The sequence below is a fragment of the Cellulomonas sp. URHE0023 genome, assembly GCF_000688475.1.
Lineage (GTDB): Bacteria > Actinomycetota > Actinomycetes > Actinomycetales > Cellulomonadaceae > Cellulomonas.
On record NZ_JIAN01000007.1, the window covers coordinates 287,489 to 398,399 of the forward strand.

114 protein-coding genes, 4 tRNA genes and 1 riboswitch (2 of these 119 cut by a window edge) are annotated in these 110,911 nt (G+C 72.0%); of the genes, 56 read left to right on the forward strand and 62 right to left on the reverse strand.

Annotation, left to right across the window (positions count from 1 at the left end):
- Nucleotides 1-27: the 3' end of an aldo/keto reductase gene (locus N553_RS0114380; protein WP_028047114.1), read on the forward strand. Its footprint begins 906 nt before the window's first position; only the last 27 of its 933 coding nucleotides appear in the window; the start codon falls outside the window, past its left edge; it ends in the stop codon at nt 25-27.
- A gap of 112 nt (nt 28-139) precedes the next feature.
- On the opposite strand, the gene N553_RS0114385 is transcribed toward N553_RS0114380, so the two are convergent.
- Entirely contained in the window at nt 140-1,525 is a 1,386-nt protein-coding gene (locus tag N553_RS0114385) for a glycoside hydrolase family 6 protein (RefSeq protein ID WP_034622700.1), read from the reverse strand.
- Between the two features lie 108 nt (nt 1,526-1,633).
- On the opposite strand from N553_RS0114385, the gene N553_RS0114390 reads away from it, so the two are divergent.
- The 3 genes from N553_RS0114390 to N553_RS0114400 are packed head-to-tail and all read left to right on the forward strand — an operon-like array spanning nt 1,634 to nt 3,646.
- Complete coding sequence (locus N553_RS0114390) at nt 1,634-2,047, forward strand: nitroreductase/quinone reductase family protein (protein WP_028047116.1); 414 nt, start codon at nt 1,634-1,636, stop codon at nt 2,045-2,047.
- A 29-nt stretch (nt 2,048-2,076) separates the two neighbouring features.
- Nucleotides 2,077-2,541 (forward strand): GyrI-like domain-containing protein, encoded by a 465-nt coding sequence (locus N553_RS0114395; protein WP_028047117.1) that lies wholly within the window; start codon nt 2,077-2,079, stop codon nt 2,539-2,541.
- Between the two features lie 55 nt (nt 2,542-2,596).
- A complete protein-coding gene (locus N553_RS0114400) occupies nt 2,597-3,646 on the forward strand; it encodes a Gfo/Idh/MocA family protein (protein ID WP_028047118.1) in 1,050 nt (349 codons plus the stop codon).
- A 40-nt stretch (nt 3,647-3,686) separates the two neighbouring features.
- On the opposite strand, the gene N553_RS0114405 is transcribed toward N553_RS0114400, so the two are convergent.
- Nucleotides 3,687-3,902 carry a hypothetical protein gene (locus N553_RS0114405; RefSeq protein ID WP_156043852.1) on the reverse strand — a complete coding sequence of 72 codons (216 nt, stop codon included), beginning with the start codon at nt 3,900-3,902 and terminating at the stop codon, nt 3,687-3,689.
- Nucleotides 3,903-4,132: 230 nt separating this feature from the next.
- Here N553_RS0114405 and N553_RS0114410 point away from each other — a divergent pair, with 230 nt between their 5' ends.
- The 10 genes from N553_RS0114410 to N553_RS0114460 all read left to right on the forward strand — a co-directional run bounded on the left by N553_RS0114410 (nt 4,133) and on the right by N553_RS0114460 (nt 13,767).
- The gene (locus N553_RS0114410) at nt 4,133-4,549 is read left to right on the forward strand and encodes a VOC family protein (protein ID WP_028047120.1); all 417 of its coding nucleotides are present in this window, start codon (nt 4,133-4,135) and stop codon (nt 4,547-4,549) included.
- 476 nt (nt 4,550-5,025) lie between these two features.
- The gene (locus N553_RS0114420) at nt 5,026-5,556 is read left to right on the forward strand and encodes a GNAT family N-acetyltransferase (protein ID WP_034622536.1); all 531 of its coding nucleotides are present in this window, start codon (nt 5,026-5,028) and stop codon (nt 5,554-5,556) included.
- A 52-nt stretch (nt 5,557-5,608) separates the two neighbouring features.
- A complete protein-coding gene (locus N553_RS22840; protein WP_051640190.1) occupies nt 5,609-6,862 on the forward strand; it encodes a low temperature requirement protein A in 1,254 nt (417 codons plus the stop codon).
- Nucleotides 6,863-7,261: 399 nt separating this feature from the next.
- Nucleotides 7,262-8,197 carry a cysteine synthase A gene (gene cysK, locus N553_RS0114430; RefSeq protein ID WP_028047122.1) on the forward strand — a complete coding sequence of 312 codons (936 nt, stop codon included), beginning with the start codon at nt 7,262-7,264 and terminating at the stop codon, nt 8,195-8,197.
- An 83-nt stretch (nt 8,198-8,280) separates the two neighbouring features.
- On the forward strand, nt 8,281-8,865 hold the full coding sequence (gene epsC, locus N553_RS0114435) for a serine O-acetyltransferase EpsC (RefSeq protein WP_028047123.1): 585 nt from the start codon (nt 8,281-8,283) through the stop codon (nt 8,863-8,865).
- Nucleotides 8,866-8,974: 109 nt separating this feature from the next.
- The gene (locus N553_RS0114440; protein WP_028047124.1) at nt 8,975-9,325 is read left to right on the forward strand and encodes a GntR family transcriptional regulator; all 351 of its coding nucleotides are present in this window, start codon (nt 8,975-8,977) and stop codon (nt 9,323-9,325) included.
- Nucleotides 9,322-10,320, forward strand: coding sequence for a DUF1648 domain-containing protein (locus N553_RS22845; protein ID WP_051640191.1), 999 nt, complete (start codon nt 9,322-9,324; stop codon nt 10,318-10,320). Before N553_RS0114440 ends, N553_RS22845 begins: the two co-directional genes overlap by 4 nt.
- Before the next feature lie 46 nt (nt 10,321-10,366).
- Nucleotides 10,367-11,401, forward strand: coding sequence for an LLM class F420-dependent oxidoreductase (locus N553_RS0114450; protein WP_028047125.1), 1,035 nt, complete (start codon nt 10,367-10,369; stop codon nt 11,399-11,401).
- A gap of 4 nt (nt 11,402-11,405) precedes the next feature.
- Nucleotides 11,406-11,735, forward strand: coding sequence for an MGMT family protein (locus N553_RS0114455; protein WP_028047126.1), 330 nt, complete (start codon nt 11,406-11,408; stop codon nt 11,733-11,735).
- A gap of 91 nt (nt 11,736-11,826) precedes the next feature.
- A complete protein-coding gene (locus tag N553_RS0114460) occupies nt 11,827-13,767 on the forward strand; it encodes an acyltransferase family protein (protein ID WP_028047127.1) in 1,941 nt (646 codons plus the stop codon).
- A gap of 25 nt (nt 13,768-13,792) precedes the next feature.
- Here the strand turns inward: N553_RS0114460 and N553_RS0114465 are convergent, their stop codons facing one another.
- Nucleotides 13,793-14,887: a PP2C family protein-serine/threonine phosphatase gene (locus N553_RS0114465; protein WP_028047128.1), complete on the reverse strand. Its 1,095-nt coding sequence runs from the start codon at nt 14,885-14,887 to the stop codon at nt 13,793-13,795.
- Nucleotides 14,888-14,963: 76 nt separating this feature from the next.
- On the opposite strand from N553_RS0114465, the gene eis reads away from it, so the two are divergent.
- Entirely contained in the window at nt 14,964-16,232 is a 1,269-nt protein-coding gene (gene eis / locus N553_RS0114470) for an enhanced intracellular survival protein Eis (RefSeq protein ID WP_028047129.1), read from the forward strand.
- Between the two features lie 12 nt (nt 16,233-16,244).
- Here the strand turns inward: eis and N553_RS0114475 are convergent, their stop codons facing one another.
- Nucleotides 16,245-16,694: a ribose-5-phosphate isomerase gene (locus N553_RS0114475; protein WP_028047130.1), complete on the reverse strand. Its 450-nt coding sequence runs from the start codon at nt 16,692-16,694 to the stop codon at nt 16,245-16,247.
- A gap of 110 nt (nt 16,695-16,804) precedes the next feature.
- Between N553_RS0114475 and N553_RS0114480 the strand changes: the two genes are divergently transcribed.
- The gene (locus N553_RS0114480) at nt 16,805-18,793 is read left to right on the forward strand and encodes a M13 family metallopeptidase (RefSeq protein ID WP_028047131.1); all 1,989 of its coding nucleotides are present in this window, start codon (nt 16,805-16,807) and stop codon (nt 18,791-18,793) included.
- 73 nt (nt 18,794-18,866) lie between these two features.
- Here N553_RS0114480 and N553_RS0114485 read toward each other — a convergent pair whose 3' ends face one another.
- The 3 genes from N553_RS0114485 to N553_RS0114495 form a co-directional block, all read right to left on the reverse strand.
- The gene (locus tag N553_RS0114485; protein ID WP_028047132.1) at nt 18,867-19,394 is read right to left on the reverse strand and encodes a DUF6636 domain-containing protein; all 528 of its coding nucleotides are present in this window, start codon (nt 19,392-19,394) and stop codon (nt 18,867-18,869) included.
- Between the two features lie 153 nt (nt 19,395-19,547).
- Nucleotides 19,548-20,099, reverse strand: a complete 552-nt coding sequence (locus N553_RS0114490; protein ID WP_231505293.1) for a disulfide bond formation protein DsbA — start codon at nt 20,097-20,099, stop codon at nt 19,548-19,550.
- Nucleotides 20,100-20,230: 131 nt separating this feature from the next.
- Entirely contained in the window at nt 20,231-21,784 is a 1,554-nt protein-coding gene (locus tag N553_RS0114495; protein ID WP_028047134.1) for an NAD(P)/FAD-dependent oxidoreductase, read from the reverse strand.
- A gap of 144 nt (nt 21,785-21,928) precedes the next feature.
- Here N553_RS0114495 and pepN point away from each other — a divergent pair, with 144 nt between their 5' ends.
- The gene (gene pepN / locus N553_RS0114500; protein ID WP_028047135.1) at nt 21,929-24,526 is read left to right on the forward strand and encodes an aminopeptidase N; all 2,598 of its coding nucleotides are present in this window, start codon (nt 21,929-21,931) and stop codon (nt 24,524-24,526) included.
- A gap of 80 nt (nt 24,527-24,606) precedes the next feature.
- Here the strand turns inward: pepN and malQ are convergent, their stop codons facing one another.
- On the reverse strand, nt 24,607-26,736 hold the full coding sequence (gene malQ, locus N553_RS0114505) for a 4-alpha-glucanotransferase (protein WP_028047136.1): 2,130 nt from the start codon (nt 26,734-26,736) through the stop codon (nt 24,607-24,609).
- Nucleotides 26,737-26,837: 101 nt separating this feature from the next.
- Here malQ and N553_RS0114510 point away from each other — a divergent pair, with 101 nt between their 5' ends.
- Together N553_RS0114510 and N553_RS22850 are read left to right on the forward strand one after the other, a co-directional pair.
- Nucleotides 26,838-28,994, forward strand: coding sequence for a prolyl oligopeptidase family protein (locus tag N553_RS0114510; RefSeq protein ID WP_028047137.1), 2,157 nt, complete (start codon nt 26,838-26,840; stop codon nt 28,992-28,994).
- Complete coding sequence (locus N553_RS22850; RefSeq protein ID WP_231505285.1) at nt 28,991-30,031, forward strand: mechanosensitive ion channel family protein; 1,041 nt, start codon at nt 28,991-28,993, stop codon at nt 30,029-30,031. Before N553_RS0114510 ends, N553_RS22850 begins: the two co-directional genes overlap by 4 nt.
- A 4-nt stretch (nt 30,032-30,035) precedes the next feature.
- Here N553_RS22850 and N553_RS0114520 read toward each other — a convergent pair whose 3' ends face one another.
- Nucleotides 30,036-30,497 (reverse strand): PTS glucose transporter subunit IIA, encoded by a 462-nt coding sequence (locus N553_RS0114520; protein WP_028047138.1) that lies wholly within the window; start codon nt 30,495-30,497, stop codon nt 30,036-30,038.
- 34 nt (nt 30,498-30,531) lie between these two features.
- Nucleotides 30,532-30,762, reverse strand: a complete 231-nt coding sequence (locus N553_RS0114525; RefSeq protein WP_028047139.1) for a glucose PTS transporter subunit EIIB — start codon at nt 30,760-30,762, stop codon at nt 30,532-30,534.
- Between the two features lie 150 nt (nt 30,763-30,912).
- Between N553_RS0114525 and ptsP the strand changes: the two genes are divergently transcribed.
- The 5 genes from ptsP to N553_RS22855 all read left to right on the forward strand — a co-directional run bounded on the left by ptsP (nt 30,913) and on the right by N553_RS22855 (nt 36,601).
- The gene (gene ptsP, locus N553_RS0114530) at nt 30,913-32,613 is read left to right on the forward strand and encodes a phosphoenolpyruvate--protein phosphotransferase (protein ID WP_028047140.1); all 1,701 of its coding nucleotides are present in this window, start codon (nt 30,913-30,915) and stop codon (nt 32,611-32,613) included.
- Nucleotides 32,614-32,660: 47 nt separating this feature from the next.
- Nucleotides 32,661-33,044, forward strand: coding sequence for a globin (locus N553_RS0114535; protein ID WP_028047141.1), 384 nt, complete (start codon nt 32,661-32,663; stop codon nt 33,042-33,044).
- Nucleotides 33,044-33,901, forward strand: coding sequence for an acyl-CoA thioesterase II (locus N553_RS0114540; protein ID WP_028047142.1), 858 nt, complete (start codon nt 33,044-33,046; stop codon nt 33,899-33,901). The genes N553_RS0114535 and N553_RS0114540 overlap by 1 nt, the downstream gene beginning before the upstream one ends.
- Before the next feature lie 80 nt (nt 33,902-33,981).
- Nucleotides 33,982-34,956, forward strand: coding sequence for a DNA topoisomerase IB (locus N553_RS0114545; RefSeq protein ID WP_028047143.1), 975 nt, complete (start codon nt 33,982-33,984; stop codon nt 34,954-34,956).
- 55 nt (nt 34,957-35,011) lie between these two features.
- Nucleotides 35,012-36,601, forward strand: coding sequence for an SDR family oxidoreductase (locus tag N553_RS22855; RefSeq protein WP_034622554.1), 1,590 nt, complete (start codon nt 35,012-35,014; stop codon nt 36,599-36,601).
- Here the strand turns inward: N553_RS22855 and N553_RS0114555 are convergent.
- The 5 genes from N553_RS0114555 to N553_RS0114575 form a co-directional block, all read right to left on the reverse strand.
- Nucleotides 36,598-37,083, reverse strand: a complete 486-nt coding sequence (locus N553_RS0114555) for a thioesterase family protein (protein WP_028047144.1) — start codon at nt 37,081-37,083, stop codon at nt 36,598-36,600. The genes N553_RS22855 and N553_RS0114555 overlap by 4 nt on opposite strands.
- Nucleotides 37,084-37,254: 171 nt before the next feature.
- Nucleotides 37,255-38,937, reverse strand: coding sequence for an energy-dependent translational throttle protein EttA (ettA, locus tag N553_RS0114560; protein WP_028047145.1), 1,683 nt, complete (start codon nt 38,935-38,937; stop codon nt 37,255-37,257).
- Between the two features lie 162 nt (nt 38,938-39,099).
- The gene (locus tag N553_RS22860) at nt 39,100-39,630 is read right to left on the reverse strand and encodes a single-stranded DNA-binding protein (RefSeq protein ID WP_051640192.1); all 531 of its coding nucleotides are present in this window, start codon (nt 39,628-39,630) and stop codon (nt 39,100-39,102) included.
- Between the two features lie 131 nt (nt 39,631-39,761).
- Nucleotides 39,762-41,219: a GTPase gene (locus tag N553_RS22865; RefSeq protein WP_034622558.1), complete on the reverse strand. Its 1,458-nt coding sequence runs from the start codon at nt 41,217-41,219 to the stop codon at nt 39,762-39,764.
- On the reverse strand, nt 41,216-42,940 hold the full coding sequence (locus tag N553_RS0114575) for a dynamin family protein (protein WP_028047146.1): 1,725 nt from the start codon (nt 42,938-42,940) through the stop codon (nt 41,216-41,218). Before N553_RS0114575 ends, N553_RS22865 begins: the two co-directional genes overlap by 4 nt.
- Before the next feature lie 372 nt (nt 42,941-43,312).
- Here N553_RS0114575 and N553_RS0114580 point away from each other — a divergent pair.
- A tRNA-Arg gene (locus tag N553_RS0114580) sits at nt 43,313-43,385 on the forward strand.
- Nucleotides 43,386-43,572: 187 nt separating this feature from the next.
- Complete coding sequence (locus N553_RS0114585) at nt 43,573-44,211, forward strand: maleylpyruvate isomerase N-terminal domain-containing protein (protein WP_028047147.1); 639 nt, start codon at nt 43,573-43,575, stop codon at nt 44,209-44,211.
- Nucleotides 44,212-44,338: 127 nt separating this feature from the next.
- Here the strand turns inward: N553_RS0114585 and N553_RS0114590 are convergent, their stop codons facing one another.
- From N553_RS0114590 to N553_RS22880, 7 genes are all read right to left on the reverse strand, one after another.
- Nucleotides 44,339-46,021 (reverse strand): alpha-amylase family protein, encoded by a 1,683-nt coding sequence (locus N553_RS0114590; protein ID WP_028047148.1) that lies wholly within the window; start codon nt 46,019-46,021, stop codon nt 44,339-44,341.
- Nucleotides 46,018-47,049 (reverse strand): TIGR03885 family FMN-dependent LLM class oxidoreductase, encoded by a 1,032-nt coding sequence (locus N553_RS0114595; RefSeq protein WP_028047149.1) that lies wholly within the window; start codon nt 47,047-47,049, stop codon nt 46,018-46,020. Before N553_RS0114595 ends, N553_RS0114590 begins: the two co-directional genes overlap by 4 nt.
- Before the next feature lie 75 nt (nt 47,050-47,124).
- Complete coding sequence (locus N553_RS22870; RefSeq protein ID WP_081844615.1) at nt 47,125-47,910, reverse strand: ABC transporter ATP-binding protein; 786 nt, start codon at nt 47,908-47,910, stop codon at nt 47,125-47,127.
- The gene (locus N553_RS22875; RefSeq protein WP_034622561.1) at nt 47,888-48,889 is read right to left on the reverse strand and encodes an ABC transporter substrate-binding protein; all 1,002 of its coding nucleotides are present in this window, start codon (nt 48,887-48,889) and stop codon (nt 47,888-47,890) included. The genes N553_RS22870 and N553_RS22875 overlap by 23 nt, the downstream gene beginning before the upstream one ends.
- On the reverse strand, nt 48,886-49,674 hold the full coding sequence (locus N553_RS0114610) for an ABC transporter permease (protein ID WP_028047150.1): 789 nt from the start codon (nt 49,672-49,674) through the stop codon (nt 48,886-48,888). Before N553_RS0114610 ends, N553_RS22875 begins: the two co-directional genes overlap by 4 nt.
- Before the next feature lie 4 nt (nt 49,675-49,678).
- Nucleotides 49,679-49,972: a thiamine-binding protein gene (locus N553_RS0114615; protein WP_028047151.1), complete on the reverse strand. Its 294-nt coding sequence runs from the start codon at nt 49,970-49,972 to the stop codon at nt 49,679-49,681.
- A 114-nt stretch (nt 49,973-50,086) separates the two neighbouring features.
- A riboswitch (TPP riboswitch) is annotated at nt 50,087-50,196 on the reverse strand.
- Nucleotides 50,197-50,210: 14 nt separating this feature from the next.
- Entirely contained in the window at nt 50,211-51,533 is a 1,323-nt protein-coding gene (locus tag N553_RS22880) for an APC family permease (RefSeq protein ID WP_051640194.1), read from the reverse strand.
- Nucleotides 51,534-51,747: 214 nt separating this feature from the next.
- On the opposite strand from N553_RS22880, the gene N553_RS0114625 reads away from it, so the two are divergent.
- Both N553_RS0114625 and N553_RS0114630 read left to right on the forward strand, forming a co-directional pair.
- A complete protein-coding gene (locus tag N553_RS0114625) occupies nt 51,748-51,939 on the forward strand; it encodes a hypothetical protein (RefSeq protein ID WP_028047152.1) in 192 nt (63 codons plus the stop codon).
- A 121-nt stretch (nt 51,940-52,060) separates the two neighbouring features.
- Entirely contained in the window at nt 52,061-52,315 is a 255-nt protein-coding gene (locus N553_RS0114630; protein WP_028047153.1) for a hypothetical protein, read from the forward strand.
- Here N553_RS0114630 and N553_RS22885 read toward each other — a convergent pair.
- Nucleotides 52,312-52,995, reverse strand: coding sequence for a phosphatase PAP2 family protein (locus tag N553_RS22885; RefSeq protein ID WP_034622565.1), 684 nt, complete (start codon nt 52,993-52,995; stop codon nt 52,312-52,314). The two genes, N553_RS0114630 and N553_RS22885, sit on opposite strands and share 4 nt — an antisense overlap.
- A gap of 74 nt (nt 52,996-53,069) precedes the next feature.
- Between N553_RS22885 and orn the strand changes: the two genes are divergently transcribed.
- The gene (gene orn / locus N553_RS0114640; protein WP_028047154.1) at nt 53,070-53,741 is read left to right on the forward strand and encodes an oligoribonuclease; all 672 of its coding nucleotides are present in this window, start codon (nt 53,070-53,072) and stop codon (nt 53,739-53,741) included.
- A gap of 89 nt (nt 53,742-53,830) precedes the next feature.
- On the opposite strand, the gene N553_RS0114645 is transcribed toward orn, so the two are convergent.
- The 3 genes from N553_RS0114645 to N553_RS22890 form a co-directional block, all read right to left on the reverse strand.
- Nucleotides 53,831-53,906: transfer RNA gene (locus N553_RS0114645), tRNA-His, on the reverse strand.
- A gap of 103 nt (nt 53,907-54,009) precedes the next feature.
- Nucleotides 54,010-54,933 (reverse strand): RimK family alpha-L-glutamate ligase, encoded by a 924-nt coding sequence (locus N553_RS0114650; protein WP_028047155.1) that lies wholly within the window; start codon nt 54,931-54,933, stop codon nt 54,010-54,012.
- Nucleotides 54,930-55,973, reverse strand: coding sequence for an ABC transporter ATP-binding protein (locus tag N553_RS22890; RefSeq protein WP_051640195.1), 1,044 nt, complete (start codon nt 55,971-55,973; stop codon nt 54,930-54,932). Before N553_RS22890 ends, N553_RS0114650 begins: the two co-directional genes overlap by 4 nt.
- A gap of 106 nt (nt 55,974-56,079) precedes the next feature.
- Here N553_RS22890 and N553_RS0114660 point away from each other — a divergent pair, with 106 nt between their 5' ends.
- From N553_RS0114660 to N553_RS0114670, 3 genes are all read left to right on the forward strand, one after another.
- The gene (locus tag N553_RS0114660; protein ID WP_028047156.1) at nt 56,080-56,754 is read left to right on the forward strand and encodes an ABC transporter permease; all 675 of its coding nucleotides are present in this window, start codon (nt 56,080-56,082) and stop codon (nt 56,752-56,754) included.
- A gap of 1 nt (nt 56,755) precedes the next feature.
- The gene (locus N553_RS0114665; RefSeq protein ID WP_028047157.1) at nt 56,756-57,523 is read left to right on the forward strand and encodes an ABC transporter permease; all 768 of its coding nucleotides are present in this window, start codon (nt 56,756-56,758) and stop codon (nt 57,521-57,523) included.
- Between the two features lie 73 nt (nt 57,524-57,596).
- The gene (locus tag N553_RS0114670; protein WP_028047158.1) at nt 57,597-58,598 is read left to right on the forward strand and encodes a glycine betaine ABC transporter substrate-binding protein; all 1,002 of its coding nucleotides are present in this window, start codon (nt 57,597-57,599) and stop codon (nt 58,596-58,598) included.
- Between the two features lie 51 nt (nt 58,599-58,649).
- Here N553_RS0114670 and N553_RS0114675 read toward each other — a convergent pair whose 3' ends face one another.
- Nucleotides 58,650-60,116, reverse strand: a complete 1,467-nt coding sequence (locus N553_RS0114675) for an NAD(P)/FAD-dependent oxidoreductase (protein WP_028047159.1) — start codon at nt 60,114-60,116, stop codon at nt 58,650-58,652.
- Nucleotides 60,117-60,436: 320 nt separating this feature from the next.
- Here N553_RS0114675 and N553_RS0114680 point away from each other — a divergent pair, with 320 nt between their 5' ends.
- Nucleotides 60,437-61,405, forward strand: coding sequence for a hypothetical protein (locus tag N553_RS0114680; protein WP_156043853.1), 969 nt, complete (start codon nt 60,437-60,439; stop codon nt 61,403-61,405).
- Between the two features lie 61 nt (nt 61,406-61,466).
- On the opposite strand, the gene N553_RS0114685 is transcribed toward N553_RS0114680, so the two are convergent.
- Both N553_RS0114685 and N553_RS0114690 read right to left on the reverse strand, forming a co-directional pair.
- A tRNA-Lys gene (locus N553_RS0114685) sits at nt 61,467-61,539 on the reverse strand.
- A gap of 65 nt (nt 61,540-61,604) precedes the next feature.
- Complete coding sequence (locus N553_RS0114690; RefSeq protein ID WP_028047161.1) at nt 61,605-61,835, reverse strand: hypothetical protein; 231 nt, start codon at nt 61,833-61,835, stop codon at nt 61,605-61,607.
- Nucleotides 61,836-62,003: 168 nt separating this feature from the next.
- On the opposite strand from N553_RS0114690, the gene bcp reads away from it, so the two are divergent.
- Together bcp and N553_RS0114700 are read left to right on the forward strand one after the other, a co-directional pair.
- Entirely contained in the window at nt 62,004-62,471 is a 468-nt protein-coding gene (bcp, locus tag N553_RS0114695) for a thioredoxin-dependent thiol peroxidase (protein WP_028047162.1), read from the forward strand.
- Between the two features lie 26 nt (nt 62,472-62,497).
- A tRNA-Leu gene (locus N553_RS0114700) sits at nt 62,498-62,580 on the forward strand.
- A gap of 55 nt (nt 62,581-62,635) precedes the next feature.
- On the opposite strand, the gene N553_RS0114710 is transcribed toward N553_RS0114700, so the two are convergent.
- Nucleotides 62,636-63,010: a co-chaperone YbbN gene (locus tag N553_RS0114710; protein WP_028047163.1), complete on the reverse strand. Its 375-nt coding sequence runs from the start codon at nt 63,008-63,010 to the stop codon at nt 62,636-62,638.
- A gap of 145 nt (nt 63,011-63,155) precedes the next feature.
- Between N553_RS0114710 and N553_RS0114715 the strand changes: the two genes are divergently transcribed.
- Nucleotides 63,156-63,710, forward strand: coding sequence for an NUDIX hydrolase family protein (locus N553_RS0114715; RefSeq protein ID WP_028047164.1), 555 nt, complete (start codon nt 63,156-63,158; stop codon nt 63,708-63,710).
- A gap of 12 nt (nt 63,711-63,722) precedes the next feature.
- Here the strand turns inward: N553_RS0114715 and N553_RS22895 are convergent, their stop codons facing one another.
- From N553_RS22895 to clpS, 7 genes are all read right to left on the reverse strand, one after another.
- Nucleotides 63,723-65,324, reverse strand: a complete 1,602-nt coding sequence (locus N553_RS22895; RefSeq protein ID WP_051640225.1) for an ABC-F family ATP-binding cassette domain-containing protein — start codon at nt 65,322-65,324, stop codon at nt 63,723-63,725.
- Between the two features lie 171 nt (nt 65,325-65,495).
- Nucleotides 65,496-66,113, reverse strand: coding sequence for an RdgB/HAM1 family non-canonical purine NTP pyrophosphatase (gene rdgB / locus N553_RS0114725; RefSeq protein WP_028047165.1), 618 nt, complete (start codon nt 66,111-66,113; stop codon nt 65,496-65,498).
- The gene (gene rph, locus N553_RS0114730) at nt 66,110-66,904 is read right to left on the reverse strand and encodes a ribonuclease PH (protein ID WP_028047166.1); all 795 of its coding nucleotides are present in this window, start codon (nt 66,902-66,904) and stop codon (nt 66,110-66,112) included. Before rph ends, rdgB begins: the two co-directional genes overlap by 4 nt.
- 60 nt (nt 66,905-66,964) lie before the next feature.
- Nucleotides 66,965-67,744, reverse strand: a complete 780-nt coding sequence (locus N553_RS0114735) for an MBL fold metallo-hydrolase (protein ID WP_028047167.1) — start codon at nt 67,742-67,744, stop codon at nt 66,965-66,967.
- Nucleotides 67,741-68,556 carry a glutamate racemase gene (murI, locus tag N553_RS0114740; RefSeq protein WP_028047168.1) on the reverse strand — a complete coding sequence of 272 codons (816 nt, stop codon included), beginning with the start codon at nt 68,554-68,556 and terminating at the stop codon, nt 67,741-67,743. Before murI ends, N553_RS0114735 begins: the two co-directional genes overlap by 4 nt.
- 10 nt (nt 68,557-68,566) lie before the next feature.
- Entirely contained in the window at nt 68,567-69,253 is a 687-nt protein-coding gene (locus N553_RS22900) for a DUF2017 domain-containing protein (protein ID WP_081844620.1), read from the reverse strand.
- A complete protein-coding gene (gene clpS, locus N553_RS0114750; protein ID WP_028047169.1) occupies nt 69,253-69,546 on the reverse strand; it encodes an ATP-dependent Clp protease adapter ClpS in 294 nt (97 codons plus the stop codon). Before clpS ends, N553_RS22900 begins: the two co-directional genes overlap by 1 nt.
- Nucleotides 69,547-69,593: 47 nt before the next feature.
- Between clpS and N553_RS0114755 the strand changes: the two genes are divergently transcribed.
- On the forward strand, nt 69,594-70,958 hold the full coding sequence (locus tag N553_RS0114755) for a nicotinate phosphoribosyltransferase (protein WP_028047170.1): 1,365 nt from the start codon (nt 69,594-69,596) through the stop codon (nt 70,956-70,958).
- Between the two features lie 55 nt (nt 70,959-71,013).
- Here the strand turns inward: N553_RS0114755 and N553_RS25420 are convergent, their stop codons facing one another.
- The 3 genes from N553_RS25420 to N553_RS25125 all read right to left on the reverse strand — a co-directional run bounded on the left by N553_RS25420 (nt 71,014) and on the right by N553_RS25125 (nt 73,666).
- Nucleotides 71,014-71,166, reverse strand: a complete 153-nt coding sequence (locus N553_RS25420) for a hypothetical protein (protein WP_197030091.1) — start codon at nt 71,164-71,166, stop codon at nt 71,014-71,016.
- Between the two features lie 251 nt (nt 71,167-71,417).
- Nucleotides 71,418-73,235, reverse strand: a complete 1,818-nt coding sequence (locus N553_RS0114765) for a DEAD/DEAH box helicase (RefSeq protein ID WP_028047171.1) — start codon at nt 73,233-73,235, stop codon at nt 71,418-71,420.
- Nucleotides 73,232-73,666, reverse strand: coding sequence for a DUF3039 domain-containing protein (locus N553_RS25125; RefSeq protein ID WP_051640196.1), 435 nt, complete (start codon nt 73,664-73,666; stop codon nt 73,232-73,234). The genes N553_RS0114765 and N553_RS25125 overlap by 4 nt, the downstream gene beginning before the upstream one ends.
- 119 nt (nt 73,667-73,785) lie before the next feature.
- Between N553_RS25125 and N553_RS25925 the strand changes: the two genes are divergently transcribed.
- Both N553_RS25925 and N553_RS0114780 read left to right on the forward strand, forming a co-directional pair.
- Nucleotides 73,786-74,244: a PadR family transcriptional regulator gene (locus N553_RS25925; RefSeq protein WP_081844621.1), complete on the forward strand. Its 459-nt coding sequence runs from the start codon at nt 73,786-73,788 to the stop codon at nt 74,242-74,244.
- The gene (locus tag N553_RS0114780; RefSeq protein ID WP_028047172.1) at nt 74,241-75,041 is read left to right on the forward strand and encodes a hypothetical protein; all 801 of its coding nucleotides are present in this window, start codon (nt 74,241-74,243) and stop codon (nt 75,039-75,041) included. Before N553_RS25925 ends, N553_RS0114780 begins: the two co-directional genes overlap by 4 nt.
- A 21-nt stretch (nt 75,042-75,062) precedes the next feature.
- Here N553_RS0114780 and nagB read toward each other — a convergent pair whose 3' ends face one another.
- From nagB to N553_RS0114810, 6 genes are all read right to left on the reverse strand, one after another.
- A complete protein-coding gene (nagB, locus tag N553_RS0114785) occupies nt 75,063-75,845 on the reverse strand; it encodes a glucosamine-6-phosphate deaminase (protein WP_028047173.1) in 783 nt (260 codons plus the stop codon).
- A complete protein-coding gene (locus N553_RS0114790; protein ID WP_231505286.1) occupies nt 75,845-76,843 on the reverse strand; it encodes an ROK family protein in 999 nt (332 codons plus the stop codon). The genes nagB and N553_RS0114790 overlap by 1 nt, the downstream gene beginning before the upstream one ends.
- 1 nt (nt 76,844) lies before the next feature.
- Nucleotides 76,845-77,780: a carbohydrate ABC transporter permease gene (locus tag N553_RS0114795; RefSeq protein ID WP_028047175.1), complete on the reverse strand. Its 936-nt coding sequence runs from the start codon at nt 77,778-77,780 to the stop codon at nt 76,845-76,847.
- On the reverse strand, nt 77,777-78,718 hold the full coding sequence (locus N553_RS0114800; RefSeq protein ID WP_028047176.1) for a carbohydrate ABC transporter permease: 942 nt from the start codon (nt 78,716-78,718) through the stop codon (nt 77,777-77,779). Before N553_RS0114800 ends, N553_RS0114795 begins: the two co-directional genes overlap by 4 nt.
- Nucleotides 78,719-78,947: 229 nt before the next feature.
- Nucleotides 78,948-80,282 (reverse strand): extracellular solute-binding protein, encoded by a 1,335-nt coding sequence (locus N553_RS0114805; protein ID WP_028047177.1) that lies wholly within the window; start codon nt 80,280-80,282, stop codon nt 78,948-78,950.
- A gap of 86 nt (nt 80,283-80,368) precedes the next feature.
- A complete protein-coding gene (locus N553_RS0114810) occupies nt 80,369-81,544 on the reverse strand; it encodes an ROK family transcriptional regulator (RefSeq protein WP_028047178.1) in 1,176 nt (391 codons plus the stop codon).
- Between the two features lie 209 nt (nt 81,545-81,753).
- On the opposite strand from N553_RS0114810, the gene N553_RS0114815 reads away from it, so the two are divergent.
- Both N553_RS0114815 and N553_RS0114820 read left to right on the forward strand, forming a co-directional pair.
- On the forward strand, nt 81,754-82,812 hold the full coding sequence (locus N553_RS0114815) for an LLM class flavin-dependent oxidoreductase (protein ID WP_231505287.1): 1,059 nt from the start codon (nt 81,754-81,756) through the stop codon (nt 82,810-82,812).
- Between the two features lie 280 nt (nt 82,813-83,092).
- On the forward strand, nt 83,093-85,156 hold the full coding sequence (locus N553_RS0114820; protein ID WP_028047180.1) for an Ig-like domain repeat protein: 2,064 nt from the start codon (nt 83,093-83,095) through the stop codon (nt 85,154-85,156).
- Nucleotides 85,157-85,187: 31 nt separating this feature from the next.
- Here N553_RS0114820 and N553_RS0114825 read toward each other — a convergent pair whose 3' ends face one another.
- The 4 genes from N553_RS0114825 to N553_RS0114840 form a co-directional block, all read right to left on the reverse strand.
- The gene (locus N553_RS0114825; RefSeq protein ID WP_028047181.1) at nt 85,188-85,841 is read right to left on the reverse strand and encodes a response regulator transcription factor; all 654 of its coding nucleotides are present in this window, start codon (nt 85,839-85,841) and stop codon (nt 85,188-85,190) included.
- Nucleotides 85,838-86,974: a sensor histidine kinase gene (locus tag N553_RS0114830; RefSeq protein ID WP_028047182.1), complete on the reverse strand. Its 1,137-nt coding sequence runs from the start codon at nt 86,972-86,974 to the stop codon at nt 85,838-85,840. Before N553_RS0114830 ends, N553_RS0114825 begins: the two co-directional genes overlap by 4 nt.
- A gap of 88 nt (nt 86,975-87,062) precedes the next feature.
- On the reverse strand, nt 87,063-87,929 hold the full coding sequence (locus tag N553_RS0114835; RefSeq protein ID WP_034622573.1) for a PfkB family carbohydrate kinase: 867 nt from the start codon (nt 87,927-87,929) through the stop codon (nt 87,063-87,065).
- A gap of 28 nt (nt 87,930-87,957) precedes the next feature.
- Complete coding sequence (locus N553_RS0114840; protein ID WP_028047184.1) at nt 87,958-88,278, reverse strand: hypothetical protein; 321 nt, start codon at nt 88,276-88,278, stop codon at nt 87,958-87,960.
- A 175-nt stretch (nt 88,279-88,453) separates the two neighbouring features.
- Between N553_RS0114840 and pgi the strand changes: the two genes are divergently transcribed.
- Nucleotides 88,454-90,124 (forward strand): glucose-6-phosphate isomerase, encoded by a 1,671-nt coding sequence (pgi, locus tag N553_RS0114845; RefSeq protein ID WP_028047185.1) that lies wholly within the window; start codon nt 88,454-88,456, stop codon nt 90,122-90,124.
- A 37-nt stretch (nt 90,125-90,161) separates the two neighbouring features.
- A complete protein-coding gene (locus N553_RS0114850; protein ID WP_028047186.1) occupies nt 90,162-90,530 on the forward strand; it encodes an RNA-binding S4 domain-containing protein in 369 nt (122 codons plus the stop codon).
- A 9-nt stretch (nt 90,531-90,539) separates the two neighbouring features.
- On the opposite strand, the gene N553_RS0114855 is transcribed toward N553_RS0114850, so the two are convergent.
- Entirely contained in the window at nt 90,540-91,418 is an 879-nt protein-coding gene (locus N553_RS0114855; RefSeq protein ID WP_028047187.1) for a DUF72 domain-containing protein, read from the reverse strand.
- A 109-nt stretch (nt 91,419-91,527) separates the two neighbouring features.
- On the opposite strand from N553_RS0114855, the gene N553_RS22915 reads away from it, so the two are divergent.
- Entirely contained in the window at nt 91,528-92,520 is a 993-nt protein-coding gene (locus tag N553_RS22915; RefSeq protein WP_231505288.1) for a DNA-3-methyladenine glycosylase, read from the forward strand.
- Here N553_RS22915 and N553_RS22920 read toward each other — a convergent pair.
- Nucleotides 92,456-94,147 carry a methyl-accepting chemotaxis protein gene (locus tag N553_RS22920; RefSeq protein WP_081844625.1) on the reverse strand — a complete coding sequence of 564 codons (1,692 nt, stop codon included), beginning with the start codon at nt 94,145-94,147 and terminating at the stop codon, nt 92,456-92,458. The genes N553_RS22915 and N553_RS22920 overlap by 65 nt on opposite strands.
- A 173-nt stretch (nt 94,148-94,320) precedes the next feature.
- Here N553_RS22920 and N553_RS0114870 point away from each other — a divergent pair, with 173 nt between their 5' ends.
- Both N553_RS0114870 and N553_RS0114875 read left to right on the forward strand, forming a co-directional pair.
- Nucleotides 94,321-94,656 (forward strand): YciI family protein, encoded by a 336-nt coding sequence (locus tag N553_RS0114870; RefSeq protein WP_028047188.1) that lies wholly within the window; start codon nt 94,321-94,323, stop codon nt 94,654-94,656.
- Between the two features lie 110 nt (nt 94,657-94,766).
- Nucleotides 94,767-94,991, forward strand: coding sequence for a hypothetical protein (locus tag N553_RS0114875; RefSeq protein WP_028047189.1), 225 nt, complete (start codon nt 94,767-94,769; stop codon nt 94,989-94,991).
- A gap of 3 nt (nt 94,992-94,994) precedes the next feature.
- Here N553_RS0114875 and N553_RS0114880 read toward each other — a convergent pair whose 3' ends face one another.
- The 3 genes from N553_RS0114880 to N553_RS0114890 all read right to left on the reverse strand — a co-directional run bounded on the left by N553_RS0114880 (nt 94,995) and on the right by N553_RS0114890 (nt 97,694).
- Nucleotides 94,995-95,543 carry a DUF1992 domain-containing protein gene (locus N553_RS0114880; protein WP_028047190.1) on the reverse strand — a complete coding sequence of 183 codons (549 nt, stop codon included), beginning with the start codon at nt 95,541-95,543 and terminating at the stop codon, nt 94,995-94,997.
- A 133-nt stretch (nt 95,544-95,676) separates the two neighbouring features.
- Nucleotides 95,677-97,014 (reverse strand): HAMP domain-containing sensor histidine kinase, encoded by a 1,338-nt coding sequence (locus tag N553_RS0114885; RefSeq protein WP_028047191.1) that lies wholly within the window; start codon nt 97,012-97,014, stop codon nt 95,677-95,679.
- Nucleotides 97,015-97,040: 26 nt separating this feature from the next.
- Nucleotides 97,041-97,694: a response regulator transcription factor gene (locus N553_RS0114890; protein ID WP_028047192.1), complete on the reverse strand. Its 654-nt coding sequence runs from the start codon at nt 97,692-97,694 to the stop codon at nt 97,041-97,043.
- 83 nt (nt 97,695-97,777) lie between these two features.
- Here N553_RS0114890 and N553_RS0114895 point away from each other — a divergent pair, with 83 nt between their 5' ends.
- The 4 genes from N553_RS0114895 (at nt 97,778) to N553_RS25860 (ending at nt 101,476) form a co-directional block, all read left to right on the forward strand.
- Nucleotides 97,778-99,040: a hypothetical protein gene (locus tag N553_RS0114895; RefSeq protein ID WP_028047193.1), complete on the forward strand. Its 1,263-nt coding sequence runs from the start codon at nt 97,778-97,780 to the stop codon at nt 99,038-99,040.
- Nucleotides 99,037-100,026 (forward strand): ABC transporter ATP-binding protein, encoded by a 990-nt coding sequence (locus N553_RS0114900; RefSeq protein ID WP_028047194.1) that lies wholly within the window; start codon nt 99,037-99,039, stop codon nt 100,024-100,026. Before N553_RS0114895 ends, N553_RS0114900 begins: the two co-directional genes overlap by 4 nt.
- Nucleotides 100,013-100,870 (forward strand): ABC transporter permease, encoded by an 858-nt coding sequence (locus N553_RS0114905; RefSeq protein ID WP_028047195.1) that lies wholly within the window; start codon nt 100,013-100,015, stop codon nt 100,868-100,870. Before N553_RS0114900 ends, N553_RS0114905 begins: the two co-directional genes overlap by 14 nt.
- Nucleotides 100,871-100,978: 108 nt before the next feature.
- Nucleotides 100,979-101,476 carry a helix-turn-helix domain-containing protein gene (locus tag N553_RS25860; protein ID WP_081844629.1) on the forward strand — a complete coding sequence of 166 codons (498 nt, stop codon included), beginning with the start codon at nt 100,979-100,981 and terminating at the stop codon, nt 101,474-101,476.
- Here N553_RS25860 and N553_RS0114915 read toward each other — a convergent pair whose 3' ends face one another.
- Nucleotides 101,477-102,091, reverse strand: a complete 615-nt coding sequence (locus tag N553_RS0114915; protein WP_028047196.1) for a ClpP family protease — start codon at nt 102,089-102,091, stop codon at nt 101,477-101,479.
- On the reverse strand, nt 102,091-102,711 hold the full coding sequence (locus N553_RS0114920) for a ClpP family protease (protein WP_028047197.1): 621 nt from the start codon (nt 102,709-102,711) through the stop codon (nt 102,091-102,093). The genes N553_RS0114915 and N553_RS0114920 overlap by 1 nt, the downstream gene beginning before the upstream one ends.
- A 164-nt stretch (nt 102,712-102,875) precedes the next feature.
- Here N553_RS0114920 and N553_RS0114925 point away from each other — a divergent pair, with 164 nt between their 5' ends.
- Nucleotides 102,876-103,700: a pentapeptide repeat-containing protein gene (locus N553_RS0114925; protein ID WP_051640198.1), complete on the forward strand. Its 825-nt coding sequence runs from the start codon at nt 102,876-102,878 to the stop codon at nt 103,698-103,700.
- Here the strand turns inward: N553_RS0114925 and N553_RS0114930 are convergent.
- Both N553_RS0114930 and N553_RS0114935 read right to left on the reverse strand, forming a co-directional pair.
- Nucleotides 103,697-104,572, reverse strand: a complete 876-nt coding sequence (locus N553_RS0114930; RefSeq protein WP_028047199.1) for an LLM class F420-dependent oxidoreductase — start codon at nt 104,570-104,572, stop codon at nt 103,697-103,699. The two genes, N553_RS0114925 and N553_RS0114930, sit on opposite strands and share 4 nt — an antisense overlap.
- Before the next feature lie 86 nt (nt 104,573-104,658).
- Nucleotides 104,659-105,513, reverse strand: coding sequence for a UbiA family prenyltransferase (locus tag N553_RS0114935; protein WP_051640199.1), 855 nt, complete (start codon nt 105,511-105,513; stop codon nt 104,659-104,661).
- Nucleotides 105,514-105,606: 93 nt separating this feature from the next.
- On the opposite strand from N553_RS0114935, the gene N553_RS0114940 reads away from it, so the two are divergent.
- The 3 genes from N553_RS0114940 to N553_RS0114950 are packed head-to-tail and all read left to right on the forward strand — an operon-like array spanning nt 105,607 to nt 108,241.
- Complete coding sequence (locus N553_RS0114940) at nt 105,607-106,686, forward strand: type III polyketide synthase (RefSeq protein ID WP_028047201.1); 1,080 nt, start codon at nt 105,607-105,609, stop codon at nt 106,684-106,686.
- Nucleotides 106,683-107,204 (forward strand): isoprenylcysteine carboxyl methyltransferase family protein, encoded by a 522-nt coding sequence (locus N553_RS0114945; protein ID WP_028047202.1) that lies wholly within the window; start codon nt 106,683-106,685, stop codon nt 107,202-107,204. The genes N553_RS0114940 and N553_RS0114945 overlap by 4 nt, the downstream gene beginning before the upstream one ends.
- Entirely contained in the window at nt 107,201-108,241 is a 1,041-nt protein-coding gene (locus N553_RS0114950; protein WP_028047203.1) for an NAD(P)/FAD-dependent oxidoreductase, read from the forward strand. The genes N553_RS0114945 and N553_RS0114950 overlap by 4 nt, the downstream gene beginning before the upstream one ends.
- A 36-nt stretch (nt 108,242-108,277) precedes the next feature.
- Here N553_RS0114950 and N553_RS0114955 read toward each other — a convergent pair whose 3' ends face one another.
- On the reverse strand, nt 108,278-109,006 hold the full coding sequence (locus N553_RS0114955) for an SDR family NAD(P)-dependent oxidoreductase (protein WP_034622578.1): 729 nt from the start codon (nt 109,004-109,006) through the stop codon (nt 108,278-108,280).
- Between the two features lie 112 nt (nt 109,007-109,118).
- Here N553_RS0114955 and N553_RS0114960 point away from each other — a divergent pair, with 112 nt between their 5' ends.
- On the forward strand, nt 109,119-110,027 hold the full coding sequence (locus N553_RS0114960; RefSeq protein WP_028047205.1) for a helix-turn-helix transcriptional regulator: 909 nt from the start codon (nt 109,119-109,121) through the stop codon (nt 110,025-110,027).
- On the opposite strand, the gene N553_RS0114965 is transcribed toward N553_RS0114960, so the two are convergent.
- Together N553_RS0114965 and N553_RS25130 are read right to left on the reverse strand one after the other, a co-directional pair.
- Entirely contained in the window at nt 109,992-110,471 is a 480-nt protein-coding gene (locus tag N553_RS0114965) for an NUDIX domain-containing protein (protein WP_028047206.1), read from the reverse strand. The two genes, N553_RS0114960 and N553_RS0114965, sit on opposite strands and share 36 nt — an antisense overlap.
- A gap of 38 nt (nt 110,472-110,509) precedes the next feature.
- Nucleotides 110,510-110,659 (reverse strand): hypothetical protein, encoded by a 150-nt coding sequence (locus N553_RS25130; RefSeq protein WP_197030092.1) that lies wholly within the window; start codon nt 110,657-110,659, stop codon nt 110,510-110,512.
- A gap of 128 nt (nt 110,660-110,787) precedes the next feature.
- On the opposite strand from N553_RS25130, the gene N553_RS0114975 reads away from it, so the two are divergent.
- Nucleotides 110,788-110,911 carry the 5' end (the start) of an S-ribosylhomocysteine lyase gene (locus N553_RS0114975; RefSeq protein ID WP_028047207.1) on the forward strand. Its footprint extends 341 nt past the window's final position, so 124 of the gene's 465 nt are visible here — the first part of the coding sequence; it begins with the start codon at nt 110,788-110,790; its stop codon lies off the right edge, out of view.

Below are 110,911 nucleotides of genomic sequence, written 5' to 3' on the forward strand. Positions count from 1 at the left end.
GTCGACCGTCTGGACGCCCCAGCCTGACTCTGCGACGCCTCGACCCGTTGAGGCCCTCTGGGTCAGTCTCGGAGACGATGATCTCGCCACGTCCGAACAACAGGACGAACGATGGACCTCGTCAAGGGCTCGCAGCCTCCTACCAGTGCGCGTTTCGGGCGAGCTCGAGGGCACCGTCCTGCCACCACTGACCCGCGGGCGGGCCGCCGTTGCACGTGCCGTCGGACTCCCCCGGCGGCTTGACCCACAAGAACGCGTCCAGTCCGGTCGCGTCCTGGACCAGGTCGGGTCGGGCGCCCAGTGCGCGTCCGGGCGGGTTGCACCACTCGCCGTTGGACCCGTTCCCGTTGCGGGACGTGTCGATGACGTACGGGCGACCGCCCAGTCTCGCCGAGATCGCTTCGCCGTACGCCTGCTCGTCCGCCGTCGCGTGGAAGTTCGACGTGTTCAGCGCGAAGCCGGCCGCGTCCGCGAACCCGACCTGGCTCAGCCGGGCGACGGCGTCGTCGACCGACAGCCACGCGTCGTGGCCGATGTCCAGGTAGACCCGGGCACCCGCGGCGGTCAACGACCTCGCCGCGTACTGCAGGTACCCGACCCGATCCCCCTGCCCGGCGCAGTCGCCGAGCTGCGCGAGCGCGTCGGGCTCCAGGATCACCCACGGCTGCCCCTCGATCCCGGCGGCCGCCTGGTCGATCCACTGCGCGTACTCGCTCGTGGACACACCGCCCGCCGAGTACGCGCCACAGTCCCTGCCCGGGATCGCGTACACCACGAGAACTCCTGCGCTGCCGGCGGCCCCTGCCCTAGTCGTGTAGTCACGGACGTCCGTGCTGGCTTGCGACGGCGACAGCCACGAACCCACCCAGTGGGCGGTCGGAGTCGTCGCGATCTTGCCGACGATGGCGCGCGTTTCCCCGGTGGACGCGTCGTACGCCTGGTACGCCTGCGTCTGCGGGTCGGTGAAGAACTCCACGGCCGTCGCCGGGTCGCTGTCCGGGTCTGTGGAGGGGGTGCTGCCGGCCCCAGCGACCGGCTCGGTGCCTGCCGCGGAACACGCTGTCTCGTTGACACGGAAGTCGTCCGGCTGCGGGTTCGAGCCGGCCCAGGTGCCGGTGAACCCGAAGCTGATCGTCTGGCCCGCACCGACGTCCGCGTTGTACGGCATGTTCGTGACGGTCACGGCACTGCCCGCCTGGGCAACCATCCCGTCCCACAGCTCGGTGACGCGCTGCCCGGCGCTGAACTCCCAGGTCACCGTCCATCCCGCCAGGACCGGACCAGGGTTGAGGACGTTCACGTTCGCGGTGAAGCCATCGGCCCACTGGCTCGTGACGACGTAGCTGATCTCGCAGGCGGCCGTCGTCGGAGCAGCGGCAGCGGACGGTGCTCCAGTCGACGTCGGCGCAGGTCCAGGTGACGAGGCGTCACACCCGGCAAGAGCGGCGACCACCAGCGCGCATGCCGCCATGAACGACGCACGGTCTCGGAGAGTGCGCCGGGCTCGTGGGCCGGAAGGAGTCATGGCCATAGTGTCCTCTGCGAGTCGGGCTCGCCGGCCGGCCGCCGCGGTGGTGACGTCGAGCATTGGACAGTCGGTGAGACCCGGCACCCGTGGGGTGACACTGGTCGCATGAGCGACTGGAACCAGCAGATCATCGACGAGTTCCGCTCGAACGGCGGGTTCGTCCACACGAACGGGTTCGGCAAGGGCCTCGTGCTGCTCCACCACAGCGGCGCCAAGACCGGCATCGAGCGGGTGAGCCCCGTGGCCGCGATCGCGGACGACGACGCGTGGCTCGTCGCCGCGTCGAAGGGCGGCGCACCGCAGAATCCCGCGTGGTTCCACAACCTGCTCGCTCATCCCGACGTCGAGATCGAGACGCCCGACGACGGCACCGTGGCTGTCCACGCGACGCAGCTCACCGGTGCCGAACGTGATGCGGCCTGGGCACGGTTCACCGCCCGGTCGGAAGGATTCCGGTCCTACGAGCAGCGCACGACGCGGACCATCCCGGTCGTGCGGCTCACGCGCCGCGCCACCTGACGCTCGCCGATCGACAGAAGGAGCTCACGTTGGACATCACCCTGGAAGAACAGCCGACCGTGCTCGTCGCCGTCCTTCGCGAACGCGTCGCCATGGACGCACTGGTGGCCTTCTACGACCGGGCCTACCGAGCGGCGCTCCAGGAGGTCGCGGCGGCAGGGTTGACCATCACCGGTCCGGCGTTCGGCTGGTACCGCGACATGCCGACGGACTCCGTGGACCTTGCGGCCGGCTTCTGGGTCGGTGCGCAGGCGGTCGGCGCGCTCGCAGGCGGCGTCGAGGTGGTGGAGCTCCCGGGCGGTCCCGCTGCGGTGGGTGTCCACCGCGGCGGCTACGACACCCTGCCGGCAGCATGGGCCGAGTTCCGGACCTGGACCATGCAGCAGGACGCGACCATGCGTGGCGACTTCCTCGAGGTCTACGTCACGGACCCCTCTGCCGTCGCCGAGGCCGACCAGAACGAGACGCGCCTGGTCCTGCCGCTCGTCTCGTGAGGCCGCACGGCGGGCACATCCCAGGCGCTGCATGGGCGGGTGCCAGGCTGTGCCCATGCCGGACCTGACGCTGCCCGAGCCGAGAACACCCGATCCCGCGGACGCACCCCCGCTGCGCTGGGGAGTCCTCGCACCCGGCCACATCGCCGGACACTGGGCTGCTGCGGTCCGCGAGCACACCCGCCAAGGCCTGGTCGCGGTCGGCTCACGCTCGCCGGAGCGCGCTGCGGCGTTCGCGCGCGAGCACGGGATGGACCGGGTGCACACGTCCTACGACGCGCTCGTGGACGATCCCGGCGTCGACGCCGTGTACGTGGCGAGCCCGCACAGCCACCACCGCGACCACGCGCTGCTCGCACTGCGCGCCGGCAAGCACGTCCTCGTCGAGAAGGCATTCACACGCAACGCCGCGGAGGCGCGCGAGCTCGTGTCGGCGGCGCGAGACGCAGGCGTGCTGCTGATGGAGGCCATGTGGACGCGGTACCTCCCACACACGGACGTCGTGCGCCGCGTGCTCGAGGACGGCCTGCTCGGGGACGTGCACCGGATCACCGCTGACTACGGCGTCCGAGCCGTCCAGGACCCAACGCATCGGCTGCTCGATCCCGCGCTTGCCGGCGGGGTGCTGCTGGACCTGGGCATCTATCCCCTGTCGTTCGCCTCGTCGGTCGCTCGCGCGGCGGGCCTGCCCGTGCGTCCGACGGGCGTGCAGGCGGCCGGATCGCTCACGTCCACCGGTGTGGACGCCCAGGTCAGCGCCCAGATAGGGTACGGCCCGGCGCAGGCGCAGGTGTTCACCTCGATGCTCACCGCCTCCGGGCACACCGCGCGGGTCTACGGCTCGCTCGGTCGGATCGAGGTCGACGACCGGTGCTACGTGCCGGCTGGGGTGTCACTGACGATCGGCACGCAGGCGGGCACGTGGGACGCCAACCGGATCCACGGCTACGGGGGCCTGTGCTTCCAGGCTGCTGCGCTCGCGACGTACGCCGCCGAGGGCCGCACGGACTCGCCGCTGCTCCCGCTCGACGAGACCGTCACGATCCTCGAGACGGCCGACGAGATCCGCCGCCAGGTCGGTGTCGTCTACCCGAACGAGACCTGAGCCCTCCGACGTCGTCCGAGGAGGCACGACGTCGGTCGTCTCAGCGGCTCGCGTGCGACGATGCGGCGGCCAGGTCGAGGCTCGCCCGACGCACGTCGTCGTCAGCGGGCTCCTCCAGCAGGTCCCCGTCCCCCAGTCGTGCGAGGGTCCAGCCGGACCGGCGCCTGACGGGGTCCCACCTGGTCGTCCGCAGCGCGAGGACGACGAGCGGCGCGAGCAGGAGCAGGACGACGAGCACGGTCATCACGATTTCCATACCGCCAGAGTCGTCCGCTGCGGACCCGGAGACGAGTGGCAGAAATGCCGTCGATCATCGATCTTCCGCCACTTCACGCGTCGAGTGCCCCGTCCCGTCCGGGTCGCCGTCGAACACCCTGATCCGGCCCGTCGAGGGACCGCGCCGGCGTCGCGATGTGGGAGCGAGGTGGCAGGGTGAAGGGCGCAGGTCGATCACCGACCCGGATCGCCGACGAAGGAGACGGAGCCGTGCCCACCACCCTGAACCCGTATCTCAACTTCCGATCGAACGCCAAGGAGGCGCTCACGTTCTACGCGAACGCGCTCGGCGGCGAGCTGGTCACCAGCACGTTCGGCGAGGGCGGGATGAGCCAGTCCCCCGCAGACGCGGACCTGATCATGCACGGCCAGATCACCAGCCCGTCCGGTCTCGTCCTCATGGCCGCGGACACCCCTGAGCACATGGAGTGGTCGCCGACCGGCAATGTGGCGATCTCCCTGAGCGGCGAGGACCGCGCCGAGCTCACCGGCTACTGGGACAAGCTCGCCGAGGGCGCCACGATCACCGCGCCGCTCGAGACGGCGCCCTGGGGTGACACGTTCGGGATGCTCGTCGACAAGTTCGGCACCAGCTGGCTCGTGAACATCTCAGCGCCGGCAGCCTGACGGGAGCATCGCCTGGACAGGCCCCCTGGGAAGTCGGCGCGCTGGGGGTTCGGCCCCGCACCCACGACGGGCCGGCGTCGCTCGAGCGGGTACGACATGGACAACGGCCCCGGTCCGGCTCCGCGACTTGCGTCACGCGCCGGCCCAGGGCCGCTCGTCCGTCCAGCACCTTTGAGCCATCGCCCACCGCGCCCGCTTGTCCTTGTTGCGCACGGCTTGAACCGCCTCCAGCGCCATTGGAGGCTGTCGATGACCAGCCACCCGCTCAGTGCTCGTCAGTCACTCTCGTAGCGACGCGTTTCACTTACGGGCCGGTCGTTCGCGACGGGATGCTGACACCGCCACGCAGACCGGGAGATCGATCGCACCAGACACTACACGATATTCGGGCACCTGTCCAGTACGGGTGTTCAGCTGAGCCGTGACGAGCTGAATATCGCCTACGCCCAGGCGGGCTCGGCGACCACAATCGGGCGATGGAGACCACCCCCTCGCGCACGGTGGAGCTCCGTGGCCTGCGCCTCGACGACGAGGCGTCTGCGACCGCGGGCCACGCCGAGCTGGCAGCCGACGGCTTCACCTACCTGCCGTTCTTCGAGGCCGGTGAGCCCTGGGGCGTCTACCTTCGCCGGGTCTCGCGCCTGAGCGCCGGCGAAGGCCTCCCACCCGGGTTCGTGCCGTGGTCGGACCTGTACGCCGTCCTCGACGGCGACGTGGCGGGGCGGGTCTCGGTCCGGCACGAGCTGACCGAGAGTCTCGCCCAGGTGGGCGGTCACATCGGCTACGCCGTGCGCCCCGGGTTCCGGCGCCAGGGTTATGCCACCCTGCTCCTGCGTACCGGTCTGCTCGTCGCCCGCGACCTCGGCATCGACCGCGCCCTGGTCACGTGCGCGGACGACAACATCGCCTCGGTCGGCGTCATCGAGCGCTGCGGCGGCGTGCTCGAGGACCTCGTCGACATCCCTGGCGCCACCCGGAGACGGCGCTACAGGCTCCCGACGCGCTGACCACGGCGGTGCTCGGCGACATTCCGGCGGGTGCGCTCGCCATACTGTCGCCATGTCCCAGACCGCCGCACCGTCGGGCGATGCGGCTGCCCACGAGAGCGAGCGGCACGCGACCTGGAAAGAGCTGTTCTTCGACCTCGTCGTCGTCGCGGGGATCGCCCAGCTGGCGCACCTGGCGCAGGACGACCCCGGCACGCACGGCTTGGGGCTCTACTCCGTGCTGTTCCTCGCGTTCTGGATCACGTGGGCGGGGTTCGCCGTGTACGGCGACATCGCCGGCGACGACGCGCGGACACCCGTGCTGCTCTTCGCCATGGTCGGCCTCGCGGTCATGGCGGCGTCGGTCCCGCAGATCCGGGGACCGCACGCGACGGCGTTCGTCATCGCCTACGTGGCCTTGCGCTGGTTCGCAAGTGGCATCTGGCAGCGCGGAAAGGTGGTCCTCGACTGGCCGCTCGCGCAACAAGGGCTCGGCGCAGTCCCGTGGCTCGTCTCCCTGTGGGTGGACGCTCCAGGCAGGTACTGGCTGTGGGCCGCCGGCATCGCGATCGACCTCACGACACTTCTGCTCAGCTCGGCGGAGCTGACGCTCAAGGGCGCCCAGGAGCGACTCGCCCGGGGCCGCGACGGCAGGAAGGGCCGGGACGGCAGCAGGGGCCGGGACCGCGACGCCGTTTTCGTCCTTCAGCCTGCGCGGACCGACGACGCCCACCTCTCGGAGCGGCTCGGCCTCTTCGTCATCATCGTGCTCGGTGAAGGCGTCATCCAGATCATCGACGCCGTGGCCGGGCTCGAGACGTGGACGCCCAGTACCGCGGTCACCGCCCTCGGAGCGTTCGCCGTCCTCGCGCTCGTGTGGGCGGTCGGGCTGCAGTACGGCGTGGCCGGCATCCCGAACCTGCGGGCCGCCACGGTCGCCCCACGCATCGTCCTCCTGCTGCACGCGGCACTCACCGGCACGCTCGCGGCGCTGGCTGCGGCGCTGGGCGTCGCCGTCGAGCACCACGACGAGGCGCTGCCCCTCGAGACACGGGTGCTGATGTGCGCGGCCGTTGCGGCCTACTGCACGATCGGCGTCGTCACCGCCGTCCTCGTCGGCACGAACGTGCGCTGGATGCTCGGCTGGGGACTGCCGAGCATCGTCGTCCCGATCCTGCTGGCGGTTCTCGGGACGAACCTCCGCGTGGGCCTGCTCGTGTGGCTCCTGGCGGCCGTCCTGTTCTGGTTGGTCCTGCACAGCCCAGGCCGCCCGACCCCGTGGGAGCGCCCACCCCGCGAGCGCGCCGCGAAGCGTCCCGCACCATGACCCGTCCGCCTGGTGGGGCATCTTTGCGCTGGCCGGGACGTTGGCGCTAGCGTCAACCCGATTGCGGTCCCGGGCGCTCGCTCGGGGCCTGCACCGACCTGGTTCGGTCATGGAGGACGAAGCGATGAGCGCGCAAGCTGCCGCCCCCTTCGACCTCTCGCGCGCCCTCGTCGCGCCCACCTGTTGTCGCTGTCTGTAGAGCGCTGGTTCCTCCGTCGCGCGAGGACGCCCTGACCGGGGCCCTCTCACGCGCCAGCGCTCGCCCCCTCGTGCAGCGGATCCCGTAGTCGTCCGCTGCTCCGGACCGCAGGACCCGGCGCACGTCGTGCTGCCGGACGAGCACGTTCAGAAGTCCCCCACCCACCGTCGCGTCCGCGGCGGCTCGACCGAAGAGGAACCATGGCACGCATCTACGACGACGCGACTGCGCTCATCGGAAACACCCCGCTGGTCCGCATCAACAAGATCACCGACGGCGCTCCGGCGACGGTCGTCGGCAAGCTGGAGTTCTACAACCCGGCCAACTCGGTCAAGGACCGCATCGGTGTCGCGATCATCGACGCCGCCGAGGCGTCGGGTGCCCTCAAGCCCGGCGGCACCATCGTCGAGGCGACGTCCGGCAACACGGGCATCGCGCTCGCGTTCGTCGGTGCGGCCCGCGGCTACGACGTCGTGCTGACCATGCCGGAGACCATGTCCAAGGAGCGCCGCGCCCTGCTGCGCGCGTTCGGCGCCGAGCTCATCCTCACGCCGGGCTCCGAGGGCATGAAGGGGGCCGTGAACCGCGCCGACGAGATCGTCGCCGAGCGCGAGGGTGCCATCCTGGCCCGCCAGTTCGCCAACGAGGCCAACCCCGAGATCCACCGTCGCACGACGGCCGAGGAGATCTGGGCCGACACCGACGGCAAGGTCGACATCTTCGTCGCAGGCATCGGCACGGGCGGAACCATCACGGGCGTCGGCCAGGTGCTCAAGGAGCGCAACCCGAACATCAAGATCGTCGGCGTGGAGCCGGCCGAGTCGCCGATCCTGAACGGCGGCGCGCCCGGCCCGCACAAGATCCAGGGCATCGGCGCGAACTTCGTGCCGGAGATCCTCGACACCACCGTCTTCGACGAGATCATCGACGTCGACGCCGAGACGGCCGTCAAGGTCGCGCGCCGCGCCGCGGCCGAGGAAGGGCTGCTCGTCGGCATCTCCTCCGGTGCCGCGCTGCACGCCGCAACGCTCCTGGCCCAGCGCCCCGAGAACGCGGGCAAGCTCATCGTCACGATCATCCCGTCGTTCGGTGAGCGCTACCTGTCCACGGTGCTCTACGCGGACCTTCTCGACTGACCGTCCTGCCACGTGGTCCGGTGCCCGCCGCGCAGGCGGGCACCGGACGTCCCCTCTCAGAACCCACAGGACGAAGCCCCTCGATGTCCCCACCCCTGCACTTCCTCGCCACGCTCCAGGAAGACCTCGAAGCCGCCCGCCACCGCGACCCCGCGGCTCGCTCGCTCGCGGAGGTCGCCCTCGGGTACCCGGGCGTGCACGCCGTGTGGGTGTACCGCTTGGCGCACCGGATGTGGCAGCGCCCCGGGCTGCAGCTGCCGGCCCGCCTGATCTCGCAGCTCGCCCGGGCGTTCACCGGTATCGAGATCCACCCGGGCGCGCGCCTCGGGCGGCGCCTGTTCATCGACCACGGCATGGGCGTCGTCATCGGTGAGACCGCTGAGGTCGGCGACGACGTCGTCCTCTTCCACGGGTCGACGCTGGGCGGCAAGTCCATGCGGCACGGCAAGCGGCACCCGACGGTGGGCGACGGGGTCGTGGTCGGAGCGGGCGCCAAGATCCTCGGTCCTGTGTGGATCGGCGCCGGCGCACAGATCGGCGCGAACGCGGTCGTCATCCACGACGTGCCCACGGGCGCGATCGCGGTCGGAGTTCCGGCCCAGATCAGGATGCGGCCCACGGCGGCCCCGTTCGACGCCGAGATCGACGACCCGGCGATCTACATCTGACCTCGACCGAACCTGGATACGTCCGAAGATCCGCGCGGCTGAGCCGCGCGGATCTTCTGTTTCCTCGAGGCACTTGTTCTAGTTGTACTCAAACAACTATGCTGCAGGCATGCTCCTACGGATCGACTCCACCTCCACCGAACCGCTGTTCGCCCAGCTGGCCGGACAGGTGCGCGCGGCGGTGGCTCGTGGGGAGCTGGGTGTCGGCGAACGCCTCCCCGGCGCACGCGAGCTCGCAGGGTCCCTCGACATCAACCTGCACACCGTGCTTCGCGCCTACCAGGAGCTCCGCGACGAAGGACTGATCGAGCTCCGCCGGGGCCGCGGAGCGGTGGTCACAGCCGCGCCGCAGGACAACGCCGAGCTGCACGCGGCGATCGGCGAGCTCGTCCGGGTGTCACGTTCGCTCGGCATCGCACCCCAGACCACGACCGCCCTCGTCAAGGAGGCCCTCCGTTGAGCACCGTCCCGCACCGCGCCGTGACCACCGTCCTCACCCTGGTCGTCCCCGCAGCGTTCGTCGGCACGACGGTCGCCGTCGCGGCCGCATGGTCGGCCGACCTGCCCGACCCCGTCGCCGTGCACTTCGGGGGCGACGGGCCTGACGGCTTCTCGTCGCTCGCCGGCCTGATCTGGCCCTCGGTGCTCGCCACAGCGCTCGTCGCGCTCGGATGCTGGGCGCTGGCGTTCTTCTGGGGGCGCACGTCCGTCGTGCGGCGGATGGCGGCGGGCACGGCGACAGGCCTGGCGGCCTTCCTGGCCGCACTCGTGCTGGGGATCCTCGACCTGCAGCGTGGCCTCACCGATGCCGCGGCGGCCGGAGACGTGGACACGGTCACCGGCGTCGCGATCGGCATCGGCTTCCTCGCGGCGGCGCTCGGGGCGTGGCTCACGCCAGGTGACGCGCGCCAGCCGACGCGTGAGTCCGTTCCCGCGGACGCACCTCGGCTCCCGCTCAGCGCCGACGAGACGGCCGCCTGGGTCGCGCTCGCGCAGAGCCGGACGATCCTGGTCGCCGGCGGTGCGGCCACGGCCTTCGTCCTGTCCATCGCCGTCCTGGCCGAGCTCTGGGTGCTCGCGCTCGTCGCCGTCGCGCTGGCCGTCACGATGCTCGCCATGGCGAGGTTCTCGGTCGTCGTCGACCGCCGGGGACTCACCGCACGCTCCGCCCTGGGCTGGCCTCGGCTCGCGGTACCGATGGACGAGGTGACGCAGGCCGAGGTGGTCGACGTGTCGCCGTTCCCCGAGTTCGGCGGCTGGGGCTACCGCGTCGGTCGCGGAGGCCGGGTGGGCATCGTCCTGCGCGCGGGAGAAGCTCTGCTGGTGGAGCGCACGGGCGGACGCTCGGTCGTCGTCACGGTCGACGACGCCGCCACGGGCGCCGCCCTGCTCAACACCCTCGCGGCACGCGTCCGCGCCAACCCCCCGACACGCGATACCAGCGGTAGCAGGTAGCCTGACGCAGGCGTCGACGGCGACGGCAGATCGAGAGGACTTGACGATGCGGCTGGGCTACCACACGGGCTACTGGTCGGCGGGTCCCCCGCCCGGTGCGCAGGAGGCGGTGCTGGGCGCGGAGCAGCTCGGGTTCGACTCGGTCTGGACCGCTGAGGCCTACGGGTCGGACGCGTTCACGCCGCTCGCGTGGTGGGGATCGCAGACCTCGCGGATCCGCCTCGGCACCGCCATCGCCCAGATCTCTGCCCGGACGCCTACCGCGACCGCCATGGCGGCCCTCACGCTCGACCACCTGTCCGGCGGACGGTTCGTGCTCGGCCTCGGCGCCTCCGGTCCGCAGGTCGTCGAGGGCTGGTACGGCCAGCCGTACCCCAAGCCGCTCGCCCGGACGCGGGAGTTCGTCTCCATCGTGCGGCAGGTGCTCGCCCGCGAGGCGCCCGTCACGTTCGACGGTCAGTTCTACCGGCTCCCGCTGCGGTCCGACGAAGGTTCCGGCCTGGGCAAGGCTCTGCGCTCGACCGTGCACCCGTTGCGGACCGACCTGCCGATCCACCTGGCCGCCGAGGGGCCGCGAAACATCGCGATGACGGCGGAGATCGGCGACGGCTGGCTCCCGCTGTTCTACTCCCCGCGCATGGACGGCGAGTACCGCACCCTGCTGGCTGAGGGCTTCGCCAAGCGCCAGTCTCCGGCCGACGACTTCGAGGTCGTCGCCACCGTGCCCGTCGTGGTCGGTGACGACGTCGAGTCCGCCGCCGACCAGGTGCGCCCGTTCATCGCCCTGTACGCGGGCGGGATGGGCGCCAAGGGCGCGAACTTCCACCGCAACGTCCTCGACTGGCTCGGGTACTCGCAGGCGTGCGACGAGATCCAGGCGCACTACCTGGCCGGCGACCGCGCCCGTGCGATCGCCGCCGTGCCGACCGAGCTGGTCCGAGACATCGCCCTGGTGGGCACAGCCGACGACATCCGCGCGCAGCTCCCGGCCTGGGAAGCGACCGCGATCACCACGATGCTCGTGCAGGCCGACCCGCGCACGCTGCCCGCGATCGCAGCAGTTCTGGCACCGACCGCCTGACCCGGTGGACGACGACTACGCCGAGGCGGTCCTGGACCTCGTCACCCAGATCCCCGCGGGACGTGCCATGACCTACGGGCTCATCGCGGAGATCGTCGGCGACCGGTTCGAGGCGTCGGAGGGGAAGCGCCGCGGCGGGCCGCGCCAGGTCGGCACCGTGCTCGCCCGGGCCTCGTCCGACGTGCCGTGGTGGCGGGTCGTGAACACGGTTGGTCGACCGCCGGAGCGTCTGCAGCAGCGCGCGCTCGAGGAGCTGCGAGCCGAGCGCACGCCACTGACCGCGGACGGCTCCCGCATCGCCCTGCGCAAGGCGATCTGGTTTCCGGACGACTGAGCGTGTCTCGTCGGGCCAGCCGCCCGACGCGACTTAACCTGGCCGCGCGCGAACGGCCGCGACCGGTCGCGCGGGTACAGCAGGGAGATCCATGGCCATGACCGGGTTGAGCGCGACGCTCGAGCGTCCCTCCACGGTCGCTGCACCGGCAGCCGTGGGTATGCCGCGCCTTCCGGGCCTCGACGGCATCCGTGCCCTCGCCGTCGCGGGGGTCGTGATCTACCACCTCGGGGCACCGTGGATGCGCGGCGGGTTCCTCGGCGTCGACGTCTTCTTCGTCCTGTCCGGCTACCTCATCACGACGCTGATCCTCGACGAGGTGGAGCTGACCGGACGCTTCTCGTTCCGGCAGTTCTACGTCCGACGCGCCCGAAGGCTGCTGCCCGCCCTCGGCCTCCTGCTGATGGTCGTGGCAGGTGTCGGGCTCGTGCTGCGCACCGAGGCTGGCGAGCTGCGCGGCGACATCATCGCGGCACTGGGATACGCCTCCAACTGGTGGCAGGTCGCCGCCGACCGCTCGTACTTCGAGTTCGTCAGCCGGCCCCCGCTGCTGCAGCACCTCTGGTCGCTGGCGATCGAGGAGCAGTTCTACCTGGTGTTCCCCCTGGTCGCGCTCCTCGCCGCCCGGTGGGGCCGCGCCCGGGTCGGCGTCCTGGCCGCCGTGCTCGCGGTCGGGTCCACCGTCGCGATGGGCGTCATCGCGATCCGGACGTCCAGCCCGGTTCCCCACGACCCCAGCCGGGTGTACTTCGGGACCGACACCCACTCGATGGGACTGCTCGTGGGCGCGGCGGCGGCGTCGGTCTGGGTTCCGTGGCGGACGTGGCACGGGACCGGTTCGTGGACGCAGGAGCGTCGGTACCCGGTGCGCCGGTTCGAGGCGGGCGTCACGGACGTCCTCGGCGTGCTCGCCCTGCTCGCGGTGGTCGCGGCCTTCGTCTGGGTCGACGAGTACAGCGCTGCGCTCTATCGCGGCGGCTTCCTCGTGTTCTCGCTGCTCGCGGCGGTCCTCGTCGGTGCGGTCGCGGACCCCGCCGGCGTGCTCGGCCGCCAGATCGGCCGCCAGCCGTTGCGCTGGCTCGGCGAGCGGTCCTACGGCATCTACCTGTGGCACTGGCCCGTGTTCGTGCTCAGCCGGCCGGGCATCGACGTCGAGGCCTCGCCGTGGCTCGTGACCCCCGTCCGGATCGCCGTCGTCCTCCTGCTGGCGGAGCTGTCCTACCGCCTTGTCGAGGTACCGATCCGCCGCGGCGCGCTCGGCCGTGCCGTGGCGACCGTCCGACGCGGTGACGCGGGACGGCGCAGGTCGGCGTTGGCGCTCGGCGCAGCCTCGACAGCGATCGTCGCCGCCGTGACCGTGGCCGTCGCGCTCGCACAGGTGCCTGCGGCCACCGCCGCGGGACACGCCTGGCAGCCGGGCGTCCCCGTGGCACTGAACCTGTCGCCCAGCCCGGCACCGAGCCCTTCGACGGCTGCGTCGACGCCGGCCGTCCCGACGCCCTTCCCCGACGTGGCGACACCGTCGGCGGCATCGGTCCCCGCACCCGTGCCTGCGCCGGCCCCGCCCGACCCCGTCGGCGGTGCTTCGGCGTTCGGCGACTCCGTCATGCTCGGGGCGGCCGCCGAGCTCAATGCGCGGGGCATCGCCGTCGACGCCGCTGAGTCACGTCAGTTCGAGGTCATGGCGGACCTCGTCCTCGCTGCGGCCTCCGCAGGGACGCTCGGGCACACCGTGATCGTGCACGGCGGCACCAACGGCCCGATCGACGAAGCAGCCCTGCGGCGCCTTCTCGACAACACCCGTGACCGACGCATGTTCCTGGTGAACGTGCACGTCCCACGGACCTGGGAGGCCTACAACGACGAGCTCTTCACGCGGGTGGCGCCGGAGTATCCGAACGTCCGGGTGCTCGACTGGGCGTCACTGGCGACCGCGAACAGGCCGTGGCTCTACGCGGACGACATCCACCTGCGCCCCGGCTCGGGACGCGACGGGTACGCCGACTGGGTGCTGACCTCGATCCAGCCGTAGCGCTCCCGACCCGGCCGTAGGGCGCTCAGTCGCGACGGATGAGGACCAGGGCCCGGTCGTCGTCGTCCCCCGCCCGTACCCCGGCCAGGACCTGCGCGGCCCGCCCACCGCCCGGTGAGAGCACCCGGTCGGCAACGCCCATGAGGCGGTCGATGCCCTGGTCGAGGTCGCCCGCAGCCCCACCCTCGATCACGCCGTCCGTGTACAGCATCAGGACGTCCCCACGCTCGAGCCTGCCCTGCCGCGCCTGGCAGACGAAGTCCTCGACGACACCGAGCGCGGGGCTGCCCACCGTGTCGACGACATCGAGGCGACCCGAGCCTGCGTGCCGCTGCAGCGCCGGCGGATGACCTGCGGACGACACCCAGTAGTCCCCGCTCGGCAGGTCGACGGCGACGTGGATCGCGGTGGCGAAGCCTTCCTCCCAGTCCTGGTCGAGGAGGTAGCCGTTGGCCGCTCCGAGGAACTGCTCACGAGGCAGCGCGCCCAGGAGGCCGCCGAACGCGCCCGACAGCTGCAGCGACCGGACGCCGGCACCCAGCCCCTTGCCCGACACGTCGACGAGGACGACCTCGAGGACCTTCCCACCGTCCCTGCTTCCCGCGACCATGAAGTCACCCGAGAAGCCGTCGGCGTGCGCCGACCGGATCACGCTGTCGACGTCCCATCCCTCGGGAAGCCGAGGCACCCGGCCGTGCGCGGCGAGCCGGTCACGCAGGTCGACGAGCATGAGGTTGCCCGGAGCACCCTGCAGGCCCAGGCGCTCCCGCTCCCTCGCGAACGCGATCGTCGCCAGGACGGCCACGTTGATCACCAGGACGATCCCCGGGATCACGGTCGGTGCGTCGGTCAGCCACAACCACCAGGTCCCGGCGACGACGAACGCACCGAGGATCATCAGCGGGCGGAGCAGCAGCAGGAACACTGCGACCAGCTCGAGCAGCAGCAACGTCGAGGGCGGAACCCACTGGGGGTACATGCGCACACCGGCGACGATGAGCGCGGCGCAGGTGAGCATCGCGCCCGTCAGCCCGACCTGCGACCGCAGGCCCAGCCGTCGCCGCAGGAGGCCGGCACGCACCACGAGCCCTCTCTTCGGCGCCCACCCGAGAACCCGCACGTCGGAAGCGTATCCGCCGTCACGCGCGACGGATATGGACGTGCCACACCCCCGTGGGTGCGGGCACGATGGGCGGATGAGCCCGCTACCTGCCGGGTACCGGATCGTCGAGGTCACCGAGTCCCGCAAGGACGAGTTCCAGGAGGTCGACCGGCTCGCGTTCGGCTTCGACGCCACACCGGAGACCGACGCACTGGTGCCGATCACGCTCACGTGGGACCGCACCGTCGGCGTCGAGTCGCCGGACGGCGCGCTCGCCTCGGTGCACGCGTCGTTCGAGTTCCAGCTCCCCGTTCCCGGCGCGACGCTCCCGTGCGCCGGCCTCACGTGGGTGGGCGCCCGCCCGGATCAGCGACGCCGCGGGTTACTGCACGCGATGATCGACGCCCACTTCGAGCGTTCGCTGGGCCGGGGCGAGCCGGTCTCCGCGCTGTTCGCCGCCGAGCACGCCATCTACGGGCGGTTCGGGTACGGGTCGGCGTGCGACGACGTGCGGCTCAAGCTGGCGCGCGGCGCGGTCCTGCGCGACGTCGCCGGCTCGGACGACCTGTCCGTCAGGTTCGAGACGGCCGACGTCGAGCGGCACACCCCCGTCGTCGACGCGGTCCACCGAGCCGCGGGTACGGGACGACCGGGCTGGTTCACGCGCGACACGGCCGAGCTCCAGCGGCGAGCGCTCGCGGACCCGCCGGCGTGGCGCGACGGGGGCGAGCCGTTGCGCATCGTCACGGTGCTCGACGACGACGGTGCTGCACGCGCGTACGCGACCTTCCGGCGCAAGGAGAACTGGACCGACGGCGGTCCCGCCGGCACCGTCCGGGTGCGCGAGGCGGCCGCCGTCGACGCGGCGGCGTCCCACCGGCTCTGGTCGTTCCTGCTCGACCTCGACCTCACCGCCAGCGTCGAGAGCCCCATGCTGCCCGCCGACGACCCGCTCCTGGTCCTGCTCGTGGACCAGCGGGGCAGCAGGCCCCGGCTCACCGACAACGTGTGGGTGCGGCTGCTGGACCTCCCGGTCGCCCTCGCCGGTCGGCGCTACAGCGCACCGCTCGACGTCGTCCTCGATGTCACGGACGCACTCCTGCCCGCGAACGCGGGCACGTGGCGGCTCACCACCGGTGAGCGGGACGCCGACGGCAGCTGGCCGGCGTCCGTGGTGCGGACGGGCGCCGACGCGGACCTGCACATCGACGTCCGCGAGCTCGGTGCCGCCTACCTCGGTGGGCGGTCCGTGGCCGCGCAGGCAGGCGCAGGTCTTGTCGTGGAGCGGACCGCCGGAGCGGTGCAGGCAACGGCCTCAGCGTTCGCCTGGCCCGTCGCGCCGCTGTGCAGCTGGGTGTTCTGACCGGCGGGCGTGCTAGCGGCTGTGCTCGTACTCGGCCAGCAGGTCGATGCGGCGCTGGTGACGCTCGTCCCCGCTGAAGGGCTCCGCGACGAAGGCGTCGACGAGTGCGAGTGCCTCATCGAGGCTGTGCTGCCGCGCGCCGATCGAGACCACGTTCGCGTCGTTGTGCTGGCGGGCGAGCTGCGCCGTCGCCAGGTTCCAGGCGAGCGCGGCGCGCACGCCGTTCACCTTGTTCGCCGCGATCTGCTCGCCGTTGCCCGAGCCGCCGATCACGACGCCGAGAGAGCCCGGGTCCGCCACGACCGCCTCGCCTGCCTCGATGCAGAACGGCGGATAGTCGTCGAGCGCGTCATAGGTGTGTGCGCCGTGGTCCACGACGTCGTGGCCCGCGGCGCGCAGGTGGTCAGCCACCGCCACCCGGAGCTCGAAGCCGGCATGGTCGGAGGCGACATGGATCCGCATGAGCCCCATCCTGCCGTACGCGGGCCGCCCGTCGCGGCGTTCGCGATCAGCGGACCGACCGGGCGGGAATCGGCCGTGGCTGCGTGCGCGACGGTCCGTAGGCTGTCTCCATGACGCACAGCGGCATCGACCTGACAGCACTCGACCCCGACGTCCGCCCCCAGGACGACCTCTACGGCCACGTGAACGGGCTGTGGGTCGCGTCCCACGAGATCCCCGCGGACCGCGCGATGGACGGCTCGTTCCGGGCACTGCACGACCAGGCCGAGGAGCAGGTGCGGGACATCATCGTCGACGCGGGTGCCGCGGCCGCGGACGGCACCTCCACGGACCCCGTCGAGGCGAAGGTGGGCGCCCTGTACGCCAGCTTCATGGACACGGACACCATCGCGGCACGCGGCCTCGAGCCGCTGCGCGTGGACCTGGCGCTGATCGAGGGCGCCACCTCGCAGGCTGAGCTCACCGGCGTGCTCGGCGCCCTGCAGCGCACGGGCGGCGCAGGCGGCGTGGACTTCGGCGTGGACAACGACTCCAAGGAGCCCACACGCTACGTCGTCCTGCTTGCTCAGGGTGGGCTCGGACTGCCCGACGAGTCGTACTACCGGGACGAGCAGTACGCCGAGGTCCTCGCGGCCTACCGGCCGCACGTCGCGAGGATGCTTCGACTCGGCGGCGTGGTGGCTGACGAGGCCGTCGCGGACGAGCTCGCCGGCCGGGTCGTCGGGTTGGAGACCAAGCTCGCGGCCGCGCACTGGGACGTGGTCAAGGACCGCGACGCCGACCTCACCTACAACGCGATGACCCTGACGGAGCTGGCCGAGCGCGCGCCGGGGTTCGACTGGAACAGCTGGGTCCTCGCGCTGGGTGCACCCGCGGGGGCGTTCGACCGGCTGGTCGTGCGCGAGCCCTCGTTCGCCGAGGCGTTCGCCGAGCTCTGGCAGTCGGAGCCGCTCGAGGACTGGCAGGCGTGGCTCGAGTTCCACCTGGTCAGCAGCCGCGCGTCGTACCTGACGGACGACCTGGTCGAGGCGAACTTCGACTTCTACGGTCGGACGCTGACCGGCGCTCAGGAGCTGCGGGACCGCTGGAAGCGGGGCGTCTCGGTGGTCCAGGGAGTCCTCGGCGAGGCCGTCGGCAAGGTCTACGTCGAGCGGCACTTCCCGCCGAGCCACAAGGCGCGCATGGAGGAGCTCGTGGGCCACCTCGTCGAGGCGTACCGCGAGTCGATCACCGCGCTGGACTGGATGGGCGAGGAGACGCGGGCCAAGGCCCTGGCCAAGCTCGAGGCGTTCACCCCCAAGATCGGCTACCCGGTCCGCTGGCGTGACTACAGCGCCCTCGTGGTGGAGCCCGACGACCTGGTGGGCAACATCAAGCGGGCGTACGCAGCCGAGCAGGACCGTGAGCTGGCCAAGATCGGCAAGCCGATCGACCGCGACGAGTGGTTCATGACGCCTCAGACCGTCAACGCGTACTACAACCCCGGCTTGAACGAGATCGTCTTCCCTGCGGCGATCCTGCAGCCCCCGTTCTTCGACGCCGACGCCGACCCGGCGGTGAACTACGGCGGGATCGGCGCGGTCATCGGGCACGAGATCGGTCACGGGTTCGACGACCAGGGTTCCAAGTTCGACGGTGACGGCCTGCTCGAGGACTGGTGGACCGCGGAGGACCGGGCCGAGTTCGAGACCCGGACCAAGGCGCTGATCGACCAGTACTCCGCGTTCTCTCCCGCGCAGCTGTCAGGGAGCCACCACGTCAACGGCGAGCTGACGATCGGCGAGAACATCGGAGACCTCGGCGGGCTGTCGATCGCCTTGAAGGCCTACCGCATCGCGCTGGGCACGCCGCTGTCGGAGGCGCCCGTGATCGACGGGCTCACCGGCGTGCAGCGTGTCCTGCTCGGCTGGGCGCAGGTGTGGCAGGCCAAGGGCCGCGACGAGGAGGTCATCCGACGCCTCGCGACCGACCCGCACTCCCCCAACGAGTTCCGCTGCAACGGCGTGGTGAGCAATGTCGACGAGTTCTACGACGCGTTCGACGTGGTGCCGGGCGACGCGCTCTACCTCGCACCCGACGAGCGCGTCCGCATCTGGTGACTCGTCGGGCTGTCCGGGCGCGACCGCCTGAGAGACCGTGCCGAGCCGTGCAGGAAACCGCGGCCCGGGACGGTCAGGGGATCGCCTTCCAGCTGGCGCGGGCCAGCTGGAACCCGGTGCCCGAGCCGTCGACGCACTGGACCCCGTCGGTCGCGCTCGTGCACGTGTACTCGCCGACGGTCATGGACTTGCCGTAGGCCAGCTCCGGCACGTCGTCGCCCGCGACCGCCGGTGGAGGCCCGCTGACGCACGAGAACGCGACGCCGTCAGCGTTGAGGACGATGACGTGGCCCGTCACCTCGGTGCATCCCGCGACGACCGGCTGTGCGTAGGTGTAGCTGGCGATCGTGCACGTCACACCGTCCACGGACATCGTGCAGGCGATGTTGCCGCTCGGCATGGCGAACTGCGTGGTCGCGGTCGAGGCGGGCGACGGGGTGGCCGTCGGGCCGGCGGTCGCGCCCGAGCCGGCCGGGGTGCTCGCGGCCTCGTCGGGTCCGCCGTCGCCGCCGCCGCGGCTCAGGGCGATGCCGACGAGCAGCACGACGAGGAGCACGTCCACGACGGCAAAGATGATGATGAGCCTGCGCCGGGAACTCATGTGACCTCCGCGGGTCGTCGCCGACCCGTTCGACTCCTGTGACCGGCGACCAGGATCACACGGGACGAGCGGCACAGGCGAACGAGGGTGGCACACGCGACCGTCGACCGCCTGCCTGGCGGTCGACGGTCACGGGCTCGGGCCGCGCAGGCGTCAGAACGACGGGCCCGCAGTCCGCGAGCGCTTGAGCTCGTAGAACCCGGGCACGCTCGTCATGAGCACGAGCCCGTCGAAGAGCCTGCCGGCGGCCTCGCCGGTGGGTGCAGGCGTGACGACGGGGCCGAAGAACCCGATGCCGTCGACAGCCACGACGGGCGTACCGACGTCCTCGCCGACGAGCGAGATGCCCTCACCGTGCGACTCGCGCAGCAGGGCGTCGACCTCCTCGGTCCCTGCGACGTCCGCGAGGGACGCCGGCAGACCGAGCTCGGCGAGCGACTCGGCGAGGATCCCGTCCCAGTCGGTGCGCCCGCCCGGGTGCCTCCGGGTGCCGATCGCGTCGTAGAGGGGCTTGATGACGCCCTGTCCGTGGTCGCGAGCCGCGGCGATGATCACGCGGACGGGGCCCCAACCCTCGTCAAGGACCTCGCGGTAGCTCTCCGGCAGGTCGGGCTTCTTCTCGTTCAGCACGGACAGGCTCATCACGTGCCAGCGCACCTCCACGTCACGGATGGCACTCACCTCGTCCATCCACCGCGACGTCATCCAGGCCCAGGGGCAGAGCGGGTCGAACCAGAAGTCGACGACGGGGCGCGCGGTGCTCACAGGGGTCCTCCAAGGGGGTGTCGATGGCTGCCGAGCGTGGACAACACCGATTGCCCCGGAGAACTTCCCGATCAGGTGCGTGAGACCACGACCATCGCCGCGGCACGGCCCGAGATCGCGCTGACTCCCCCGCCCCGGCGGGCTCCCGCGCCGGCCAGGAGCACTCGCGGGTGCTCGGTCTCGACACCCCAGCGACCCACCTCGTCGTCGTGCTCGGCCCAGGGCCATGAGAGGTCGCGATGGAAGATGTGCCCGCCCGGAAGAGCCACCTCCGCCTCGAGGTCGACCGGGCTGCGCACCTCGAGGCACGGGGCACCGTCGGCGTCGACCAGCAGGCAGTCCTCGATCGGCTCGGCCAGCACGCTGTTCAGGGATCGGAGCGTGGCCGCGAGTGCCGACTCGCGGGCGCGATCCGGGTCGTCGACGAAGAGACGTGCGGGCATGTGCAGCCCGAACGAGGTGAGCGTGTGCGCTCCGCTCGCGCGCAGCTCGGGACCGAGGATCGAGTCGTCAGTCAGGGAGTGGCAGTACGTCTCGACCGGCGGGGTCGCCGGAACCTGTCCGGCGGCGGCCTCCGCGTACGCGGTCTCCAGCTGGGTCGCTGTCTCGTTGACGTGGAAGGTGCCGGCGAACGCGAGCGCCGGGTCGATCCCGGAACGCAGCCGGGGCAGGCGGCTCAGCACCATGTTGACCTTGAGCTGCGACCCCTCGGGTGCGGGACCGGCTGGCTCGCGGCCGAGGAGCCGGTCCAGGACGGCCGGCGCGCACGCTGCGAGCACGAACGGGGAGCCGGCGTGGCGCTCGACGCCGTCGTCGTCGATCCAGGTCACCCCCGCCTCGCGGGCCGCACTGCCCGGGTCGATGTTCGTCACCGTTGCCCGCGTCCGCAGGTCGGCGCCCCAGGCTCGGGCGGCATCCTCGAGCGCCGTCGCCACCGAACCCATGCCGCCCACCGGCACGTCCCAGTCCCCGGTCCCTCCACCGATGACGTGGTAGAGGAAGCATCGGTTCGCCGGCCCCGGGTCACGTGCCGAGGCGAACGTCCCGATCAGCGCATCCGTCAGGACGACGCCGCGAACGAGGTCGTCCCGGAAGGTGGACCCGACGACGTCCGCCATCGGGTTCTCGACCAGGTCGCGCCAGTCGGCCTCGCCGAGCAGCGCGCGGGCGTCCGTCTGCGAGAGCAGCGGCTCGGTCATCGTCGGGAACAGGCGTGCCGCCAGGGCGCCCGTACGCGCGCCGAAGGCGCGCCAGGCATCACGGTCCGCGGTCGCTCCCACGGACGCGAAGGACGCGGCAGTGACGGCGTCGTCGGCGGTGTCCACGAGCAGGCCGCGGGTCGGGTCGTCGGGAACGGGTGTGTACGAGGCGTACCGACGGCGACGCAGCCGGACCGCCAGACCGAGCTCGTCGACGACCCGGCGCGGGAGCAGGGACACGAGGTAGGAGTAGCGCGAGACCCTCGCGTCGACGCCGGCGAAGACGTGCTCGGACCGCGTCGCACCACCCAGGTGCTCACCCCGTTCGAGCACCAGGACGCTCTGGCCCACCCGGGCGAGGTACGCGGCGGCGGTCAGCCCGTTGTGCCCACCACCGACCACGATCGCGTCGTAGGTGCCGTCCACCTGTCGACCCTAGGCCCCGAGGTGAGCGGACGGCGCCGGGCCGCCCCGTTCGCGCGTAGGTGCGTGCGATGATCGATCAGGCTCGACCCGCGCACACACCCGCGGAGGCCAACCGCTGCTGACCACGACCCGAGGAGAGTCTGCGTGCCTGGAGAGAACCTGACCCGAGCCGAGGCGCGCGAGCGTGCATCCGTCGTGCGGACCGAGTCGTACGCGGTCGAGCTCGACCTGACGACCGGGCCGACGACCTTCACGTCCCGCACGACGGCTCGGTTCGCCGCCACCCCCGGGGGCAGCACGTTCATCGACCTGATCGCCCCGTCCGTGCACCAGGTGACGCTCAACGGACGCGCGCTCGACGTCGCACGCGTGTTCGCGGACTCGCGGATCCAGCTCGACGACCTCGCCGAGACCAACGAGCTCGTGGTCGTGGCGGACGCCGCGTACATGAACACCGGCGAAGGGCTCCACCGGTTCGTCGACCCCGTCGACGACGAGGTCTACCTGTACACGCAGTTCGAGGTGGCCGACTCCCGGCGCGTCTTCGCGGTCTTCGAGCAGCCCGACCTCAAGGCGACCTTCGCGTTCACGGTCACGGCGCCCGCGCACTGGACCGTCGTGTCCAACTACCCGCAGGTGGGTGCTCCCGTCACGGTCGAGGACGGTACGAACGCGAACGGCGGCGCTGACAAGGGCACCGCGACCTGGACCTTCGAGACGACGCCGCGCATCTCGTCGTACATCACGGCGATCATCGCCGGGCCGTACCACGGGGAGCACCAGGAGCTCACCAGCTCCGACGGCCGCACCATCCCGCTCGGCGTGTACTGCCGAGGGTCGCTCGCCGAGCACCTCGACACCGACAACATCCTCGACGTCACGCGCCGCGGGTTCGAGTTCTACGAGAGCACCTTCGGGGTGCCGTACCCGTTCGCCAAGTACGACCAGCTCTTCGTCCCGGAGTTCAACGCCGGCGCCATGGAGAACGCCGGTGCCGTGACGTTCCTCGAGTCCTACGTGTTCCGCTCCAAGGTGGCCGAGGCGACCGTCGAGCGTCGTGCGGTGACGATCCTGCACGAGCTGGCGCACATGTGGTTCGGCGACCTGGTGACCATGCGGTGGTGGGACGACCTGTGGCTCAACGAGTCGTTCGCCGAGTACGCCTCCACACTGGCCACCGCGAGCGCCACCCGGTGGACGAGCGCATGGACCACGTTCTCCTCGCTCGAGAAGAACTGGGCCTACCGCCAGGACCAGCTTCCCTCGACGCACCCGATCGTCGCGGACATGCGTGACCTCGAGGACGTCGAGGTCAACTTCGACGGGATCACCTACGCCAAGGGCGCCAGCGTCCTCAAGCAGCTGGTCGCCTGGGTCGGTCAGGACGAGTTCTTCGCGGGGGTGCGCGCGTACTTCGCCAAGCACGCGTGGGGCAACACCGAGCTGCGGGACCTGCTGACGGAGCTCGAGACGACGAGCGGTCGCGACCTGTCCGCCTGGTCCGCCCGGTGGCTGGAGAAGGCGGGCGTCACGCTTCTGCGCCCGGAGATCACGGTGGACGACGCCGGGGTGATCACGAGCTTCGCGGTGCTCCAGGAGGTTCCCGACGAGTACCCGATCCAGCGCCCCCACCGCCTTGCGGTCGGCGGTTACGACCTCGACGCCACGACGGGCCGGCTCGTCCGCACCGTGCACGTGGAGCTCGACGTGGATGGTCCGCGGACGGAGGTCCCGGCGCTCGCCGGCGTGCACCGGCCGGCGCTGATCCTGGTGAACGACGACGACCTGGCCTACGCCAAGATCCGGCTCGACCCGCAGTCTCTGGCCACCGCGATCGAGCACCTCTCCGCGTTCGACGACTCGCTTCCCCGCACGCTCGTGTGGACGGCGGCCTGGGACGCGACCCGCGACGCAGAGTCGCCCGCCGGGGCGTTCGTCGACCTCGTGCTGCACAACCTGGCGCACGAGACCGACTCCTCGGTGCTCCTGGTGCTCCTGCGCCAGCTGGGCACCACGCTCGACCTGTACGTCGCGCCCGAACGTCGGGCGACGTCAGACGTCGCAGCGGCCGACGCGTTGCTCGCGCTGGCCCGCGGTGCGGAGGCGGGCTCCGACACGCAGCTGCAGCTGGTCAAGGCCTTCGCCGGCCGCGCCGCCACCCAGGCACAGCTGGATGCCGTCCGCGACCTGCTCGACGGGCACACGGCCCTGGAGGGTCTGTCGATCGACACCGACCTGCGCTGGGAGCTGCTCGCGTCGCTCGTCACCGGCGGACGCGCTGGCGAGGTCGACATCGCCGCACAGGTCGCCGCAGACCCGACGGCGACCGGTCAACGCGCTGCGGCGGCCGCACGCGCCGCGATCCCGACGGCAGAGTCCAAGGAGGCCGCGTGGACCGCGGTCGTGGACGGCGAGGGCCTGCCGAACGCGATCCAGGCGGCGACGATCGCGGGCTTCGGGCGCGTGCACGACGTCGGTCTGCTGCTGCCGTTCGTCACGCGCTACTTCGAGGTTCTCGAGCAGGTCTGGGAGTCGAAGACCAGCGAGATGGCGCAGAACATCGTCGTCGGCCTCTACCCGAGCGACCTCGCCGGCGACACGCGCGTGGACGTCCTCGGCCTGACCGACGAGTGGCTGGCCGGTCACCCGGACGCCTCCGCGGCCCTGCGCCGGCTGGTGCTGGAGGCCCGTGACGGCGTCCGTCGTGCGCTGGCCGCCCAGGAGGTCGACCGCCGCGGGTGAGGGTGCATCGACCGTGACGTCCGCAGGCGGCACGTCGGCGGACGTCCGGCGACGGCCCGTCGCCTGCGGACGACGCGTCCTCAGCCGTTGAGGACGGCCGCCAGGGAGCGCAGCCGCGAGTTGGTGAACAGGTCGTCGACCAGGACGACCCGGCCGGAACCGTCGGCCAGGGGCACCTTCCAGTTGGGGTACTCCTGGTCGGTGCCGGGCTGGTTCTGCGCGCGGCGCTCGCCCACGGCGTCGGCCAGCGAGACCCCGACGAGAACCGACGGCGTGGCGAGCACGTACATGTGCAGGGCCTCGATGATCTCCCGCTCGGAGGGGTCGTCGCCGAGCAGCCCTCGCTGGCGGAGGACTCCGAGCATCTGGTCCCGCTCGGCGACCGCGGCGGCCCGCACCACCTCGACCGGCTCGGTCAGCAGGCCGAGCCTCTCGCGGATCGCCACGTGCTCGCCGTCCAGGTAGCCGGCGGTCGGCGGGAGGTCGTGGGTGGTGACCGTGGCCAGGACGAGCGGCCGGTAGTGCTCGGGCGCCAGCGGTGCACCGTGCATGTCGCGCTCGAACCACAGGACGGACGTCCCGAGAATCCCGCGGTCGGACAGGTAGTCGCGGACCCATGGCTCGACGACGCCCAGGTCCTCACCGATCACGACCGCTCCCGCGCGGTGCGCCTCGAGGGCAAGGATGCCGACGAGCGCCTCGTGGTCGTAGCGGACGTACGCCCCGTCGCCGGGATCGGCGCCCTCGGGGATCCACCAGAGCCGGAACAGCCCGATCACGTGGTCGATCCTGATCGCGCCCGCATGCCGCAGCACCGTGCGCAGCATGTCCCGGTACGGCTTGTACGCGGCGCGGGCCAGGGCGTCCGGGCGCCACGGCGGCTGGGACCAGTTCTGCCCCTGCTGGTTGTACATGTCGGGCGGTGCCCCCACCGTCGCGCCGCTGGCCAGCACGTCCCCGAGCGCCCACACGTCGGCTCCTTCGGGGTGCACGCCCACCGCGAGGTCGTGCATGATCCCGAGCGCCATGCCGCCGTCGATCGCCGCGCGCTGGGCCGCGGCGAGCTGCTCGTCGGCCTGCCACTGCAGCCACATGTGGAACTCGACCCGGTCGGCCAGCTCGGCGCGTGCGCGGGCCACGAACGCCGAGGACGGGTCGCGCGCCTCGGCGGGCCACTCCTGGTCCTGGTACCGCTCCGCGAGGGCGCACCAGAGCGCGAACGTCTCGAGGCCGACGCCCTCCTGCGCGATGTAGCTGTCGAACGCTGCCCGCCGGGCGGCCGAGCGCGGCGCCGCGAACACGACCTCGAGGGCCGCGCGCTTGGCCGTCCAGGCTGCGTCGCGGTCGATCGGACCGGGGTCGCGGTCGGCGCTCAGGACCGGCTCGGCCGCCCACTCGACGAGCGTCCGGTCCGCGGCCGACAGGTAGCCCGCCTCGCGCACGTCCTCGACACGGATGTAGAGCGGGTTCACGAACCGCCGTGTGGTCGGCAGGTACGGTGACGGCGTCATCGGCACGGTCGGCTCGGCGGCGTGCAGCGGGTTGATGAGCAGGAAGTCGGCACCGAGCTCGCGGCCCGCGAGCCAGCCGATCTCCGCGAGGTCCGCGAGGTCCCCGACTCCCCACGACGCGTTCGAGCGCACGGAGTAGAGCTGGGCCATGAGCCCCCACGACCGGTGCTTGCGGATCGCGTCGGGCACGTCGAGGTGCGACGGCGTGACGACGAGCGGGCTGTGCGCGTCCGCGGACGGGCCGCGGGCCACGATCTCGTGCCAGCCGAGCGGCAGGTCGTCGGGGAGCGTGAACGTCGCGCGGCCCACGAGGCGCCCGTCGACGGTCCGCGGGTCGACGGGCACGTCGGCCTGCGCCACCTCGCGGCGGCCCCCGCCGATCTCGGGGTCGAGCTCGATCCACACCTCGACCGGGTCACCGTGCTGGACGTGCACGGGCACGTGCGCGTGCCGACCCTGGCGGACGACCAGCACCGGGGGCAGGGCACGACGCCACGGCATGTCCTCGACGTGGGCGATCGCGAGGTCGATGCGCTCCGGCGACGACGCGTCCACCCCGAGCGCTCCGAGCACACCCTGCAACGTCGCGGTGCTGGCCCGGCGGTTCTGTCCGTGGAAGTCCCAGTGGTCCGGCACCACCGCGTAGGCCGCGGCCAGGCGTAGCAGGGCGTCGGACGCAGGTACGGGGTCGTCAGCCACGGTTCGATCCTGCCAGAGCCTCCCCGCCCTACGCAGGTCGCATGCTGCTCGGTGCGTCACAGACCACATCGGCCCCAGCCGCCGACGTAGCCTTGCGGACCATGACGGAACCCGCACCCGCCGACACGCGAGGCCACTACCCACCGGCCCCCCGGCTCGACCTCGTCGAGGACCTGCACGGCCACCGGGTGGCCGACCCGTACCGCTGGCTCGAGGACGAGTCGGCGGAGGCGACGCAGGCCTGGTCGGCGGCGCAGGACGACCTGTACCAGCGCTACCGGGGCGGGCTTCCCGACGAGGGCGCCCTGTCCACCGCAGCGCTGACCGCACGGCTGCGCGAGCTGTTGGGCGCAGGCTTCGTGAGCCCGCCGGCGTGGCGAGGCGAGCGGCGGTTCTTCTCACGGCGCTCAGGCGACCAGGAGCACGCCGTCGTCGTCGTCGCTGAAGGTGACGACGAGCGCGTCCTGCTGGACCCGATGCAGATCGACCCCGCCGGCACGACGACGCTCGACTCGTGGCAGCCGTCCAAGGAAGGGGCCCTGGTCGCCTACCAGCTCTCCACCGGTGGCACCGAGGAGAGCGTGCTGCGCGTGCTCGACGTGGCGACCGGCGAGGTCGTCGACGGACCCGTGGACCGCGCCCGCTACTCGCCCGTGGCCTGGATGCCCGGTGGGGAGGCGTTCTTCTACGTGCGGCGCCTGCCGGCCGAGCTCCTGCCGGCCGACGAGGTCCAGTACCACCGACGGGTCTGGCTGCACCGCGTGGGGTCCCCCGCAGAGCAGGACGTCATGGTCTTCGGCGACGGGCTCGACCACACCAACTACTACGGCGTCTCGGTGTCCCGAGACGGTCGCTGGCTGATCGTCTCGGCGTCCGCCGGAACCGCACCGCGCACGGACGTCTGGATCGCCGACCTGAGCACCGACCCTCTCGAGGACCCGGCCTTCGTCGAGGTCGCCGTCGGGCTGGACGCCGAGACCGGCGCATGGGTGGGCCGCGACGGACGCCTCTACGTCCACACCAACCTGGACGCACCTCGCGGTCGGCTCGCGGTGACCGACCCACGCACGCCTGGCGTCGAGCACTGGACCACCCTGCTCGAGGAGGACCCGACCGCGGTGCTCGAGGACGTCGCGTTCGCGGACGGTGGCGGCGAGGACCGCACCCCGACCGCACTGCTCGCCTCCTGGCGGCGGCATGCGGTGTCCGAGGTGACACTGCACGACCCCGTGTCCGGCGAGCTCGTGGAGACTGTCCCCCTGCCGGGGCTGGGATCGATCTCGGGCCTCGTCACGCGGCCCGACGGCGGTCAGGACGTCTGGTTCTCCTACGCGGACCACACGACGCCGTCGAGCGTGCACCGCCTCGACGCGGCGACGAGACGGACCACCCTGTGGGCCGCTCCCCCGGGGCTCGTCGCGGACCTGCCGGACGTCGTCGCGCAGCAGGTCGACGTGGTCAGCAAGGACGGCACCGCCGTGCGCGCGTTCATCGTCGCCCTCGCCGACGCGCTGGATGCGACGGGCGTCCCGGCGAAACCCGCACCGACGATCCTGTACGGCTACGGCGGCTTCCAGATCTCGCTGGACCCCGCGTACTCCGCGTCGACGCTCGCGTGGGTCGAGGCGGGGGGCGTGTACGTCGTCGCCAACCTGCGCGGCGGCGGTGAGGAGGGCGAGCAGTGGCACCGCGACGGCATGCGGGGCAGCAAGCAGAACGTGTTCGACGACTTCCACGCGGTCGCCGAGCACCTCGTCGCGAACGGCTGGACGACCCCCGACGCACTGGCCTGCTGGGGTGGGTCGAACGGCGGCCTGCTGGTCGGTGCCGCAGTCACGCAGCGGCCCGACCTGTTCGCGGCGGCGGTCTGCTCGGCCCCCCTGCTCGACATGGTCCGGTACCAGCAGTTCGGGCTGGGCGTGACGTGGACCGAGGAGTACGGGGACGCCGACGACCCGACCGAGCTCGGGTGGCTCCTCGCGTACTCGCCCTACCACCATGTGGTCGACGGCACGGAGTACCCGGCCACGCTGTTCACGGTGTTCGAGGGTGACACGCGCGTCGACCCGCTGCATGCTCGCAAGCTCGCCGCGGCACTGCAGGCGGCGACGGCGGGCGATCCCGCGACGCGTCCCGTGCTCGTGCGGCGCGAGACCGGGGTCGGGCACGGCGGGCGCTCGCTCTCCCGGAGCATCGGGCTGTCCGTCGAGCAGCTGCAGTTCGTCGCCGACCGCACCGGGCTCTGGAGCCGCGCGTGACCCCCGCGGCCACGAGCGCGGGTGAGTCCGCCCAGACGGCGTTGCAGTGGTTCCTGGGCATCCCCCTGCGCATCATCCTGATCGTCGCGATCAGCTCGATCGCGCTGTGGCTCATCCGGCGCTCGATCCGCACCATCACCGACCACGTGGCCGACGGCACCCCGTGGCTGGAGCGCGGCGCACTCAAGCCCCTCGGCGACTCCGCCGTCGGTGCGGTGCTCGACAAGGCCAACCCGCTGGCCAACGCCCGGCGGGCGCAACGCGCCCGCACGATCGGTTCGGTGCTGCGTTCCACGGCGTCGATCGCGGTGGGCTGCACCGCGTTCTTCCTGATCCTCGACGCGCTGGGCATCAGTCTGGCCCCGTTCATCGCGTCGGTCGGCATCGTCGGCGTCGCCCTCGGTTTCGGTGCGCAGAGCCTGGTCAAGGACTTCCTCACCGGCCTGTTCATGCTCCTGGAGGACCAGTACGGCGTCGGCGACGTCATCGACGTCGGCCCGGCGAACGGCACGGTCGAGGCGGTCACGCTGCGGGTCACCAAGATCCGCGACGCCGACGGGACGCTCTGGTACGTCCCGAACGGGACCATGCTCCGCGTCGGCAACAAGACGCAGGGCTGGGCGACGGCGGTCGTCGAGATCGACGTGGACTACTTCGCGGACCTCGACCAGGTCCGGTCGGTGCTAGCGGAGGCCGCAGCCCTGGTCGCCGCCGACCCGGTGACCGGGTCGCACATCCTCGGCGAGCCGACGATCACGGGGATCGAGAAGCTCAGCGCCGACGCCGTGACGCTGCGCCTCAAGGTCAAGACGTCTCCGGCCCAGCAGTGGGAGGTCGCCCGCGAGCTCCGGATCGCTGCACGGCGCGGTCTCGAGGAGGCGCACGTGCCGCTGGCCGGCCAGCGTGACCTGATGGCTACGCACCGGGCCGCGGTGGCCGCACGCACGCAGCCGCGGGACCCGCACGACACACCCCTCGACGACATGGCGAACGAGCGGGACGCACGGGGAGCGGCCGCGTCGTCGCCCGAGGAGTGAGGGCTCAGGCCCAGTCGAGCAGCGGGTCGCCGGCCAGGACGCTGCCACCCTGCGCGACGAGCACGGTCAGGAGATCGGGATCGGCCTGCAGGGCGACGACCGGGCAGATGGTCGCCAGACCGGCCGCGTGCACGTCGAGCGGCGACCAGGTGACCAGGGGCTCGCCGACGCGCACGGCCTGACCGCCCTGGACGTGCAGCAGGAAGCCCGCTCCGGCCAGGCCAACGGTGTCGATCCCGAGGTGGACGAGCAGCGTGCGCCCGTCACCGAGCTCGAGCGCGAACGCGTGGGGGTGCAGCGCGCCGACCACGCCGTCCGCCGGGGCGACGACCGTCTGCTTCTGCGTGCGCAACGGCTCGATCGCGAGACCGGGACCCACGATGCCCTCCGCGAACACCGGGTCGGGCACATCGGTGACCGGATGCACGACCCCGGTCAGCGGGCTGACGAGCCGCAGCGTCGCCATCGTCGGGGGCGTCCGGCCTTGTCCGACGCCCTCGTCAGCGAAGGGAGTCGAGCTCGGCGGCGAGGTTGTCGGCCTCCGGGCCGACGATCACCTGCACGATGCGCCCCGAACGCACGACGCCGAACGCGCCGCTGGCCTTGAGCGCGCTCTCGTCGACCAGGTGGGCGTCCGTCACCTCGACACGCAGCCGCGTGATGCACGGCTCGAGGTCCACGACGTTCGAGTCCCCACCCAGCGCTGCGAGGATCTGCTCTGCCTTGCTCATGGAACTCCTCAGCTCGCGGGCGCGTGCTGGTACGCGCGCGACGCCAAGAGTAACCCTGCGCGGGCCCGCGCACGGATCCGAACGAGTGAGACTGGCGTTGCCGGACGTCAAGGGCCCACACTTCGGTAGGTCGACGAGGAGGTCCCGCCGGTGAGTGCCCCGCACGTTGAACACCCCACAGTCCTCACCGGCATCGGGGTGAGTCCGGGCCGCGTCGTCGCGCCCGCCGTGCTCATGCCCGACCCCGTGGCCGAGCCGCCGTCGGGCCGGCGCTTGCCCCCCGGCACCGACTACGCCGCCGAGGCCACCCGCATCTCCGCGGCCTCCGAGGCGGTACGTGCCGCGCTCGACGCCGCAGCCGACCGTGCGGTCGGCGCGAGCGCCGACCTGCTGCACGCGACCGCGGCGATCGCGGCCGACCCCAGCCTCGTCGAGGACGCCGAGCAGCGCGTCGTCAACGACCGCCTGGTACCCGAACGTGCCGTGTGGGAGGCGGCCGAAGCGGTGGCCGAGCAGTTCGAGGCGCTCGGCGGCTACTTCGCAGAACGGACCCAGGACATCGCCGACGTGCGCGATCGTCTCGTCGCGCACCTGACCGGCCGCGCAGCACCGGGCGTGCCGGCGCACGAGGCCCCGTTCGTGCTCGTCGCCGCCGATCTGGCCCCCGCGATCGTCGCGACGCTCGACATCGCCCGCGTCCTGGCGATCGTCACGGGGACGGGCGGTCCCACGTCGCACACCGCGATCCTTGCTCGCGCACGGGGCATCCCGACTGTCGTCGCTGCCCGCGGCGCCGAAGCCGTGGTGCACGCCGAGGGCCTCGTGCTCGTCGACGGCTCAGCAGGCACGGTGACCGTCGATCCCACCGAGGAGCAGGTGCGTGCCGCTCGTGCGCTCGGTACGCAGGTGCGCACGTTCGACGGGCACGGTCGGACCTCGGACGGCCGTGCTGTCGCGCTGCTGGCGAACGTGGGCGACCCGTCGGACGCCGAGCCGGCCGCGGCCGCGGGCGCGGAGGGCGTGGGCCTGTTCCGCACGGAGTTCGGGTACCTCGGCCGAACCGAGGCACCCACGATCGACGAGCAGGTGAGCGCGTACCGCCGCGTCCTGGCTGCGTTCCCCGGTCGCAAGGTCGTCATCCGCACGCTCGACGCGGGCGCCGACAAGCCTCTGCCGTTCCTCATCGACGACCACGAGGTGAACCCGGCGCTCGGTGTCCGCGGTCTGCGCACGTCCGTCCGTCACCCCAAGGTGCTCGAGGACCAGCTCACCGCGATCGCCAGGGCGGCCGACGCGGAGCGCGCCGAGGTCTGGGTCATGGCTCCTATGGTGTCCACGGTCGACGAGGCGGAGGAGTTCGTCGCGTCGTGCGCGAGGCACGGGCTCGACGTCGCCGGTGTGATGATCGAGGTGCCGAGCGCCGCGCTCCTGTCCGGCCCGATCCTGGCCCATGCGGCGTTCGCGAGCATCGGGACCAACGACCTCACGCAGTACACGATGGCCGCCGACCGGCTCCTGGGCGCTGTCGCCGAACTGTCCGACCCCTGGCAGCCCGCCGTCCTGCACCTTGTCGCGGCCGCGTGCGCCGGAGGCGCGCAGCAGGGTCGCCCCGTCGGTGTCTGCGGCGAGGCGGCGGCCAACCCTGCGCTCGCGGCCGTGCTGGTCGGGCTCGGCGTGACGTCTCTGTCCATGACCCCGCGAGCCCTGCCGGACGTCGCCGCGCTGCTCGCGGCGACGTCATTCGACGAGTGCCGACGTCTCGCGCAGCTCGCGCTCGCCGCAGCCACCGCCGCCGACGCGCGGGCCCTCGTGCGAGCCGGCCTGCCGGCCCTGGACGAGCTCGGTCTGTGACCCCTCACACGCCGGCCGCCCGTGCCCCGCGTGTGAGGATGGTCGGCGTGAGACCCGACTCCTTCTATGCCGCGGTGGGCGGGCACGAGACGTTCGTCCGGCTGGTCGACGAGTTCTACCGCGGCGTCGCCGACGACCCGGTGCTGCGTCCGATGTACCCCGACGAGGAGCTTGCTCCGGCTGCCGAGCGGCTGACGAAGTTCCTCGAGCAGTACTGGGGCGGACCGACCACCTACTCCGACGAGCGCGGGCATCCCCGGCTGCGGATGCGGCACGCGCCCTTCAAGGTGAACCCGGACGCCCGCGACCGCTGGCTCCTGCACATGCGCGCCGCCGTGGAGACCCTCGACCTCGCGCCTCTGCACAAGGCCGAGCTGTGGGACTACCTCGAACGGGCCGCGCACTCCATGATCAACACCTTCGAGGACTGATGACGACCGACCTGATGAAGCCCGTCCTCGACATCCTGCACCTCGACCCCATCGACCCGGACGTGTTCAGCGGTTCGTCGCTGCCTCAACCGAGCGGGCGGGTGTTCGGTGGCCAGGTGCTCGCCCAGGCCCTGCTCGCGGCGGGCGCGACCGTGCCCGACGGACGGCTGCCCCACTCGGCGCACGGCTACTTCCTGCGTGCGGGCGACGTCGCCGAGCCCATCACCTTCGCGGTCGAGCGCCTGCGGGACGGCCGGTCGTTCGCGGCGCGCAGGACGCACGCGCTCCAGGGCGGCGTCCCGATCCTGTCGATGATCACCTCGTTCCAGGAGGCTCAGGAGGGCGTCGACTACGCCGACCCGATGCCTCCCGGGGTACCCGCGCCGGAAGACGTGCCGTCCGCGCTCGACGTGCTCGGGGGCATCGACCACCCCGTCGCGAAGTTCTGGACCCAGGAGGCCGCGTTCGACGTACGGCACGTGGACGGGCAGATCTACCTCGGGCCGGCCGCAGACGTCACCGGCCAGCAGTCCGTGTGGTTCCGCTCGCGGGGTCCCCTTCCCGACGACCAGGTCTTGCACCGCGCTCTGCTCGCGTACGCGTGCGACCAGGTGATGCTCGAGCCGATCCTGCGCAGGTCCGGCGAGTCCTGGGTGACGCCCGGTCTGTCGATCGCTTCGCTGGACCACGCCATGTGGTGGCACCGCGACGTCCGCGTCGACGAGTGGCTGCTCTACGTGCAGTCCACACCGAGCGCTCAGGGCGGCCGAGGCCTGGGCGCCGCCCGCGTGTTCACCCGCGACGGGACGCTCGTCGCCTCGATCGCACAGGAGGGCATGGTCCGCTTCCCCGCCTGACCCCGTGGGCGACGGCGGCACGGTGGGGTGCGGAGCGCGCTGAACGGGCGCGTTCCCCGGGCTCGGGTGACACTGCCCGCATGGTCCGTCTGCGCCGAGTCAGCATCGACTCCCCCGGCTGGACGCGCCGACGTGCGGGCAGGGGGTTCGTCTACCTGGACGTGGCACGGGAGCGGGTCACGGAGCGCGAGGAGCTGGAGCGCATCCTCGCTCTGGCCATCCCGCCTGCGTGGCGGGACGTCTGGATCAGCCCGTGGCGCAACGGGCACATCCAGGCCGCGGGGCTGGACGACGCCGCCCGACGTCAGTACCTCTACCACCAGCAGTGGCGGGTTCGTCGCGACCGGCTGAAGCACGACCGCGTCCTGGAGATCGCCGCCCGGCTGCCCGCGGCGCGCCGTCGCGTGCGGCGGGACCTGCGGCTCGACGGGATGCCTCGGGAGAAGGTGCTCGCCGTCGCGTTCCGCCTGCTCGACCTTGCCTACCTCCGCGTCGGGGGTGAGGGCTACGCAGCGAAGCACGGGTCGTACGGGCTCGCGACCCTGCTCCGCTCCCACGTCACCGTGTCCGACGAGCGCGTGCACCTCGTGTTCCCGGCGAAGTCCGGTCAGGTCCGCGACACGGTGGTCCAGGACGTGGACGTGGCATCGGTGATCCGCTCGCTCAAGCGCCGCGACGACCCGGGCGACGAGCTCCTGGCGTGGCGCCAGGCAGGGACGTGGCACGACGTGACCAGCGCGGACGTGGCGGCGTACGTCAAGGAGCTGCTGGGCCCCGAAGCGACGCCCAAGGACTTCAGGACATGGCACGCGACGGTGCTCACCGCGCGCGGGCTCGCCGCCGCCGGGCCACCGCCCCCGTCGGAGCGCGCCCGTCGCCGCGTGGTGACGGCGGTGGTTCGTGACGTCGCCGACGAGCTGGGCAACACCCCGGCGGTCTGCCGCGCCTCGTACATCGACCCGCGCATCATCGACCTCTGGGAGCACGGCCGGTCGATCGCGCCGACGCGGTCGCAGGCCGTCGCCGAGCGCGAGACCCTGGCGCTGCTGACCTGAGCGACTCTCAGCCGTCCCGCGTGCGGCATCGGCACGACGCCCGCAGACTGCCGGGATGACCCCCGACGACCTGCTGCCCGAGCCAGTCGCCGACACACTGCCCCGCCTGGTGCCGGGACTCACGCCGGACGGGCGCGCACGCTCGGACGCCCCGCTCGTGGCCGTGACCGGCGTGACCGGCTACGTCGGGGGGCGTCTGGTCCCTGAGCTGCTGGCCGCGGGCTACCGGGTGCGTGCCATCGCCCGCAACCCCGACCGGCTGCGGGGACGGCCCTGGTACGACCAGGTCGAGCTCGCACGCGCGGACGCCGCCGATCTCGACCAGATCCGCGCAGCCCTCGACGGCTGCGACGTCGCCTACTACCTGATCCACTCGCTCGGCTCGGGACGTCGCTTCGAGTCCACGGATCGCCACACCGCACTGATGTTCGCGCAGGCCGCTCGCGAGCGAGGCGTCGGGCGGATCGTGTACCTCGGCGGCCTCTACCCGGCGGGCGAGGACCTGTCACCCCACCTGGCCTCCCGGACCGAGGTGGGCGAGATCCTGCTGGCCTCCGGCGTGCCGACGACCGTGCTGCGTGCGGCCGTGATCCTCGGCTCCGGGTCGGCGTCGTTCGAGATGATGCGCTACCTGACCGAGCGGCTCCCGGCCATGACCGTGCCGCGCTGGGTGGAGAACCGGATCCAGCCGATCGCCATCCGCGACGTCCTGCGCTACCTCGTCGGCTCCGCGTCGATGCCCCAGGTCATCAGCCGCGGGTTCGACATCGGCGGGCCGGACGTCCTGACCTATCGCCAGATGATGCAGCGGTACGCCGCGGCAGCCCATCTCCGGCCGCGCGTCATCGTGGGAGTCAAGGTCCTGACCCCGAAGCTCTCGAGCCTCTGGGTGTCGCTCGTGACGCCGGTCCCCTCGGGGCTGGCCCGGCCGCTGGTCGAGTCGCTCGTGCACGAGGTGGTGTGCGACGAGCACGACATCGCCGGGTTCGTCCCCGACCCACCCGGCGGGCTGATCGGGTTCGACCGCGCCGTGCGCCTGGCGCTGCAACGGGTGCATGACGCCGCGGTCGAGACACGGTGGTCGTCCGCCGCCGTCCCTGGCGCCCCGAGCGACCCGCTGCCGAGCGACCCGGACTGGGCCGGCGGCTCGCTGTACGTGGACGAGCGCAAGGTCGAGGTCGAGGCGTCGCCGGCGGCGCTGTGGCGGGTCCTCGAGGCCGTGGGCGGGGAGCGCGGCTGGTACTCCTGGGGGCTCGCGTGGCGCGTCCGCGGTCTCGCCGACCGGCTGGTCGGCGGCCCCGGACTGCGGCGAGGCCGTCGCGACCAGATGTCCCTGCTCGTCGACGACGCCGTCGACTTCTGGCGCGTCGAGGCGATCGAGGACGGAAAGCTGCTGCGTCTGCGCGCCGAGATGCGGGTACCTGGGCTGGCGTGGCTCGAGCTGCGGGTCGAGGACGGGACACCGACCGTCTTCGCGCAGCGGGCGCTGTTCCACCCCAAGGGTCTGCTCGGGCAGCTGTACTGGTGGTCGGTCTACCCGTTCCACGGCATCGTCTTCGGGGCCATGCAGCGCAACATCGCCCGCGCCGCCGAGGCGGCGGAGCGCTCTCGGATCGACACCCGGCCGGTCCCGACCGACCCCTAACCCTGGGGACGACGCCGGATGGCCACGGGCTCCTCGACGTACGGCTCCCACGCCGCGCGCTCGTCGGGTCCGATGCGCACCGGTGCGCCGGTCGCGGTGCTGACGAGCACCACCGTCGTCGCTGCGCGTGCGTAGACCACGCGCGGCTCGCCCTCGACCAGCGGGTCACGCATCTCGTAGGACACGTCGAGGCTCGCTCCGCCCAGGTGCCCCAGCCACATCTCGACGACCACGGGCGTGCGCCGGTAGCTCAACGGGCGCAGGTACTCGATCTCCTGGCGGGCGACGAGCGTGGACATCTGCGCGGTCGGGCCGGCGTCGAGCACGGCCGTCGGCCACGGTGCCAGCTCGCCTGCGGGTGCACGCCAGAACGCGGTGATCCGCGCCTCCTCGAGGAGCGTCAGCATCGCGGCGTTGTTGACGTGCTGGTACGCGTCGAGGTCGGACCAACGCAGCAGGACGGGGATCTCAAGACGCGCCATGGCGATGATCCTATGAGGCGAACCGGACGTGTCACGCGAAGGGGACGCCATCCCGCCGAACCACGAAGCCCGGGGTCGCGCCGACGGGCCTCGGGCCGGCCGCCGTGCGGGAACAGGGCGACGTCCCGGCGTGAGCGCGTCGTGCACGCCTCGCCGGGACGTCGCTGTCGATCAGTCGCGTCGCAGCTTGCGGTACGTGACGCGGTGCGGCCGGGCGGCGTCCGCCCCGAGACGCGCGACCTTGTTCTCCTCGTAGGACGCGAAGTTGCCCTCGAACCAGTACCAGTTCGACGGGTCCGCCTCCGTGCCCTCGTACGCCAGGATGTGCGTGGCCACGCGGTCGAGGAACCACCGGTCGTGGGAGACGACGACGGCGCAGCCCGGGAACTCGAGCAGGGCGTTCTCGAGCGAGCCGAGCGTCTCGACGTCCAGGTCGTTGGTGGGCTCGTCGAGCAGGAGCAGGTTCCCGCCCTGCTTGAGGGTGAGTGCGAGGTTGAGACGGTTGCGCTCACCACCCGAGAGGACTCCGGCCGGCTTCTGCTGGTCCGGGCCCTTGAAGCCGAACGCGGCGACATAGGCGCGCGACGGCATCTCGACGTTGCCGACCTTGAGGAAGTCGAGCCCGTCGGACACGACCTCGAACAAGGTCTTCTTGGGGTCGATCCCGCCACGCGACTGGTCGACGTACGAGATGTTGACCGTCTCGCCGACCTTGAGCTCGCCCGCGTCCAGGGGCTCGAGCCCGACGATCGTCTTGAACAGCGTGGTCTTGCCGACGCCGTTCGGGCCGATCACGCCGACGATGCCGTTGCGCGGCAGCGTGAAGCTCAGACCGTCGATGAGGACGCGCCCGTCGAAGCCCTTCTGCAGGTTGGCGGCCTCGAGCACGATCGCGCCCAGACGGGGCCCCGGCGGGATCTGGATCTCCTCGAAGTCCAGCTTCCTGGTGCGGTCCGCCTCGGCGGCCATCTCCTCGTAGCGCGCGAGGCGCGACTTCGACTTGGTCTGCCGGCCCTTGGCGTTGGACCGCACCCACTCCAGCTCCTCCTTGAGGCGCTTGGCGAGCTTGAGGTCCTTCTTGCCCTGGATGGCCAGGCGCTCCTGCTTCTTCTCCAGGTAGGTGGAGTAGTTGCCCTCGTACGGGTACAGGCGGCCGCGGTCGACCTCGCAGATCCACTCCGCGACGTGGTCGAGGAAGTACCGGTCGTGGGTCACCGCGAGGATCGCGCCCGGGTAGTCCTTGAGGTGCGCCTCCAGCCAGAGCACGCTCTCGGCGTCCAGGTGGTTGGTGGGCTCGTCGAGGAGCAGCAGGTCGGGCTTCTCGAGCAGCAGCTTGCACAGGGCGACGCGGCGGCGCTCACCACCGGACAGCACGCTCACGTCGGCGTCCGGCGGGGGGCAGCGCAGCGCGTCCATGGCCTGGTCCAGCTGGGCGTCCAGGTCCCACGCGTCGGCCGCGTCGATGGCCTCCTGCAGCACGCCCATCTCGGCGAGCAGCGCGTCGAAGTCGGCGTCGGGCTCTCCCATCAGCACGGAGATCTCGTTGTACCGGTCGAGCTTGCCCTTGATCTCGGCGACGCCCTCCTCGACGTTGCCGAGCACCGTCTTGGACTCGTTCAGCGGCGGCTCCTGCTGCAGGATGCCGACCGTGTAACCGGGGCTCAGGCGCGCCTCGCCGTTCGACGGCTGGTCGAGTCCGGCCATGATCTTGAGGATCGTCGACTTGCCCGCGCCGTTGGGCCCGACGACGCCGATCTTGGCGCCGGGCAGGAAGTTCAGCGTGACGTCGTCGAGGATGACCTTGTCCCCGTGCGCCTTGCGCGTCTTGTACATGGAGTAGATGAACTCAGCCACTGGCTCTTCGTCCGCCTCGGGTGCTCGTGGAGGTGCCCGCCTCGGCCGGGGGCCGACGACGCAGGCACTGCTGACCGGCACTCGCGACGCGATCGGCCGCGCGATACGTACGCGCGCGGGCCGACCGGCGTCGTCGGGTAGCCGGTGCCCCAGCCTAGGCGATCAGCGCACTGCGGCCAGTGCCGGGCCCACCTCCTCGTGCTCGACCACGTCCTCCGCCGGCACCAGGTTCTCGTCGTCGTCCTGGGCGACCTCCTCGAAGCCGCTGACATCGGTGGGCACCGGGGTCTGGCCCGGCGACGCATCGCCTGATCCGACGGTGGTGCTCACGGTCCGGGCGAAGTGACTGCTGCCGAAGGCCAGGTCGTGCCCGAGCGCAGTGGCCTCCAGGACGAGCGAGGTGCGCGGGCCCTGCTCGGAGATCCACTCCTCGGTGGACAGTCGTCCCTGCACGATCACGGGGTCGCCCTTGCGGAGCGACCGCGCGACGTTGAGCGCCGTGGTGCGCCACACCTTGACGTTGAACCACTCCGTCTGGCCGTCCTTCCACGCACCGGTCTGCTTGTCGAACCACCGGCGGGTGCTGCCGAGCCGGAACGTGCTGAACGGGGTGCCACCGTCCGTCTCGTGGAAGTTGCGCACCTCCGTGCCGATCCAGCCGACGACGGTCAGGTCCAGGGACTGCGTACTCATCGGTGCCTCCAGTGGCGTGCGCCCCGACGGGTGCGGGGCTCGTCCCACCAGCCTCGGGTCGCGCGGTTCGCCACGGGCGCCGAGCACGCAGGTCCGTGGAGAGACCGCGGTGGCAGGGGGCTGGGGGCGGGTCAGCCTCGTGCGGACGCGACGAGCTCGCGGACGGTCCGGTGCTCGGTGAGCACCTGCTCCGTCGGCACCAGGAGCCGTGCCCGGCAGACGCTCTCGAGCACCGCCCGGCCGTCACGGAGCACGCGATCGGACCGGCGCCGCGCTGCGGCCGAGCGCGCCGCCCTGCTCGCCACGAACGCAGCGACCGCGGCCACCAGGGCGACGACCGCCACCACAGGGGCCCAGGTGCCGGCACCGCCATCGCCCGCTCTCGACCCCACCGCCACGGCACCGAGCACCACAGCTGCGACGGCCAGGACCAGCGCCGCGACGAGCAGACCCAGCGCCAGCGCGGACCGGCGCGTGGTCAGGCTGAGCTCGGAGATCGCGTCCGCGACCGCCATCCGCAGCTCTGCGGTGGACGCGATACGAGATCCGATGTCCTGCGCCCACCGCTTGGGCATCCCGTGCGTCGCGGCCCTGAGCCACAGCTCTCGGGCGAGACCGACCGCGTCCTCCTGCACGGCACCGAACCCCTGGGCCGCGGGAGACCCGCCGCGGACCGCCGTCGCGACGGATCCCGCCACGGCAGACAGACCCACCGATCGGGTGAGTGACTCGACGGTCTCCGCGACGGACAGCGTCGTGGGTTCGCGGGCCGCGACGTGCTGCTCGACGGCCGCCACAGCGTCGTTGATCTCGGTGCCCGCGTGCCGGGCCGCCAGCGACTGGGACGCGACGACGCCCGCGAGGGCCGCACGCAGTGCTTTGATCCCCTCGCCGGTCGTGGCCGACGCGGACGTCACGGGTACCCCCGTCAGGCCGTCGTCGACGAGGAGCCGCTCGAGGTCCGCGATGAGCGCCGGGCGCACCTCGGGCGGAACCGTGTCCACCTGGTTGAGCACGACGACCATCGAGGACTCGTGGCCGACGAGCTGGCGGAGGTATCCGGTGTGGAGCGCGTCGTCGGCGTACTTCTGCGGGTCGACGACCCACGCGAGCAGGTCGGCCTGCGGGATCAGCCGGTCGACCACCTCCCGGTGCTCGGGTGCGATCGAGTCGTGGTCGGGCAGGTCCAGGAGCACGAGCCCGCGAAGCGACGCCTCCGACTCGCCGTCCAGCAGGCTCTCGCGGGCGATCCGTCGCTCCGGAAGGACACCTAGCCAGTCGAGCAGCGCCTCCGCGCCGTTGCCCCACACGCAGGCGGTGATCTCCGACGTGGTGGGCCGGCGCACCCCGACGTCGGCGAACTGCAGCCCGCTGATGGCGTTGAACAGGCTCGACTTGCCCGAACCGGTGCCTCCGACGAGTGCGACGACCGTGTGGTCGACGCCGAGCGCGAGACGTGCCCGGACGACGTCGATCGTCGCGGAGACACGCTCCACCGTCGCGGGTGGCACCCGACCGTCTGCCACCGCCAGCGCCCGGTCGAGTGCGTCGACGCGTGCGGTGAGCTGGGTGGTCTCGTCCGTCGTCACGTGAGTCCCTTGAGCACGGCCAGCCGCAGCCGCAGGCGCGACGCCGCGTCGTCGGCCAGATCGGGGTCTGCGAGGACGTCGCCGACGGCGGCCCGCTCGAGGGCGACCTGCGCTGCGACGCGGTCCTCGAGGTCGGTGCGCAGCTCGTCGGCAGCCCTCTCGCCCGCCTCGTCGATCAGCACGACCAGCAGGTCGCGTGCACCCTGGACACCTGCAGCCGCCGCGAGCGCGACTGCGGCGAGCCCGTCGTCCCCCAGCGACCGCTCGGCCTTGCGGCGACGCCGTGCCCGGCGCGACGCGTCGACGTCAGGCGCCGCGGCGAGCGCCGCTCGGACCACCCGCACGCCTTGCGCGGTCCACGCCCGCGCCGCCTGGTCGGCCGCGGCCCGACGGTTGCTCCCCGGGGCCCACGACGCCTCGACCGACGGCCCCCCGGCAGGGCCCTGCGGCGCGACGAGCGCTGCGCGCAACGCCTGCTCGGCGTGCCCGCCCGCGGCGGTCAGTGTCGCGGTCACCGCATGCACGAGGTCCTCGACGAGCGGCGCGACCTGTGCCGAACGAGTCCGACCGTCGCGGGCCGACCCACGGACGCGGCCCCTGCGGGACACGACCCGGTCGAGGGCACCGCGCGCAGACGTCAGCTCGGACCATCGCGCGCGCACCGCACCGTCTGCGACGGCACCCTCGCGGATCGCATCGGCCGCCTGGACGGCCGAGGCATCGAGTGCCGCGTCGAGCACGACGCCGATCGCCGCCGCCGCGTCCGCCTGCGCCTGGACGGCCTCCGCGAGCTCGTCGACCCACGGACGCAGCGCCGCGAGCGAGCCGCGCAGGGTGCGGCCGATGACCGTACGGGCCCTGTCCGGGCCGGCCAGCATCGCGAGCCAGCGCTGGATGGGCGACACGGAGGACGCCGGCAGCAGGCCTTCATGGGGGCCGAGGTCAGGGACCACGAACAACGGTGATCCCTGCAGCCCGTTCTCGCGCAGACGTCCCAGGAGGTCACCGCGCACGGTCGGCAGCGACGCCGGGGGCACCCTGTTGAGCACCATCGCGATGGACGCTCCCCGCTCGACGGCACCCTGCAGCACGCGCCACGGCAGCGCGTCCCCGTACCGGGCCGCGGTCGTCACGAAGAGCCACAGGTCCGCCGCCTCGAGCAGGCGGTGCGCTGACTCCCGGTTCGACTCGAGCACGGAGTCGAGGTCAGGGGCATCCAGCAGCGCGATCCCCCGGACCATGTTGTCGTCCGCCACGACGCTCACCGACTCCAGCACCGGATGGTGCGAGAGGAGCTCGGTGTCCAACGGGTGGTGCACGAGCACCGGTCGGCGTGTGGTCGGCCGCAGCACACCGGCCGTGCTGACCTCCTTGCCGACCAGTGAGTTCACGAGCGTCGACTTACCGGCCCCGGTCGAGCCGGACACGACGACGACCGCAGGTGCCGAGAGCTCGGTCAACCTCGGGACGAGGTGCTCGCCGAGCTGGTCCACGAGCCGGTCCCGTGACGCGCGGGCGGCCTCGATCCCCGGGATCTCCAGCGGGAACCCGGTCTTCTCGACGTCGCGCCGCAGGTCCTTGACCGCGTCCAGCAGCGACGTCTGCGCGAGCGGCCTGGACAGGATCTCGCGAGGGTCGTCCGCGATGTGGCGCGGCGAGCCGACCAGTGGCTGCGCGTACTGCGCTGGCTGCACTGGAGCCGTGCCGGGCTGCGCGCTCACGCGCCCATTGTCCCGGTGTGATCTGACCTGGCAAAACGCCACGCGGTGCCGAATCGGGACGGTTCACCCACGGGGGCCGCGCAGACGCGTCATCTGCACGCCGACGCCGCCGTCCTCCGGCGCGTTGCCCACCCGGTGGAACGCCGGTCGACGATGCCTCCCGCGCCCGCGGTCGACGCCCCGCCAAGGACGGCGCAAGCGAGCGAGGACGACACTCGTGCCGTCACCGCGCCGACCAGGCCGCGGACCAGTGTGTGCCCGCCCGTGGTGCGTGAGGCACACCCACTGGACCCGACGTCGGGGAGATACCCTGTGCGGCGAGGTTCGGCCAGGCCCCCGCCCGGGTGGCTCGGCCCGTGCCCTTGATGTCCCGCCCCCGTAGCTCAATGGATAGAGCAACGGCCTTCTAATCCGTAGGTTGCAGGTTCGAGTCCTGCCGGGGGCACGTAGCGTGCTGGGGCTGTGCCCTGAACGGCGCCGTGGCACGAGCGCGGGCATGGCGACGATCCACGGACGAGCGGACATCTGTGCGCGCCGCCAGCAGGCGCGTGGTGGGGGTAGCCGCGATCGACTCCGAAGTAGGGAGCGTCGGGCTCGCCGCGCTGCCCGGACGTCGTGCCAGACTGCCCGGCATGGCTGACGTAGAACGCTACGACGACGTGTTTCTGCAGGCCGGCGCGGTGGCGCTCGGCCTCGTCACCCTGCCGGAGGTCGCGGCGCACTGGACCGAGCCGAGCGCGCTCACGGGTCTGTCGACGGGTGCGCTGGCCTGCCACCTCGGCAACCAGGTCGTGCGTGCGGCCGAGCTCCTCCCGCGGACCACAGACCAGCAGCCGCTCGAGACGGTCGACGAGCACTACGCCCGCTCTGCGTGGGTCACGGCAGAGCCGGAGGACCCGGTCATGGACCGCACGAGCGACGAGGACCTGGCTGTGGCCGGCGCGGCCGCCCTGAGAGAGCGGGTGACCTCGCACCTCGACGTCGTCCGCGAGCTCTTGGCGCGGGGGGCCGCATCGGAGGTGGTGCCTGTGCCCTGGCAAGGGTGGTCGCTGCGTCGCGACGACTTCTTGCTGACCCGGATGCTCGAGGTCGTGGTGCATGGCGACGACCTCGCGGTGAGCGTCGGCGTCCCGACGCCGCAGTTTCCGGACGCGCTGTTCGCGCCGGTGCGTGACCTGCTCGTTCGGCTCGCGGTTCACCGGCACGGCCAGTCCGCGGTGGTCAGCACGCTCGCGCGCAGCGAGCGTGGCAAACCGATCAGCGCGTTCTGAGCCCGGACGCTGGCCGGCGAGGCGTCACACGCGTCGCGCACCACGCGCACAGCTCGACGACGTCGGCCGCGCTGGGTCGTCGACCACCGCTCGGTCGCGAGCGGTGGCTCGACTCACCACCCACCTGTCACAGGAGCCGGCGGTCGCCCTCGCGGACCACCCGTAGCCAGCGGTAGCCGTAGCCGTCGAGCTCGACCTGCGTGGTGCCGCGCGCGTCGATCGTGCATCCCCCGTCCTGCAGCAGGTCGAGCAGCTGGACGGTGTCGTCGCAGTCCCCCAGCCGCAGCGGGACCATCGCCGGCTCGGGGCCCAGGTTGTGCAGCGCGACCAGCGACCCGTCGTCCCAGGTGCTCCTGTGAGCGAGGACCGCGGGGTGCGGCTGCTGGAGGATCTCCGCACGGCTCGACCAGCCCAGCTCGGGGCACTCCCGGTAACGCCGGACCAGGAGCTGGACGAACGCGAGAAGCGAGTCGGGGTCCCGGCGCTGGTCGGCGACGTTCACGTGCTCGGGCGAGAAGCCGCCGTCGGTCACCGGTCCGGAGAGCGTGCGCTTCGGCGCCCGGGAGAAGCCGCCGTTCGGCCCGGAGGTCCACTGCATCGGGGTGCGGACCGCCAGGCGTCCTTCGGCGTCAAGGTTCTCGCCCATGCCGATCTCCTCGCCGTAGAAGAGCACCGGGGTCCCGGGCAGCGAGAAGAGCAGCGAGTAGACCATCCTGATGCGCCGCGGGTCGCCGCCGAGCATCGTCGGAAGGCGTCGGCGCAGACCACGGTCGTACAGCTGCATGTCAGGGTCCGGACCGAAGGCGTCGAACACCTCCTGCCTCTCGTCCTGCGACAGCTTGTCCAGCGTCAGCTCGTCGTGGTTGCGGACGAACGTGGCCCACTGCGCGTCGTGCGGGATCTCGGGCCGCTGCTCCAGCGCCTCGGCGATCGGCCGGGCGTCCTGCCGCGCCAGCGCCAGGTAGAGGTTCTGCATCCCGATGAAGTCGAACTGCAGGGTCAGCTCGTCGCTGTCGGCGCCGTCGCCACCGAAGTAGCGCTTCTGCTCCGCGTACGGCAGGTTGACCTCGCCCATCAGGATCGCGTCGCCCACCCGCCGCGTGAGGAACGCACGCAGCTCCTTGAGGAAGTCGTGCTTGTCGACGATGTCGTCACCGGGTGCGTCGGCGGCGTCGGCGAGGAAGAACGGCACGGCGTCCACCCGGAACCCGCTGAGGCCCAGTTCCGCCCAGTACCCGATGACCTTCGCGATCGCGTCCCTGACCTCCGGGTTCGCCGTGTTGAGGTCCGGCTGCTGGTGGTAGAACGTGTGTCGGTACCACTCCCCCGTGGCGTCGTCCTTGGTCCAGATGCCGGTCTCCTTGTCGGGGAAGACCACCTTGTCCTTGGTCGACGGCGGCTTGTCCGATCGCCACACGTAGAAGTCGCGGTAGGGGCTGTCCTTGCTCTTGCGCGCGCTCTGGAACCACGGGTGCTTCTCGGAGGTGTGATTCACGACGAGGTCGACGATCACCCGGATCCCGCGGTCCTTCGCCGTCCGGATCACCTCGACCAGGTCGCCCGCGGTGCCGAGTCGGGGGTCCACGCCGTAGAAGTCGGAGATGTCGTAGCCGTCGTCGTAGTCGGCCGTCGGGTAGAACGGCATCAGCCACAGGCAGGTGATGCCCAGGTCGGCCAGGTGGTCGATGCGCTGGACGAGGCCGGGCAGGTCGCCGATGCCGTCGTCGTTCCAGTCCATGAACGTCTCGACGTCCAGGCAGTAGATGACGGCGTTCTTCCACCACAGGTCACCGGTGTCGTGGATCCTCATGCGGTCACCTGCTTCAGCTGCGGGAGGACGTGCTCGGCGGCCATGTCGACGAACGCCTCGAGCGTCGCGCTGCGCGGGGTGCTCGTCGGTGCGACGTCGTCGTGCTTGTCGTGGTTCGGCACCGGGTCGGTCGCCACCTGATGCAGGTAGATCGCGTCGAAGCCGATGGCCGCCAGCTCGCTCAGGCGGTCGGCGAGCCGCGCGGGGTCGTGGTCGACGAGCACGGTGCGTCGGACGGTGTCGTCGCTGACGTGCTCGCCGACCTGGTCGAACGCCTCCGGGGTATCCAGGTCCCACGCGACGGGCGGACCGATCACCTGGCTGCGGAACTGCTCCCTGGCGACCGCCAGTGCGGCGTCCGCATCGGGCGCCCAGGAGACGTGCACCTGCAACGCGACCTGGCCTCGGCCCCCGGCGGCCCGGTACTCGTGCACCACCTGCTCGAGGACCTCCGGACTCTGGTTCACCGTGACCAGTCCGTCGGCCCAGCCGGCGTGCGCGCGGGCGGTCGCGGGTGTGACGGCCGGGCCGATGAGCAGCGGCTTCTCCTCCGGGAGGGTCCAGAGCTTGGCGCGGTCCACCGTGACCAGCCCGTGGTGCGTGACCTCCTCACCGTCGAGGAGCGCGCGGATGATGTCGACGCACTCCCGAAGGCGTGCGTCCCGCTCCGTCTTGGCCGGCCAGCGCGCACCGGTGATGTGCTCGTTGACGTTCTCCCCCGAGCCCAGCGCCACCCAGAACCGACCGGGGAACATCGCTGCCAGGCTCGCGACCGCCTGCGCGACGATCGCGGGGTGGTACCGCTGGCCGGGTGCGTTCACGACACCGAACGGCAGCCGCGTCGTCGCCATCGCGGCGCCGAGCCACGTCCAGGCGAACCCGGAGTGCCCCTGCCGGACGGACCAGGGCGCCCAGTGGTCCGAGCACATGGCGGCGTCGAAGCCCGCCTGCTCAGCGCGCTGGGACGCCGCCAGGAGCGCGGCGGGATGGACCTGCTCGTGCGAGTTGTGGAATCCGACGATGGTCATGGGGATCGGTTCTACCGGGTTCGTCCGGATCCTGCGCGGTGAGCAGCGAGGTTCTGCGTTGAGCCCAGCCGGTCGTCACCGGTCCCTGCGGTCGAGCGCCGCCAGCAGCGTCCGCCGAGCGGGGTCGTGCTCGCCCGGGGGTACCGGAAGGTCCAGGACGACGCGACCGGGCCGTTCGGAGAGCACCAGCACCCGGTCGGCGAGGAGCAGCGCCTCGTCGACGTCATGCGTGACGAGCACGACCGTGCGCCTCACCTCGCCGGGACCACCGTGGCCGGTGAGATCGAGGCCCGCCAACCAGGCGTTCATCCGCCGTCGGGTGAGGGCGTCGAGTGCGCCGAAGGGCTCGTCGAGCAGGAGCACCGGCCAACCGGGCAGGCACGTCCGCAGGAGGGCGAGCCGCTGGCGCATGCCACCCGACAGCTCGTGCGGCCACGACCGCTCGAACCCGGTGAGGCCGAACTCGTCGAACAGGTCACGGGCCGTGGCCAGTGCTTCCGTCCGGTCGAGGCCCGCGATCCGGGCGCCGATCAGCGCGTTCGGCAGGGCCCTGCGCCACGGGAGCAACCCGTCGCGCTGCGGCATCCACGCCGACCCGCCCACGCGGGTCACGGAGCGCGCCGACACGGTCGCCCCGCTGGGCGCCAGACCCGCAAGGACACGGAGCAACGTCGACTTCCCGCAGCCCGACGGACCGACGACCGCGACGAACTCGCCGCGCCCCACCCGCAGGTCGACGTCGCGTAGCGCCACGACCTCACCGCGTCCGCCCGCGCCGGGGAACGTGACGGTCAGCCCGGCCACCTCCAGAACAGGTGCGCTCCCCGTCGCCGGCGCGTCAACCAGCGGGAAGGAAGTCATTGGTCCAGGCCGCGTCGGTGTCGAACGTCGACGGCGCCAGCTCGTTGTCCTGCAGGAAGCCGACGAAGTCGTCCCAGACCTGCGCCTGCTGCACTCCCCAGTGCTCCGGGTCGTCGGTGTACCGGGGAGCGAGCCACCGTGCACTGCGGCTCAGCAGGTCCTCGTCGATCTCGGGAGCGGCCTCCTTGATGGCGTCGGCGGCGGCCTGCGGGTCGGTGATCGCGTCCTCGTAGCCCCGGGTCAGGGCCCCGACGAAGTCACGGACCAGTGCGGGGTCGTGGTCGATGTGCTCCTGGGACGTCGCCACGAGCGGGGTGTACCAGTCGGGGATGCAGTCGGTGTGGTCGAGGAACGGCATCGTCGAGACGTCCAGGCCGTCGAGGTCCCGGAGCCTGATGGTGTCCCACCCGTCGAACACCCAGGCGGCGTCGAACTGGTGCTCGGTGAGCCCGATGCGGAAGTCGTCGCTGGCCAGAGGTGGCATCGTCACGGCGTCGGGGTCGCCCCCGTCGCACGAGACGAGCGTGCGGATGAGCGCCTCCTCGAGCTCCGAGCCGTAGGACCCGTAGGAGTGGCCGGCGAGGTCCCGGGGCCGGCTGATGCCGGCCGACGTCAGGGAGATCAGGCTCGACGTGTTGTGCTGGATGACGGCCGCCACCGAGACGACGTCGGCCCCCTTCTCCCGCGCCGGCACGAGACCCTCGGCCACGGAGTACGCGAAGTCCGCCTGTCCGGCGGCGAGCAGCTGCAGGCCCGAGGTGTCGCCGGGCTGGACGATCGTGACGTCGAGCCCGGCATCGGAGAAGTAGCCGCGTTCCTGCGCGATGTAGAGACCGGAGTGGTTGGTGTTGGGCGTCCAGTCGAGGATGACCGAGACGGGACGCCGGTCCTGCGACGGGTCGCCGGCCTGGGCCGTCGAGCACGCGGACAGCACGGCCAGGCTCGCGACAGCCACGAGCAGGCGGGTGGGGACGGTCATGAGCGGGTCCTTCCGGGACGGGTGAGGAGGTTGGCGGTGGGTCGCTGCCACGGGGTGGCGATCCTGGCGAGCCCGTCGACGAGCACGAACAGCACGCCGGTCAGCAGGGCGACCAGGACGACGGCGACGAGGATCTGGTCCACCTCGTAGCCCTTGCGCGAGCGCTGGATGAAGACGCCCAGGCCGCTCTGGCCGGCGAGGTACTCCGCGACGACCGCCGCCCCGATGGCGTAGGTCGCGGCGACGCGAAGCCCGCCGAGGGCGCCCGGCACGGACGCGGGGAGCTGCACGAGCCAGAACTGGTGCCGCCGCGTCCCGCCGAGTCCGGCGACCATCTCGGCGTGCTCTGCGTCGACGGCCGCCATGGCGGTCACCGAGGCGACGAGCACCGGGAAGAAGGCCGTCAGCGCGACGAGCACGACCTTGGGCAGCAGACCGAACCCGGCCCACAGGATGAGCAGCGGTGCCAGCACCACCGTCGGGATCGTCTGCGTGAGCGTGACCAGCGGGTAGAGCGTGTCGGACAGCAGCGGGAACGCGCCGATCAGGACGGCGAGCACAAGGCCGACGACGGCGCCGACGAGCAGCCCGAGGCTCGCCTCGGTCAACGTCGTCGCGACGTCCGGACCGAGCAGTGGTGCGACGTCGACCGCCGCACGCGCGACCGCGGTCGGGGCGGGCAGGACGAAGGCGGAGACGCCCGAGGCGCGGACGCCGACCTCCCAGCCCACGAGCAGAACGAGGGCGGCGACCGTCGGCGCGACGACGCGTCGCCAACGGAGCATGACGTCAGGCCCGGAACTTGCCGACGAGGTCCTGGATCGTCGGTCCGTCGTCGTCCCTGCTCTGGCCGACCTTGATGACGCTCGAGACGCCTGCCGCCCCGGCCTGCACGGTGGCCTCGTGCACGGCGCGCAGCAGCGGCCACAGCTGGTCGGGGGTTCCCTGGATGGTGGTCCCCATCGCGCCGACCTCGTAGACAAGCCCGGACGTCTGGATGACGGCGATCGCTGCGTCGACGTAGGCGTACCGGTCGTCGTCGGTTCCGCTGGGGCGTGGTGAGACCTGGATCTGTGCGAGCACGGAGTTCCTCCGGGGTGGTCGGAACTGGGCACGTCGCAACAGGTCGACCCGTACCGGGACGACGACGACGGCACCCGGCAACGGCCAGAAGACCGCCCACGCCGCGCTCGGTGGCGCTTCCCTCCGCTGGCATTACCCAGTTCAGGTTCTCGGGTCGACATGCGCTGGCACCTGGCGGTGTCGCGGCACGTCCTCTCAGCCCGGCTGTCCCGAGCTCCCCTGCGTTGGCGGGACGAACCTACCGGGAACGGGCGGGGACGTCAGCGGCCTTCTCACCCAGTGGTCGCCGGGCACGACCGAACCTACGCACAGCACCGACGACGACCGCGACCAGCCCGAGGGCGACGGGCACCACGAGGTGCCAGCCGGCGAGCGCGGCCAGCACCAGCGAGAGCCCGCACGCGACGACCGCGCACCACCAGCCCGCGCTCCCCCGGTCGAGCAGCCGTACGGCGGCCGCGGACCCGAGCGCGTAGACGGCCACCATGCAGGTCGTGTGCACGAGCACGAACGGCTCGAGGTCACCTCCGGTGGCGACGACGAGGCCGAAGTACGCGAACGAGAGCAAGGCGACCACGAGCAAGGCCCGTCGAGGCACGCCGCCGGGCTGCGCACCGTCCGCGAACCACCGCGGCAGGTCTCCGTCCCGTCCTAAGGACGCCCCCAGCTTGGCGAACGCACCGACGTAGGCACCGAGCACCCCGAGCGTCACGATCCCCGCGACCAGGGCGACCGCGACCCGCCCGGCACCTGGGAGGCCCACGTCGACGAGATCCATCAACGGGACGTCGGACACGGAGCCGCCGAGCGCCGTCACCGCGACGTACTGCAACGACAGGTACGCGACCCCGACGACCACCAGGGCGATCGCCGTGGCACGCGGGATGGTGCGCCGTGGGTCTCGGAACTCCCCGGCCAGGTGCGTCACGGCCTCCCAGCCGGCGAATGCCCACACGAACAGGCTCGCCGCGGTGCCGACACCCGACCAGCCGTTCGGGAGGAACGGGGTCAGGGCTGTGGGGTCCGACGACGGCAGGGACGCGAGCACGACGAGAACCACGAGGAGCACGAGCGCGCCCGTGAGCACGAGCTGCACCGGACCGCTCAGCCGCAGCCCTACCGCGTTCGTGACCAAGGGCGGCAGCAGGAGCACCGCGCCGACCACGTACACCTGGAGCTGCGACCCGCCGAGCATCGCGACGACGTACTGCGCACCGACCAGCGACACGACCGGCGCGCCCACGCAGACGCCGAAGAAGAACCAGTAGCCGGTCGCCCGCGCGGACGTCGGTCCGAGCGCGAGCCGGACGTAGGTGGCGACGCCCCCGGAGTCGGGGTGCCTGGTCGCCAGAGCGGCAAAGGTCGCAGCCAGCGGGACCGACATGGCAAGGACCCCTGCCACTGCCAGCAGCGACGCCGGTCCGGCGGCGCGCGTGGCGAGCGTGGGCAGCAGCAGGATCCCCGTGCCGAGCACCGCCGCGACGTACAGCGCTGAACCGAGCAGCAGGCCGATCCGGCCGGTGTCTGCCGGTGCACGGGTGGGGGTGACGGCGGTACTCACCGGCCGAGTATGAACGGGGCGATCACACCGACGACATGCGGCAGACGGTCGTCGTTCGTCAAGATCCAGCCGCAGCGGAGCGGCGCCGGATCCTCGTCGGAAGGTGCCGCAAAAAAGGCGTGACCACGACCACACGTGCGTGGTCGAGTAGCCCCACACCACCACATCGACCCGGGCAACCGCCCTGGCCGAGCCATGCCCGAAGGAGATTCCTGTGCATCCCGCCAGCACGTTCGAGCTGCACCGTCACGAGTACGTCCAGCGCCTGGCCCGCTCCCAGCAGGAGCGCGTCGTCGAGGCGGCCCGCGCGGACAGACAACCGTCCGAGAACACGCGGCGCCCCCCTGATCCGCGGCGTGCGACCAGCCCGTCGGTGGCCTTCGCCGGTGTGGTCAGCGCACGCTGAGCACCGCCGAGCACCCGACCAGGGCGCGGACCGGAAACCGGTCCGCGCCCTTTCACGTCTGACCTGGGTCGTCGTGCCACGATGACGCCATGCCCGCCGCGACCCCAGCCCTCTCCCGCTGATGGGACGGCACGCCTCGCCCGGACCGGAGCCCGAGCCGGTTCCCGAACCCGTGACGCCGGGGCGTCGCCTCGTGATCTGGGTCGAGCGCGTCCTGCTCGGCCTCGCGGCGGGCGCGGGCATCCTCGCGGTGCTGCGCTGGGCGGGTACGCCGTGGACGTCGTCGATCTGGATCGCGGCCGCCGTCGCCGTCCTCGTACCCGCGGCCGCGTGGCTGGCCTCGACCGTCCCGGGGCACGAGCACCATCGCCCCTAGCGGAGTCGACCCGTGTGTCGTCGGTCGATGATGGACACCACCCCGAGCACCACCACCGCGAGCGCCACGGCGGCGACGACGTCCGTCACGAAGTGGAAGCCCAGGTACAGCCTGCTGAGCCCGACGAGCACAGTGCCGATGACGGTCGCGAGCCCCCACGCGACGATGAGACCGGGCGAGGGCCGGCGGCTGCAGACGAGGTAGCCGGCGACGAGCAGGAACGTCGCGGTGCCCAGGGTGTGCCCGGACGGGAACGACGCGGTGTGCGGGGCCCCGAGGACGAACATCGTCTCGCTCGGCGGGCGAGGGCGGGCGACCAGGCCTTTCACCGTGAGCCCGAGCAGCGCCGCCCCGGCTGTGGCACCGGCGAGCAGGACCGGCCGCCACCACTCCTGAGCGGCCCGAGCCCACACGACGCACCCCACGGCGACGCCGACCGGCATGACGACAGGACCCGTGAGGAAGGTGATCGTCGCCAGCACCGCGGTCCAGCCCGAGGTCCGGTGCGCCACGAGCCACTCCAGGACGGGCTCGTCGAGGTTCGAGAGGTCGTCCTGCTCGCGCACGCTGTCCAGGACGGAGAAGAACACCAGAAGCCCGAGCACGATGAGCACGAGGCCGGGCAGCACGGCCCACACGAAGGGCCGGACGCGCACCGGGTCGGTCTCGCTGGTGGTCACGGACGCGACGCTAGCGCGGTCCGGCACGGATTCTCGGGCGCACCGCACCGCTGTGACCGCCTAGGCTGACCAGCGTGACCAGCACGCCGACGCCCGCGCCCGCACCCACCGGACACGAGAGTGCCGACCGCATCGTCTGGATCGACTGCGAGATGACCGGTCTCGACCTGGGTGCCGATGCGCTCGTCGAGGTGGCCGCCGTGGTCACGGACTCGGAGCTGAACGTCCTCGGTGAGGGCGTCGACGTGATCATCTCGCCGCCCCGCGAGGCCCTCGAGCAGATGAACGACTTCGTGCGCGCGATGCACACCACGTCGGGTCTGCTCGACGAGCTCGCCGGCGGCACGACGATCGCCGACGCGCAGGAGCGCGTGCTCGACTACATCCGCCAGTGGGTACCCGAGTCGGGCAAGGCCCCGCTGGCGGGCAACTCGGTGGGCACCGACAAGACGTTCCTGGACCGCGACATGACCGAGCTCGTCGGCTACCTGCACTACCGGGTCATCGACGTGTCCTCGATCAAGGAGCTGGCACGGCGCTGGTACCCGCGCGTGTACTTCGCGTCACCGCGCAAGAACGGCGGTCACCGCGCGCTGGCCGACATCCTGGAGAGCATCGACGAGCTGCGGTACTACCGCGCCGCGCTTCTCCCGGCGCAGCCCGGCCCGGACTCGGCCGTCGCGAAGAAGATCGCCGCCGACGTCGTCGCGACGTCCGTGAAGGGTGCGCTCCTCTCGGAAAGCTGAGGGAGCAGCTTCTTTCTCGCCGCCTGCACGACCCCCGACGCCGGGAACGGCGACGGGCGCCGACCACGGATGGTCGACGCCCGACGCGATGGGGTGGCTAACGGGACTTGAACCCGCGACCCCCTGGACCACAACCAGGTGCTCTACCACCTGAGCTATAGCCACCACGATCCCCCGACGCGTACGCCGGGGCGTCGAGAAGTGTACCTGAGCGTCGCGGGTGTTCTGACATCCGCCGTCCCGACCCCCGGACCCGGCGGGCGGTCGCTCAGAGCCGCGCGGCGACCGCGTCGGCGAACCGCTGCGCCGACCCCTCGGCGTGCGAGAAGAACAGCGACGGCTCGGTGAGCTCGACCTCGAGGACCACGGGCGCACCGTCGTCGTCCGGGATCAGGTCGACGCGTGCGTACAGGAGCGGTCCGTCGACGCCGGGCACCAGGTCCGGGAGAGCCGCGACCACGCGGTCGGCCACTGCACGCTCGGCGTCGCTGGCGGAACGCTCGATCAGCTGGGTGTGCAGGTACAGCTCGTCGGTGAGCCCTGCGCGGTACGGGCCCTCGAGCAGCGCGGCCTTGCGCACGGAGTGGCTGAACTCGCCGTCGACGTAGACCAGCGCAGTCTCGCCGGCGGTGTCCACGTTGCGCAGGTAGCGCTGGATCATGACCCGACGGCCCGCGACGAGCAGGTTCTTCGCGTGCGTGATCGCCAGGGAACGTTGCTGCGTGACACCCGCGTTGTACCGACCCGTGTCGCGCGCGCCCGCGCTGACCGTCGGCTTGACGACGAAGTCTCCGAACGCCGGGAACCTCGTGTGGATCGCGCGGGAGTCGAAGTTGCGCTCGGGGTCCAGCCAGATCGTCGGCACGATGGGCAGACCGGCGCCCTCCAGGTCTCGGAGGTACTTCTTGTCGATGTTCCAGCCGACGACCGCCGCGGGGTTGAACAGGCTCGTGGTCTGCTCGACCCGACGGGCCCAGTCCGCGAACTCGTCCGGTCGCTCCGTGTAGTCCCACGTCGAACGGATCACCGCGTGCGGGTACGCCGCCCAGTCGACCGCGGGGTCGTCCCAGACGACGGCGTCGACGGCGATCCCCCGCTCGGCGAGCGCGTCACGCAGCGCGCGGTTGTCCTGGTCGAGGTCGGGGAGCTCGGCGCAGGTCACGAGGGCGACGCGGGCTGTGGTCGGGGTCACGAGCGCACTGTACCGACGGCGGTGTCGTGCACGTCAGTGACCTGCGTCTCGTCGGGGTGGTCCGCGGTCACGCGATCGAGCGCCCTGACCACGGTCGCGGGGGTCGCGCTTCCCACGACGGCGCCCCGTTGGTCCACCACCTGCACGGTCTGGTTCGCGCCGACGAACGAGTGCAGGACCTCGCCCAGCTCGGTGCCCAGGACGACAGGCGTCCCTGAGCCCTCGACGACAGGATCCACGTCGGCGAGCTCGAGGCGACCGAGCGCGAGCAGCCGTGCCGTGCGTCCGCGCCCGACGAGCTCGGCCACCGCAGGTGAGGCGGGACGCGCCACCACGTCGAGCGGCGCTGCCAGCTGCTCGATGCGGGCTCCTGTGCTCAGGACCGCGACCCGGTCCGCCATCCGCACGGCCTCGTCGATGTCGTGGGTCACGAGGATCACGGTGGTGCCGAGCGCTCGCTGGATCCGCGCGAACTCTGCCTGGAGCCGCTGCCGGCCCACAGGGTCAACCGCCCCGAACGGCTCGTCCATGAGCAGGACGGGCGGGTCGGTCGCCAGCGCACGCGCAACCCCGACCCGCTGGCGCTCACCACCCGAGAGCTCGTGCGGGTACCGCCGCGCGTACCGTTCCGGGGCGAGACCGACCAGGTCCAGCAGCTCGTCCACGCGCGACGCGGTGCGCCTGCGGTCCCAGCCGAGCAGGCCGGGCACCGTCGCCACGTTCTGCGCGACCGTCCGGTGCGGGAACAGGCCGACGTTCTGGATGACGTACCCCATCCGCCTGCGCAGCTTCACCGGGTCGACCCGGGTGACGTCCTCACCCTCGAGCCTGATGCGTCCGGACGTCGGCTCGACGAGCCGGTTCGCCATGCGCAGCGTGGTCGACTTGCCGCAGCCGGAGGGCCCGACGAGGACGAGCACCTCATGCTGCCGGACCTCGAGGGTCAGGTCGTCGACCGCCGACGCGGCGCGGCCGTCCTTCGAGCGTGCGTCATAGACCTTGCGCACGTGCTCGAAGCTGATCGCCGGTTCGTCCGTCACCTCAGGGAGGCTAGTCCGTGGGTGTGACGCGCGCAGCGCGCGGCAGCGGTCGCCGCCCGTCGGACCGGCCCTGCAGGTGTCGGTGGCTCGCCCTAGGGTCGTGACCATGCATTTCGCCGAGGCGCCACCCAACCCGTGGTTCTCGTGGCAGTACATCGAGCGCAACAGCGCCGACATCGCGCGCGCCCTGGAGCAGCACGTCTCCTTGACGCTCGAGGCGGTCGCCATCGCGTTCGTCCTCGCACTGCCCCTCGCCGCGCTCGCACACCTGCGTCCGCGGCTCGCCGGACCGGTGCTCGGGGTCGCGGGTGTCCTCTACACGATCCCCTCCCTGGCACTGTTCGCCGTCCTCGCGCCCTACACCGGGATCGGCCGCACCACCGTGCTCATCGGTCTCGTCTCGTACGCGCTGCTCGTGCTGACGCGCAACGTGCTGGTGGGGCTTCAAGGGGTCGACCCGGCCGTCCGGGACGCCGCACGTGGAATGGGATACGGGCGAGGGCGGTTGCTGCTCTCCGTGGAGCTACCGCAGGCGTTGCCGAGCGTCGTCGCAGGCCTGAGGCTTGCGACCGTGACGACGGTGGCGCTCGTGACCGTCGGCGTGGTGGTCGGCTACGGCGGCCTCGGGACGCTGATGTTCCGAGGGTTCCGCAGCAACTACCACGCCGAGATCATGACGGCGACGGTGCTCTGCCTCCTTCTGGCGCTGCTCTTCGACCTGGTCATCGCCGGCGTCGGGCGACGACTCACGCCGTGGTCCCGCGTCGAGAGCCCGGTCTGACATGTCGGTCTTCCAGGAGGCTCTCGCGTGGTTGAACGACCCGCTGAACTGGACGGGTCGCGGCGGCGTGCTGGCGCTCACCAAGGCGCACGTCATCGTCTCGACCCTGGCGGTGCTGCTGGCCGCGGCGGTGACCATGCCCCTGGCGCTCTGGCTGGGCCACCGTCGGCGTGGGGCCAGGGCCGGCGTCGTCGTGGCCAACACCACACGCGCGCTGCCCACGCTGGCCCTGCTGACGCTGCTCGCCGCGAGCGGACTCTTCGGCAACACCGCGACGGTGCTGGCCTGCGCGGTGTTCGCCGTCCCACCCCTGCTGACCAACACGGTGACAGGTCTGGGGGACGTCGACGCGGACGTGCGCGACGCCGCGCGAGGGGTCGGCATGTCGGGTGCCCGGAGCCTGTGGGCGGTCGAGGTGCCGCTCGCGATCCCCTTGATCGCCGCCGGTCTGCGGACCGCGTCGGTGCAGGTCGTCGCCACGGTGCCGCTCGCTGCGCTCGTCGGTGGTCGAAGCCTCGGCTCGATCGTCGTCGAAGGCTTCGGCCTCCAGAACTACGGCCAGGTGCTCGCCGGTGGTCTGCTCGTCGCGGCGCTCTGCCTCGTCGTCGAGGGCCTGCTGGCCCTCCTGCAGCACGTGTCCACCCCACCCGGTCTGCGCTCGCTCGCCCGCGAGTCCTCCACCCGTCGCACGCGGACCCGGTCCAGCCGGCCGTCACCGGTTGCCGAGCCCGTCACCACCGGATCGAATGGGCCCAGCCCATCCTCCTGACTCACCGGGGACGGCACCGCCGTCACCCTCCGGGAACCCTCCCTCCCCCGCACCACAGCCCGAGGAGAGCACCATGCGAGCATCCCGCTCAGCCGTTCTGACCCTGATCGCAGCAGCCACCCTGGTGCTCAGCGCCTGCGGCGACCCCGGCTCGGGTGGAGGTGAGGCCGAACCGACCTCGTCCGGATCCGCCGGTCTGGCCACCTGTGACCCCGTGGCCGGAGACAAGCTCGTCGTCCTGACCGACGACAAGGGCCTGCAGAACGCGGACAACATCATCCCGGCCGTGAACAAGGCGGCCGCGGACGCCAACCCGGCCATCATCGACGCGCTGGACACCGTGTCCGCGGCCCTCGACACGGACAAGCTGATCCAGCTCAACAAGGCGGTGGACGTCGACCGGCGCACCTCGAGCGAGGTTGCCGCGGAGTTCGTCGAGACCGAGAAGCTCGCAGCGGCCGACCCCGCCGCCGGGTCCGGCACGTCGCTGACGGTCGGTGCCGCCAACTTCTCAGAGAGCTCGACGCTCGCCGAGATCTACGCGGCGGTGCTGCGTACGGCCGGCTTCGACGTGACGGTGCAGACGGTCGGCAACCGCGAGACGTACCTGCCTGCCCTCCAGGACGGGACGCTCGCGGCCGTCCCCGAGTACGCGGCGACACTCGCCGACTTCCTCAACGGCAAGGCCAACGGTGCTGACGCTGCTTCCGTGGCGTCGGCCGACGTCGATGCGACCGTCGGGGCCCTCGAGCCCCTCGCGGAGGCAGCAGGTCTGGCCGTCGGCACCCCCTCCGCCGCGCAGGACCAGAACGCATTCGCCGTGACCGACGCGTTCGCCGACGAGCACGGCGTGAAGACCCTCAGCGACCTGGCCGCGACCTGCGGCGGTCTCGTCCTGGCCGGTCCCGCCGAGTGCCCCGAGCGGCCGTTCTGCCAGCTCGGGCTCGAGGACACGTACGGGCTCGAGTTCGGGGAGTTCAAGTCCTACGACTTCGGCCTCATCGGGCAGGCGGTGCTCAAGGGTGACGCGGCGATCGGCCTCGTGCTCTCGAGCGACGGGGCTCTGGCTGGCTGAACCAGTCGGACGGGCGGGTCGCAGCTCGAGGCGACCCGCCCGTCCGGTCGTCTACAGGCCTGCGGACTCCAGGAGTCGCAGCCACACCTCGCTCACCGTCGGGTACGAGGGCACCGCATGCCAGAGCCGGTCCAGCGGGACCTGGCCCACGACCGCGATGGTTGCGGCGTGCAGCAGCTCCGCGACGTCCGGCCCGACGAACGTCGCGCCGACGATCACGGCCCGCGTCTCGTCGACGAGCATCTGGGCACGACCGGCGTAGCCGGGCGCCAGCACGTACGCCCCGGCCACGTTCGCGATGTCGTACCCGACGACCCGCACCTGCAGCCCGCGGTCGCGGGCAGCCTGTTCGGTCAGACCCACCCACGCCACCTCGGGCCGCGTGAAGACGACCTGAGGAACCGAGGCCTCATCCGCAGTCGCCCGATAGCGGCTCCACGGCGTCGCGGCCGCCTCGTCGGCCGCCGACAGCCCACCGTGCTCCGCATCCTTCGCACCGGCCTTCGCTCCGAACCGCGCCGCGATGACGTCACCCACGACGCGTGCGTCGTACTTGCCCTGGTGGGTCGTCGCGGTCCGCCCGGACACGTCGCCGACGGCGAACAGCCACCCGCCGTCCACGTCCGTGGCCTGCAGCCGGTCGTCGACGGCCACCGCCTTTCCGGCAGCCAGCCCGACCGTCTCGAGCCCGAGGTCGGACGTGCGCGGTCGGCGCCCGGTCGCCACGAGCACCTCGTCCACGACCAGGTCAGGTGCACCGTCCAGGGACAGGTGCACACCGTCGTCGTCTCGTCGCGCGGAGCGCGTCTGCGTGCCGAACAGGACCGTGACGCCGAGCGCCCGCAGCCCGTCCGCGACCGCCTGGCTCGCGAACGGTTCGGCCGGGGCAAGAACGCGGTCGCCGCGCACGACCAGGGTGACATCACTTCCCAGGTCCGCGAACGCGGTGGCCATCTCGACCCCCACCACCCCGCCGCCGAGCACGGCCAGGCGTGCGGGCACCAGCTGCGCCGAGGTCGCCTCGCGGCTGGTCCACGGCTCGACCTCCGCGAGCCCCTCGATGCTCGGCATCACGGGTTCAGACCCCGTCGCGATCACGACCGCATGCCGCGCGGTGACCCGGGCGGGCCCCCCGGAACCGTCGATGGCGAGCTCTCGCGGCGCGGTCAGCCGCGCGTGGCCGCGCAGGACCGTGATCCCCGCGCCCTGCGCCCAGTCCACCTGCGACCCGTCGTCCCAGTGGTGCGCGACGTCGTCGCGGGTCGCGAACGTCGCGGCGACGTCGACGGCACCCGACACCCCTGCGCCCGCTACTGCGCGCGCCGCCGCGAGCACCGCCCCGGGGCGGAGCAGCGCCTTGGACGGCATGCATGCCCAGTACGAGCACTCGCCGCCGACGAGTGCGTGCTCGACGAGCGCGACTCTGAGCCCCGTGCGCCCGGCCCTGTCGGCGACGTTCTCCCCGACGGCCCCGGCGCCGACCACGACGACGTCGAACTCCTGTGCGTGCTCGGTCATCACTCACCCCGTCCGTCCGTGCCGGCGCTCGCCGGCTGCATGCCCATCGTCGCCGCAGACGGTCCGGTCCGCAGTGGCACCGGGATCTGTCAGGCACGCGGGGCATGCTCATGATTCACCCCGTTAAAGGGGCGAATTGCCCTGATTTCTCCCCCTACGCTCGAAGCACCGCTTGTTGCGCACGTCACATTGGGGGATCTGAGATGCGCCGGTTGCTGGGTGTTGCGTTCGTCGTCATCGTTCTTGTCGCTGGTTCTGCCGGCGCAGCATCCGCGGATCCACCACCACCGGTCCGGTGCGGCGACACCGTGTCCGGTGACGTGACGCTCACCCGGAGCCTGAGGTGCCCGGGTGTCGCGCTGCACCTCGCCGGCTCGACGCAGATCGACCTGGGCGGGTTCAGCCTGCGCGGGCCCGGCAAGGACTCCGGCGTACCGGCGCTCGAGTTCGTCGGCTGGGAGGACCCCCAGACGCTCGGCGTCCGGAACGGCACCCTCAAGGACTGGGGTCTCCTGGTCAGCAGCGGGGGCAGCCCTACCGTGACCACCTCTGCCGTGAACGTCGCCGACCTCGGCCAGTTCACCGACGCGGTGTACACCGCCGTGACGATCGAGTCCTCGCGCTACCGCAACGCCGGCGCCATCGGTGCGTTCTCGGTCACGACGACACGGATCTCCGACTCGGTCCTCAGCGCGACGTGGCTCCAGAGCGCCGGGTACGGAAACATCACGGTCGAGCGGTCGACCATCAAGGACGTGCCCGGCGCAGCCATCGCGGTGAGCGAAGGCATCGTGAACCTGACGGACTCCCGGCTCACGAACAACGGCGTCGGCATCTCGAGCGCGTGGACCGGCACCCACGTCAGTCGCTCGGTGCTGAAGTCCAACGGGGTCGCGATCCAGACCGACTCCGGCGGTGACGTCTTCGGTGAGTGGACCGACTCGATCGCCGACTCCACGTTCGTCGACAACGGCACCGCGCTGCAGCTCGGCGTCAACGCGACGGTGACGGGGAACGACTTCCGACGCAACGAGCACGCCGTGGACTCGCGGACGGGCGGCTCGTTCCTGGAGGCCACGATCGCCCTCGAGGCGAACTCGCTCACGCACAACGGCGACGCGATCTACGTGGACGGCCCGTCGTCACTCAAGGACAACCGGGCGATCGCGAACACCGGGATCGGGATCTACACCCCTCGGGCCACAGACCTGGGCGGGAACGTCGCCTACCGGAACGGTGTGTCCCCGCAGTGCACCGGCGTCGTGTGCGCGTCGGCGCCCATCTCCTAGGACCGCTGAGCATGACGAACGCCCCGGACCGCATCACTGCTGTCCGGGGCGTTCGGGGTTGTGCGCCATCAGGGACTCGAACCCCGAACCCGCTGATTAAGAGTCAGCTGCTCTGCCAATTGAGCTAATGGCGCGCGGTGTGAAAGTTACCAGGCGAGGGGCCCGATCTGCCAATCGGACAGACCGGTCGTGACGACCGTCACGCCTCGGGGTCGGGAGCACCGCCAGCCGGCGCCGGACCGCTCTCCTGCTCCCACCAGGCATCCTCCGGCAAGCCCTCGTCCTCGAGGATCTGCGCCGAGGTGGACTCCGGCGTGACGAGGTCGACGAGCAGCGCGAGCGGCACGTGCTCGGCGAGCAGGTCCTTGACCGGCTGGATCGCGTCGTCTGCCGGCACCTCGAGATCGGGCCTGGCCTCGTCCTCGGTCATGGGTCGACCTCCTGTCCTGTGTCGGTCGTCCGAGGCACCATGCCACCACCACACCGCGCTGGGGGCAAGGCGCCGCGCGGGGTGCCGGCTCGGGGCGCGCGCTGGGCTCGCCGCACCTTGGTCGACGTACGATTGCGGCGCATCCCCGCCCAGTCCCCAGGAGACCACGTGCCCCGCCTCGCCGTCGGCGATATCGCGCCCGACTTCACGCTGCAGACCGCCGACGGGGGCAGCGTCACACTGTCGGACCTGCGCGGACGCCACGTGATCGTCTACTTCTACCCCGCGGCGATGACGCCCGGCTGCACCACGCAGGCGTGCGACTTCCGGGACAACCTCGCGTCGCTGCAGGCGGCCGGGTACGCCGTGGTCGGTGTCTCCCCCGACGCTCTGCCGGCCCTGGCCAAGTTCGTGGCCGCCGAGCACCTGACGTTCCCGTTGGCCTCGGACCCGGAACGTTCCGTGCTCGAGGGCTGGGGCGCCTGGGGTGAGAAGTCGCTGTACGGCAAGACGGTGACCGGGGTCATCCGCTCGACCGTCGTCGTCGACCCCGAGGGCCGCGTCCAGCTCGCGCAGTACAACGTCAAGGCCACCGGGCACGTCGCCAAGCTACGCAGGGACCTCAAGGTCGTGTAGCGGCCCCGGGCCGAGAGGCCCGCGACGCGGGAGTGGTGAAATGGCAGCCACGCCAGGTTTAGGTCCTGGTGCCCGAGAGGGCGTGCGGGTTCGACTCCCGTCTCCCGCACCGAACGTCGAAGGACCGGCCACCCCCGAGGAGGCGACCGGTCCTTCGAGACGGCTCAGGCCGTGGGCGTCGACGCCTTCGCGGCGATCGTCGCACGGACCTCGTCCATGTCGAGCGCCTGGATCGCGTCGACCACCTGTGCCAACGCCGGGGCAGGCAGCGCGCCGGCCTGGTTGAACACCAGGATCCCGTCACGGAAGCCCATCAGCGTGGGGATCGAGAAGATCTGCAGCTCGGCTGCCAGCTCCTGCTCGGCCTCCGTGTCCACCTTCGCGTGCACGATGTCCGGGTGGTTCTCGCTCGACTCCTCGAAGACGGGGCCGAACCGCTTGCACGGGCCGCACCACTCCGCCCAGAAGTCGATCAGGACGATCCCGTTCTCCTTGATCGTCGGACCGATCGTCGAGCCGGTGAGCTCGGTCGTCGCCATGTCTTTCCTCCAGTCTTCGGTTACCGCCTGCTAGAGCGCTGGACGAACTCCCACTATTCCCTGGCGCACCGGGGTGATGCTCACCTCAGGTGCCCGCGCAGCGCGCCGACCCCCGGCGCGGGGTCCAGGCGGGTAGACATTGGGGGTGACTGCTTCCGCCGAGTTCCCCCGGGGACCCGAACGTCCCTCCGGCTGGCTGAGCGCCGACGACATCACGCGCGTCCGCACCCAGCTGCCGATCCTGTACATCGACGCGGTCCCCGTGCGGGTGGACGACTCCGGGGACGTCGTCGCCGTGGGTCTGCTCCTGCGGGTGACCTCCGAGGGTGTGATGTCTCGGGCCCTGGTGTCCGGCCGCGTGATGTACCACGAGCGCGTGCGTGACGCCCTGGTCCGGCACATCGAGAAGGACCTGGGGCCCGTCGCCCTTCCGCAGATCCCGGCGTCGCCGCAGCCGTTCACGATCGCGGAGTACCTTCCGACGCCCGGCGTCACGCCGTACCACGACCCCCGGCAGCACGCCGTCTCGCTGGCGTACATCGTGCCGGTGCTCGGCGACTGCCGGCCGCAGCAGGATGCGATCGACCTCGCGTGGATGACGCCCGAGGAGGCGTGCGCCGAGCAGATCCAGGTCGAGATGAACGGCGGCCAGGGCGTCCTGCTCCGGCAGGCCATGGCCCACGTCGGCCGCTTCCGCTGAGTCGCTCGTCCGTCAGCCCAACGTGAGCTCGGGCCAGTCGGACAGGTCCGCGCGCATCCGGCGGTCGTGCGTCGCGACGACGACCGCGGCGGACGTGACTCGCAGTGCCGCCGTCAGCTCGTCGACCAGCCCGACAGAGAGGTGGTTGGTCGGCTCGTCGAGGATCAGCACGTGCGGTGCGGCCAGCACCGCGCACGCGAGGTCGAACCGGCGTCGCTGACCGACCGACAGCTCTCGCAGCGGCCGGTCCAGGTCGTCCTCCGTCAGCAGACCCTGGCCGGCGACGGGGACCAGGCGCGTCGGATCGAGCACGCCCGCCTCCAGCAGGGTCAGGGCGTGCCGGGCGTAGGCCTCGAACCCGGTGAGCTCCTCGGGTGGACCCGCAACGTAGGCCCTCTGCGCCGCGGCCGTGGCGTGCTCGGTCGGACCTTCTTGCGCCAGGACACCGAGCCGAACACCGGGCGCGACGCTGCGGACGCCCCGGTCGAGCTCCAGGGTCCCGGCCAGGGCTGCGAGCAGCGTCGACTTGCCCGAGCCGTTCGGACCCGTGACCAGGAGCCGCCCGCACGCCGGCACCTCGATCCGTACGCCGGGGAGGTCGAGCCGAGCACCGACGCGTGGCGCACGCACCTCCAGCAACGGGCCCGGCCGCGGTTCGGGCGGCAGCGACGGCAGGTCCGGGAAGGTCAGCGCGAGCGGCGGAGCCGGAACCTGGACGGCCTCCGCCTCGAGCTTCTGGATCAGCCTGTCGGCAGCCTTGACGTGGCCGCGGGCCCGGGTCGCACGACGGTGGGTCTGCGAGCCCTTGGGCGGTCGCCACTCGTCGGACAGGTTCTCGTAGGTCGAGTCCAGCCGGTCGGCCAGTGCGAGCGCACGCTTGCGCTCCGCTCGGTACCGGCTGCGCCAGCGCCGCAGCATCTGGCTCTTCAGGAACCGGTAGTCCGAGTACCGCGTGGCCCCGTAGAGCGCCGGCCGCCCGTCCATCGACGGGTCGAGGTCCAGGATCGCCGTCATCACGTCGTCCAGGAGGCGCCGGTCATGGGTGACGATGACGATGGCGCCGGGCCAGTCGCGCAGCCGGGCGGTGAGGTAGTCGATGCCCGCCGCGTCCAGATGGTTCGTGGGCTCGTCGAGCAGCAGCACGTCTGCGCGTTCACCGATCCGGCACGCCAACCGGACGCGATAGCGCTCCCCCACGCTCAGCTCGTCGAGCAGCAGGCCGGGGTCGCGGGGCGCACCGAACCGGGTCAGGGCCTCGTCCACGCGGCGGTCGGCGTCCCAGCCGGCCAGGTGCTCGTACCGGGCGACCGCGGCGGTGAGCCGTCCGAGATCGCCCCGCTCGTGGTCGAACGTGCTGATCGCGGACTCGAGCTCGTCGGACACGGCCCGAACGCCCGCCAACGCCTCGGCGACGAAGGTGCCCACCGTGGCACCGGGCTCGACGGTCAGCTCCTGGTCCACGACGGCGACCGTGCCGACCCTGCGCACACGTCCGGCCTGCGGCTGCAACGACCCGGCGAGCACGCGCAGCAGGGTCGTCTTGCCCGCACCGTTCTCACCGACCACCCCGACCCGGTCGCCGGCGCTGACCACCAGGTCGACCGCGTCGAGCACGGCATGCCCGGGGTAGCCGTACGTGACCGCCTCGGCGACGAGCTGGGTCGCACCCGCCGGCTCGAACGCGCCACCCGTCCACCCTCCGAGGCCACCTGGCGACGCGGCGGCTGTCGAGGCCTCGGCGTCCTCAGGCACGGGCCCGGTTCCCTCCGGGCACTGCCGGCGCGCTCATCCGCCGAGTACGCGGACGAGGGTGGGCACCAGCGCGCGGAACGCCGTCCCACGGTGGCTGATCGCGTTCTTCTCCTGCGGCGTGAGCTCCGCACACGTCCTGGACTCCCCCGTCGGGACGAGGATCGGGTCGTACCCGAACCCGTGGGTGCCACGCGGAACGGTCTCCAGGGCGCCCTCGAGTGTGCCGGTCTCGACGTGCTCGAACCCGTCGGGGGTGACCAGCGCTGCCGCGCACACGAAGCGCGCACCGCGATGCTCGGGCGCGATGTCCGCGAGCTGCGCGAGCAGGAGGTCGAGGTTGGCCCGGTCGTCACCGTGGCGACCGGCCCAGCGCGCCGAGAAGATCCCCGGCGAGCCACCGAGCACGTCGACGCTGAGCCCGGAGTCGTCGGCCACCGCCGGCAGACCCGTGAACTGCGCGAGCGCGCGCGCCTTGATCAGGGCGTTCTCCGCGAACGTGAGACCGTCCTCGACCGGTTCGGGAGCTCCGACGTCACGCGCACCCACCACGGAGGCGGGGTCGAGCGCGGGCAGCACCGGCGCGAGGATCGCCCGGAGCTCGCCGACCTTGTGCTCGTTGTGCGTCGCGAGGACGAGCCGCACCTCGCTCATCGGGTCGCGCGGGTGGCCGAGCCGTCCCCGGGTGCCTCGGCGAGGGCGGCAACCTGCAGCGCGGTCAGCTGGCCGGCGCCGGCGACCGCGAGGTCGAGCAGCGCGTCCAGCTCGGCGCGGTCGAACGGAGCGTGCTCGGCGGTGCCCTGCACCTCGACGAACGTGCCCGAGCCCGTGACGACGACGTTCATGTCGGTCTCCGCGCGGACGTCCTCGACGTACGGGAGGTCCAGAACCGGCAGACCGTCGACGATCCCGACGCTCACCGCGGCGACCGAGTCACGAAGCACGACCTTGTTCTTCGGGATGTGGCCCTGGGCGACCGCCCACGCGACGGCATCGGCGAGAGCGACGTAGGCGCCGGTGATCGAGGCGGTGCGCGTGCCGCCGTCCGCCTGGAGCACGTCGCAGTCGAGCACGATCGTGTTCTCACCCAGAGCCGACACGTCGATGACCGCGCGCAGCGAGCGCCCGATCAGGCGGGAGATCTCGTGCGTGCGGCCCCCGATGCGTCCCTTGACCGACTCGCGGTCCGACCGGCTGGACGTGGCGCGCGGGAGCATCGAGTACTCGGCCGTGACCCACCCCTCGCCCGAGCCCTTCTTCCAGCGCGGCACACCCGGCGTGAAGGACGCGACGCACAGGACCTTGGTGCCACCGAACTCGACGAGCACGCTGCCCTCGCCGGCCTCCAGGAAGCCGCGGGTCAAGGTCACCGGGCGGAGCTGGTCGGGGGCGCGACCGTCGGCGCGGACACCGGGCACGGTCGAGGCGGAGGTCGCAGAAGTCATGCGGACGAGCCTAACCGCGACCGCCCACGGCCCGTGCCGAGCTTCCGCGTGGCCCGGGCGTCAGAGGACGTGCACCTGACCTGGTTCGGCCAGCGTGATCGGGCCGTCGTACACGGCACGCGCCTCCGCCGCAGCGACCCCCGGATCGTTCCAGGACGGGATGTGGGTGAGCACGACGTGCCGTGCCCGTCCACGCGCTGCGGCCTCACCGGCCCGACGTCCCGTGAGGTGGATGCCACGCAGCTCGTCGTCGCGCCCCTCGACGTAGGCCGACTCGACGAGAAGCAGGTCGACGTCCGTGGCCAGTGCGTCGAGACCGGGGCACTCGTCGGTGTCCCCGCTGTAGGACAGCGTCACCGCCGACGACGGGTCCAGGTCGCTCGGACCCGAGACGCGGATGCCGTACGCGGGCATCGGGTGGTCGACGGGCACCGGCGTCAGCGTGAGCGGCCCGACGACGACCGCGGAACCGTCGGACCACTCGGTCACCACGAGCTGCTCGCTCGCGTGGTCCGAGCCGCTCAGCTCGACGAGACGGTCCGCCGTCCCCACGGGACCGAACACCGGCACCGGCGGCAGCGCGCCCGACGGGTCGTACCTGCGCAGCACGTGGAGCACCGCGAGGTCGGCCACGTGGTCGGCGTGCAGGTGGGACAGGCCGATCGCGTCGAGCTGCCTCGCGTCGCCGTACCTCTGGAGCGCGCCGAGGGCACCGTTGCCCAGGTCGAGCACGACCGACCACGTCCGCCCGGCGGCGTCCTCGGCCTGCACCAGGTAGCTCGACGCAGCCGAGTCGGCACTGGGGAACGAGCCCGCGCACCCGAGGACGGTCAACCTCATCGCAGTGCCCCACGCGACTCGACGGCCTCGACCTCGGGACCCAGGAACCGTCGAGCAAGGGACTGGAACGCGGCGGGGTCACCCGTGGCGAGGAACCGGTGGCTCGGCGGACCGGCGTCGGGCGCGCGCTCCAGGTCGTGCGCGACGAGCGTGCGGTAGACGTCCTTGGCGGTCTCCTCGGCGCTGGACACCAGCGTGACGTCCTCACCCATGACGTAGGAGATGGCGCCGGTGAGCAGCGGGTAGTGCGTGCAGCCGAGCACCAGGGTGTCGACGCCGACCTCCCGCACCGGGTCCAGGTACTCGTGCGCGAGCGCGAGGACCTCCGGGCCGGAGGTGATGCCCGCCTCGACGAGCTCGACGAACCGCGGGCAGGCCTGCGTGGTCAGGTCGACGCCCGGTGCCACCGCGAACGCGTCGTCGTAGGACTTCGACTCGACCGTGGACTTCGTCGCGATGACCCCGATGCGACCCGATCGGGTGGCCGCGACGGCACGGCGGGCCGCGGGCAGGATCACCTCGACGACCGGGATGCCACGGCGCAGGGTGTACCGCTCGCGAGCGTCGCGCAGCATGGCGGACGACGCCGTGTTGCACGCGATGACGAGCAGCTTCACACCCGCGTCGACCAGGTCGTCCATCACCTCGAGGGCGTGGGCACGGACGGCGGCCAACGGCTTGCTGCCGTACGGCGTGTTGAGGGTGTCGCCGATGTAGATCGTGGACTCGTGAGGCAGCTGGTCCAGGATCGACCGCGCCACGGTCAGCCCACCGACACCGGAGTCGAAGATCCCGAGGGGGGCGTCGTTCACGGTGCCGAGCCTAACTGCTCGTCGGGTGCTCTCCGGCCGGGGGTCGGCCCCGCGGGGTGTCGCGTGCACCACCGGGGGCCCGCAGGTCCGTGAGCAGCGCCTCGACGAGCGACTCCTGCAACCAGCTCAGTGCGCCGTAGACGGCAACCAGGTACCGCCGGGTCGCGGGGTCGAGCTCCACGCCGACGTCGTCGTCCAGGTCGGCCGCGGGCGACGTGAGCAGCTGGTCGTACAGACGCTCCGCCTGACCGTCGGTCCGGATCTCGAGGCGTTCGGCGAGCACCAGCCGCAGGTCGGTCAGCGCGGCAGCGACATCCTTGGCATCCACGGGGTCGATCGCGAACACGTCGGGACGGTGGCCGTCGGACGGCGTCGTGAGCGCGGTCCACAAGCGGACGAGCCGCGCGACCTTGCCCGCGCGGATGTCGTCCTCGGTCAGCCGGCGGAACTCGGCAGAGACCTCCGGGTCGTCGCGGGACGCATCGGGCAGCAGGCGTCGGACGGCGGGGTCGCTCGGGGGCGCGACCGGTTCGAGCTGCAGCCTCGGTGAGCCGTCACCCGCAGAGACGGCCCCCTCGTCGATCCTGCCCGCGCCCAGCAGCTCGGCGACGTCGGCCACGAGTGCCGCGATCACGCCGCGCTCGTCCTCGTCGAGGCGTGCGACGTACATCCCGCGCCGCCGCTTGAACGCCCGCATCACTGCCCGCTTCGTTGCAGCGTCGCCCAGAGGCCGAACCCGTGCATCGCCTGCACATCGACCTCCATCGCCTCCAGCGACCCGGTGGACACCACGGCACGGCCCTGCTCGTGGACCTGCCGCATGAGCTTCTCGGCCTTCTGCTTCGGGAAGCCGAAGTAGGACTCGAACACGTACGTCACGTAGCTCATGAGGTTGACGGGGTCGTTCCAGACGATCGTCACCCACGGGTCGGCGACCGCCGTCTCCTCCTGCGCCTCGACTCTCTGGTCGGGAAGGGTCTCCACAGGCACAGGCCAACTGTAGGTGCGAGTCGAGGCGCGGGTGCTTACCTTGACGCATGACGTCGACCACGGGCCCGGTGCACCGCACCAGCTCGCGCAGCACAGCGCTGCTCACCGACCGCTACGAGCTCACGATGCTGCAGGCCGCGCTGGCCGACGGGACAGCGGATCGGCGCTGCGTGTTCGAGGTGTTCACCCGTCGCCTGCCGCCGGGGCGCCGGTACGCCGTGCTGGCAGGCACCGGACGCGTGCTGGAGGCGATCGAGCAGTTCCGGTTCGGCACGTCCGAGCTCGACTTCCTCGCCGACGAGCGCGTCGTCGACGACCGGACCCTGGAGTACCTGGCCGGCTACCGGTTCGGCGGGTCGATGGTCGGGTACGCCGAGGGTGAGACGTTCTTCCCGTCGTCGCCGGTCATGGTCGTGGAGGGGACGTTCGCCGAGGCCGTCGTCCTCGAGACGCTCGTGCTCTCGATCCTCAACTTCGACTCGGCGGTCGCGTCGGCCGCCTCACGGATGACCAGCGCGGCCGTCGACCGGCCCGTCCTCGAGATGGGCTCGAGGCGCGCTCACGAGGAGGCCGGGGTCGCCGCGAGCCGCGCGGCCGTCGTCGCCGGCTTCGCGGGCACGTCCAACCTGGAGGCGGGACGGCGGTACGGGTTGGCGACGATCGGGACGGCCGCCCACGCGTTCACGCTCCTGCACGACGACGAACCCGCCGCGTTCGCGTCCCAGGTCGCGGCCATGGGTGTCGGGACGACGTTGCTGGTCGACACGTACGACGTGCGGCGCGGGGTGGAGAACGCCCTCGCCGTGGCGGGCACGGCCCTGGGTGCGGTACGTCTCGACTCGGGTGACCTCGGAGTGCTCGCGGAGGAGGTCCGCCAGCAGCTCGACGCCGCCGGGGCGCGGGACACCAAGATCATCGTGACGTCAGACCTGGACGAGTACGCGATCGCTGCGCTCGCCGCCGCGCCTGTCGACAGCTACGGCGTGGGGACGTCCGTGGTCACGGGCTCCGGGGCGCCGACCTGCGGCATGGTCTACAAGCTCGTCGCCCGTGAGGGTGCGGACGGCTCACTCGAACCGGTGGCGAAGTCGTCGCACGCGAAGATCAGCGTGGGGGGCCGCAAGGCGGCCGCACGACGGCTCGATGCTGAGGGACGCGCGTCGCAGGAGGTCCTGCTCACGGGCTCGGACCGCGATGTCCGAGGATGGGGGTCCGACGACCCGACGTTGCGGGCGCTGCACGTACCTCTGGTCGTGGACGGGGTCCCGGACCGGGCGTGGATGGGTTCGGACGGCGTTGCTGCCGCCGTGGGTCGGCACCGGGCTTCGAGGGACGAGCTGCCGCGGGGGGCGAGGCGCTTGTCCGCAGACGAAGCCGCGGTGCCGACGGTCACGATGGGGATCGAGGGTTGAGGCAGGCTTTCCGACCCGCGCGGGGGCTGGGGTCGTCGGCCGCCGTTCGGGCTGGTTAGACGCGGCGTCCGCGTCCGACGAGTCCGAGGATCAGGCTGACGACGAGGACGGCGATGCCGATCCAGATGAGCCAGTGCGCGGCGGTGACGGCTACACCGAGGACGAGCAGGACGACACCGACGATGATGAGCAGGAGCCAGCTAGGCATGGTTGACCCTTTCGTTCTGACCGCCGATCCGGGGTGCGCGGGGGTGCCCGGGCCGTTCGGCGACGAGAAGGAACGCTGCCAGGGTCGGGCCGCGTCGGCGCGTTGAACGCCAAGTTGCGCGCTGCGCACCCGCTGCTATGGGACCGCGCGTCTCGGCTCCGGGACACGCACCTGACCTGCGGTTTTACCGCTTCTTGACCCGGGTCCACAATATGAGACGGTCCTTGCGGAATCGTCCCCCGAAGGGGTGCCTACTTCTTTCCGACGAACCAGCCGCGCACCATCGCGACCCGGGCGGTCAGCTGATCAGGGTCCGCCAGAGCCACCTCGGGTCCCCCGCAGCGGCGCCGCAGCTCGTTGTGCACCGACCCGTGCGGCTGCCCGCTCTTGCGCGCCCACGCGCCGACGAGCTGCGAGAGCTCCTTGCGCAGCTCGGCCTGCCTGCGGTGGTCCATCGGCGGCACTTCCTCGACCGGCGCACGCTTGCGGCCGCTGAGCTGGTCGGCCTGGCGCTGACGCAGCAGCACCGAGACCTGGTCGGCGTCGAGCAGGCCGGGCAGACCGAGGAAGTCGAGCTCCTCGTCCGAACCCATCTCGGCGCCCGTCCCGAACTCGCCTCCGTCGAAGAGCACACGGTCGAACGAGGCCTGCGCCTCGAGTGCCTCGAACGACCCCTGCTTGCCGTCCGGACCGAGCTCGTCCGGCCCGTTGCGCTCCGAGTTCGCGGCCGCCAGCAGGGCGTCCTCAGGGTTGAACCCCTCGCCCATCTCCTCAGCCGTCTTGGGACGGTCCAGAGCGTGGTCGCGCTCGAGCTCGAGGGTGTTGGCCAGGGCCAGGAGCTGCGGCACGCTCGGCAGGAACACCGAGGCCGTCTCCCCACGACGCCGCGCTCGCACGAACCGGCCGACGGCCTGCGCGAAGAACAGCGGTGTCGCGGTGCTCGTCGCGTACACGCCCACCGCGAGCCGTGGGACGTCGACGCCCTCGGAGACCATCCGGACGGCGACCATCCAGCGCGAGGTGCCCGCCGAGAACTCATCGATCCGGTCGCTCGCGCCGTCGTCGTCGGAGAGCACGACCGTGGGTGACGTGCCGGTGAGCCGCGCGAGGTGGCCCGCGTAGGCGCGTGCGTCCGTCTGGTCGGTCGCGATGACCATCGCTCCCGCGTCCGGCACGGTGCGCCGGACCTCGGTCAGCCGGCGGTCCGCGGCCGCGAGCACGCTCGGGATCCACTCACCGTTCGGGTCGAGCGCCGTCCGCCACGCCTGCGCGGTGATGTCCTTGGTGAGCGGCTCCCCGAGCCGGGCGCTCATCTCGTCGCCGGCCTTGGTGCGCCAGCGCATGGACCCGCTGTAGGACAGGAAGATCACCGGCCGGACGACGTGGTCGCGCAGCGCGTCGCCGTACCCGTACACGTAGTCGGCGACGCTTCGCCGGATGCCGTCGCCGCCGCGGTCGTACCGCACGAACGGGATCGCCGCGGTGTCGGAGCGGAACGGCGTGCCGGTCAGCGCCAGCCTGCGCGTCGCACCCTCGAACGCCTCCCGGACCGCGTCGCCCCAGCTCAGCGCATCACCGCCGTGGTGCACCTCGTCCAGGATGACGAGCGTGGGAGCCGCGGCCGTGCGGGCTGCGTGCAGCGCGGGCTTGCTGGCCACCTGGGCGTACGTCACGGCGACACCGTCGAACCCGTGCCCGTGCCGACCCTGGGCGTTGCTGAAGTTCGGGTCCAGCGTGATGCCGACCCGCGCGGCCGCGTCCGCCCACTGCCGCTTGAGGTGCTCGGTCGGCGCGACGACCGTGACCCGCCGGACCACCCGTGCCTCGAGCAGCTCGGTGGCGATCCGGAGCGCGAACGTGGTCTTGCCGGCCCCCGGTGTAGCGACCGCGAGGAAGTCCCGCGGGTTGGCCACGCGGTACTGCTCGATCGCCTCCGCCTGCCAGGCGCGCAGCTTGTTCGCCGTGCCCCACGGCGCGCGGCTGGGGAACGCCGGCGGCAGGTGTGACGCAGCAGAGGATGACGCGTGGTGAGTGGACGGGACGACCGACGGACGCGGGGCCGCGGTCACGAGCCGCCGTTGGTCGTGCCGTGGGTTCCGGTGTACGAGGCGTCGCCGCCAGAACCGGAGCCGCCAGAACCGCCGGACGGGTTGCGACCGAAGCCCCACTTACGGCCGCCGGACGAGCCGCCCTCGCCGCCCTTGTCGCCGTCCTGCGGCTCACGCAGGCCCTCGTAGATCTCCTTGCACACCGGGCACACGGGGAACTTGTTCGGGTCGCGACCCGGGACCCAGACCTTGCCGCACAGGGCGATCACGGGCTTGCCGCTGACCGCCGACTCGGTGATCTTCTCCTTGCGCACGTAGTGCGCGAACCGCTCGTGGTCCCCCGGCTCGACCTGCTCGCGAGTCTCCTCGCGCTCCAGCACGCTGGTGGACGTGCCCTGGTCCGGTCCGGACGGGTCGTCAGGCGCGGACGGCATCGGGAACGGCTCACTCATGGCGTCGAGTGTACGTGTCAGGTCCGACGCCAGACGGCTCCGGCACCCGGCACGGCGGGGGCGCGACGGTTCGGCGCACTAGGTCGACAGACATACTAGTTAGCCCTACTGTCTAGTCCATGGATGCAGCACCCTGGCCGACCGAGTGGCTCCGCGGCGTGCTCGACGTGTGCGTGCTGGCGGTGCTCGACGAGGGGCCGACCTACGGGTACGCCATCAGCGCGCGCCTCACCGAGCTCGGGCTCGGCGCGATCAAGGGCGGGACGCTGTACCCCCTGCTGTCGCGGCTCGAGCAGGCGGATCTGGTCTCCACCGAGTGGCGGCCCGGCGTGGGCGGACCGGGTCGCAAGTACTTCGCTCTGACGACGACGGGGCACGACGAGCTACGCCGGCTCCGGCCCGCCTGGGCCGCCTTCACGCACGTCACGGCGCAGATCGTCGGAGATCACAGCACGCAGTCGAACGTGCAGCGGGCGGCCAGGCACGCACCGGGTGAACCTGGCCCGGACCGTGCCGCGACCCCCGCCGCCCCGACTGCCGCCGCCCGGCCCGGCACCACCACGAGGAGCTCCCGATGACCCGCGACCACCACACTCCCGACGTGCGTCCGCTCGTCCCCGCACCGTGGCTCGACGCCTTCGTGGTCGCTCTGCGGATGCGTGACGTGAGCGGCCGCCGCATCGGCGAGGCCATCGCCGAGGTCGAGCAGTTCTGCGCCGACTCGGGCACCGCCGCAGAGGAGGCCTTCGGTGCACCGGCCGAGTACGCAGCCCACCTGACGGAGGCGACCGGTGACCCGACCAGCTCCTCGTCGGACGTGCGAACCGCCCTCTCCCGTGGCGCCGCCCTTCTCGGGTTCGTGCTCGTGATCGCGGCCCTGCCGGCCGCGATCGACGGTGCGGCGACGGTGTCGATCACCCTCGGCTGGTTCCTCGCGGTACCTGGGGTCCTGGCGGGCTCCGTGCTGGTTCTGCGGGTCGCCGCGGGTGATGTCGTCCATGCCGCGCAGGACGACGCTGCCGGGGCTCGTCGGCGTCGATGGAGGGCGTGGGCCGTCACGGCACTGACGTTCGTGGCGCTCACCGCGCTCGTGCTCGTGCTCACGCAGCCCGTCGCCGAGATCCCGACGTGGCTGGCGCTCGCGGTCGGAGCCGTCCTGCTGATCGGTGACGCCATCGTCGGGACGCTGCACGTGCGTCGAGCGCCGGCCGCGGACCTCGTCGTCGATCCCCGGATCGCGCACGACGACCAGGTCGCCGACATGGAACGGCGACGACGCACTGCGCTCCGGTTCGAGATCCTGACTGCCTGGATCATGCCGCTGTTCGCGGTCGTCGGATCCGTGCTGCTGGTCGGTCTCAGCGCGCTGGGCTGAGACCGACCGAGCCGGACGGGCTCAGAGCCCCTGCCAGCCGGGCTTCGACAGGTACGTCTCGCGGTAGTAGTCGGCCAGCTGCAGGCGGCTCGCGGCGGCATCGTCGACCAGGACGGTCACGTGGGGGTGGTGCTGCAGGATCGTGGCAGGCCACATCGCGCTGACCGGACCCTCGACGAGCTGGTGCACCGCCTCGGCCTTGCCCTTGCCGGTGGCGAGCAGGACGAGGTGGCGGGCCGACATGATCGTCGCGAGCCCCTGCGTGAGGCAGTGCGCGGGCACCTTGTCGACGTCTCCGCCGAAGAAGCGCGCGTTGTCCTCGCGCGTCTGGCGGGTCAGGGTCTTGATCCGGGTGCGCGAGGCGAGCGACGACCCGGGCTCGTTGAACGCGACGTGCCCGTCCGTGCCGATCCCGAGGAGCTGGATGTCGACCCCGCCGACCTCGGCGATCGCCTCTTCGTAGGCGCGGCAGGCGAGCACCAGGTCGTCCGCGAGTCCGTCGGGACCTTGTACGGCGCCTTCCGCGAAGTCGACGCGGGACGCGATCTCCTTCTCGATGACGTTCCGGTACCGCTCCGGATGGCCCTCGTCGAGCCCGACGTACTCGTCGAGCATGAACGCCCGGGCCCGCGCGAACGACAGGCCCCCGTCCGCGTACCGGCGCGCGAGCTCGTCGTACACCGCCAGCGGGCTCGACCCTGTGGCGAGACCGAGCACCGCGTCGGGCTGTGCCCGCAGCAGCTGCTCGATCGCGTCCGCGGCGAGACGTCCCAGCTCCGCGCCCGGGCCGATGACGACCTCCATCAGAAATACTCCCCTCGTCCAAGCAGTGCGGCACCGACGGCGCCGACGGGCACGTCCGCAGGGGCCAGGCTCACTCGCGCAGCCAGACCCATCGACGCCAGGAACGGCGACGACTGCGCCTGCCGCTCGAGCTCGCCGCGCACGGCGCGCAGCAAGGGCTGGCCCAGCGCGCTGACACCGCCACCGATCACGACCAGGTCGACGTCGGCGGTGAGCACAAGTATGCGGACCGCCGAGGCGACCGCCCACGCGAACCGGTCGCGGACCTCGACAGCCTCCGGGTCGCCGTCGGCGGCCGCCGCGAAGAGCTCGGCCGGCGCGGGACGTCCGAACCTGCTGGGCCACGCGATGTCGAGCGCGGACCCGGAGGCGTACTGCTCGAGGCACCCGAGCTGACCGCACTTGCAGGGCAGACCGCCGGGGACCAGCGTCAGGTGACCGATCTCGCCGGCGCCACCGTGCGCACCGCGCCGGAGCCGCCCCTCGAGCAGAAGGCCGGCGGCCAGGCCCGTGCCTAGCGCGAGGAACGCGACGTCGTGCACCTCCGGCTCGTCGGCCGCCTGCGTGCCGTCCACCGTGTGCGCGGCACCGACGACCGCGACCGTGAGGTCGTTCTCGACCCGGACGTGCACCCCCAGACGCTCCGCGACGAGCGACGCGAGCGGGGTGCTCTGTTCGATGCCCAGGTTGACGGCGTGCTCCACGAGCCCGTTCTCGGCGTCGACGACACCCGGCAGCCCGATGCCCACGCCGGCGAGCTCAGGCACAGGCACGCCGACGCGAGCGGCAAGGTCCTCGACCACGGCGACGACGACGTCGACCAGAGCGGACGCACCCGTGGCCGTCGCCAGCCGGACCTGGTGACGCACGACCCCGTCGCCGTCCACCGCGACGCCCAGCACCTTGGTGCCACCGATGTCGAGGCCGACGGACCAGGGGCGCGGCCCGCCCTCCGACGCGGGCCGCGGGGGCGGCGTCGGGATCCCCTGCTCGCTCACGTCAGCCCTTCACCGCTCCGGCCACGAGCCCGGACGTCATCTTGTTCTGGACGAACAGGAAGAAGATGATCACGGGCACCGCGATCAGGGCCGAACCGGCCATGACGACACCCCAGTCGGTGGCTCGGTTCGACTCGACGAGGCCCTGCAGCCACAGCGGCAGCGTGTGCTTGGTCGGGTCGGTCATGACCACGAGCGCGAGGGTGTACTCGTTCCAGGCCTGCAGGAAGCCGTACACGCCTGCGGCGACCAGGCCGGGAGCCAGCAGCGGGAAGGTGATCCGGAAGAACGCCTTGGTGCGCGACAGGCCGTCGACCATCGCGGCTTCCTCGAGCTCGATCGGCACGCCGGCCACGAAGCCACGCAGCATCCAGATGGTGAACGGCAGGACGGCGGCCGTGTAGACCAGGGCGAGCCCCATGGCCGTGTTGACCAGGTTCCAGCCGTCGAGCATCCGGTACTGGGAGATGAACAGCCCTTCGGCGGGAATCATCTGGACCACGAGGATCGTCAGGATGAACGCCTTGCGGCCGCGGAACCGGAACCGGCTGACCGCGAGCGCCGCGAGGAACGCGAAGATCAGCGCGGCGAACAGCACGATGACCACGACGACGAGGGAGATCCTCATCGCGTCCCAGAACGTCGGGTTGTTCCAGACCTGACGGAAGTTGGAGATCGTGCCGTCGATCGGGAAGAACGTCGGCTTCGCCGTCTGCAGCTTGTTGACCGGCAGGAACGCGCTGTTGAGCATCCAGTAGATCGGGAAGACCCACACGATCGCCAGGACGACGGCGACGGTGCTCAGGACGCGACGGCCGGTGCGTGACTGGGCCCGTCCGGACTCGTCGGTCTTGACCTTGGCCTTGCGTCGCACGACGGCGACCGCGGGCGTGTCCTGCGGTGCCGGGGCGGGAGCCGGTGTGGCGACGGCGCTCACAGCTCGTCCTCCTTCAGCATCTGCCGGACGTAGAAGCCGGTCATGCCCAGGGTGATGACCAGCATGATCGTGGCGAGCGCACCCGCCTTGGAGTACTCCCCGCCATACGAGTAGATGAGCGTGCCGAGCAGGTTCGTCTCACGCGTCGGCGCACCGGCGCGTTGCAGCACGTAGATCTGGGTGAACACCTTCATGTCCCAGATCACCTGCAGCAGCGCGACGATCCCCAGCACGGGCCGGATCATCGGGATCGTGATGTTCCAGAAGCGCTGCCGCTGCGAGGCGCCGTCCAGCTGAGCGGCCTCCATGGTCTCCTCGGGGACCTGCAGCAGTCCCGCGTAGATAGAGAACGCGACGAAGGGCACGGACATCCAGACGACGATGACGGTCGCGACGAAGTAGAAGGACAGCGGCTCGATGATCCAGGAGTGGCCCGCCATGTTCTCGGCGCCGAAGACGTTGGCCAGGACCCAGTTGACGACTCCGTACTGGGAGTCGAAGAGCCACTGCCAGACCGTCATCGACGCCAGGACGGGGGTGCCCCAGGCCAGCAGGAGGGAGACCATCAGGGTCATGCGCGCCGCCTTGCTGATGCGCTGCATGAGGACCGCGAACGCGATGCCGATGGCCATCGTGACGGCTGCGTTCACGAGGCAGAAGGCGATCGAGCGGGCGATGACCGTCCACACGTACGGGTCGGACAGGAGCTCCTGGTAGTTCTTCAGCCCGACCCACTCGGCCGGGGCCCCGAACTGCTGCTTGAGCCCGTACTCCTGGAAGGAGGTGATGAACTGGCGGATCAGGGGGTAGCCGGTTGCGACACCGATCAGGATGCTGGCCGGGATCAGCAGCCCGTAGATACCGAGCTTGCGACGCCGACGGTGTGGGAACACAGGCGACGTGTCGCCGTGCTCGACCACGGGGGCAGTGGCTGCCATGGTGCGAACTCCTGTCTGGTGGCACGGTCGGGCTGCCTGCGTCGGCAGGCCGACCGCACCTGGATCAGGTGGCCGCCGTGGGTGGGGTGCACGGGACGACGACCTGGTGATCAGTACAGCAGTGATGTGCGCTGTTCGTCAGTGGTCGGCCGTGTCGGACATCGTCCGACCGGCTCCGGGGCCCGGCCGGCCCTCTCTGCTCCGGAGCAGCGAGGGCCGGCCGAGGCGATCAGTTGAGCGCGGCCTCGATCTGCTTGTCCGCCTCGGCGGCTGCAGTCTTGACGTCGGCGCCCGTGGCGAGCTGCTGGAAGAAGTCCTCGAGGATGCGGTCGCCCTCGACCTTGGCCCAGTTCTCGGCGGCCGGCGTGAGCTTGGCTGCGAGCGCCGCGGAGACGGCGGCCTTGGCGTAGACGTCGTCACCCATCGAGGAGGCGTACTCGGTGTTGCCCGGGATGAGCCCGTTCTCACCGAGCATGTTCTGGAACTTCTCCGTGAACATGATCTTCAGCAGGCTCTTGGCGAGCTCCGGGTGCTTCGACTTCGCCGCGACGGCGATGTTCGAGCCGCCCGCGAAGCCGTTCGCGTACGTTCCGGCCTCGATGCCCGGGAGCGGGAAGACGCCGGTGTGCTCCTCGTTGCAGGTCTGCTGCTCGGTGCGCAGGGCCTTCGCGGCGTCGGACTCGTCGTCCTTGGCCACGGCCTTGTTGCACGCGGGGAGGTCGATGCTCCACCGGGCCCAGGTGGGCGCGGAGAACATGGCGGCCTGGCCGTTGTTGAACGGGACCCACGGCTCGTTGGAGTCGCTGTCGGCCGGAGCCTTGGTCGCCGTCTTGAACAGCTCCTGGACCTGCTCGAGACCCTTGATGGAGTCGGCGTCGGAGAGCGCACCCTTCCAGGTGTCGCCGTCCTTGACCGCGAAGTTGCCACCGTTGGTGTAGAGCCACGCGGCGCCGTTGTACCAGTCCTGACCCGGCAGCCAGAAGCCGGAGCCCGCGGGGTTCGCGGCCTGGAGCGCCTGGGCGGCCGTGGTGAACTCGGCAAGGGTGCTGGGAACCTCGACGCCCGCCGCGGCGAACGCGTCCTTGTTGTAGAACACGGCACGCGCACCGGAGTAGTACGGAGCGGCGTAGAACTTGTCGTCGGCGCTACCGGCGTCGACGAAGCCGGGGAGCAGCTTGTCGCCGCCCAGCTCGTCGTACATGTCGGTGATGTCGGCGAAAGCGCCGGCGTACGTGAAGGTCGGCGACTGCGTGTTGCCGATCTCGACGACGTCCGGGGTCTGGTCGGCCGACGAGAGCGCGGTCTGCAGGCGCGGGACCAGACCGTTCCAGTCCTGCTCCTCGATGACGAGCTTCGAGCCCGGGTTCTCGGCCTCGAACGTCGTCGTGAGGTAGTCGCGCAGCTCCTGCGGGGTGTCGGTCCCGTTGAGCCACAGCTTGATCGTGGCGGCCTCCGGGGCCGCTGCCGACTCGGACGAGGTGTCCGAAGCGTCGTCGCTGTTGCCGCAGGCGGCGAGAGCGAGCGTCGCCGCCACGCCGACGGCCGCGAAACGTAGGATCTTCACGTTGGGGTTCCTCCCGTGAGCGAGACGATCGCCGAGCGGCGTCGCCAGGGGTTTCTTCCGACCTGCAGTGGGCCGGCTGGAGGTCGTCACGAGACCCCCAGCTGGCCCGACAGGACGAGGACTGCCGCACCAGCGAGAGCCCCGTCCTCGTCGAGCGATCCCATCCGCATCGCCAGGCCGTCTCCGATGACGGGCATGGTCCGTGCGCGGACGGTGGTGAGCGCCGCATCCCGCAGAGGTCCGTCCAACAGCTCCGGCGGACCGGAGAGCAGGACCTCGGCGAGGTCGAGGGCGCTGACGACGGGTGCCAGGGCGATGCCCAGCAGCCGTCCGACCGACGCCAGTGCGGCGTCGGACTCTTCTGGGGTGAGGCCCGCGGTGCGGCGGCGCAGGGCCGGCACGCTCAGCACGGTCTCGAGGCAGCCGGCGCGGCCGCAGGCGCAGTCCAGCGGGGGCTCGTCGCGCAGGTCGCCGTCCACGACGGTGACGTGGCCGATCTCCCCTGCAGCGTGGTGCCGACCGCGCACGAGGGCACCGTCGACGACGATGCCGGCACCGACACCCTGCCCGACCGTGATCACCATGCACCCCGACCCTGCGGCCGAGCCGTAGGTGAACTCGCCCAGGGCGCGCGTGTTGGCGTCGTTGGCGACGTGCACGGGGACGCCGAGACGCTCGGTCAGGTGGGCCGCCAGCGGCATGTCGTACCAGCCGCGGTTCGGGGCCTGCACGACGTTGCCGGCGAGGTCGATGACGCCCGGGGAGGCGATGCCGACGCCGATGACCGGGCGTGTGGCAGCCTCGAGCAGGTCGCGGCAGAGCGTCTCGAGCAGCTCGACCGCCGACTCCCCCGTGCGGCCCTCGATCGCCTCGGAACGCCGGACGACCACGTCGCCGACGAGGGTCAGAACCGCGCCGAGGAGTCGAGAGTCGTCCGTGAGGTCGACCGCGACGATCTGGAACGCCTCGGTGCGCATCCCGACCATGGTGGCGGGCTTGCCGACCTTGCCGTCGACCCGGACGCCGAGCTCCTCGACGAGGGCTTCGGCGATCAGGTCGGCCACCAGGCCGGAGACCGTGACCCGCGTGAGGCCGGTGCTGCGGGCGATGTCGGCGCGAGACGCGGGGCCGATGTGGAACAGGTGAGCGAGGACGAGCGACCGGTTGTGCGCGCGTGCGTGCTCGGGGAGCACCTTGCCGGTGGGGCGCAGGGCCCGACCGACTCCCCGGGCTGCCGCGGGCGGCCGCGTCGTCGCTGTCATGTTTGTTAGTAGACCTTCCTTACTAATCAGTGTCAACCCTCTCGCGTGACCGTGATCACATCGTGACAAGACGTTCACACGAGCGTTTCATGGGATGACTTCCCGTTAACGCTCGGCCTCCCGGCGCGGGTCCCGTCGCTCTGACCTGCGGCTCTACGGACCGCTCCGGGTGGACCCGCGGGAACACCGCGGGTGATGGATGCGTTCGCATGGACATGGAACTCGGGATGTACACGTTCGGCGACGTCCACCCCGACCCCGTCTCCGGCGAGGTCACGAGCCCGGGTCGGCGCCTGCGCGAGGTCCTCGAACGGATCCGCCTGGTCGAGGAGGTCGGCCTCGACTACGTCGGTGTCGGGGAGCACCACCGGCCCGACTACGCCATCTCGTCGCCCTCGACCGTGATCGCCGCAGCGCTCGCCCAGACGTCCCGGATCACGGTCGGGAGCGCCGTGACCGTCCTGTCCACGGAAGACCCCGTCCGCGTGTACCAGCAGTTCGCGACGATGGACCTCCTGTCCGAAGGACGGGTGGAGCTGCTCGCCGGCCGCGGGTCGTTCATCGAGTCGTACCCCCTCTTCGGGGCGTCGCTCGACGACTACGACGCGCTGTACGACGAGAAGATCCAGCTGCTCCTGCAGCTCGACGCCGCCGAGCGCGTGACGTGGTCGGGCCGGTTCCGACCGCCGCTCGAGGACGCCCTGGTCCTCCCCCGGCCGTTCGACCACGCGGACCGCGGGCCGCACCTGAGCATCGCCGTGGCCACCGGCGGCAACCCGCAGTCGTCGATCCGCGCCGGCGCGCTCGGGCTGCCGATCAGCTACGCGATCATCGGTGGCCAGCCCGCGTCGTTCGCACCCTTGGTGGACCTCTACCGCGGTGCGCACCAGCGGTCGGGCCATGACGCGTCGTCCCCGTTCGTGTCGGTGGCCGGCATGGGCTACTTCGCCGACGACGGCAAGGCGGCCCGCGACTTCTTCTACCCGTACTGGCACGAGTCCATGGCCCGCATCTCGGCCGAGCGCGGGTTCCCGATGCCCAACCGGATCTCGTACGAGTCGCAGGCCGCGCGCGGCGGCGCCTACTTCGTCGGTGAACCCGAGCAGATCGCCGAGCGGATCGTCGCCCTGCACGAGGTGCTGCACCACGACCGCCAGTCCTTCCAGATGGACCTGTCCGGCGTCCCGCACCTCGAGTCGCTGAAGTCGATCGAGCTCCTCGGCACCCGGATCGCTCCTCTGGTCAGGGACGCACTGCGCACGTCCTGACCTCGCTCGAGGCACGTGCACGACGCCGCGGGGCACGATCGCGAGAACGGCTGTCCAGGTCCCGCGGCCAGCAGGCGACGACGTGGCGACGGCCGTACGTCCAGGATGTGGGCACGCCGGGTGAAACCCGTGGTGGTACGTCGGATTCGTCCGGTCCGCAAACCGGCACGGAACCGATGCCCCAGGTCAGAAGCCCTATTTCTGGTTCGATCGGGGTCAACGCGACGGCAGCGCGCGTCCAGTCCTGTGTTGCACAGCCCCGATGTGGAGAACCATGCGCATGCTCGCGCTTCCGTCCCCCCGTGCCCGACGGAATCGACGCGCACCGCGTGCCGTCGCCACGCTCGCCGCCCTGGCCGTGCTCGCACTGGGTGCCGTCGCGGGGTCCACCGCGGCCTCCGCCGACCCGGCCACCGGGGGCTCGTTCAGGTCTGCGGTCCCCCTGCCGGTTCCGGGCCTCAACGGGTGGCTCACCACATCCAACGTCGGCGCCGACCCGAACTTCTTCGGCAACGAGACGTCCCCGTCGTTCTGGCCGTACGCGACCTGGTTCTCGTTCACGCCGTCGTCGAACGCGCGCCTGTCGGTCAGCGTCACGGGGTCGAACTATGACGCCACGCTCGAGCTGTGGACCGAGAACGGCCGGTTCGTGACGACCGACGACGGGTCCGACGACCCCCTCTTCCACCCCCGCATCTCCGCCGACGTGGTCGGCGGTACCAGCTACCGCCTCGGGCTCGGCGGCTACGTCGCAACCGGCACGGCCACCATGAGGATCACCGCGGACTACTTCGCCGGCGCTCCCTCCGGCCTCACGGCAACCGCCGGCGACGGCAGCGCCGCCGTGGCGTGGTCGGCGCCGGTCGGCACTGCCCTCACGAGGTACGGCCTGACGTGCCGGACTGCTACCAAGCCGGCCTGGACGTGCGCGACGGTCGCCGGGAACCCACCGGCCACCCTGACCACGGTCACCGGTCTCACCAACCTCGAACCCGTCACCATCACCGTGACCGCGACCAACGCTCTCGGCAGCGGCCCCGCCTCGGGGCCCGTCGTCGTGACACCGGGCGTCGCGTCGTCGATCGCGCTGCGCACCGACCCTGCAGCGCCCTCCAGCGGGCAGACCTACGCCGTGCTCGCGACCGTCACCGGCGCGGACCCCGGCGTCCCTGCGGGTGCGGTCGACCTCACCGTCGACGGCGGCGCGGTCGTCACGGTGCCGCTCGTCTCAGGCGTCGCACGCCTCGACGGCCTCACGCACGCCGCCGGCTCCTCGTCGCTCACCGCCGCCTACGCCGGATCGAACCCGTACCTGCCGTCGTCGGCGGAAGCGACCACGACCGTCGGGAAGCGCACGCAGACCCTGTCCCTCGTCGCGCCCGCGGCAGCCGCCTTCGGGGACACCGGGCTGCCGCTGGCGGCCATCTCGACCGAAGGCCTGCCCGTCACGGTCGTCGCGAGCGGCGCGTGCACGCTGGACGGGCCGACGTTGTCGGCAACCGGCACGGGCACGTGCACGGTGTCAGCGACCCAGGACGGCACCACCGAGGTCGCTGCGGCGTCCCCGGTGACGCGCACGTTCGTCGTCGCCCGGCGGGCGCACTCCGTCACGATCGCACCCCTCGGAGCGCTGACCCTGGGCTCGTCAGCCGTGGTCACCGCCACGTCGTCGGTCGGTCTGCCCGTCACCCTGATGGCCGCAGGCGCGTGCGTCCTCGACGGCGGCCGGGTCCGGGCGGTCAACTCCGGCTCGTGTACGGTCACCGCGGAATCCGCAGGCGACGCGCACACGCTCGCGGCACACGCCTCCGCCACCGTCCAGGTGCCGGCCTCGGCGGTCTCCGCCACCGTGACCATCGGCGCCGAGCTCGGGACAGCAGCCGCGGGCGCGGGGTTCACGGCCAAGGGCACCGGCCTTCGGCCGGGCAGTGACGCCGTCGTGGTCGTCCACTCGGCACCGGTCGAGCTCGCTCGCGCTGTCGTCCTCGCGGACGGCACGGTGGCCGTGACCGGCGCTCTTCCGTCGGGCCTGGAGGCGACCGACCACGCGCTGACCTTCACGGGCACGGCGTTGGACGGGTCGGCGGTCTCCGGGGAGGAGACCTTCGCGGTCGGCCCGTCGGGCACCCTCGTGCGCATCGGATCGCGCGCCCTGCCGGCGCCCGTGCCCGCGCCGACGCCCACGTCAGCGACCACGCAGAGCCCTTCGCCAGGCACGGCGCCGGCGTCGCTGGCGACCACCGGCTCCGGGGACGTCCGGGGCCTGACCGCTCTGGGTGCGCTGGCGCTCCTCGTAGGATCAGCCGCTCGCGCGTCGGTGCGACGTCGGGCGACCCGGAGCTGACCCGCAGACGCGTCGTTGGTGAGGGCCGACCTCAGCCCTTCATCCGCCCCGTCTCGTAGGCCCACATCGCCAGCTCGACCCGGTTCCGCACCCCGAGCTTCCCCATGAGGCTCGCCAGGTGGGTCTTCACGGTGCTCATGCTGATGTGCAGCTCGTCGGCGATCTCCGCGTTGGTGCGACCCCGCGCAACCGTGACCAGCACGTCCTCCTCGCGAGTCGTCAACGGCGCCAGCGGCTGAGCCGGCGGACCACCTCGCGCCTCGGAGAACACGGCGAGCAGGCGGCGCGTGATGCTGGGCGCGATCAGGGCGTCGCCGTCGGCAGCCGCATGGATCGCCTGCACGAGCAGCTCCGGGCCCGCGTCCTTGAGCAGGAAGCCACGGGCCCCTGCCTGCAGCGCCCCGTGCACGTACTCGTCGAGGTCGAAGGTCGTGATCACGACGACCGCCATCGGGTCGGCGACGGCGGGACCGGCCAGCTGTCTGGTCGCCTCGATGCCGTCGAGCCCGGGCATCCGGATGTCGAACAGGCACACGTCGGGTCGCAGGCGGCGGGCCATCGAGACGGCCGACCGCCCGTCGGCGGCCTGGCCGACCACCTCGATGCCCTCCTGGGCGTCCAGGATCATCGTGAGACCCGTACGCACGAGCTCCTGGTCGTCGGCCACGAGCACGGTGGTCGTCATCGGGACGCTCCTGACTTGGGCAGGACGGCGTCGACCGTCCAGCCACGTTCGGCGCCCGGCCCGGCCGCGAGGGTTCCGCCGAGCAGGGCGGCCCGCTCGGTCATGCCGATCAGCCCGTAGCCGGTCCAGCCGCGCCCGGTCACGTGCGGCTCGCCGTCGTCGACGACCATGAGGTGGACGGCGTCGTCCGAGCCCGTGACCTGCACGGTGATGCGCGTCGCGTGGCGCGAGTGACGCACGGCGTTGGTGATCGACTCCTGCGCGAGGCGGTAGACGGCGGCCCCGACGGTCGGCCGCAGGTCGTCGAGCGGCCCACGCAGGGACACGTCCACGGGTGGGACGGTGCCGAACGCCAGGCGCTCGATGTCGTCGACACCGCGCTGGGGTGCGAGGTCGACCTCGTCCCCCTCGCGGAGCGTGCGCACCATGAGACGCATCTCGCTCAGGGCGCGGGTCGCCTCACCCTCGATCACGGCGAGGGCGTCGACCGCGGCCGACGGGTCCGCCGCCGCGACGACCCGTCCGGCCTGCGCGCGGATGGCGATCGCCGACACGTGGTGCGCCACGGTGTCGTGGAGCTCGCGCGCCAGCATCTCGCGCTCCCGCAGCTTGACCTGGTCGGTCTCGCGCAGACGTGCGGTGGAGGCGAGTCGCACGACACCGCCGAGCACGCACGGTGAGAGGAAGAACACCGCCTCACCGATCGTCTCCGCGACGGTGGTGTAGTGCCCGGCGATCCCCGCCACGCCGGTGGACACGATCAGCACCATGCCGAGCGCGACCTCCCGACCGCTCCCCCACCGGCACAGCGCGTACGACAGGACGAGGATGGAGGCGGTGGTGTACAGCCCGACCGACTCGTCGTACCGGGAGATGCTGGCGAGGTCCACGGCGAGGACGGCACCGTAGGCCACCGCGACCGCGAGCAGCGGACGGGTCCGGCGGATCAGCAACGCGCCGATGGCCGCGAGCGCCATGGGGATCGAGACGGGCAGCCAGTGGATGGTGCGGGCCACCACCTCGACGACCGAGAGCCACAGCAGGACGCCGACGAGCACCCAGTCGCGCCAGACCCGCTCGGGCGCGCCCGGGCTGCGGGGTGCGGCCCAGAGGCGACGGAGTGCGGCGATCACGAGTGCAGCCTAGGCATCCCCAGCTGGCGCGCGGATCGGCCGCCCGAGCACGAGCGGGTCGGCCGTTCGGACGAGGCGGGGCCGGAGGTCAGCGGGTGAGCCAACCGCGCGCTCCGGGGTGACGGACGGACTCGGACGCGTGTCGCACGCCGCCGCGGATGGCGTCGCCGATCTCGACGCCACGGGCCAGCGCAGCCCCGATGGCACCGTGCAGCACGTCGCCTGCACCCAGGGTGTCGACCACGTCGGCGAGCGGGACCTCAGGCGGCGACACCTCGATCAGCTCGACGGGCGGACCGCTGAACCGGATCCGGACCGGGCCGGCACCAGCCGTGCGAGCGACCGTCGCAGGGCCATGGGCTGCGACGGCGGCCAGGAGGTCCGCCTGGGCGACCCCGGGCATCGCGAAGTCCGCGGACAGGACCGCGTGGTCGACGTGCGCGAGCAGCCGTCCCAGACCGGGCTTCCAGCTGCCTCCGTCGAGCACGACGGGCGCGCGCACCGCGCCGGCAAGCACCTCCACCGCGGTGAGATGGTGCCCGTCGACGAGCATCGCGGTCGCGGCCATGGCTGCGTCGAGGGCCGACGGGTTCGGCGTCAGGTCCGCCGCACCGGTGGCGTTCACGGACACGACGGCCCGTTCACCCGTCGAGCGCGTCACCAGGACCGTCGACACGGCGGGCGACCCGACGACACCGTCGAGCAGGTCGACGACCTCGACGCCGGCGGCCTGCAGCCCTTCCCGCACGAGGTCGGCGACCGGACCCACGCCGAGCGCGGTGACCAGGACCGTGGGCACCCCGAGCGCTACGGCCGTGGCCGCCGCGTTCGCGGCCGGACCGCCGAACATCACCGTCAGGTCCTGGGCGACGAGCTTCTCGTTCGCACCCGGGACGTGGTCGACCACCTGGACGACGTCGAGCGTCGCGAGCCCGCAGCAGACCAGGAGGGTCATCGGGACATCCTGGCCGGCGCCCGAAGGCTCAGACCGCCGCTGCCGGTGTGCGGGTCCGTGCGTCCACCAGCACGTACGTCACCACCCCGAGCAGCAGCGCGACGAGCACGACCGATGGCCAGGCACCGAGACGGGGCGCGAGGAGGTGGGACGCGACGAAGCAGACAGCGCCGGTCAGCACCACGAGGGCCACCCGCCACCAGCCCGCGGACCGAGCACGGACGGCGCACCAGGCCACGCCCGCGAGCAGCACCGCGCCGCCGAGGGCGCGGACGCCGGTCGCCTGTGCGACGGCGAACCCGACCACGAGGGTCAGCCCCGCGAGGACAGCGGTGGGGACGCGCGACATGCCGCACACCCTAGACGGCCCGGACCGGGTGCGGGCCGATCCGGGTCGGACGTCCCGTGCGGCACCACCGGCGCGCGCAATAGGTTGGACCTCGACCCCGGCACCGCGTCGGGCCGTTCGCCGGCCCGCCCGCACACACGAGCCGGAGAACGCCCGCAGAGAGGGAACCACCACCGTGCCCACGCCCCCCGTCGACGCCACTGCCACGACCGCCTGGCAGGAGCTCAGCGCACACGAGTCGACGCTGACGCCCGACCTGCGCGCGTGGTTCGCAGACGATCCCGAGCGCGCCACGCGACTCACGCTCCCGCTGGCCGACCTCACCGTCGACCTGTCGAAGAACCTGGTCACCGACGGGACCGTCGCGCTCCTGCTGCAGCTCGCCGAGGAGGTCGGCCTCGCGGACCGCCTGCAGGCCCAGCTCCGCGGCGACCACATCAACGTGACCGAGGACCGTGCGGTCCTGCACACGGCACTGCGCCGTCCGGCAGGTGCGACGCCCCCGCTCGTCGTCGACGGTCAGCAGATCGACACCGACGTGCAGGCCGAGCTGGACAAGATGTACGCGTTCGCGGACAAGGTGCGCTCGGGCGCGTGGACCGGTGTGACCGGGGAGCGCGTGAAGACGGTCGTGAACATCGGCATCGGCGGCTCCGACCTGGGTCCTGTCATGGCGTACGAGGCGCTCAAGCCGTACGTGCAGGACGGTCTCGAGGTGCGGTTCGTCTCCAACATCGACCCGACCGACCTCGCCGAGAAGGTCAAGGGCCTCGACCCGACCACGACGCTGTTCATCGTCGCGTCCAAGACGTTCGGCACCCTCGAGACGCTCACCAACGCCCGCCTGGCGCGCACCTGGCTGTGGGAGCAGCTGGGCACCGCCGATGACGACGCATCGCGCAACGCGGCCGTCGCCAAGCACTTCGTCGCCGTCTCGACCGCCCTGGACAAGGTCGCCGCGTTCGGCATCGACCCGACCAACGCGTTCGGTTTCTGGGACTGGGTCGGCGGACGCTACTCGGTGGACTCCACGATCGGCACGTCGCTCGCGATCGCCATCGGCCCGGACGGGTTCCGTGACTTCCTCGCGGGCTTCCACGCGGTCGACGAGCACGTGGCGAGCACGCCGTTCGCGCAGAACGTGCCCGTCCTCATGGGCCTGCTCAACATCTGGTACGTCAACTTCCTCGGCGCCCACACGCACGCGGTCCTGCCGTACGCGCAGTACCTGCACCGCTTCCCGGCCTACCTGCAGCAGCTGACCATGGAGTCCAACGGCAAGTCGGTGCGCTGGGACGGCACCCCCGTCACGACGGCGACGGGTGAGGTGTTCTGGGGCGAGCCCGGCACCAACGGCCAGCACGCGTTCTACCAGCTGATCCACCAGGGCACCCGGCTCATCCCGGCCGACTTCATCGCGGTCGCCAACCCGGCGCACCCGCTCGCCGACGACGGCGTCGACGTGCACAGCCTGTTCTTGGCCAACTACTTCGCGCAGACGAAGGCCCTCGCGTTCGGCAAGACCGCCGACGAGGTGCGCGCCGAGGGCACGGCCGAGGAGATCGTCCCCGCCCGGGTGTTCTCCGGGAACCGCCCGACGACGTCGATCCTCGCGGGCTCGCTCACGCCGTCCGTGCTCGGTCAGCTGATCGCGCTCTACGAGCACATCACGTTCGTCCAGGGCGTGGTCTGGGGCATCGACTCGTTCGACCAGTGGGGTGTCGAGCTGGGCAAGAAGCTCGCGCTCGAGGTCGCACCCGCGGTCCAGGGCGACGCGGCGGCACTGGCCGCACAGGACCCGTCGACGCAGGCGCTCATCACGAAGTACCTGTCGCTGCGGGACTGACCGCAGGGCGCCCACCCGCGCATGAGAGGCTCGCTCGGTGAGCGAGGTGACGCGTGCGCGGGTGGACGCCTGGACCTGGGCGGTCCGCCTCTTCCCGACGAGGTCGGCGGCGGGCGCCGCGTGCAAGGCCGGTCACGTCCGCGTCAACGGGGAGCGCGCCAAGCCGGCGACGATGGTCGTCCCGGGCGACGAGGTGCACGTGCGGGGCGGTGAACGCGAACGGATCGTCGTCGTGCAGCGGACGGTCGTGAAGCGCGTCGGCGCACCCGTCGCGGTGACGTGCTACCTCGACCGCTCCCCCGCACCCCCGCCGAAGGAGCACATCGCCGCCGGCACGCGTGACCGCGGAGCTGGCCGGCCGACCAAGCGGGACCGCCGCCTGATCGAGCGCCTCCGGGGGCACTGACCACCCGTCTCAGCGGTCCGTCGGTCCGATCCCCAGCCGGGCGGCGAGCGCCATGGCGTCGTACGGCGCTCGGACCTTGATGTCGTTGTCGAAGTACACGAAGACGTCGCGGCCGGCGGCCGGCGGGGCCGCAGCCGCGAGCCGACGGACGTCCGCGGGCTCGCCGCCGTCGGCCCAGGCCCGCACGCGGGACGCCCAGCGGTCGAGGCTCTCGTCGTCGTAGCCGCTGGCGTACAGCTCCTTGTCGCCGTGCAGCCGCAGGTACACCAGGTCGGAGGTGACGTCCTCGATGACCGGCCACCGGCCGTCGGCGTCGGAGACGACCGTCCCGATGTCGTGCTCGCGCAGGAGCTCGATGAACGACGGGACCTCGAACGTGGTGTGCCGGACCTCGAGCACGTGGCGCAGCGGGCGGTCGGCGTCGGTCGTGGTCCACGCGCGGTCGTCGAGGCGCTCGTCGTGCGCGGCCGCCAGCTCGGCCGCCGCGGCGGTGCTCCGCGGCAGGAGCTCGAAGAACGCCGCCAGCCGGTCAGGGTGGTACCCCAGGTTCGGCGGCAGCTGCCAGAGCATCGGCCCGAGCTTCGGGCCGAGCGCCAGCACACCGCTGGCCAGGAAGTTGGCGACCGGGGTGCGGACGTCGGCCAGCTTCTTCATATGGGTGATGAACCGCGGCGCCTTGACCGAGAAGAGGAAGTCGTCGGGCGTCTGTGCCGACCACGCCAGGAAGCTCTCCGGCCTCTGGAGCGCGTAGAACGAGCCGTTGATCTCGATCGACGTCAGGCGGCTGGACGCGAACTCCAGCTCGCTGCGCTGCGGGAGGCCCTGCGGATAGAACACACCGCGCCACGGCGCGTAGCGCCAGCCCGAGATCCCGGTGCGGATGGTCATGCGGGCATCCTTTCGTGCACGAGCGCCCGGTGCCTGCGCGGCGAGGGTGCAGGACGCGGATCTCGACCGGAGTCCGCGATCGCGCCGGCTGCGGCGCATAGTGGAGGGCGTGTCCCACACCGTCCCCGTCGCCGACCCGGCGGAGCCGCGGACGCCCGGCGCTCCCGGCCCTCCCGACGACGACCCGGCCGCGCCGCCGCTCACGAGCGTCTACCGGCCGGCCGCTCCGCTCGACGTGCGGCTCACGCTGCGCACCCTGCGCCGTGGCGGCGGCGACCCGGCCTGGTCGTTCGCCCCGGACGGGGGCGTCTGGCAGGCCACCCGCACGACCGACGGACCCGCCACCCGGCACCTGCGTCCGCGCGCCGACGGTGTCCACGTCACGACCTGGGGTCCGGGTGCCGAGCGGGCCCTGGCCGAGACACCGGACCTGCTCGGTGCGCGCGACTCCGGGGACGGGTTCGACTCCCGCCTGCACCGGGTGGTCCACGACGCGCACCGGCGACTGCCCGGCCTGCGCATCACGCGTTCGGGCAACGTGCTCGAGGCCCTCGTGCCCGCGATCCTCGAGCAGAAGGTGGTCGGCCTGGACGCCCAGGCCTCGTGGCGCAGGCTGGTCCGGCAGCACGGGTCCCCGGCACCGGGGCCAGGCCCGAGCACCTTGCGCGTGCCGCCCGACGCCGCCACCTGGCTCGCCGTTCCGGTGTGGGACTGGCGGCGGGCGGGCGTCGACGAGCAGCGGGCGGGGACGGTCCAGCGTGCCGCGGCGGTCGCGCCCCGGCTGCAGGAGACGGTCGGTCTGCCCACCGCCGAGGCCTACCGACGGCTGCTCACCGTGCGTGGGATCGGCCCGTGGACGGTTGCCGAGGTCTCGTCACGGGCGCTGGGCGACGCCGATGCCGTCTCGGTCGGGGACTTCCACCTCGCCCACCTGGTCGGCTGGGCGCTCACGGGTCGCCGGACCGACGACGCCGGGATGCTGGAGCTGCTCGCCCCGTGGGCCGGTCAGCGCCACCGGGTCATCAGGCTGATCGAGCTCACGCAGGCGTCGTCGGCACCGCGGTTCGGCCACCGCGCGGCGCGGGCACGACCGATGCGTTGACAGGCCGCGACGATCGCTCCGGCCGAGCCAGCGTGAACCGTTCGACCAGGTCGCTGAGCTCTCGGCTGGTTCCCGCGAGCTGGTCGGCGGCCTGAAGGCCACGCTCACCGGCGGCAGCGGTCGTCGAGCCGGCCTCGGTGACGGTCACGATCCCGTCGGTGATCTGCGACGACCCGGCCGCGGCACCGGCCACGGAGCGGGCGATCTCGTTGGTGGTCGAGGTCTGCTCCTCCACGGCGGCAGCGATCATCGCGGTGTGGTCGTTGACCCGGCCGATCACGGCGCCGACGTCGGCGATCGCGGCGGCGGCGCCGGCGCTGTCGGACTGGATCGCGTCGACCTGACGTGCGATCACCTCGGTGGCCTTGGCGGTCTCGTGCGCCAGCTCCTTGACCTCGCCCGCGACGACCGCGAAGCCCTTGCCGGCCTCGCCTGCGCGCGCCGCCTCGATGGTCGCGTTGAGCGCCAGGAGGTTCGTCTGCTCGGCGATCGAGGTGATCATCTTCACCACGTCCCCGATCTGGGTCGAGGAGTCCCCGAGCCGGGCCACGGTGACGTTGGTACGGCCGGCCGCTTCGACCGCCTCGGCGGCGACGCCGGCGGCGTCCGTGGCACCCTGCGCGATCTCGCGGATCGACGAGCCCATCTGGGTAGCGCCTGCGGTCACCTGGGCGATGCTCGCGCTGATCTCCTGCGCCGCACCGGACATCGCGTCGGAGCGGACGCTGACCTCGTCGGCGGCCTGCTGGATCTCCCGGGAGACGGTGGTCACCTGGTCGCTGTACCGCGCGACCGAGCCGGCGCTGCGCGCGAGTCGCTCGACGGTGTCGCGCAGGGTGGCGATCGCGGCGTTGAGCGAGGTCGCCATCCGACCGACCTCGTCCTGCGAGCTCACCTCGACGTGGCCGGTGAGGTCACCGTGCCCGAGACGGTCGAGGACGGTCGCGACCTCACGCACCGTCCGCGAGATGTTCCGCGCGACGAGCCAGCCGAGGGTCGTCGCCAGCAGGGCGCCGACCGCGAGCAGCCCGACGAGCACGGCACGCGCGTGCTGCCGCGTGGAGGTCGCCTCCTGCTGCATCGCTGCGTCGGCCTCGTCCTCCAGCTCGAGCAGCTGGTCCATCGGCTCGCCCATCGCCTCGTCGGCGGCGTTGAACGGTCCGAGCAGCTCGGTGGCCCCGGCGCCGTCGCCCTGGTCGACCGCTGGGATCAGCTGGCTGTCGCGCACCGTGCGCAGGTCTGCGAGGCGGTCCTGGAACGATGCCATCAGGTCGGCGCGGGCGCCCAGACTGTCACCGCCGATGCGCAGGTACTCCTCCACGTCCGCGTCGAGCTGTGCATCGGTCTCGGCGATCTCCTGCGCCAGCTCCTTGCGCTTCTCGGCGTCGGAGGCGAGCACGTAGTCGCGGATCAGGAAGCGGGTGTCGCCCTCCATGTCCCGCAGGTCCGCGAGGGTCTCGTACGAGCGCACGCCCTGCGCGTACAGCTTCGACGCATCGTCGCTCACCGATCCCAGCGAAACCACGGCGTACGCGCCGACCGCCCCGAGGGCGGCCAGTCCCATGGCGACCGCGGCCAGGATCTTCGTGGCAACGGATCGATCACGCGCCCAAGCGGTTCCGGACATTGCTCTGACTCCTTGGGAAGCAGCCAGGCGGCCCCATGCAGTCGGCTACGTGTACTCGTCGGCAGGTCGCGTCGAGGTCTGAGGGATTTCCCGGTGCGGAGTGTCGATTTCCGCCGCGCGCCCACGTCGTGGCGGTGAAGGATGTGAGCGACGACCCCCAAACGGAGGACACCATGCAGTTCCTTGTGCTCGTGTGGAACGACCCGACAGCGGATCCCTACGTACCCGCCGAGGACAACATCGAGGCCTGGGTCGCGGAGCACGACGCCGCAGGCCGACGACGTGAGGGCGACCGGCTGCAGGCGCCGCAGGACGGGCGGACCGTCCGGGTCCGCTCGGGCAAGCTCCTGGTGACCGAGGGACCGTTCGTGGAGACGCAGGAGCAGATCGCGGGGTTCGACCTGCTCGAGTGCGCCGACCTGGACGAGGCCGTCAAGGTCGCCGCCGACCACCCCATGGCACGGTTCGGCACGCTCGAGGTGCGCCCGTTCTGGAACTGGGAGTCCTGAGACCGGGGGTCCCCGCGTCGTGGCGCGGGCACCGCGGACCCCTCAGGCCTGGCTAGGCTGGCTCCAGTCGCAGAGCAGTCGAGCGTGCCGACGAACCCGGAGGACCACCCATGAGCCAGCCCCTCATCACGCACCGCGAGGACGAGAACAAGTCGCCGGGACGCGCGATCTCGTTCGTCTTCCCCGCGATCCTGTTCCTGGGTGGGATGGCGCTGTTCACCATCGCGTTCAACTACGACTGGGGCGCCTGGCTGTTCGTCGGTGGCATCGCCCTCATCGGCCTGGCGTTCGCCATCCCGACGACGATCCTGCCGGCGCTCGAGGACCGCGAGTAGGCCTCACCGCCACCAGGACCGTCTCCGGGGCTCGACGACGGGTCCGGGCTGCGGCTCGGCACGCCGTGCACGCCACGCCGAGACCTCCCGCTCGACGTCCCGCAGCGGGGTCACCACCGGTGGCCCGCCCATCAGCTGGCGTCGCGCCGCGACGATCCGGGCGTTGAACTCGTCGAGCACCTCACGCACCCGCGCCTCGTCGCGCAGACCGTCGAGCCGCTCGTCGAGGACCGCGTCATCCTTGCGGAGCTGGATCGCCTCCGGCAGCACGCCGGAGATCTGCTCGCGCTCGATGAGCGCCTTGAGCCACCAGTCCGGGTCGTGACGTGCGCCGATCCCCGGGATCGGCTTGCCCGCCAGGGGGAGGTTGTCGAACTCCCCGCGCGCGATCGCCTGGTCGACGACGCGGTCCACCCAGGCGGCCCGGAACTGCATCCGGCCCGCCATCGGGGCCGGACCTGCGGGACGCTCCTCGCCGTCGCCCTCCGCACGGTCGCGTTCCGCGTCCCGGTCGGCCACGTACCGCGCGACGTCGAGCGAGACGTCGCGCACGGGTGCACCGTCGGGGTCTGAGGTCGGATCTATCTCTCGCATCGGTCACCTCCGGCGGGTCCTGGTTCCAGGGTGCCACGAGGACCGCGGCCTGGTGCGACCACCCGAAACGTCGGTGCGACGACCCCGACCGTCAGCCGAGCGGCAGCCGCAGATCCGCGCGCAGACCGCCGAGCGGCGAACGCGACAGCAGGATGTCACCGCCCAGCTCGCGGGCCACCTCCCGGGCGATCGCAAGCCCCAGGCCGCTGCCGCCCGCGTCGCGTTCGCGTGCCTCGTCGAGGCGCACGAACCGCTCGAACACGCGCTCGAAGTCGGCTTCGTCCAGCCCGGCACCGTCGTCGTCGACGCGCACGAGCCCGTCGGCGACCGTGACGGTCACCTGCGCGGACGCATGCCGCACCGCGTTGTCGACCAGGTTGCGCACGACCCGGCCGGCGGACGCCTCCGCGGCGAACGCGCGTCCTGAGCCCTGCACGATCACGGTTGCCGTCGTCATGGGGAGAACGCCGCGCACGACGGCCGCAAGGTCCACGTCCGACCGCTCCGAGGACCCGGACCCCACGCGCGCCAGCACCAGCAGGTCGTCGACCAGTGCCTGCAGGCGCAGCACCTCGGCCTCGAGGTCGACGGCCAGCTCGGCGGTGTCGTAGGCCTCGGGGTGCAGACGCGCGACCTCGATGCTGGCACGCAGCGTGGCGAGGGGTGAGCGCAGCTCATGAGCCGCGTCCGCGACGAAGGTCCGCTGTCGGGCGGCACCGGCCTCGAGCCGGTCGAGCATCGAGTTGAGGGTCCTGGCCAGGGCACCCAGCTCGTCGTCACGCCTCGGCACCGGAAGCGAGCCCGGCCCGCCGGTCGAGGCCACCAGCGCGGCGCCTCGGCGGAGCTCCTCGACGGGACGCAGCGCGCGCCCGAGGATCAACCAGACGACCAGCCCGAGCAGCAGCGTGAGCACCGGGACCACCATGACCAGCGCGAGCCGCAGCGCGTCGAGCACGCTGCGCACCTCCGCGATGGGCACGGTCGCCACCACCGTCACCGGCTGGCCACCGTACGTGGCCGACCGGACCGCGATCCGGGCCTCGTCGTCGTACGCGCTCGACGTGGTGCGGCCCACGGTCGTCCCCCGGCCGACGTGCAGCGTGCCGAGCGGCACGACCGGCAGCGTGCGGCTCGCGTTGGGCGACGTCGCCAGCACGCCGCCCCGGGCGTCGAGCAGCTGCACGATCTCCCCGGGCTCGGCCACCGGTAGCGCCTCGGGCAGGCGGTCGTCCTCGGTGAGAGCAGCGACCGTCGCGACGCGATCCGTGACGACCGTGTCCAGCGCGTCGATCCGGGTGCGGCTCAGCACGGTGGTCAGCGCGAACGCGCCCACCACGAGCGCGACGAAAAGCGCGCCCGACGCGATCAGCGTCAGGCGCATCCGCAACGACGGGCCGTGCCACGGGTGCTCGTGCCGGCGGCTACCCATCCCCGGACGCACCCGCCCTAGACCGGCTACCCGGCAACGCGGTACCCGGCGCCGCGGACCGTCTCGACGGACGCCCGGCCGAGCTTGCGGCGCAGGTACGACACGTAGACCTCGACCACGTTCACGTCGTCACCGTCGCCGTCCCACACGTGGTCGCGCAGCTCGACCTTGCCGACCACACGGTCCGCGTGGTGCATCAGGTACTCGAGCAGGGCGACCTCGCGGGTGGTCATCGGCACCACCTCGCCCGCACGGGTCACGCGGCGCGTGGAGGGGTCGAGCGTGAGCTCGCCGACCGTCAGGACCGGTGGGCGCACCTGCGACTGACGCCGGAGGAGGGCACGCAACCGGCTCACCAGGACGACGAACGCGAACGGCTTGGTCAGGTAGTCGTCGGCCCCGACATCGAGCCCGTCCGCGACGTCGTACTCGCCGTCCTTGGCGCTCAGCATGAGCACGGGAGTCCACACGTCCCGTTCGCGCAGGGCCGTCACCACGTCGTATCCGTTGCGGCGCGGCAGCATGACGTCGAGCACGATCGCGTCGTACTCGTTCCCGGACGCGAGCTCGAGGCCCGTGTCCCCGTCGAGCGCGACGTCCACGGCGAAACCCTCCGCCGTGAGCCCGCGCTTGAGCGCACGCACCAGCCCGCGCTCGTCGTCCACCACGAGAACCCGCATGTCGCGAGCATGCCACCAGGCACCGACGTGTGGGCTCACCCGCTCTCAGGGTCCGCTCAGCGAGCGTGCCGCACAGTGGTGCCATGACCGAACAGCCGACACCTCAGACGAGCAGCACGCCGTCTCGCCGCACCCTGTCGACCCGGGCCCGCTGGAGCGTCCCCGTGGTCGTCGCCGTCGCCGTCGGGATCGGCTTCGCCGCTCCCCCTCTGCTGGCCACCGCCGGCAGCGACGGGCTGCCGACGATCACGCCCGAGCAGCTGGCCGAGCAGGTCGCCGCCGCCGAGCAGCAGCCGCTGTCCGGGACGGTCGTCTACACCGCCCGCCTCGGACTGCCCGAGCTCCCGTTCAGCAAGGTCACCGGAGCCAACCCGGTGTCGCTCCTCGGTGGCAGCTCGACCATGCGGGTCTGGACGGACGGCGCCGAGCGCTCCCGCGCTGCGCTCCTGGGCGACGTGTCCGAGTACTCGGTCGTGCAGGACGGGCCGCAGGCCTGGACCTACTCGAGCACCGACAACGCGGTCGTCCACTACACCCTGGACGACGCTGACACCGCGCGCTACGACGACCTGGCCGCCAAGGCGGAGGCCGGCGACCTTCCCGTCGAGGGGGATCTGCCGACGCCCGCCGAGGCCGCCCGGCAGGCCGTCACCATGGCGAAGGCCTTCTCGACGGTCACGCTCGACGCGCAGACCGAGGTCGCCGGGCGCGACGCGTACCAGCTCGTCGTGACGCCGACGAGCCAGACCACCCTGATCGGGAGGATCGTCGTCGCCGTGGACGCCGCGACGAGCACACCGCTGCGACTGCAGGTGTGGAGCCGTGCGGACGCCCAGACGCCGGCGCTCGAGCTCGGGTTCACTGACGTGACGTTCGGGACGCCCGCCGACTCCGTCCTCAGCTTCTCGACGCCGCCAGGTGCCAGCACCAAGGACGTCGTCGTGGCGCTGCCCGAGCATGACGCGACCACCGCGACCGTCCCGGGCGCCCTGCCCGAGGGTGTGACCGTGTCCGGCCTCGGCTGGGACAGCGTCGTGCAGGTCGCGGGCGTCGACGTGGCGGGTCTGCTCGCCGGGGACCCGGCCGCTGCGAGCGCACTGCCCGGCGCCGACCGGCAGTTCGACTCGAAGGGCGCCCAGCAGCTCTACGACCAGTTCGCTCCGGAGAAGGACGCCGGGTCGCCGCTCGGCACGCTGGACACGTCCGCGCTGTACGACCAGCTGACCACCGCCGTCCCAGAGGGTCGACTGCTGAGCTCGGCGCTGCTGTCCGTGCTCGTGACCGACGACGGGCGGGTCCTGGTCGGCGCGGTCCCGGGCGAGACGCTGCAGGCCCTGGCCCGATGACCGAACCGCTTCCCGTGCCCGCATCCTCGACCGGGGGTGCGGGCACGGGCGACCTCGCGATCCGCACCGAGCGTCTGACGAAGCAGTTCCGCTCGGGTCAGGTGGCGGTCGACGGCATCGACCTGCACGTCCCGCGCGGCGCCGTCTACGGGTTCCTCGGGCCGAACGGGTCGGGCAAGACGACGACGATCCGCATGCTGCTGGGCCTCGTCCGGCCGACGAGCGGGCACGCCGAGCTGCTGGGCGGACGGATGCCCGAGGCCGGACTGGACGTGCTCCCCCGGGTCGGTGCCCTGGTCGAGGGACCGGCGTTCCACCCGTACCTGACCGGCCGCGCCAACCTCGCCCGGCTGGACGCGAGCGACGCGACCGCGAACCCGCGCACGTCACGCAGGCGCAGCGACGAGGCCCTCGAGCGCGTGGGGCTCTCCGCTGCCGCATCGAAGCCGTACCGCCAGTACTCGCTCGGCATGAAGCAGCGCCTCGGCCTGGCTGCGGCCCTGCTGCGTCCGCGCGAGCTCCTGGTCCTCGACGAGCCGACCAACGGCCTCGACCCGCAGGGCACGCGCGAGGTCCGCCACCTCGTCCGCGAGCTCGCCGACGGCGGGTCGACCGTGCTGGTCTCCTCACACCTGCTGGCAGAGATCGAGCAGGTGTGCTCGCACATCGGGATCATGGGCCGCGGCAGGCTCTTGCTGCAGGGCGACCGCGGCGAGCTCACCGCCCGGGGTGCTGCCCGGGTCCTCGTCCAGACGTCGAGCGACCACGTCGCCGCCGTCGCCGAGGTGCTCGCCGCTCTGGGGATGGCGGAGGTGTCCGTGGAGGGGACGACGGTCACCGCGCTCCTCGACGACACGCCGCCCGAGAAGGTCTCGGCAGCGATCGTGCACGCAGGGGTCGACCTTCTCGGCCTCGAGGTCCGCCGCCCGAACCTCGAGCAGATCTTCGTGGAGCTCACCGGGGAGGGCTTCGATGTCGCTCGTTGACCTGCCGGAGGCGCCGTCGACGCGCGGCGCACTGGGACGCCTGGCTCGCAGCGAGCTGCGACTCGTCTTCGGGCGTCGACGCAACATCGTTCTGCTCATCGGTCTCGCGCTGGTCCCGCTGGTGCTGGGACTCGTGCTCTTCCTGACGCAGGACAGCGCGCTCGGCGGCCAGGGTCCCGGTTTCATCGGCAACGTCACCGGCAACGGCCTGTTCCTCGTGGTCGCCGCGCTGTTCATCTGCCTTCCGTTCCTCCTGCCGCTGACGATCGGGATCGCGTCCGGCGACTCCGTGGCAGGTGAGGCCTCCGCCGGGACGTTGCGCTACCTGCTGGTCGTGCCCGTGTCCCGCACGCGGCTGCTCGGCGTCAAGGCGCTCGGTGCGCTCCTGTTCGCGGGTGCGGCCGTGCTCTCCATCGCCGTCGTCGGGCTCGTCGCAGGTGCCGTGTTCTTCGGCCTGCGCGACATCACCCTGCTGTCCGGGACGACCGTTCCGCTGCTGGACGGCGTCGTGCGGGTCGCGGGGATCGTCGCCTACGTCGGGCTGTCCATGACCGGCCTCGTCGCGGTCGGGCTCTTCTTCTCGACGCTCACCGAGGTGCCCGTCGGCGCGATGGCCGCGACGGTCGTCGTCGCGATCGTCTCGGGCGTGCTCGACCAGCTGCCGGCCCTGCACGTCATCGCACCCGCGCTGCTCACGCACCACTGGCTCGGGTTCGCCGAGTTCCTGCGCCTGGAGCCCGACTGGGGCGTGCTCGGCCAGGGGCTCACGCTGCAGGCGGCGTGGGTGGCCATCTTCGGCGCGCTGGCGTGGAGCCGGTTCACGACCGCGGACGTCTCGTCCTGACCGGTTCCTCGACGAGGCCGTCCGCTCACGGCAGAAGGGCCCGGCCCCGATCGAGCGGGTTCGCGGGCTAGCGTGACGAAGGACCCGTTCCCTGCAGGGAGGCCCCCGATGTCGCGTCCGACCAGCACGCTGCTCCCCGTGGGACCGTCGCGTCCTGCCCCCGGACGCACGCGGCCGCCCGAGCCGCTCCTGCGGCACCTCGTCGGCGCGATCCTGCGCGCACGGCGGGAGGACCAGGGCCGCACGTTGCGGGACGTCGCCGAGAGCGCACGCGTCTCGGTGGCGTACCTGTCGGAGGTGGAGCGTGGTCGCAAGGAGCCGTCGTCGGAGGTGCTCGTCGCGGTCTGCCGCGCGCTCGGGCTCCGGCTCGTCGACCTCGTGGGCACAGCGCACGCCGAGCTCGCGCGAGCCGAGGGCCGCGTCGTCGTCGACCTGACGGCGCCGGCGGACACGGAACTCGTCGCGACGCCCACCGACCCCGTCGCGCTCGGCGGTCGGCACGAGCCGGCCACGGTGACCCGGCTCTCCGGGCGGGCGCCGACGACGATGCCGGAGGCCACGCTCGTGACCGCCGGCACCGTCGGCGCGGTGCTGCTCGCCGCCTGACTACCCCGCGACGGCTGCCGGCACCTCCTTGAGCGTCCTGACCACCCGGTCCGCCAGGCCGTAGTCGACCGCCTGCTGCGCCGTCAGGATCAGGTCCCGGTCGGTGTCGAGCCGGAGCTTGTCGAGCGGCTGGCTCGTGTGGCGGTGCAGGATCTGCTCGACCTCCTCGCGGAGCCGCAGCACCTCCCGCGCCTGGATCTCCAGGTCGGCAGCCGTTCCCTCCCCACCGCCGGAGGGCTGGTGCAGCAGCACGCGGGCGTGCTCCAGCACGTGCCGGCTGCCCGGCGCCCCGGCGGCCAGGAGGACCGCCGCGGCGGACGCCGCCTGACCGAGGCAGAACGTCGCGACGGTCGGCTTGATGTACTGGATGGTGTCGTAGACGGCCAGCAGTGCCGTGATCGATCCGCCGGGCGAGTTGATGTAGAGGTGGATCGGCGAGTCCTGGCTCTCGGACTGCAGGTGCAGGAGCTGCGCGATGACCACGTTGGCGACGCCGTCGTCGATCTCGGTCCCCAGGAAGATGATCCGGTCGCCGAGCAGCCGCGAGTACACGTCGGACGCCCGCTCGCCGTTGGGCCGCTGCTCGACCACGACGGGGATCGTGTAGCCCGCCATCACAGACCGACCTTCCGGGGGCTGTCGGGTCGGACGTCGTCGAGCTGTTCGACCACCTTGTCGACGAACCCGTACGCGAGGGCCTCCGCGGCCGTGAACCAGCGGTCGCGGTCGGCGTCGCGCTCGATCGTCTCGACCGACTGCCCGGTGTGCTCCGCCGTGAGCGACTGCATGGTGCGCTTCACGTGCGCCATGTTCTGCGCCTGGATCGCGATGTCGACCGCGGTCCCACCGATGCCGCCCGACGGCTGGTGCATGAGGACGCGGGCGTGCCGCATGGCGTACCGCTTGCCGGGCGTGCCCGCGCTCAGCAGGAACTGGCCGGCGCTCGCGGCGAGCCCCATCGCGAGCGTCGACACGTCGTTGGGGATGAGCCGCATGGTGTCGTACATGGCCAGCGCCGCGCTGATCGAGCCACCCGGCGAGTTGATGTAGAGCGCGATGTCGCGGCGCGGATCCTCTGCCGAGAGCAGCAGCAGCTGCGCGCAGACGCGGTTGGCGACCGGGTCGTCGACCTCCTGGCCGAGCACGACGATCCGCTGGTGCAGCAGGCGCGTGGCCAGGTCGTCGTCGAAGGGTCGAAGGGTGGGCGGTGCGGCGGTGCGGGCTGTGGGGTGCATGCGGGCCTCCGTGCGTGGTGACCGAGCTGGGTCGACGGTGCGGACCATCCGAACGTGGCACGGCTCGAACGTCGCAGGCCCCTGGATCTGCCGTCGGCGGATCCGCCACGGGCAGACACCGGGACCGCTGGCTCCGGGCGTCGCGCGGGGCGCAGACTGCTGCCGTGACGACCGACGCGGGCAACCCGAGCGACACAGGCAGCCGGACCCGCCTCGACCTGCGCTCGGACTGCGCACGGTGCGTGGGGCTCTGCTGCGTCGCGCCCGGGTTCACCCGGTCGTCCGCGTTCGCCTTCGACAAGCCCCCGGGCACGCCCTGCCAGAACCTGCACGGCGACTACCGGTGCGGCATCCACACGGTGCTTCGGGAGCGCGGGATGAGCGGGTGCACGGTGTACGAGTGCTTCGGTGCCGGACAGCAGGTCACCCAGCACCTCTATGAGGGCCGCAGCTGGCGAGATGAGCCGGCGGCGGCGAGAGGGATGTTCGCGGACTTCTGGACCGTGCAGACCCTGCACGAGATGCTCTGGTACCTCACGGAGGTCCTGACCGTGCGTGCAGCGGCACCCGTCCACGCCGAGGTCGCCGCTCTCGTCGACGAGCTGTCGGGCCGGACGGACGACCTCGATGCCCTGCACACGGTCGACCACCTGGCGGTCCCGGGGATCGTCGGTCCGCTGCTCGAGCGAGCGGTGGCGCTGGCGCGGCCGACCGGGCCTGCCCACCGTCGCGCCGACCTGGCGTCTCGGCGCCTCACGGACCTGCGCGCTGCCGACCTACGCGGGGCGAGCCTGCTGAGCGCGGACCTGCGGGGCGCCGACCTGCGCGAGGCCGACCTGCTGGGTGCGGACCTGCGCGGGGCGGACCTGCGCGGGGCCGACCTGTCGACGGCGTACTTCGTCACGCCGAGCCAGGTCGCCTCGGCTCTCGGCGACCCGACGACGCGCCTACCGCACCGGCTGGGCGCGGCACCGGCCCACTGGACCTAGCCGAGGTCGGCGAGCGGCCGGACGGCCGGGGCCACGTGGTCCCGGACCCACGCGGACAGGCTCGTGGCGGGCGGACGCAGGATGACCGTCTCGACCCCGAGGTCTCGGTAGGGCGTGATCTCCTTGACGAACGCGTCGACGTCCCCCGACAGCAGGTCCGTGCCGCCGTGCAGCATGGTGATGCGGATCTCGGCCGGGTCGCGCCCGACGTCCGCGCAGTGCCCACGCAGCACCTCGAGCTTGTGCGCGATCTCCTGCGGGGTGGTGGCGAACAGGTTGCAGGCGTCGCCGTACTGCGCGACCAGGCGCAACGTCTTCTTCTCTCCCCCGCCGCCGACCATGATCTCGGGTGCGTGCAGAGGCTGCGGCGAGCAGAGGGTCTGGGCCAGCTGGTAGTGCGTGCCCTCGTACGGCCCGTCGTTCGCCGGGTCGAACATCTGCCGGCAGATCTGCAGCGTCTCCTCGAGCCGCTCGAAGCGCTCCGCGAGCGCCGGGTACGGGACGCCGAGCGCACGGTGCTCCTCCTCGTACCAGGCGGCGCCGATCCCCAGGGTCGCCCGGCCCCCGCTGAGCACGTCGAGCGTGGCGACGATCTTGGCCAGCAGGCCGGGGTGCCGGTAGGTCACGCCGGTCACCAGCACGCCGAGCTGCACGCGTGACGTGACACCTGCGAGGTAGCCCAGCGTCGTGTACGCCTCGAGCATGGGGTCCTCGCGGGGGAACCCTGCGGCGATCATCTGGAAGTAGTGGTCCATCACCGAGACCCACGCGACGTCCGCGTCCTCCGCGGCGGACACGGTGTCCGCCAGCTCCTGGCGCAGCGCGGACGCCGGTACCGAGTCGTACCGCATGAGGTGGATGCCGAGCTGCACGAGAGACTCCTTCGACGGGACCGTGACGCCGTCAGCGTGCCGCTTCGAGCGCGCTCGAAGTCAAGCGCTCACGGTGGTGGCACGCCTCAGCGCTGCACCACCCAGTCCGAGAGCACGAGCAGCACGACGTCGACTCCGGCGACCGCGATCGCCGCGGTGAACGGCAAGCGGCTACGCCCTCCGTTGAGCGCGATCGTGGTGCCCAGGATGGTGAGGCCGAGGGCGAGGACGAGCGCCCCAGCGGTACCGATCGACGGGCTGCCCTGCGGCGCGAGCACCACGAGCATCGTGGCCGCGACGAGCGCGAGGGCGGACCCGATGCTCGTGACCGTCCCGCCGAGCCGGTGCGGCAGGCCTCGCACACCCGTCTCCTGGTCGTCCTGCAGGTCCGGGATCACGTTGGCACCGTGCGCACCGACCCCGAGCAGCGCACCCCCGAGGACCGCCCACCACGCAGCCACCGGGCTGCCCGGCAGGGCGAGCGCGATGGCCAGCGGCAGGAAGCCGAACGAGAACGCGTAGGGCGCCCACGACCAGGCGGTGCTCTTGAGCCGGACGTTGTACGACCACGCCGACGCCACGGTCGCCAGATGCACGAGACCCGCCCGCCAGCCGAGCGAGAACGACAGCACGACGCAGGCTGCGAGCGCCACGAAGGCGGCCAGGCGCACCGTCGAGACCGTCAGCCGGCCGTCGCCGACGGGCTTGTCGGTGCGGCCGACCGCGGCGTCGCGGCCCGCGTCGATCCAGTCGTTCGACCAGCCGACGGACAGCTGCCCGGTGAGGACCGCGGCGCCGACCAGGACGGCCGTACGAGCCGGCGCGGCCGCTCCCGCCGCCATCGCGAACGCGAAGGCGGTGACGGCGACGGTCGGACCGGGGTGGCACGCCAGAGCGAGGTCGATCGCACGGCGCGTGGGCGCCTGCCGCAGATCCGCCATCCGGTACTCCCTTGCTCGGTCCGCCATCGTCGCAGCCCGCGGCGACCAGCACCCCACCCAGCGGGCGGCACCACCCTCTGGCACGATGCGCGGATGGTCCGAATCGCCTCGGTCGCCGCCGTCCTGCCGGAGCACGTGCATGCCCAGGCGGAGCTCTCGGACATGCTCGCGCCCCTGCTGTCGGACGACTCGCGCCTCTGGCCGACCATCCGCCGGGTGCACGCCGCCGAGGGCATCCAGACGCGGCACCACGCGCTCGCGCTGGAGGAGTACGCGGAGCTGACGACCTTCGAGCGGACGAACGACGCGTTCCTGCGGGTCGGCACCGACCTGGCAGCGGTGGCGACGCGACGTGCGCTCGCGGACGCCGGCCTGAGCGCGACCGACGTCGACTACCTGTTCTTCACCTCGGTGACCGGGATCGGCGCCCCCTCCATCGACGTGCTGCTCGCGGACCGGCTCGGCATGCGCTCCGACGTCAAGCACGTCCCCGTGTTCGGCCTGGGCTGCGTGGGCGGCGCGGCGGGGATCGCGCGCGTGCGCGACTACCTGCAGGGGCACCCGCACGACGTCGCGCTGCTGGTCTCGGTCGAGCTCTGCTCGCTGACCCTGCAGCACGGTGACGCCTCGATGCCCAACATCGTGTCCAGCGGGCTGTTCGGGGACGGCGCCTCCGCCGTCGTCATGGTCGGTGCGGGTCGGGCCGAGGGCGGCGTCGAGGTCGTCGACGCGCGCAGTGCGCTGTACCCCGACACGCTCGACCAGCTCGGCTGGGACATCGGCGGGAGCGGCTTCCGGATCGTCCTGTCGCCGAGCATGGCGGACATCGTCGAGGAGCACCTCGGGACGGACGTGGTGAACCTGCTCAGCGCGCATCACCTGAAGGTCAGCGACGTCGGCACGTGGATCGCCCACACCGGTGGCCCGCGGATCCTCGAGTCCGCGGCCCGGACGCTGGGGCTTCCCGACGAGGCCCTGGCCGCGAGCTGGGCGTCGTTGGCGCGCGCCGGGAACCTGTCGTCGTCGGGTGTGCTGCACGTCCTCGCGGACGAGCTCTCGACGGGTGGTCAGCTGCCCGGCTCGGTCGGCGTCATGTTCGCGTTCGGGCCGGGCGTCTGCGCCGAGCTGGTGCTGCTGCGCTGGCCCGAGAGCACCCCGGCGGACGCACGATGAGCTGGTACACCGTCCTGGTTCTCGCGGTCGGAGTCGAGCGCCTCGCGGAGCTCGTGGTCGCCCAGCGGCACGCCGCGTGGGCGTTCGCGCACGGCGGGACCGAGAGCGGCCGACGCCACTACCCGCCGATGGTGGCGCTGCACACCGGCCTCCTGGTCGCCTGCCTGGTCGAGGTGCAGCTGGCCGACCGACCGTTCCTGCCCGTCCTCGGCTGGACCGCCTTCGCCCTGGTCCTCGCGTCGCAGGCGCTGCGCTGGTGGTGCATCGCGACGCTGGGCAACCTGTGGAACACGCGCATCATCGTGGTCCCGGGCGTCGCACTCGTGCACCGCGGTCCCTACGCGCGGCTGCGGCACCCCAACTACGTCGCGGTCGCGGTCGAGGGGGCCGCGCTGCCCCTCGTCCACACGGCCTGGGTCACGGCGCTCGCGTTCACGGTGCTCAACGCGATCCTGCTCCTGCGCTTCCGCATCCCCGCCGAGGAGCGCGCGCTGCGTTCCGTGGCGGCGCCCGCATGAGACCCGACGTCGACGTCCTGGTCGCAGGCGGCGGCCCCGTCGGCCTCGCGGTGGCGATCGAGGCGCGCCTCGCGGGACTGCGGGCGATGGTCGTGGAGCCTCGGGCCACCCCGATCGACAAGGCGTGCGGCGAAGGCCTGATGCCCGGGGCGGTGGCCGCCCTGGCCCGCCTCGACGTGCACCCCACGGGGCATCCGCTCACCGGGATCCGGTACGTCCGCGGCGACCGCAGGGCCGACCACCTGTTCACGAGCTCGTCCGGTCTCGGGGTCCGGCGCACGGCGCTGCACCTCGCGCTCGCGCTCCGCGCCGAGGAGCTCGGCGTCGAGGTCGTCCCCGGGAAGGTCGAGACCATCGAGCAGGACGCGGGTTCCGTGACCGCCGCGGGGATCCGCGCGAGCTGGCTCATGGCGTGCGACGGCCTCCACTCGACCGTGCGACGGCAGGTCGGGCTCGACCGCCCGGCTGCAAGGGCGGGCGGCCGCCGCTACGGCATCCGGCGGCACTACCGCATCGCGCCGTGGAGCGACCTCGTCGAGGTGCACTGGGGACGGCATGTCGAGGCGTACGTGACCCCGGTGGGACCGGACACGGTCGGCGTCGCGATGCTGGGACCGCAGCACCACGACTTCGACCGCAGCCTCGACGGCTTCCCGGACCTTCGCCGGCACCTGGGCTCGACGCCGACACTCGGACCGCCGCGCGGCGCCGGGCCGCTCCTGCAGAGGACGCGGGCCCGTACCGCCGGCCGGGTACGCCTTGTCGGCGACGCCTCCGGTTACGTCGACGCGCTCACCGGCGAGGGTGTCCGCGTCGGGCTCGCCCAGGCCGCCGCCGCGGTGCGCACGCTCGGACCCGACGTCGAGACGTCGTCCGCGGCCTACGAGAAGGCGTGGACCGCAGCCACCCGCGACTACCGGATGATCACGAGCGGCCTGCTCGCGGCTGCCGGGTCACCGCTGAGGCGGAGCATCGTCCCGCTCGCGTCGGCCGTACCCACCGTGTACGGCGGGATCGTGGAGCGGCTCGCGCGGTAGCTGCCACGGTCGGCTGCTGGTCCCCGCCTCGCCCGGTCACCACGGCAGCACGCCCGCGGCGTCCGTGAACGTGCCCGACGGTGCACCAGGCTCGAGGGTGGCTGCGCGGACGGTCGACTCGGCGCCCTGCTCCACGGACTGGGGGCCGCTGAACCCGTTGAGCCCGGTGGACGTGTAGCCGGGGTCGACCGCGTTGACCTGGTAGCCAGGGAGCGCCTTGGCGTACTGGGTGGTGATCATGTTCAGAGCCGACTTGGAGGACGGGTACGTCAGCGAGTGCAGCGTGGACTCGAACCGGTCGGGGTCGGTGGTGATCGCCAACGAGCCCAACCCGCTCGAGACCATCACGATCCGCGGCTGCGACGAGCGGTCGAGCAGCGGCAGGAACGCGTGCGTGGTGCGCACCGGCCCGAGGACGTTCACGCCGTAGACCGGCAGGAAGTGCGCCGCGACCGTGTCCCTCGGCGTGACCTCGGAGCCACCCGCGACGCCCGCGTTGTTGACGAGCACGTCGAGGCGGCCGCTCACCTGCTCGACCGTGGCGGCGGCAGCCGCCACCGACGCGTCGTCCAGGACGTCGAGCTCGACGACGCGGACGTCGCCCTCGGTGGCCGCGGCGATCTCCGCGCCCTTCTGGAGGTCTCGTGCACCCAGCCAGACGGTCCAGCCGAGCGCGGCCAGCCGCCGGACGGTCTCGCGGCCGATGCCCTGGGTGGCGCCCGTGACGAGCGCGATGGTGGTGGTGTCGGTCAGTGGTGTTGTCATGTGCTCACCGTGCGCCGCGCGCCGCCTCACATCCAGGACGGGCGCAGCCTAGGACCGACGATCCCAGGCTCCGGGGCCGGGTACCGGACCCGGGACACGGCATCCTGGACCCATGGACCGACCCCAGCTGGCCCGCGTGCTCGTCCGTGCTCGGAGCGTCCTCACCCCGCGGGACGTGGGCCTGCCCGCGGGAGACCGCAGACGCGTCCCCGGTCTGCGTCGTGAGGAGGTGGCGCAGCTGGCCGGCGTGAGCGTCGACTACGTGGTCCGCCTCGAGCAGGGCCGCGGTCCGCAGCCGTCCACACAGGTCCTCGCGGCGCTCGCACGGGCGCTGCGCCTGGACGACGACGCACGCGACGAGCTCTTCCACCTGGCGGGCAGCGCTCCCCCGCGGCCGGGACGCGTGGACGAGCACGTGCGCCCCAGCGTCCAGCGGCTCCTCGACCGGTTCGCCGACCTTCCGACGATGGTGCTCAGCGCGCGCGCAGATATCCTGGCCTGGAACCCGATGGCCTCCGCCCTGCTCGGCGACTGGTCCGAGGTCCCGCGCCGACAGCGGAACATGACGTGGCAGCGGTTCCTGGGCAGTCCGGACCCGCGTCGCAGCCGTGTCGCGATGACCGAGGAGGAGCACGCGGAGACGGCCGCCCAGTCGGTGGCCAGCCTGCGTGCGACCGCGGCCCGCTACCCGGACGACCCAGGTGTGCGTGACCTCGTGGCCGAGCTGCGCCGCGGCAGCCCGTCGTTCGACGAGCTGTGGCGCACCGGCGGGGCGGGCACGTGGCGGATGACCCGCAAGACGATCGAGCACCCCAGCCTCGGACTCATCACGCTCGACTGCGACTCGCTGCACGTCCTGGCCGGAGACCAGACCGTGATCGTCTACTCGGCCGAACCCGGTACCCCCGAGGCCGAGGCGCTCGCGCTGCTGCGCGTGGTGGGCACGCAGTGGATGACCTCGGTCGACCCGAGGAGCCCGGAACCGTCAGAACTCGAAGTCGGCGGGTCCTTCCGGGCGTAGCGCTCGCTCGATCCGCGTGCGCATCTCCGAGGAGATCGGCGGCAGCGCGTCGAGCCGGAAGAACGCGGCCTCGGTGTTCTCGTCGTCGCCCGGCGTCGGCTCCCCCGACACCCAGCGGAACCGGAACGTGTGGTCGAGGTACTGCGCCTGGTCGCCGTTCGCGTACCGCATCGGAGGCAGGGTGTTGACCCACGCCAGCCGCTCGGGCACCGCGACGACCGACGCCTCCTCCAGCACCTCCCGAGCGGCGGCGACCGCGGGTTGCTCTCCCGGGTCGATGATCCCGGTCACCGGGGTCCATGCGCCGGTGTCCGCACGCCTCACGAGCAGCACTTCCGGCACGCCGTCGGACTCCCGCAGCACCACCGCGGTGACGCCCGACAGCCAGAGCGGGTGGTGCCCGACGGAAGCGCGCAGGTCGACGACGAACGACGGGATGGCCATGCGCCGATCCTAGGCAGCCGGACGGTCCGCGCCGCTGCTCACGTCGACAGGACGACGTCGGTGATGACGACGACGGCCTTGAGCCCGCACCAGTCGCACGTGAACCAGTGCACGGTCTGCAACCTGGTGGCGAGCTGAAGGGGCTGCGGGTCCCACGCAACCGTGAGGTGCGAGCAGTCGGACACCATGCCTCCTGGGGTCTGGGGTGCTCACCTCACCACGGCATCCCACCGGGCGCGGCGCAACACGCTCGCAGAGAGGGGACAATGGACGTTCCGCCGAGCACCGAAGGACGTCAGCCGTGAACCAGCCCCGCATGAACGTCGAGTCGTTCAACCTCGACCACCGCACCGTCGTCGCGCCGTACGTCCGGCTCGCGGACACCAAGCGCCTGCCTGCCGGCGACGAGCTGAGCAAGTACGACATCCGGTTCACGCAGC

Excerpts from the sequence above, each read along its gene's own strand:
- N553_RS0114385 (WP_034622700.1), bottom strand. The coding sequence starts at position 1,525 with ATGACTCCTTCCGGCCCACGAGCCCGGCGCACTCTCCGAGACCGTGCG.
- N553_RS0114390 (WP_028047116.1), top strand. The coding sequence starts at position 1,634 with ATGAGCGACTGGAACCAGCAGATCATCGACGAGTTCCGCTCGAACGGC.
- N553_RS0114400 (WP_028047118.1), top strand. The coding sequence starts at position 2,597 with ATGCCGGACCTGACGCTGCCCGAGCCGAGAACACCCGATCCCGCGGAC.
- N553_RS0114405 (WP_156043852.1), bottom strand. The coding sequence starts at position 3,902 with ATGGAAATCGTGATGACCGTGCTCGTCGTCCTGCTCCTGCTCGCGCCG.
- N553_RS0114420 (WP_034622536.1), top strand. The coding sequence starts at position 5,026 with ATGGAGACCACCCCCTCGCGCACGGTGGAGCTCCGTGGCCTGCGCCTC.
- N553_RS22840 (WP_051640190.1), top strand. The coding sequence starts at position 5,609 with ATGTCCCAGACCGCCGCACCGTCGGGCGATGCGGCTGCCCACGAGAGC.
- cysK (WP_028047122.1), top strand. The coding sequence starts at position 7,262 with ATGGCACGCATCTACGACGACGCGACTGCGCTCATCGGAAACACCCCG.
- epsC (WP_028047123.1), top strand. The coding sequence starts at position 8,281 with ATGTCCCCACCCCTGCACTTCCTCGCCACGCTCCAGGAAGACCTCGAA.
- N553_RS0114440 (WP_028047124.1), top strand. The coding sequence starts at position 8,975 with ATGCTCCTACGGATCGACTCCACCTCCACCGAACCGCTGTTCGCCCAG.
- N553_RS0114450 (WP_028047125.1), top strand. The coding sequence starts at position 10,367 with ATGCGGCTGGGCTACCACACGGGCTACTGGTCGGCGGGTCCCCCGCCC.
- N553_RS0114460 (WP_028047127.1), top strand. The coding sequence starts at position 11,827 with ATGGCCATGACCGGGTTGAGCGCGACGCTCGAGCGTCCCTCCACGGTC.
- eis (WP_028047129.1), top strand. The coding sequence starts at position 14,964 with ATGAGCCCGCTACCTGCCGGGTACCGGATCGTCGAGGTCACCGAGTCC.
- N553_RS0114475 (WP_028047130.1), bottom strand. The coding sequence starts at position 16,694 with ATGCGGATCCATGTCGCCTCCGACCATGCCGGCTTCGAGCTCCGGGTG.
- N553_RS0114480 (WP_028047131.1), top strand. The coding sequence starts at position 16,805 with ATGACGCACAGCGGCATCGACCTGACAGCACTCGACCCCGACGTCCGC.
- N553_RS0114485 (WP_028047132.1), bottom strand. The coding sequence starts at position 19,394 with ATGAGTTCCCGGCGCAGGCTCATCATCATCTTTGCCGTCGTGGACGTG.
- N553_RS0114490 (WP_231505293.1), bottom strand. The coding sequence starts at position 20,099 with ATGACGTCGCGGTGGATGGACGAGGTGAGTGCCATCCGTGACGTGGAG.
- N553_RS0114510 (WP_028047137.1), top strand. The coding sequence starts at position 26,838 with ATGACGGAACCCGCACCCGCCGACACGCGAGGCCACTACCCACCGGCC.
- N553_RS0114520 (WP_028047138.1), bottom strand. The coding sequence starts at position 30,497 with ATGGCGACGCTGCGGCTCGTCAGCCCGCTGACCGGGGTCGTGCATCCG.
- N553_RS0114525 (WP_028047139.1), bottom strand. The coding sequence starts at position 30,762 with ATGAGCAAGGCAGAGCAGATCCTCGCAGCGCTGGGTGGGGACTCGAAC.
- N553_RS0114540 (WP_028047142.1), top strand. The coding sequence starts at position 33,044 with ATGACGACCGACCTGATGAAGCCCGTCCTCGACATCCTGCACCTCGAC.
- N553_RS0114545 (WP_028047143.1), top strand. The coding sequence starts at position 33,982 with ATGGTCCGTCTGCGCCGAGTCAGCATCGACTCCCCCGGCTGGACGCGC.
- N553_RS22855 (WP_034622554.1), top strand. The coding sequence starts at position 35,012 with ATGACCCCCGACGACCTGCTGCCCGAGCCAGTCGCCGACACACTGCCC.
- N553_RS0114555 (WP_028047144.1), bottom strand. The coding sequence starts at position 37,083 with ATGGCGCGTCTTGAGATCCCCGTCCTGCTGCGTTGGTCCGACCTCGAC.
- N553_RS22860 (WP_051640192.1), bottom strand. The coding sequence starts at position 39,630 with ATGAGTACGCAGTCCCTGGACCTGACCGTCGTCGGCTGGATCGGCACG.
- N553_RS0114585 (WP_028047147.1), top strand. The coding sequence starts at position 43,573 with ATGGCTGACGTAGAACGCTACGACGACGTGTTTCTGCAGGCCGGCGCG.
- N553_RS0114590 (WP_028047148.1), bottom strand. The coding sequence starts at position 46,021 with ATGAGGATCCACGACACCGGTGACCTGTGGTGGAAGAACGCCGTCATC.
- N553_RS0114595 (WP_028047149.1), bottom strand. The coding sequence starts at position 47,049 with ATGACCATCGTCGGATTCCACAACTCGCACGAGCAGGTCCATCCCGCC.
- N553_RS22870 (WP_081844615.1), bottom strand. The coding sequence starts at position 47,910 with ATGACTTCCTTCCCGCTGGTTGACGCGCCGGCGACGGGGAGCGCACCT.
- N553_RS22875 (WP_034622561.1), bottom strand. The coding sequence starts at position 48,889 with ATGACCGTCCCCACCCGCCTGCTCGTGGCTGTCGCGAGCCTGGCCGTG.
- N553_RS0114610 (WP_028047150.1), bottom strand. The coding sequence starts at position 49,674 with ATGCTCCGTTGGCGACGCGTCGTCGCGCCGACGGTCGCCGCCCTCGTT.
- N553_RS0114630 (WP_028047153.1), top strand. The coding sequence starts at position 52,061 with ATGGGACGGCACGCCTCGCCCGGACCGGAGCCCGAGCCGGTTCCCGAA.
- N553_RS0114660 (WP_028047156.1), top strand. The coding sequence starts at position 56,080 with ATGCATTTCGCCGAGGCGCCACCCAACCCGTGGTTCTCGTGGCAGTAC.
- N553_RS0114665 (WP_028047157.1), top strand. The coding sequence starts at position 56,756 with ATGTCGGTCTTCCAGGAGGCTCTCGCGTGGTTGAACGACCCGCTGAAC.
- N553_RS0114670 (WP_028047158.1), top strand. The coding sequence starts at position 57,597 with ATGCGAGCATCCCGCTCAGCCGTTCTGACCCTGATCGCAGCAGCCACC.
- N553_RS0114675 (WP_028047159.1), bottom strand. The coding sequence starts at position 60,116 with ATGACCGAGCACGCACAGGAGTTCGACGTCGTCGTGGTCGGCGCCGGG.
- N553_RS0114690 (WP_028047161.1), bottom strand. The coding sequence starts at position 61,835 with ATGACCGAGGACGAGGCCAGGCCCGATCTCGAGGTGCCGGCAGACGAC.
- N553_RS0114710 (WP_028047163.1), bottom strand. The coding sequence starts at position 63,010 with ATGGCGACGACCGAGCTCACCGGCTCGACGATCGGTCCGACGATCAAG.
- rdgB (WP_028047165.1), bottom strand. The coding sequence starts at position 66,113 with ATGAGCGAGGTGCGGCTCGTCCTCGCGACGCACAACGAGCACAAGGTC.
- rph (WP_028047166.1), bottom strand. The coding sequence starts at position 66,904 with ATGACTTCTGCGACCTCCGCCTCGACCGTGCCCGGTGTCCGCGCCGAC.
- N553_RS0114735 (WP_028047167.1), bottom strand. The coding sequence starts at position 67,744 with ATGAGGTTGACCGTCCTCGGGTGCGCGGGCTCGTTCCCCAGTGCCGAC.
- N553_RS22900 (WP_081844620.1), bottom strand. The coding sequence starts at position 69,253 with ATGCGGGCGTTCAAGCGGCGGCGCGGGATGTACGTCGCACGCCTCGAC.
- N553_RS0114755 (WP_028047170.1), top strand. The coding sequence starts at position 69,594 with ATGACGTCGACCACGGGCCCGGTGCACCGCACCAGCTCGCGCAGCACA.
- N553_RS25420 (WP_197030091.1), bottom strand. The coding sequence starts at position 71,166 with ATGCCTAGCTGGCTCCTGCTCATCATCGTCGGTGTCGTCCTGCTCGTC.
- N553_RS25125 (WP_051640196.1), bottom strand. The coding sequence starts at position 73,666 with ATGAGTGAGCCGTTCCCGATGCCGTCCGCGCCTGACGACCCGTCCGGA.
- N553_RS25925 (WP_081844621.1), top strand. The coding sequence starts at position 73,786 with ATGGATGCAGCACCCTGGCCGACCGAGTGGCTCCGCGGCGTGCTCGAC.
- N553_RS0114780 (WP_028047172.1), top strand. The coding sequence starts at position 74,241 with ATGACCCGCGACCACCACACTCCCGACGTGCGTCCGCTCGTCCCCGCA.
- nagB (WP_028047173.1), bottom strand. The coding sequence starts at position 75,845 with ATGGAGGTCGTCATCGGCCCGGGCGCGGAGCTGGGACGTCTCGCCGCG.
- N553_RS0114800 (WP_028047176.1), bottom strand. The coding sequence starts at position 78,718 with ATGGCAGCCACTGCCCCCGTGGTCGAGCACGGCGACACGTCGCCTGTG.
- N553_RS0114810 (WP_028047178.1), bottom strand. The coding sequence starts at position 81,544 with ATGACAGCGACGACGCGGCCGCCCGCGGCAGCCCGGGGAGTCGGTCGG.
- N553_RS0114815 (WP_231505287.1), top strand. The coding sequence starts at position 81,754 with ATGGACATGGAACTCGGGATGTACACGTTCGGCGACGTCCACCCCGAC.
- N553_RS0114820 (WP_028047180.1), top strand. The coding sequence starts at position 83,093 with ATGCTCGCGCTTCCGTCCCCCCGTGCCCGACGGAATCGACGCGCACCG.
- N553_RS0114825 (WP_028047181.1), bottom strand. The coding sequence starts at position 85,841 with ATGACGACCACCGTGCTCGTGGCCGACGACCAGGAGCTCGTGCGTACG.
- N553_RS0114835 (WP_034622573.1), bottom strand. The coding sequence starts at position 87,929 with ATGACCCTCCTGGTCTGCTGCGGGCTCGCGACGCTCGACGTCGTCCAG.
- N553_RS0114840 (WP_028047184.1), bottom strand. The coding sequence starts at position 88,278 with ATGTCGCGCGTCCCCACCGCTGTCCTCGCGGGGCTGACCCTCGTGGTC.
- N553_RS0114855 (WP_028047187.1), bottom strand. The coding sequence starts at position 91,418 with ATGACCATCCGCACCGGGATCTCGGGCTGGCGCTACGCGCCGTGGCGC.
- N553_RS22920 (WP_081844625.1), bottom strand. The coding sequence starts at position 94,147 with ATGTCCGGAACCGCTTGGGCGCGTGATCGATCCGTTGCCACGAAGATC.
- N553_RS0114870 (WP_028047188.1), top strand. The coding sequence starts at position 94,321 with ATGCAGTTCCTTGTGCTCGTGTGGAACGACCCGACAGCGGATCCCTAC.
- N553_RS0114875 (WP_028047189.1), top strand. The coding sequence starts at position 94,767 with ATGAGCCAGCCCCTCATCACGCACCGCGAGGACGAGAACAAGTCGCCG.
- N553_RS0114885 (WP_028047191.1), bottom strand. The coding sequence starts at position 97,014 with ATGGGTAGCCGCCGGCACGAGCACCCGTGGCACGGCCCGTCGTTGCGG.
- N553_RS0114890 (WP_028047192.1), bottom strand. The coding sequence starts at position 97,694 with ATGCGGGTTCTCGTGGTGGACGACGAGCGCGGGCTGGTGCGTGCGCTC.
- N553_RS0114895 (WP_028047193.1), top strand. The coding sequence starts at position 97,778 with ATGACCGAACAGCCGACACCTCAGACGAGCAGCACGCCGTCTCGCCGC.
- N553_RS0114900 (WP_028047194.1), top strand. The coding sequence starts at position 99,037 with ATGACCGAACCGCTTCCCGTGCCCGCATCCTCGACCGGGGGTGCGGGC.
- N553_RS0114905 (WP_028047195.1), top strand. The coding sequence starts at position 100,013 with ATGTCGCTCGTTGACCTGCCGGAGGCGCCGTCGACGCGCGGCGCACTG.
- N553_RS25860 (WP_081844629.1), top strand. The coding sequence starts at position 100,979 with ATGTCGCGTCCGACCAGCACGCTGCTCCCCGTGGGACCGTCGCGTCCT.
- N553_RS0114915 (WP_028047196.1), bottom strand. The coding sequence starts at position 102,091 with ATGGCGGGCTACACGATCCCCGTCGTGGTCGAGCAGCGGCCCAACGGC.
- N553_RS0114920 (WP_028047197.1), bottom strand. The coding sequence starts at position 102,711 with ATGCACCCCACAGCCCGCACCGCCGCACCGCCCACCCTTCGACCCTTC.
- N553_RS0114935 (WP_051640199.1), bottom strand. The coding sequence starts at position 105,513 with ATGGCGGATCTGCGGCAGGCGCCCACGCGCCGTGCGATCGACCTCGCT.
- N553_RS0114940 (WP_028047201.1), top strand. The coding sequence starts at position 105,607 with ATGGTCCGAATCGCCTCGGTCGCCGCCGTCCTGCCGGAGCACGTGCAT.
- N553_RS0114945 (WP_028047202.1), top strand. The coding sequence starts at position 106,683 with ATGAGCTGGTACACCGTCCTGGTTCTCGCGGTCGGAGTCGAGCGCCTC.
- N553_RS0114950 (WP_028047203.1), top strand. The coding sequence starts at position 107,201 with ATGAGACCCGACGTCGACGTCCTGGTCGCAGGCGGCGGCCCCGTCGGC.
- N553_RS0114955 (WP_034622578.1), bottom strand. The coding sequence starts at position 109,006 with ATGACAACACCACTGACCGACACCACCACCATCGCGCTCGTCACGGGC.
- N553_RS0114960 (WP_028047205.1), top strand. The coding sequence starts at position 109,119 with ATGGACCGACCCCAGCTGGCCCGCGTGCTCGTCCGTGCTCGGAGCGTC.
- N553_RS0114965 (WP_028047206.1), bottom strand. The coding sequence starts at position 110,471 with ATGGCCATCCCGTCGTTCGTCGTCGACCTGCGCGCTTCCGTCGGGCAC.
- N553_RS25130 (WP_197030092.1), bottom strand. The coding sequence starts at position 110,659 with ATGGTGTCCGACTGCTCGCACCTCACGGTTGCGTGGGACCCGCAGCCC.